The following is a 114,109-nucleotide window of genomic DNA, read 5'->3' on the forward strand; positions in this document are numbered from 1 at the left end:
TTGGTATGGCCGGGCTTCTCTACCGAGCGCCTGCCCACGGAGACCTTCCCCAATGGCACCACGATGACCTTTACGCCGATCTCGGTACCCTCGGGAGGCGCACAGGCGACTCCCGAGGTTGCTGGACGCGCGATGCCGATGATGGCGTCGATGGCTCGTTCGGCGTCGGCGGACGAGGGCGCGAAGGCCTGGGCCTTCACGCAGGGCCTCGCGGGCCTGCAGGATCTGCTGGTCGACTCCTCGAAGACTACCACGGTGACCAACACCCTTCCGGCGCACATCCACGCCAACTGGGTCTTCACCCACCCGGGCACGTACGAGTTCGCGATGCAGGTCTCTGCCACGGATAAGGACGGCACGTCGATAACGTCGGACATCGGCAAGATCCGGATCGTCGTGGAGGACAAGTCCGCGCCCGACGCCGGTGACACCGACAACACGGACACGGGCAACGGCAACGACGAAGCCGGCAACGGCTCCGGTAACGACAACACGGGCAACGGCAACACGGATGGCTCGAATAAGGGCGACGCCGACAACGGCGGCAAGCCCGGCGGCAAGACCCCGGACAAGCCGGCCGGCGCCCCCGGCACCACCGGAACACCCGGCGCCACCGGAACGCCTGGCGCTACCGGCACCCCGGGCGCGGCGGGCACCGGCCCGGCGGGCACGATCACGGGCGGCGGCGCCGCTGTGGAGCAGTGCATCCCCACCCCGATCGAGACCGAAGTTTCGGGCCCGGCGGCGAAGGCATCGGGCGGTTCTTACACCGTGCCGGCCAACACCCACTCGCACCCGAACTGGGTGTTCACCAAACCGGGCACTTACAAGGCGACGATCACGCAGACCGCCAAGCTCAAGAGCGGTAAGCGCGTCCAGGCCACGGGCACCCTCACGTTCAATGTGGGAGGTTCGGGCAACGCGGATTCGGGCCACTTCGACATCGGCTCGGTCCTCGAGGGCGACAAACTCATGTTCAAGGTGAAGGATGACCGCACCCAGCCGGCCAAGTGGGTCGATCCGGGCTCGCTCGTCTTCGGCCTGAGCGACGCTTCGAAGGCCACCGCACCCGCAGGCCTGGAGTTCATCGCCCCGAAGGGCTCGCAGATTTGGATGATCTCCTCCGCCGCTGTTCCGGGCGTGCCGTGGGTGGGCGCGAATACGCAGCACCCGTCGATCGTCTCGGGTACCACCGGTGAGGTCACGTGGTCGCTGTCCAGCGTGACCGGCCCGGGCCAGCTCGCGGTGTTCTCCTCGGGCAACCTCGGCCAGGTGGTTGGCGAGCGCTGGTTCGGCGGCGCGGCCAGCGATAACGGCCTGCCGGCGGGCGTGGAGAAGAAGGGCGATAAGTACATCAAGACCGAGTGGGTGGGCAAGACGGCGTCGGGCGCCGACTGCCAGCTCTCGGCCGAGCAGATCGCCCAGCTCCAAGCGGAGGGCAAGAACGTGGCGGCCGGCCAGACCACCGCGCTCACTCACGCCGGTGCAACCGTGTCCACGCTTGCGGCCCTCACGATTGCGCTCATGGGCATCGGCGGTGCGCTGATTGTTCGCAGGCGCTTCGCATAACCGGGGCGGGCTCGCCCGCTCCCTAGCACTCCTGGCCAGCCTCGCGCTGGCCGGGTGCGCCGCACCTACGGAGGACTCGGCCGGGGTGGTCGCCACCACCCCGGTCGTGGCCGACTTGGTGCGGAACGTGGCGGGCGACGCGATCGACGTCGTCTCCCTCGTTCCGCCCTCCTCCGACCCCCACACGTACGAGCCGCCCTTGTCGATGCTGCGCCACGTGACGCGCGCGAAGACGGCGTTCTCTAACGGGCTGCTCCTGGAAAACGAGTCGATCCGTGCGATGGTCGATTCGAACCTTCCCGCGGGCAGCCCGAACGTGGCGCTTGGGGACGAGTCGGTGGCAGTGGGCGGCTACCACATCCCGCTCGTCGAAGACCAGGCGCTGGACACGATCTGGTTGGGCCTGCGCGTGGCCGGCCGCTACTCCGACCCCGGAACGGTGACCTTCCGCGCCACCGCGCTCGAGGGCCCGGGCAACATCTCGGCCTTCACCACGGGCGTGTTCGGCCAGCCCTCGATCTGGCTCGACTCCTCGAACGGCCTGGACGGCGACCAGCTGGCCCTCCCCGCCGGCTCGCACACGCACATGTCGTGGGGGTTCACCGCCCCCGGCCGCTACCGCCTCACCATCGAGGCGATTCCCGACGCCGACATGCGCGGCTCCTCCCCCGCCGAGGCGACGATCGAGTTCGCCGTTGGCACCGATCCGGGGCCGAATGCTCTGGATTCGGGGCACGTGGACCTCTTCGCTCAGGCCGAACTCACGCTGCGCGGGGAGGACAAGGGCCGCAGCTTCGAGCGCAAGCCGGCCGACGTCGTCGTCGCGGTCCCGCACGCCACCCGCACGCAGGTGCCGGCGGACCCGCAGTGGCGTTTTCTCGGCAAGCCCGGGGAGGACGCGTGGGTGCTGGCGCAGGCCGTGATCGGCAGGCACGTGCACGGGGAAATTGACCCGCACATGTGGCTGGATGTTGCCAACGCGATCGCCTACGTGGAGGTGATCCGCGACCAGCTCTCGGCGATCGAGCCCGAGCACGCGGACGTCTTTGAGGCCAACGCCTCGGCATATATCGCCAGGCTCGAGCGGCTCGATGCGTGGGCCGCGAACGTGCTCGCCACGATCCCGCCCGCTAACCGCCGCCTGGTAACGGCCCACGACGCCTACGGGTACCTGGCCAACGCCTACGGGCTTGCGATCACGGGGTTTGCGTCGGCGAACCCGTCGCTTGAGCCGTCGGCCGGGGCGCTCGCCACGCTCACCGCCACGCTGCGCGACCTGCACGTACCGGCGGTTTTTACGGAGGCCTCCACGAAGTCGGGGGCGGGCGAGTTGACGTCGATCGCGGACGGCCAGGGGATTAGCGTGTGCTCCCTGTCCTCCGACTCGCTCACCCCGGACGCCCCCACCTACATTGACCTGGTGGTTCACAACATCACCGCATTGAAATCGTGCCTGGATCCGAGCTCGTATCCAGCATGGACGTTTGAAGGATAGACATGAAACGACTCTCCGCGCTCACCGCGCTCGCCCTCGCCGCCACGGCCCTCACCGTGCCCGCGGCCGCCACCACCGACTCCACGGCCGTGGACCCCGCGCTCACGCAGCGCGTGAACGCCGACGAGGCGGTAGCCCCTGCCGGCGAGCAGACGGTGATCGACGCCGGGCACGTGGACATGGGCCCGCGCATCATCGACGGCCAGTGGCAGGTCCTCGCCCGCGACGACACCGCCGCCACCCCCACATGGCGCCAGACCAACGACGTCGTCTACCGCGTCTCCGACGACGCCCGGCTCGACGTGCCCGAGGGCTACGACTTCGTGGGCGGCACGCAGGCGTGGGTGATCCCCCAGCAGGAGATCTCGGGCGTGCCGTGGCTGGGCTGGAACACGCAGGACCCGGCAGTGATTGACCAGGTCAACGGCACGGTCAACATCGTCTTCGAGGGCCACGAGGGCCCGGGCACCTTCACCGCGTTCGTCCAGGCCGGCAACTTCCAAGGCCCGGACCTACTGTGGGATTCGGCGAAGGCCGAGTCCCAGCCGATCTCGGTGGAGCTTAACACGCACACGCACGTCAACTGGGCCTTCACCGAGCCGGGCGTGCACCGCATCCGCCTATCCTTCACCGCCACTCTCAACGACGGCACGACGGCCGGCGGCACAGCTTACATCAACGTGGCAGTCGGCTCTGAGACGAGCGTCGACGACGTGTGGGCGGCCATCGCCGCCGTACAGCCGGACTCCACGACGCCCGACGGCTCGGCTGACGCCTCGGAACAGACGGGCGAGGGCCAGTCTGGCGCGGGCCAGAGCAGCAATGGTTCGGAGCAGGCTGACGACGCCAGCCCCGACGCCACCGCGCGCGACCAGCGCGACTCGAGCACCGGCGTCGTCGTCCTTGGCATGGCGGGCCTGGCCCTGCTCGTCGTGGCCGTCTTCGTGGTGCTACGCAAGCGCACGAGCTCCGCGCAGGCCCGCGCCCTGGAGGACAAGTGAGCGTCCTTGCCCTTCGCGACGTGGACGTGTGCCTGAGCGGGCGCACGATCCTCGAAAGTGTCTCGCTCACGGTGGAGCCGGGCGAGATCATGGGTCTGCTCGGGCCGAACGGCGCGGGCAAGACCACGCTCATGCGCGCGATCATGGGGCTCATCCCCACTGCGCGCGGCACGATCGAGCGCTCGGGTGCGCCGGGCTACGTTCCCCAGCGCCACGACATCGCCTGGAACTACCCCATCTCCGTGCAAGAAACGGTCATGACCTCCCTGCAGGCGCGCATGCGCCCGTGGCAGTGGGCGAAGGCTGAACACTGGCGGTCCGTCTACGACGCCCTGGAGATGGTGGGGATGATCGACCTGCGCGAGCGCACGCTCGACGAGCTCTCGGGCGGGCAGAAGCAGCGGGTGCTCATCGCCCGCGCGCTCGCCCCTGGGCCCCAGGTGTTGTTGCTGGACGAGCCGTTCACCGGCCTCGACCACCCCACCCAGGACTCGCTCACCGATCTCTTCACCTCCCTGTCCGAGGCCGGGGTGGCGATCCTCATGTCCACCCACGACCTCACGCAGGCCGTGGGCATGGCCGACCGACTGGCCCTGCTCGCCGGCACGATCCGCGCCGTCGACGCCCCGGACAACCTGCGCGACCCCCACATCTGGATGGACACCTTCGCCGTCCGCCCCGACTCCGCCCTGCTTCGTACCATTGGACTGACATGAGCCTGCTCGACTTCCTCGCCGACCTCGCCAACCCCCAGCTTGCCTTCCTTCAGCGGGCCATGGTGGTGGCAATCCTGTCGGCTATCATCTGTGGCGCCGTGGGCGTTCACACCGTCCTTCGCGGCATGAGCTTCATCGGTGACGCGCTCGCCCATGCCGTCTTCCCCGGCATCGCCGTGGCCTTCGCCGTGGGCGGCTCGGTACTGCTGGGCGGGGCGGTGGCCGGCGTCGTCGTCACCCTCCTCATCGCCGTGTTCACGCAGAACCGGAAGGTGGGCGAGGACTCGGTGATCGGCATCTTCTTCGCCGCCGCCTTCGCGCTCGGCCTGGTCATCATGGCGCGCATCTCCACCTACACCGGCTCGCTCGAATCGATCCTGTTCGGATCGCTCACGGGCGTCCAGCCCGGCGACCTCACCTCCATCGCCATCGGCGCCGCCGCGATCCTCACCGCCCTGGCGCTCGCCCACAAGAAACTGGTGATCGTCTCCCTCGACCGCGCCTACGCCTCCTCGCTCGGTATCCGCGCCGGGCTCGTAGACGTGGTTCTCTACCTCACCATCGCCGCCGCGGTGGTGATGAGCGTGCAGATCGTGGGCAACATCCTAGTGCTCGCCCTGCTCATCACGCCGGCCGCCACCGCCCGGCTCCTGACCGATCGCTTGGTGCCCATGATGCTGATCGCGCCCGCCATTGGCTCGGCGGGCGCGTTTTTCGGCATTTGGGCGTCCTGGGTGTGGGACCTGCCCACGGGCGCGGCGATTGTCCTCATTTTGACGGCCGCGTTCGCGCTCGTGTGGGCGGTCCGGGCGCTACCCGCACACCGGCTTAGGCGTTAAGCTCGGCGCGCGTAGGCGCGTAGGCTCCCGTGTGTGCCACGGTGATCCCAGCGTTCTTCGAAGCGCGCTCGAGGATGGCGCGCACCTTCGAGACCCAGGTCGGCCATCGTCACGCGCTTTGCTATCCTCGTCCTTTCCTCGGCATCATTCTGCCATCGACGCCGGACGCCGGCACAAAAGGGTGCGGTCGAGGTCTCCCCCGGCCGCACCCTTGCTCGTACTTACATCTTCTTATCGTGCCCGCGCACCACCATGCCCATGGTCCCGAGCGCAGAACTCACGAAGTGGCCTAGCTGCCACACGGGGTTCTTGCGCAGATGCAGGGTGAGCCGGGTGGGCACCGGCACGTCGTCGTAGGAACGGATGATGGTCGGGTTGTCGGCGTTGTTCATGATGCCCTCTCTATTCCGGAATGAGCGTCCAGCCCGGCAGGGCCTTCGCCTTGTAGATGAACAGGTAATGGAGGAAGGTCTTCATCCAGTGGCCAGAGAGCCCGATCTTGCCGGTGGTGAGCTTGGTGTTGCGGCCGCCGGTCTGCGGGTACTTCTGGTAGTTCGGCACCACGGGGTACATTGCCATGGATGCGGCCGAACCGTTGAGGATGTCGTTGCCGGCGGAGGCCACGCACACCGCGCCGAGGCGGGACATGGAGGCTTCGTGGGCCGGGGCGGACGCGCCGTTCTTGATCCGGTCGCGGATCGTGAGTGCCACCGTCTTGCCCATCACGCCCGAGGGCATGCCCGTACGCGGCGGGGCAGGCGCGATCGCAGTGCCGAGCGCGGAGGCGCGCGGCTTGGAGATCGGGTGCGGCGGGGCGAAGGCGATACCAACCGCGAACATATTCGGGTACTGCGGCACCTCGTACTTCTCGGGCCAGTCGGTGGCGAGCCACTCGTCATAGGACTTGGGCGTGTAGTTGGCATCAACCTTCATGAAGTTCGCCGGGTTAAACAGACCCTCGATGGGCTCGCCGTCCTTGTCCACGGCCGACAGGCCCTGGCCGGTGAACGGGGGCAGTAGCATGGCGAAGTCGTACTTGAGCTCGTACGTCTTGTCGTCGTCGACCACCTCGTACTTGATCGTGTCCTCGGTGATCTCCTTGCAGCCGGCGCCCAGGATCGAGGCGACCCCGCGCTCCGTGAAGATGGACTCGGTCCACATCTTCGAGGACTGCTTGAAGCCGCGCTCCACAAACTGCATGCCGCCCACGCCGAAGTCGCCCAGCTCGTATTCGTTCGTGAGGTAGATGAGGTCCGCCTTGTCGCGCACCCCGTAACGCTTGAGTTCGTGGTCCACGTTGAACGTGTATTCGAAGGCCGCGCCCTCGCAGGTGCAGTTGCCGGCGCCCATGCCGACCACGAGGGTCTGGCGTTCGCCGCGCTTCATCTTCTCGATCGACTCCATCAGCTTTTCATTGGCTTCGACGGCGTGATCCGCTGTACAGACGGAGACCGTGTAGCCGTTGTCCGGGCCGAGGCCCGGGGTCGCACCGAAGTTGAGCCGCGGGCCGGTGGCGTTGACGAGGTAGTCGTAGTGGATCTTCTCCTCTTCGCCCTCGCGCTTCGGGTCGGTGTAGACGACCTCGACGTAGGGCCGCGAGTCGCCGGCGTCACCCTCGGGGTGGATGACGGTGGCGCGCGCCTGGCGGAAGTCCACGCCCTTGCGCTTGTAAATCGGTGCGAGCGGGAAGACCACGTCCTTCTTCTTCATTCGCCCCGTGCCAACCCAGATATTCGACGGAATCCAGTTCCAGTGCGAATTGGGGCTGACAACCACAACCTTGTGACTCTTGCCCAGCATCCTCTTCAGGTGCAGGGCTGTGGTGTGCCCGGAGATTCCGGCTCCGAGAACTACAACTGTGGCCATTTTCCCTCCAGCCATTTAGCGATGCGGCGTCGTTGCCGCTTGTCACGATCATACGCTATACCCCACCGGGTATCTTCGTTTTTCTGGAAGTACACCAAAGTCTTTTCTTTTTCGGTTTCACGACGCCGTCCGCGCGGCCTAGTAGCGTTCGGCGATGCGGGCCTTCTGGTCTCCCGACGCCGTGGCAAGGTATCTTACCTTCGGCGCCCGGCCGCTTACCCCGGCGAGCTCCACGGTGTACCCCGCCAGCAGGCCGTATTCGACGTCGGTGTGCGGCTGTTCGCGCTGGTAGATCTCCTACTTGCCGGCCTGCGCGGCGAGGGATTCGGCCAGGAGGTCGCGTGGGGCGGGCAACTCCCGCGAGCGCGAGAGCAACCAGTAGCCCACCGACAGGGCGAGGATGTAGGGCACGCCCGCATACCAGGCGATCGGCATGAGCCAGTAGAGTGCGATGAAGATGGCCACGCTCGCGGCGAGGACCACCACGTTGGTCACGGGGCTGCCCCACAGCCGGTTGGTGGGCAGGGGCAGGCCGGCCCGGGCACGCTTGGCGCGGAAGGCGATGTGGGTGCTCATCACCATCACCCAGGTGACGAGAATGCCGATGGTGGCCATGCCGTACAGCCACATGAACACGTTGCCCGGGCTGAGGATCGCGAGCGCAGCGGCGAGTGCCATTCCGCACATGGCGAGGCCCACGGCTCCGCGCGGGGCGCCCTTGGCGTTGGTGCGGCTGGCGAAGCGTGGGGCTTCGCTGTCGACGGCGAGTGAGTGGAACATGCGGCTGGAGGAATAGAGGCAGCCGTTTGCGGCCGAGAGCGCGGCGACGATGAGCACGGCGTTCATCACGTGCGAGGCGCCGGCCACGCCCGTGATCTCCAGGACCTTGACGAACGGTGACTGTTCTACCGTGCCGGCCACGGCTGCCGTCAGCGTCCAGGGCTGGAGCATGAGGACCACGAGAATCGCGCCCACGTAAAAGATGAGCAGGCGCCAGATCATGGTGTGAGCGGCGCGGGGGATATCGCGGGTGGGGTTGGCGGACTCGGCCGCGCCCACCGACACGTTCTCAATCCCACCGAAGGCGAAGACCGCCATACACGCCGCCGCCAGCACTCCCCCAACGCCCTTGGGCAGGAAGCCGCCCTCGGTCAGGTAACGCACGCCGACGGCGTCGTTGGTCCCAAGCCCCAGCACCACGGCCAGGCCGAGCAAAATGAAGACGACGATCGCCACTACCTTGATCATTGAAAACCAGTACTCAGACGAGCCGTAGAGATGGACGGAAAACATGTTGAGCGCGCCGATGAACACCGAGCACAGGATTGTGCCGAGCCACAGCGGGAGTGCGGGGAACCAGTAGGTGAGGTACGTGGCGGAGGCGACCACCTCGGCGCCGACTGCCACCATCATTGTGATCGCGAAGTTCCAACGCGTGACGAAACCGCCGAAGCGCCCCAGGTACGACGCCGCCACCGCGCCATGCCCGCCGGGGACCGGGTGGACCGTGACCATCTCAGCCAGCGCCCACACAATCGCCAGGGCAAGGCTGCCCGCGAGCGCGTAAGAGATGACGGTGGCGGGGCCGGCGTAGGCGATGACCGAGCCCGAGCCGAGGAAAAGCCCGGTGCCGAGCGCCCCGGACAGGGCAATCATGGCAACCTGTGCCGAGGTGAGGCCGCGTTGGAGTTGGGAATCGTCGTTCACGCCTTCATGGTAGCCCCGCGACGGGAATGGACGTCAATTTCGTGAGTGTCGTGTTGCATTAGGCCATTATGCCCGCGGAATGTCGGAGGCAGCTCCTATCCTCTTAAGCGAGGGGTTTTACGCCTAGTAGAGAGAAACTTTCATGGACGATATCAAGTACAGGGACATGCTGCCCGTCGGGCCGGATAAGACGGAATACCGCCTGGTCACCACCGAAGGCGTGGAGACCGTGGAGGGCCCCGATGGGATGACGTTCCTCAAGGTGGACGAGTCGGCGCTGGAGCTGCTGGCTGAGACCGCGTTCCACGACATCAACTTCTACCTGCGCACCGCCCACCTCAAGCAGGTGGAGAAGATCTTGGAAGACCCGGAGGCCTCCCCGAATGACCGCTTCGTGGCCAAGACCCTCCTGCGCAACGCGCTCATTGCGGCCGACGGCGTGCTTCCCATGTGCCAGGACACCGGCACGGCCATCATCAAGGGCGAGCGCGGCCAGCGGGTGCTGACCCCCGGCGTCGACGAGCGGGCGCTTTCGCGCGGCGTACAAAACACGTACGGCAAGTACAACCTGCGCTACTCACAAAACGCGCCGTTGACCATGTACGAAGAGAGGAACACCGGCACCAACCTGCCCGCGCAGATCGAACTGTACGCGGACACCGAACCCGGGCACGAAAACGAATACCACTTCCTGTTCATGTCGAAGGGCGGCGGATCGGCGAACAAGTCCTACCTGTACCAGGAGACGAAGGCGATCCTGAACCCCGACTCGATGATGCCATTCCTCGAGGGCAAGATCCGCTCGCTCGGCACGGCCGCCTGCCCGCCATACCACCTGGCGATCGTGATCGGCGGAACGTCGGCGGAGTACGCGCTCAAGACCGCGAAGTACGCCTCGGCCAAGTACCTCGACGAGCTACCCACCCACGGCGGCGAAGAGGGCTACGGCTTCCGCGACCTCGACATGGAGGAGCAGGTCCTCGAGATGACCCGCAAGATCGGGATCGGCGCTCAGTTCGGCGGCAAGTACTTCTGCCACGACGTGCGCGTGGTCCGCCTCCCCCGCCACGGAGCCTCCCTGCCGGTGGCGATCGCGGTGTCCTGCTCTGCGGACCGTCAGGCGAAGGGCAAGATCACGCCCGAAGGCGTATTCATCGAACAGCTCGAATTCAACCCGGGCCAGTTCTACCCGGCTGAGACGGACGCGGAGATCGGGCACACCGCAGGCGACGAGGTGGTGCGCATCGACCTCAACCAGCCGATGAAGGACGTGCTCGCCGAGCTGACCAAGTACCCGGTCAAGACCCGCCTGTCGCTCACCGGCACGATCATCGTGGCACGCGACATCGCCCACGCCAAGATCCAAGAGCGCCAGAACAAGGGCGAGGGTATGCCGCAGTACATGAAGGATCACCCCGTGTACTACGCCGGCCCGGCGAAGACCCCGGAGGGCAAGCCGTCCGGCTCCTTTGGCCCCACCACGGCGGGACGCATGGACTCGTACGTGGGCCCGTTCCAGGCCGAGGGCGGGTCAATGATCATGCTGGCCAAGGGCAACCGATCCCAGCAGGTGACCGACGCGTGCAAGACGTACGGCGGCTTCTACCTCGGCTCGATCGGCGGCCCCGCCGCCCAGCTGGCCGAGGACTGCATCAAGCACGTCGAACTCCTCGAGTACCCGGAGCTGGGCATGGAGGCCGTGTGGAAGATCGAGGTGGAGGACTTCCCCGCCTTCATCGTGGTTGACGACAAGGGCAACGACTTCTTTGCCGGCTCCCAGACCGTGTCCGTCACGTTGGGGAAGCGTCCGGGGCTGTAAGGTTCGGCTGATACAGCACGGGGTGCCCGGGACGTGAGGTCCCGGGCACCCCGTGTGTTTGCCAGGCCGGCCCGTGACCTTGCCTACACTTCACCCGAAGGGTGAGATCCTTTTGCAGCGCCAAGGATCGACGTGTTTACTGTTCACTGTAATCACCGGACAGGTCGCCACCTCGGCAGCGTTTGGACCGGTGGCGAAGAAGGAGAACCATGATTGAGCTGCAAGGGGTCACCAAGGTGTACCCCCGCAAGGGAGCTGAGTCCGTTGTGGCACTCGACGACCTCTCGCTCACCATCATGGACGGCGAAATCCACGGCATCGTAGGCGAATCGGGCGCGGGCAAGTCCACGCTCATCCGCTGTCTCACGGCCCTGGAAAAGCCCACCTCCGGCGCCATTCTCGTGGACGGTAAGGACCTCACCACTCTCTCGGGCCGCCCGCTTCGCGCAGAGCGTCGCCGCATCGGCATGGTCTTCCAGGGCGCGAACCTGCTAGAGGCCCGCACGGCGGCCGAAAATATTGAATATCCGCTTAAGGTCTCGGGCATCCCGAAGGCCGAACGTGACGCGCGGGTGGCTGAGCTACTCAACCTCGTCGGCCTTGCGGACCGCGGGGCGTCCTATCCTGCGCAGCTGTCGGGTGGCCAGCGCCAGCGCGTCGGCATCGCCCGCGCGTTGGCGATCCGCCCCTCGGTGGTTTTGGCTGACGAGCCCACCTCGGCACTCGACATGGAGACTACCGACCAGATCCTCGACCTCCTGAAGAACGTGCGCGAGCAGCTCGGGGTGACGATCCTGGTCATCACGCATGAGATGGGCGTGGTGCGTAAGATCTGCACGTCGGCAACCCTCCTGGACGCGGGCCGGATCGTCGAATCGAGTTCGATCGACCACGCGCTCGCGAACCCCGAGTCGCGCTTGGCCAAGAAGCTGATCCCGCTGCCCGAAGTTGAGCCGGAGTGCCTACGCGACGACACCCTGGTCGACATCTACTTCACGTCCCGCCCCGGCATCCCCACGGGTTCGAAGGTGATGGCTCGCGTGGCCGAGCTCGGCGGCGACATCGCGGCCGGCCTGTTTGAGTCGGTGGGAGAGATGCAGGTGGGCCGCCTCGCGCTGGCGATTCCGGCGCAGAAGGTTTCCCACGCTCTTCAGGCATTCGCAGCCGACGGCATTCACGCGGAGGTGCGCGCATGAGTTTCGACATCTTCCTCGCCACGGATTCCTGGTTTTCCAACCCGGCGATCGCGCGCGGCTTGTGGCCGGCGGTCCTGGAAACGATCTACATGGTTGGCCTGTCGTCGCTCATCACTGTGGCGATCGGGATTCCGATCGGCCTGATCCTGTCCGAGACCCGCAAAGGCGGCCTCATCGCCGCGCCCACCACGAACAAGATCGTGGGCGCCTTGGTCAACCTGGGCCGCGCGATCCCGTTCATCATCCTGGCGATCATCGTCCTTTTCTTTATCCGCGGCATCGGCCTGCCGTTCCTCAAGGCGACCGGCTGGCTGGCGTTCACCATCGCGCTCGCGGTATCCGCGATCCCCTACTTCGCCCGCATGGTCGAGTCGAACGTACTCGCAGTCGAGCCGGGCAAGGTGGAGGCCGCGCAGATGACCGGCGCGCCTGCGGTGCGCATCATGTGGGACGTGCTGGTGCGCGAGGCCCTGCCCTCAATCATAAATTCGGTGACGATCCTCGTCATCACGATTGTGGGCTACTCGGCGATGGCTGGCGCCGTGGGTGGCGGCGGCCTGGGCGCGCTCGCGATTAACCAGGGTTACCAGCGTTACAACTTCGACGTCATTGTGATTGTCGTTGTCGTCATCCTGCTCATGGTGCAGATGATCCAGTGGCTCGGCGACATGCTGAGCCGGATGGTTGACCACCGCTAAGGCGCAGCCATCCGGGACCTCGCTTCAGTCTTAGCCTCCACTTTCGTACCCATTAGACAAGGATTCATCATGCGTAAGATTTTTGCTCTCGTGGCCTCCGCGGCCCTCGCCCTCACGGCGTGCTCTTCTGACAACGGTTCTGCTAACAGCTCGGAGTCGACGACGTCATCGTCCGCCTCCGCCGACGGCCTGACCACCCTTGTGGTTGGCGCTTCCCCGGTACCGCACGCCCCGATCCTGCAGTTCGTGGCGGACAACCTGGCCGAGAACGCGGGCCTGCAGCTGGAGATCAAGGAGTACACGGATTACGTCCAGCCGAACGTAGCGCTGGATGCTGGCGAGCTGGATGCCAACTTCTTCCAGCACCTGCCCTACCTCGAGGCCCAGATCGCGGATCGCGGCTACGACTTCGACCACGGCAAGGGCGTTCACATCGAGCCCTTCGGCATCTACTCGGAGACGGTCACCAACCTTGACGACGTGCCCGAGGGTGGCGTCGTGCTGGTGACGAACGACCCGTCGAACCAGGCGCGCGGCCTGTGGCTGCTCGAGACCGAGGGTCTCATTACGCTGGAGGACGTGGACAGCCCCACGATCTACGACATCAAGGACAACCCGAAGAACCTGCAGATCCGCGAGTCTGAGGCGCCGTCGATCCCCGTACAGCTTCCCGACGTCGACCTGGCTATTATCAACGGCAACTTCGCCCTTGAGGCGGGTCTGGTTCCGGCGAAGGACGCGCTCGCGCTGGAGTCCGGTGAGAACAACCCGTACGCCAACATCCTGGCGTGGAAGGCGGACTCCGGCAAGCTTGACGCGATCAAGAAGCTTGACGAGCTGCTGCATTCCCCGGAGGTTGCCAAGTTCATCGAGGAGACCTACCCCAACGGTGAGGTGACCCCGGCCTTCTAAGGCTTAGGTCCCTCGAAGGTGGCGGCCCTCGCGGCCGCCACCTTCCTTTTGGCCGGGTTGTGCCCAAACGTGAGCTTTCTGGCAGGCCGAGTTGCGGCGTCGTGAGCGCAAATGGGCATAGATTCGGCATAGACGTGCGCGAAGTGAAAGGACACGTATGCCAGTCGAGGATCATGAACAGGAAGAGACCCTCCATCGCGGGTTGTCGAACCGCAACATCCAGCTGATCGCACTGGGAGGGGCGATTGGCACGGGCCTGTTCATGGGATCGGGGTCGACGATCCATTCGGCGGGCCCGTCGATCATCCTGGTTTACATGATCTTGGGCCTGGTGCTGTTTCTTATCATGCGCGCGATGGGCGAAATCCTCATCCACAACCTTGACTACAAGTCGTTCCAGGATTTTGCCCATCACCTCATCGGCCCGTGGGCGGGATTCGTGACGGGGTGGACGTACTGGTTTTTGTGGGTGGTGATCGCGATCGGCGACATGATCGTGGTGACCGGCTACTTCAACTTTTGGATCAAGAACATCACCGTCTCGGCGTTCGTGACGCTCGGACTGCTCGCGCTGCTCGTGGTCATCAACCTGCTGACGGTCAAGCTCTTCGGTGAGGTCGAGTTCTGGTTCGCGCTCATCAAGATCGCTGCGATCCTGGCCCTCATCGCCGTGGGCGTGGTGATGGTGGCCAGCGGCTTTACGGGGCCGACGGGCGAGCCGGCGTCGTTCACCCACCTGTGGGACCACGGGGGCTTCTTCCCCACCGGCGCCTCCGGGTTCCTGGGCGCGTTCTCGATCGCGATTTACTCGTTCATCGGTACGGAGCTGATCGGCACCACTGCCGCCGAAACCAAGGACCCCACGCGCACGATCCCGCGCGCCATCAACCAGGTGCCGTTGCGCATCGCGGTGTTCTACGTGGGCGCGCTGGCGGTCATCATGGCGATCACGCCATGGGACGCCATCAACCCCGAGACCTCCCCCTTCGTCTCCGTGTTCGCCATGGTCGGGCTGGGGGCAGCGGCGTCGGTGATGAACTTCGTGGTGCTGACGTCGGCGGCGTCGTCGGCGAACTCGGGGATCTTCTCCTCCTCGCGCATGATGTACGGGCTAGCCAAGTCGCACCAGGCGCCGCGCCTGTTCGGGCGGCTGTCCTCACATCGCGTGCCGCGCCGGGCCCTGCTGTTCATCGGCCTGCTGATCCTCATCTACCTGCCGATCTTGTTCGTGGGCGGCAGCGTGCTCAAAGGCTTCGAGCTCATCGCCGCGGTGGCGACCACGCTCATCCTGTTCATCTGGGCGCTCATCCTTGTTTCCTACATCCGCTACCGCAGGCGTCACCGCGCCGCGCACGAGGCCTCCGAGTTCAAACTCCACTTTGCGGCCGTCACCCCGTGGCTGGCACTGGCCTTCATCGCGTTCATCGCGTGCGTGCTCGTCTACTTCCCTGCCACCCGCGTGCCCACCCTGCTCACCCCGGTCTGGTTCGTGGTGCTGGGCCTCGTATGGGTGGTGCGCAAACGGATTCTGCTCCGCCGCGGGGTGACGTTGGACATCATCAACGGGTAGGACTGTTTTCAGCTTACAATCCGGACTCGGCGAGCAGCACCTCTCCCCCGCCTGCTAAATTGTTTCCATGAACAACGGTCAGTGGTGGTGGCTCTAGACGAGCCTTCCAGTGTTGACCCCAAGGCTCGTGCGAAAGCTACGAGCCTTTTTTGTAGCCTTCGCCGGAAAGGGCAGACATGAAGATTTACCGCAGGCAGGTGCCCTACGTCGACGACGTAGCGGCGCTCATCCCCTACCTGGACGCGCGCGACTCCGGCTACGACCCCTCCACACTCATGCTCCTGGAGTCGGCGGACATCGAGACCCGCCAGGGTCTGACCTCCATCGCGATCCTACGCGCGTCGGTGCGCGCCACCTGCGAAGGCCAGTCGGTCACGCTCGAGCCGCTCACGGCCACCGGGCGCATCATTGCCGAGGACGTTCTCGCCGGGCTTTCCGGCCTGTGCCGCGTGGAGGGCAACCAGGCGATCTTCGAAGTGTCGCACGACGTCGACGAGCGGGCCCGCCTGCTCGCACCCTCCACCGTGGAGCCCCTGCGCCGACTGCTGGCCCTCGACTTCGGCGACGCGCAGCCATGGGTAGGCGGCACCTTCGCCTACGACTACGTGGCCACCTTCGAGGACCTGCCGGGCGTGGCGGAGTCGGCCAACACCTGCCCCGATTACCAGTTCGTACTCGGGGAGGTGGTGCTGGTGGTGGACCACACGGCTCGCACGGCCGAGCTCATCCAGGCTGACGCCACGGGTACCGGCTCCGACGTCGACGATCTGGCCTCCGCCCTGACGCACGCGCAGGAGGCGCTCACGGCAGCGCAAGCCTCCCCTGGTGCAACGCCGGCGGCGGACGCGGCCGGCCCGAACGGCGTTGTGAAAGCGAAAGCAGACATCAGCGACGCGGGATACCGGGAGATCGTGGCGCAGATGAAGGAGGCGATCGTCCGCGGGGACATCTACCAGGCGGTGCCGGCGCGAACGTTCACGCTGGCGTGCCCGGAAGCGGCGGCGGCGTACGCCAGGCTGAAGGAGTCGAACGCGAGTCCGTACATGTTCTTCCAGCGCGGGGTGGGGCGCGATGGGAAGCCGTTCGAGCTGTTTGGGGCGTCGCCGGAGTCGAACCTAAAGTTTGACGCGGCCACCCGCGAGGTCGAGCTCTACCCGATCGCCGGCACGCGGCCACGCGGGCGTGGGGCGGACGGGGCGATCAGCCACGAGCTGGACATCCGCGCTGAGCTCGACATGCGCACGGACGCCAAGGAGCTCGCCGAACACACGATGCTGGTGGACCTGGCGCGCAACGACCTCGCGCGCGTGGCCACGCCCGGCACCCGGCAGGTGGCGGCGCTGCTGCAGGTGGACAGGTACTCGCACGTGATGCACCTGGTGTCGCGGGTGACGGCACGTCTGGCCGACGGCATGGACGCACTCGACGCCTACCGGGCCTGCATGAACATGGGCACGCTGACCGGCGCGCCGAAGATCAAGGCAACCGAGCTGCTGCGGTTGCTCGAGGGGCGCCGGCGCGGCTCGTACGGGGGTGCGATCGGGTACCTGCGCGGGGATGGGTCGATGGACACGTGCATCGTGATTCGCTCGGCGTTCGTGGCCGGCGGCGTGGCGGCCGTGCAGGCGGGCGCGGGCGTGGTGCGCGATTCGAACCCGCAGTCCGAGGCGGATGAGACCCTGCACAAGGCCCGGGCCGTCCTGGAAGCCATCGCCCGAGCTCAGGGTAAGAAACTGGAGGTGGAGCGATGATCGTCCTGCTCGATAACCAAGATTCCTTCGTCTACAACCTGCTGGACGCGTTCGCCGGCACGGGCCGGGAGTGCGTGGTGGTGCGCAATACGACGCCGGTGTCCGCCATCACCGACCTGGGCCCGGAGATGATCTGCCTCTCGCCCGGGCCGGGCCACCCGCGCGAGGCGGGCGTGATGATGGAACTCATCGACACGGTGGTGGGTCAGATCCCGATCCTGGGCGTATGCCTGGGTTTTCAGGCCCTGCTCGAGCATTGGGGCGGGGTGGTGCGCGCGTGTGGACCCGAGCATGGCCGCGCGATTCCCATGACCCTGACCGAGGCTGGCCTGGCCAGCCCTATCTTCGCCGGCCTCGCCACCGACACGCTCCCCGACCAGCCCGGACGCTCCGTGCCCGTGGCGCGCTACCACTCGCTCGGCTGCACCGACGTGCCCGAGCAGATGGAGGCGCTTGCCACCACTCCCACGCAGATCGGTGACGTGGTCATGGCCGCGCGCAGCCGGGACGGCAAGGCACTCGGCTTCCAGTTTCACCCCGAGTCGGTGCTGACGATGTCCGGGCCCACGATGCTCGAACGCGCGATCGAGGAGCTGACGGCTGACTGACCAGCCCCAAAGACCGGCTCTAGTCGGCCCCCGGCACAACTCGTGAATCTGAAGGCGACCAGGCCCCTATAGAAATCGGCAACCGGTATATTCACGACTTCTGTCGGCACAGCGCCAAGACAGGGTGCGCGAGCCCGAGTGGGTGCCGATAATTTGGGTTGGCGGTCCCGCCGAGGCTAGCTAACCAGCGCGAGGACCAACGCGAACATCCCCGTACCCGCCAGCAGCGAGGCCAGGACCTTGCGGAAAGCCAAGTGCACGCCGAGCGTGGTGAGCACCCCGGCGGCCGGAGGCATCCAGGAATCGGCGCTGGCAAAGGTGACGTCCTGGAGGGTGAAGATGACGAGGATCAGCATCACGCCCGCGGGCATGGCGGCGCCGAGGTAGGCGAGGGTCTCGGAGTCGCGGACCTTGGACAGGAACACAAAGGGCGCGGCTCGCAGAGAGAATGTGATGGCCGTGGTGACAGCGATGATCGCAATAATGTAGTTCATGGCATGGAGTCCCTTCGCTCCCGGCTGTGCTCGGTGCGGCGCTCCCGGCCCGGCCGGCTCACTGCCCTGCCCAGCGCGCCGACAGGCTCCCCGACCACCGACTCGACACGCGAGGCAATGAGCAGCGCCACTGTGAACAGGACCAGCGCGGCCAACAGGTACACAGAAGACGGCAGGAACAGCGCCCCCACGCCGATGACGGCGACGAGCGCGAAGTCCACCCGCTTGCGGTTGGCCAGGTAGGACTCAAGCATGAGCACCACGAACAGGGAGGTGAGGACGAAGTTGAGGATCCGCGAGTCTATGGGGACGGCCAGGCCCACGAGCGCCCCGAGCGTACACCCAAATATCCACGTGGAATGAGCGAAGACCTGGATCCACACCACGCGCTCCCCCGTCAGCTCTTCCCAGGGTTTGGAGGCGACCACGGCGTAGACCTCGTCGGTGAGCGCGTGTATCGAATAGAGCTTGGCCAGTAGATGCCGCACCAGGTGGAGTGGGAAGCTGATCCCGTAGAAGGCGTGCCGGAACTGGATGAACAACGTGGCAAGCGCAACGGCAGCGATCGGCTCACGGGTCACGATCATTGGGACCACCAGGTACTGCATCGACCCCGAGTAGATAAACACCGCGAAGATCGGCGCCCACCACCACTCGAGGCCCGCGCCCGTCAGCGTCATCCCCATGCCCATCCCGAGCGGGACGTAGCCCAAACCGACCGGCAGGGCATCTTTCAGGGCCAACGCGAACGCGGACGGGGAAGCAGGGGACATACAAAAAACCTACGTCCGCCACCCCACCGGGGCAACCCGGTCCACAACGTGACCGTGACCGGGCACTGCTCCTCGTAGCCCACGAGCGCGCGGAGCACGTAAAGGTTGAGGAGCGTGCGAGCCGAGAGCTCGTCGGTGCAATAGACGTTGAATGTCTCGTTGACGCGGATGTCTTCCGTTTCGGTTTTCTTCTCGCCCTTGCGGGCCGCCTCGTACCCCACCTGCTTTTCGCGCCCGAACAGGCCTTTGCCCGTGGGGATGATCCGGATGTGGCCGGACGGTCCCGGGACGGATTGGCGGGATTCCGTTCGCGAAGCCATCTGCGTACGTTCAGGTAGCGTTTCCGTGTGGTTTCCGACGACGCCGCCGCCCAGCTCGCGCCCGGCCGTGCGGCTCTTAGCCGGCGTGGTGGAGGCGGGCCCGAACCCGGACCATCGCGCCCACGGGCACGGGTACCGGACAGGGCATCGAGAATTCGCGCGCGGGGAAGTTGATCTCGGCAACGGGGTTGCCGTCGGCGTCCTGGAGGCCGTCGGCAGGGACGGCCATCGCCACGGGGGCCGAGCCCGGGAAGAGGATCTCCATCTCCTTGCCCGGGGCCAGCTTGTTCTTCGCGTGCAGGCGGAGGCGGGAGGTTGCGGGGTCGTAGCCCGTGACGATTCCCGCGAGCAGCCACTCGTTAATGTAGCCGCCCCTGTGGATCTCCTCGCCCGCGGGGTTTTCCGGGTAGTAGAAGCCGGTGGAGTAGGCACGGTGGGTGACCTTGAACGGCTCGTCGTGTAGCCAGGTCGGGAAGGTGACGGGGGTGGCCGGGCGAGGGGCGGCGGGCAGGTGGACCTGGTCGTGGAAGGGGACGAGGGTTGCGCCGGCGGCGTCCTCGAAACCGCGCTGGACCATGTACTCCCCCACAGCCGTCTTGTAAGCGTTGGTCATGGCGGCCACGTAATAGGCGCTCTTCGCGCGGCCCTCGATCTTGAGGGAGGTGACTCCGGCGTCGAGGATGTCGTCGATGTGGGTGAGCGTGTTCATATCGTTGGAGTTGAACAGGAACGTGCCCTGGTCTGTGATCTCCACAGGGATGAACTGGCCCGGCCGGCGCTCCTCCACCACGTGGTACTTGTAGCGGCAGGACTGGGCGCAATCGCCGTGGTTGGCGTCACGGCCGGTGGTGTGTTGGGAGATAAGGCAGCGGCCCGAGAAAGCCATGCACATCGAGCCGTGCACGAAGGCCTCGATCTCCAGCTCGGGAGGGGTGTGAGCGCGGAGCTCACGGATGTCGGCAAGGCTGAGCTCGCGGGCCAAGACCACACGGGTGGCGCCCAGTTGGGCCAGCGCGTTCGCCGCCTGGTAGTTCGTGACCCCCGCCTGCGTGGAGACGTGGATCTCCGTGTTCGGGGCCACCTGGCGGGCGGCCATAAGCACCCCGATGTCAGTGACGATGAGGGCGTCCACCCCGATCTCCCCCAGTTGGCCCATGTACTCGTTCATGGAAGTGACCTCGGCGGAGGTGGGCAGGATGTTGCAGGTGACGAACACGCGCCCGCCGCGCTCATGGGCGTAGGCGACCGCCTCGGCGATATCCTCCAGTGTGAAGTTTTTCGGGGCCGACCGCATGCCAAATTCCTGGCCGCCGAAGTAGACCGCATCAGCGCCGAAGTCGAAGGCGGTTTTCAGGGTGGCGAGGTTGCCGGCCGGGGCCAGGACCTCGGGGCGGGTGCGGCGGCGGACGCCAAAAGGTTCGATCACGACCGTAAGCATAGCCGGCCGCCCCGCCGGGCTACCAGCTGACTGGCGCGGCCGGGCCAGTCTTGCCGGCCTGCGGGCGCGCTTCTACCAACCGCGCTCTGCCAGCCGGTGCGGGGCCGGCAGGTCGGCCACGTTGATCCCCACCATGGCTTCGCCCAGCCCGCGGGAGACCTCGGCGATCACCTGCGGGTCGTCGAAGGAGGCGGTGGCCTTGACGATGGCGGCGGCGCGGGCCTTGGGGTCGCCGGACTTGAAGATGCCGGAGCCCACGAACACTCCGTCCGCGCCGAGTTGCATCATCATGGCGGCATCTGCCGGGGTGGCCACGCCTCCGGCCACGAAGAGCGGCACGGGCAGCTTGCCCTCGCGGGCCACCTGGGCCACGAGGTCGTAGGGAGCGGCGAGGTCCTTGGCGGCAACAAACAGCTCATCCTCGGTCAGGCCCTTAAGCTCGCCGATTTCCTTGGTGATCTGGCGGATGTGCTTGGTGGCTTCGGAGACGTCGCCGGTGCCTGCCTCGCCCTTGGAGCGGATCATGGCGGCGCCTTCGTTGATGCGGCGCAGCGCCTCGCCGAGGTTGGTGGCCCCGCACACGAACGGTACGGTGAACTCGCGCTTGTTGATGTGGTTGACGTAGTCGGCGGGTGAGAGCACTTCGGATTCGTCTACCCAGTCGATGCCGAGCACCTGCAGCACCTGCGCTTCGACGAAGTGGCCGATGCGCGCCTTGGCCATGACGGGGATAGACACGGCTTTCATGATGCCTTCGATGAGGTCGGGGTCGGACATGCGAGCCACCCCGCCTTCGGCGCGGATGTCGGCGGGCACGCGCTCGAGTGCCATGACGGCCACGGCCCCCGCCTCCGCGGCGATCTTGGCCTGCTCGGCGGTGACCACGTCCATGATCACCCCGCCCTTGAGACCGGCTGCGAGTTGGAGTTTGTTGTCTTCAATGGTGTAACTCATGGTCTCCATTCTCGCCCGCGTATGGTCTACAATTAAGTCCACTTCTCGCCTACATTTTTAGACCACCCATACCCCCGCATCCCAGGAAGTACCCCGTGCCCTCCATTCCCGCCACCATCGTCGCCGACATCCGCGCCCGCCTCGAGTCCGGCTCTCTCACCCCTGGCGACCGCCTCCCCTCCACCCGCGCCCTCGCCGACGAACTCGGCGTCTCCCGCGGCTCCGTTGTCAGCGCTTACGAACAGCTCGAAGGCGAGGGCATCCTCCTCGCCTCCCGCTCGGGCAGCCGCATTCACCCGGCCCTCGTCGACACCGCCCAGCCCTCCTCCCCTCGTTCACCTTCGCCAATAACACCGTCACCCCCGTCCCTGCTCCGCCCTGGCGCGCCCCTAGAGGCACTGACCAGTTCGGCCTGGCGCGCAGCTTGGCGGGCCGCCGTGGCCGAACCGCACGCCTACCCCAGCCCGGGTTCGCCGCGCCTGCGCTATCTGCTCGCCGAGCACCTCCGCCTCACCCGGGCCGTCAGCATCGACCCGGAGCGGATCCTCATCACCGCCGGCGCCCGCGACGGCCTGCGCGCCACCCTCGCCGCGCTCGCCGCCTCCGCCCAAACCGGCCAAACCCAAACCAGCCACCCCCACCGCCTCGCCGTCGAGGACCCAGGCTTTGGCTCGCTCCGCGCGGTGCCGGCCTCAATCGGCTGGGACGCCATGCCGGTCACCACAGACGGCGAGGGCCTCTCCCCGGCGGCGCTTCATGTCCTCGCGCCCGCCGCCGCACTCGTCACCCCGAATCACCAGTTCCCCTTCGGCCTGCAGATGCCCGCATCCCGCCGCCGCGAGCTGGTCGAATGGCGCCGCGCCACCCCGGGCGCGCTCCTCATCGAGGACGACTACGACTCCGAACTGCGCGCCACCCACCCCGCGCTCGTGGCGCTCGACCCCACAGGCACCGCCCTGCTCGGCTCCTTCGCCAAGACCCTCACGCCCGCCCTCGGCCTCGGCTACGTGATCGCCCCGCCTGGGCTGCGCGCCGCTATCGAGGCCCGCCTCATCCCCGTCTCCGGCATCGCCCAGGACGCGCTGTCCAACTTCCTCGCCGCCGACGGCCTTCGCCTCCACACGGCCCGCATGCGCCGCGAATACAAGCACCGCCGCGGCTTGTTCGAGCGGATTTTCCCCGAGGGCCGCACGATGGACGGCGGGCTTGGCGCCATTATTCCTTTGTCCGACGACGACGAAACCACCGCCCTCGCCCGCGCACGGCACGCGGGGTTGGCGGTGGAGTCACTCGGTCAGTATTGGTCGGGGCGGGGTCGGCGGCCAGGCATCGTGGTCGGTCTGGGTGCCGGTAGCAGGGAGAAACTCTCGGCGGCCTTGAGCCAGCTGCGGCAGATCATCCCCGCGCCCGCCGCCCCAGCGCCCGCCCCCTAAATCTCAGACGCCGCGGACCAGCAGGTCGCCGCGATCGGCGAAGCCTTGCTTGGCAAAGTACACGGGGTCGGCGGCGTCGCGCAGGGGCACCGCCACGGAGTTAACCGCGAGGCCCTCGAACAGCGAGGCGTTGCCGTAGAGGAACGCGCCGGGCGTAAGGTCGCGGAAGCGTTCGGTGACGTAGTCGATGAGGATGTGGCCGGTGTCGCCCTCTGGGCGGAGGGCGAACAGGCCGATGACCTCGTCTTCGTGCATGAGGAGGAAGGCGCGGGCACTGGGGAGGGCAGCGCGGTCGAAGCGTGGGAAGGCCTCGGCGATGGCGGCGGCGTGGCGGTCGAGGAAGCGGGCGACCAGCGACTCTCCGGCGTCGACGTCGAGCACGGAGTAGCCGCGTTCCCCGTCGTCGCGGGTGAGGCGCCACAGCCAGTAGGCGTCGATGATGACGATCACGCCGTTCATGGCGGCGTAGGGCCAAATGCCGAAGTAGATGTTGTAGACGGTGGCGATGAAGGAGCCCAGGAGGTTAAGCACCCGGAATCGGCGGATGCTTGGCACCATGAGCGAGACGATCACGAGCACGGATCCCGCCCATCCAATAAACTCCCACAGCGGCATGTTTGTCTCCATTTCTGTTCGGCATCGTGACATGTCTTTGGCACGGTGGCACAAGTATATGAGCGTTGTAGCACGGCCCACGGGCACCTTGTGCGAAAGTGCCGAAGGTCGCACAATCGCATAAACTTGGGGCGGTTCTTGATGAAAGGAAATACCATGCTTCTTGCGTTCTCGATCGCCCCGCAAACCTCCGACCAGCCCGACGGCTCCGTTTCCGAGGCGGTAGCCGCGGCGGTGAAGATCGTCAATGAGTCGGGACTGCCGAACGAGACCACCTCCATGTTCACCACCCTCGAGGGCGAGTGGGATGAGGTGATGGCCGTGGTCAAGGCGTGCGTGGAGGAGCTGGAGAAGCGCACGCCGCGCATCTCGCTGGTGATGAAGGCCGACATCCGCCCGGGCTACACGGGCCAGATCACGGCGAAGGTGGAGCGGGTGAACAAGCTGCTCGAGCAGTAGGACAGCACCGCCACCAGCGATTAAGGGATGGTAGATGACAGCTCACCGGCTTCAGCTGGCGTGGTAAGGACAAGGCGCTGATCCCGCGGAGGCCGGCAAGTACGGTTACACGTGGGTAGACCCGTCCGATCCGCGTTACTGCGAGACCCACACGTTGATGTGCGACGAGGACGCGCGCGGTCGGCACCCCCAGTAGGATAAAGTCCGCGCGCTACATGCTTTAAATGAGTTTGGCCGGCCACTTCACTTGGAGTGGCCGGCCAAACTGTTACGGGCTAAGCGCTACCTGTTTGTTAGGTTGCGCGTGGCGTGTTGTTACGCCCGGTTTCGCCTAACTAGCGCCACGCCAGCGCCAAGCAGGCCAAGCGCAAGGGCAACGGTCATGCCGATCTCAACACCCGTGCGTGGCATCGGGTCACGCGGCTTTTCTGGCTTGTGCGGGGTCGGCCCCGGAGGCGTGTCCTTGGTGTTGGTCACCACATAACCATCGGTTGCGCTGCCATTAATAGAAGCCGTGTAGTCAGGCACTTCTACCTCAGCCACCGTGTATGCGATCTCGGTCTTTTCACCGTTAACCGTCACAAACTTCGGCAGGTCCTCAAACGTGGCCTTCCAACCGTCCTTAGCGGTCAGCTCCAAAGACTTACCCGTGTCCTTACCATCAGCCAACAACTTGATAGTCACAGAACCCGGACGGTCCGATTCCACATCACCAGACCACTTCTTCTCCACAGGTACCGAGGTAACGGCAGGAGCGTCCTTAGTGTTAGTCACCACGAACCCGTCTGCTGCACTACCACTAATAGAAGCCGTATAGCCCTCAACAGAGAGCTCTTCAACCGCGTAAGTGATTTTTGCGCGCTTACCGTCAATGATCACGAACTGAGGAAGATCTATGAACGTGTGCTTCCATTCGTTCTCAGCGTTTAGTTCGACAGGGTCACCAACTGGGTTGGTTTCCTCATTGATCGTTCTGGTCAGCTGAACCTCAACTGGTTTTGTTGAACCCGGATCAAGATCTTTACCCGCATGATCCTTCCAAACCTTGGTTACATCCACCTTCGTGGTGGGAGGTACCTCAGTGTTCGTGACAGTGAAGCCGTCTACCGCGTCACCTTCTACCTTGATAGTGAATCCGCTGACGCCTAGTTCCTTGACGGAGTAGGAGATCTTGAGTTCCTTGGCGTTCTCGGAATTCTCCTCGCCAATGGTCTTAGTGGCCGGGAGGCTCTCAAAGGTATACGTCCAGTCATTCGTCTCATCGAGCACTACTGGATCACCCACGGGGCTCTTGTTAATGCCGTCGGTAGATTGAAGGAGCTGCACGTTAACAGGTGACATTGCTAATGGGGCAGTGATCGTCAAGCCGTCCAGCGCCGTGCCCCCCAACTCAACTGTGTTGACTCCGTCAACGCCCTGCTCTTCAACCGAGTACTTGACCTCTACCTGCTTGCCGTCAACGGTCTTGGTTTTAGGCAGGTCCTTGAACGTATGCGTCCAGTTGTTGTCCGCATTCAGCTGAGCCGGCTGGCCAATGTAGAACGTGTCTTTGCCAACTGATCCCACTAGCTGCACCTTGACCGCAACCTTGGAAGCGTCGTCAAGGTCGTTGCCCTCTGCGTCCTTCCACGCCTTGGAAACCTGCACCTCAGTCTTTTCGGGGGTTCCGAATTCAAGGCCACCGTTTGAGCCAATACCGCCACCACGCGGAGCCTGGTTCTTCGTAATCCTCAACCTTGCCCAGGATTTCGCGTTGCCTTTAGCATTCTGATCAGTAATGGTCTTTAGGCCTGCGTTTTGAAGCGAGGTTCGGTAATCACTGGACTCGTCGGACTCGCGCTCCTCGCCATCGAACACCTGCTTTTTACCAGGATTCTCGGCATCGAAACGCGGCTTGTTGTAGCCGCCATCCTTGTAGAGGGTGGACTCACCGCCACCGAGCATACGCGGATCGATAAGCATACGTGCGGAAGTGGAACCACCATAGGCGTCATGCGCAATATCGTCGCCCCAGTGGTGATCGTTAGAGCTTGGAGATTTGTTATCGAATACTGCTACGCCATTCGTGACGTGAATCTTCATGCTACCTGTTGGGCAGAGCCAAACACCGCCGCCGACTCCAACAAAGCTTCCTTTGGTTGTGCTGTTCTCAGTGATGAGCGTGTCCATGAAGTGAGCGGTATAAGACTTCGTCGCGACGTAGACGCCGCCGCCCTGCTGGTTGGCATTATTCCCTTCAATCAAGCCGGCATTGAGATTCACGGCATTCGATATCACGTTAATACCGCCCCCGGTGCGAGTGGCGCTATTACGCACCACGCTGCCCCCGTTCATTGTGAATCGGGCGGGAGAGACCTTGGTCCATTCTTGCGGTTTACGCTCCCCGAAATGCTGTTTCGTCCATCGGCTGCCGTCCGAATCGATCTCTTGGTAAGTGTTAGGATCGCCGTTAATGTACATATCCATCACGTTTACGCCGCCGCCGTTTGGCGCTTGGTTGTCCGCGATGGTACCACCATTCATAGTGACGTCAGCATTTCCGAAGATATCGATACCTCCACCGGCAAAAGCTGCTTTACCCCGCGAGATTTCGCCGCCATTGAACACTAGCGTTGAGCGCGTGTCCGATGTGTCATCGCCGGGTTTTACGTTGCTCTCATTCAGCCAGTGGCTCACGTTGATATTGCCGGCCCAACCAGTGTTGTCAGTCAGCGTGCCGCCGTTAATTGTTAGATGGGCACCACTAAAAACACCGATGCCACCAGCTTCTCCGTATGCGTATGGGCTGTAATCGGATTGCCCCTCAGAAATCTCGCCGCCGTTCATCACCATCGTAGCGCCGTCAGTCAATGCGACGTTCGCCGCACCAAACTGGCCTCCCTTGCGCTGATTGTCAGTGATCTTACCGTCGTTAAGGGTGAACTTTGCGTCCCGGCCCTTGACGGTAACTGCACCCTCGCCGCCGTTACTCATCTTACGTGCACCCGTAACAGTGCCGGCGTTCATCACTAGTTCGCCTTCCACGAGAATGGTTGGGGAGAAGCTGGAGCCCTTTACAACATTTTCGTATTGTGCGCGCGAGTCAATAGTGATGCCCGCACCGTTTCCAGTTCCGTCAGAGAGGGTTAGTTTTGCACCCTTTTCAACCTTCAGTAGGCTGCCCGTGAAATCACCATCATCGCGAATGATCTTGCTTTCTGATGACCACGCAGCTGTGTTTGCATCCACTAGCTCAATATCTGCGCCAGCGGGAATGACGATGGTCTTCGTCAGCAAAGTCTCGGTACCGTTACCAATTTCGATCCTGGTCGGTGTAGTTCCAGCCTGCGCGATGAGTTTTTCTAGATGGTCCGGCTCACAGTACAGAACCCGGCCCTCTTCGTAGCACTTTAGGACCTGCCTGTCGGGGGATTCTGGCGCGGCCTCGGCAACCGGAGGAAGGCCGGTGCCCATCACCACTAGAAATACTGTTAAACATGCTACCCACAAGGCTGGGAGAAACCTGTAGTTCTTTATGCTTTTCACTTTTCCACTTTCTTCAGAGTGCAACACAAGCTTCGGAATACGGCCGGAGAGCTTATAGGACGAAACTATGCTGTCAAAGGAATCGTGAAGAAACAAGATATTACTTTATGTCGACAAGATTATCACGATGCGAGCCAACACCTAGCGGGATCGTCGGACACGATCCGGCATGTCGCCCGGCGCGAAGAGTTGCCGGAAACACAAAAGAATTCGTTCACGCAAATGATCGCGATAAAGGCTTGGGAATTAAGTCCAAAATGTGAAAGACTCGAAATTACGATACGCGTGATCTGGCCCGTTGTTTAGCAGACCAGAGGCCGCTGTTGTGAGAGGAGCAAATAATGATGGGCCGTTGGATGCGGTCGTTAGGAATTTTGCTGGCCACAGTGTTGGCAACAGTCGGGTTGACTGGCGGAGTAGCTCAGGCAGCTGATATTAATTCCTGGGACGACGTTATTACTGCGGTTAGTGGTCTTGGTGACGGCGAGTCAACAGAACTGTCAATCGAATCAGAAATAACCGTGGAAAACGGGGCGCAGCCGCTGGTTGTGCCCGCGGGGAAACGAGTCACCCTAACGGGTAGCGGAAAGATCAGCGGAAATGGGTCCCCACTCTTCACGGTAGAAGAGGGAGGAACGCTCACCCTATCCGGCCCGACTTTCACAAACGCGCAGTTTAGCGTTGCGGGCGATATGAACCTTGTGGGCGGCGCGATCCGCGACACTGCGGTAACCGGCCCGGTCATTTTTGTTAACGGAGGAACGTTAAAAATAGGTGGAGACGCTGAGTTTTCTGGTAACAACGTTTCAGATGAGTCTGGTGAACTTCGCCCGGCAGGGGTAGAAAAAGAAAAATATTCTCCAATCACTGCCTACAACGGCACCGTGCGAGTAGAGGGCGGAAAGCTTAGCGGCAATCATGGACTGCGTTACGGCGGCGCGATTGGCCTATGGGCGCGAGATGGCGGAACGCCTACTTTCGAGATGACGGGCGGAACGTTAATTGGAAACGTGGTTAGCCACCCCAATTACAATGGCCGCGGCGGCGCAGTTTACGGTGAGAGAACCTCGGTGAATATAACTGGAGGCACCGTGCAGGAGAACATCACGGAGATCGGTGCTGGTCTTGCCTTTATCAATAGCGACGTTGCTCTGTCAGGCGGCCTTGTCGTTCAAGGGAACAACAACGGGGATTACAAAGGCGTCGGCGGCGGCCTCTTTCAAAGTGGAGGCATGCTGAACATCAGCGGCGCAACGTTTACAAAGAACGTGTCCACTGGTTCCGGCGGTGCGATCTACACAGAGGGCGATACGAAGGTCGATATTGCCGGCGCCGATATATCTTCTAACAACGCTGCGAGGTCTGGTGGAGGCGTTGCCTTCAATGGAACTACGAAGGCTGTGATCCACGCTGCAGTTTTGAGCGGTAACACCTCTAATGGCTTCTGGGGCGGTGGCGCAATGTACAGCGACACCAAAGCCGAGGTTACGATTTACAACGGTCTCATTCGTGACAACGTCATCAAGCCCGGTTTTCTCATCCAAGCCGGCAACCATCCTGTGAGTGCTCAAGGCGGCGGTGTCTGGAACTGCCCCACGGGTTCTACCGTTATGCACGTGACGCGCGGCGTGGCGATTTTTGACAATGTGGCACCCGATGTCTTTAAGGGGCAAAATAAGGGTGCCGGCCATGATTTCGCTAGCATCATCAAACACGAGTTCGATGAGCCGGTAGCAGGTCATGCGGTCGAGGTTACTGAGCGTATGCTCGGTGGTAGCCCTCGCGCTTGGTATCAGGACGGTTCGATTTATGGTATTCACGGTAACTGGTCCGCTAAGGGAAAGGTTCCGCGCTACTCAGCTGATGGAGACAACACCGCCATCAAACCAAACGAAAAGGTTACTAACAACATTGCTTTCAAGTCGGTCCCAACGCCCGACGCTAAGGCTATCGCGGAGATTCTTGCGACTGTGAAGATCACCGATAACGTCGCCACCGGCACTGGTATTTCCGGGGCTGGCATTGCCAACAACGGCAAGCTAACTTTTGGCGAGCCTGATGCGTGGAAACTGAAGTTGGAAAAGAAGTGGGCTAATGATGATCCAGAAGATCGCCCCGAGAGCATTTCGGTGGACGTGAAACTTGGTGACAAGACGTTGCAGACCGTCGAGCTCACAAAGAAGAACGATTGGAAGGCCGAGCTAGCCAACTATCCCGATCCGAGCACGCTCATTGATGCCAAGACGGGCGAGACTATCCCGCTGACCTTCGTTGAGCATGAAGTCAAAGGCTACATGGCTCACGACGCTGTATTGTCGCAAAACAAAGACACAAAGACGATCGAGGTTGAAATCGTTAACGAACCTCCCACGTCGATCAAGGTTGAAAAGCAGTGGTCTGGTGATGTGGAATCGGACCGTCCGGGTTCTGTGACTATCAAGTTGTTGGCTGATGGTAAGGACACGGGTAAGTCTTTGGAGCTGACCGCTAAGGACGGTTGGAAGGCCACGTTTGAGGACCTGCCGAAGTTTGTGACGGTTAACGGTGAAAAGACCGAGATCGCATACACGGTGGCTGAGGTAGAAGTGCCTGACTACACGGCTTCTATTAGTGGTAGCGCAGCAGACGGGTTCGTGGTGACTAACACTAAGGACGCTCCTGCCGTTACCTCGGTACCTGTGGAGAAGAAGTGGTCTGGTGATGTGGAATCGGACCGTCCGGGTTCTGTGACTATCAAGTTGTTGGCTGATGGTAAGGACACGGGTAAGTCTTTGGAGCTGACCGCTAAGGACGGTTGGAAGGCCACGTTTGAGGACCTGCCGAAGTTTGTGACGGTTAACGGTGAAAAGACCGAGATCGCATACACGGTGGCTGAGGTAGAAGTGCCTGACTACACGGCTTCTATTAATGGCAGCGCAACCGATGGTTATGTGGTGACTAACACTAAGGACGCTCCTGCCGTTACCTCGGTACCTGTGGAGAAGAAGTGGTCTGGTGATGTGGAATCGGACCGTCCGGGTTCTGTGACTATCAAGTTGTTGGCTGATGGTAAGGACACGGGTAAGTCTTTGGAGCTGACCGCTAAGGACGGTTGGAAGGCCACGTTTGAGGACCTGCCGAAGTTTGTGACGGTTAACGGTGAAAAGACCGAGATCGCATACACGGTGGCTGAGGTAGAAGTGCCTGACTACACGGCTTCTATTAGTGGTAGTGCAGCAGACGGGTTCGTGGTGACTAACACTAAGGACGCTCCTGCCGTTACCTCGGTACCTGTGGAGAAGAAGTGGTCTGGTGATGTGGAATCGGACCGTCCGGGTTCTGTGACTATCAAGTTGTTGGCTGATGGTAAGGACACGGGTAAGTCTTTGGAGCTGACCGCTAAGGACGGTTGGAAGGCCACGTTTGAGGACCTGCCGAAGTTTGTGACGGTTAACGGTGAAAAGACCGAGATCGCATACACGGTGGCTGAGGTAGAAGTGCCTGACTACACGGCTTCTATTAGTGGTAGTGCAGCAGACGGGTTCGTGGTGACTAACACTAAGGACGCTCCTGCCGTTACCTCGGTACCTGTGGAGAAGAAGTGGTCTGGTGATGTGGAATCGGACCGTCCGGGTTCTGTGACTATCAAGTTGTTGGCTGATGGTAAGGACACGGGTAAGTCTTTGGAGCTGACCGCTAAGGACGGTTGGAAGGCCACGTTTGAGGACCTGCCGAAGTTTGTGACGGTTAACGGTGAAAAGACCGAGATCGCATACACGGTGGCTGAGGTAGAAGTGCCTGACTACACGGCTTCTATTAGTGGTAGCGCAGCAGACGGGTTCGTGGTGACTAACACTAAGGACGCTCCTGCCGTTACCTCGGTACCTGTGGAGAAGAAGTGGTCTGGTGATGTGGAATCGGACCGTCCGGGTTCTGTGACTATCAAGTTGTTGGCTGATGGTAAGGACACGGGTAAGTCTTTGGAGCTGACCGCTAAGGACGGTTGGAAGGCCACGTTTGAGGACCTGCCGAAGTTTGTGACGGTTAACGGTGAAAAGACCGAGATCGCATACACGGTGGCTGAGGTAGAAGTGCCTGACTACACGGCTTCTATTAATGGCAGCGCAACCGATGGTTATGTGGTGACCAATACTAAGGACACCCCGCCGCCTTCACGGCCCCCATTGGTTCGCACAGGTATAGCAGTTGGAGGCCTGGCAGGAGTGGGCGTGGCCCTGCTCGCTGCGGGAATCTGGGCTGTATCCAAACGCCGCCGCGTGTAAGCAAGCGCGGGTGGGTCCGCAAATCTGCGGGCCCACCCGGCTAACATGAACTAGCTTCCTCATTATTTATGCAGCTAGCTCATGCAAAACACAAACACCTCCCAGCTAATGCCTGGGAGGTGTTTCGTTATAGATATCCGGTCACATAAACTCTGTGCGATTAGTGCCCGTCAGAAAAATCCAACGCGCACCAATAAGGACCATCACGTCAGATCAGATCATCGCCTAGACAATCCGCAACCATCCACACCGCGCGATCCTTAAACTCTGGTGAATACCTTTTCGCCATGTTCCTAATACTCTCAAAACAGGTAGGAACAAAACTCACTACGCTTCAAGAGCTCTCGACTCGGCGCACAACAAACTGCAAGCCCTCATCCAAACGTTTACCACGGAGAGGCTACACGACACCCGCAAAGTCCCCGCGATCCGCCCCACGCCGATGCCCGGCAGGGCTACACGCTGGAGACCGGCGAGGAAGATCCACGACCAGATCGAGAGCCGCGAGGAGTTCGTGCGGGGCGCTCGTGCGGCGGCTCGTGGTGGAGGACACCTACGAGGGCCAGACCCGGGGCTATCTCACCGCCTACGAAAACGACATTAAGCGCGCCGACTCGTGGGACGATCTCAAGGCGTTCTCGGACCTGGCGACCATCGCCCTATAACCGGGTTCGCTCACTCCTCCGCTTCGAGCTGCTTGAGGGTGCGCCCATCGGGCAACTGCCAGGTGACGTTGCCGCTCAGCGACGCGCCGCCCACAAAGCCCGCCGCCGCTGACGGCGAGGTGAAGAGGAGGTCCTTGGTGATAACGCCGTCTGCGGTGATGGAGGCCGCGTACTTCTCGCGATTCTTGACCACGCTGCCGGGGACGCTCTTGGTCATCGTCGGCGAAATGTGGCTACCGGCCATGACAACGAATCCCTCCGAGGTGCGGGTTCCAGTCGCCTTCACCTTGCCGTAGCGGAAAGTGAAGATCGGGCCGCCGTCCTCCGGAGCCTCGACCACCTCGACCACGCGCTTCTTCGCGAGCAACGGCTCGAAGACCTTGTAACCAAGCGTGCCGACGATCAAACGCGCGTAGGAGATGAACTCGTCCATCTCACTCTCCTTCTCCTCGGTGATGTTGCCCAGCGCCGGGTCGTTCCCATTCATCACCTGATAGCGCCCCGCCTCAAGCGCCATGTTGCGGAAGCGATTTTCAAGGTAGCTGATCTCGGTCTGCCCGAAGGAGTTGTCGCGCGTGGTGAGCGCGACCGCCTCGTTCCACCAGTCCTTATCAGTGTCGCGCTTGTGCTCCTCCCACCGGTTGAGGATGCCCAATCCGTTCTTCCGCGCGGCCGCCTGGCCGATGTAGACCACGGGCTCGTCCGTGGTCGGGTCCGCACCGAAGAGCAGGTACACGCCAGTTTGCTTCAGTGCATCGATGTTGCGCGCCTCGTCCAGCATCGTGCGGGGAATCTTGTATGCCACGCCCGTCCAATTGGCCAGCGTGCATTTGATCCGGCCGTTCGGATCGCCGTCCATCAGGAACAGATTGATTGACTTGCCAGCCACCCTTGCACCTCTTCTCGCTTGTCTCTGCAATCCTACCTACCCGCGCGCCGGCAACAAGCTCGTCTTCGTTCACTTCACGTTGTCAAGGTATTCGATCGCCTCCGCAGCGTTGTCGAACGTCGCCCCGTCATCGGCTATCTCCCCTGCGAGGATGCGCTCCGTGTGAGCAATAGCTTCGGCGGTCACGCGGTTCGGGACATTCAACGTGGGACGAATCGGCAGGCCCTGCTCACGCACCGCCTGCGTGAGGAACATGTTTAACGCGGTCGACAGATCGAGGCCCAACGAGCGGAACAGCTTCTCCGCTTCATGCTTCGTTCGAGCATCTATACGAGAGTTATCCGCGTCATCTGATACTCACTCTTCCTTGCCATCATCGCCCCCCCTGAGTCGTCCGTACATCCAGTGTGCGCACACCATACACCAATGGCTAGGAGCAAATCTCACAGTCCCTACAGCAGCCGCATGTACGCCCGCGTCTTCTTCGCCGCCCACTCGTACTGGGAGCTGGTCGCTGACACGAAGTAGAACCCCAAACTCGTCGACACCGTCTAGTCAAAGCACTTCTTCGTGAACAGCTCCTCGTCACTAAAGCCAGCGATCATGTCCAACACCCGCAGGTGGGAGGCCGCTAGGAGCTCGCAGGCGTGCTCGTACGTCGTGCCCGAATGCGCGGCCGCGAAGCGCTCGTTGAGCTCGCCGTAGGTGCGCCACGTATACGGCTCGGGGAAGAAGGACGCCGGCGCCCACCCGCGTGGGCGCTGGTGCTACCTGGCGTTGTTCGCGGTTGCCGAGTTCGCCGTCTTCGCCGGCCCCTCCGCCGGCCCGGAGCCGACCGTGCCATGCTCCCCCGGCGCCCGGCCCAGCGCTACTCATCTGGTTAGTCAAGCGCGGGCACGAAAAACCCGGAAACCTCGATTTCTCGCGGTTTCCGGGCCACCTGTGGAGCTAAGGGGATTCGAACCCCTGACCTCTTCCATGCCATGGAAGCGCGCTACCAACTGCGCCATAGCCCCTCAAGACTTGATTTATACTACTCAGTTCTCCCCGTCCGCGCCAATCCAGGACCTCCCCCAGTGGGTGAAACGGCTCACTACCTGGCGGTTAACATGGGCCACCGCTCGGGGCGGGACTCACGGGCGCCACCGCCGGGCCTCAGCCCTCCACGCCCACATTGTAGGATCGCAACCGCCACACCGGATTCGCCGCCGGCCTCGGCTCGAGCACTGCCCAGTGGCAGTTGTCCATCCCCTGCAGGCCCACCCACTCGGACGGGTTCTGCCCCAGCATGCTCATCACGCCGTTCGCAATCGACCCGCCGTGGGCCACGAACACGATCGTCACGACGTCGTCCCCGCCGGCCACGCCAACAACCCCGCCACCCGCGCCATTGCCCTCGCCAGCTACGCGCGCCTCACCAAGCTCCCGAATCACGTCGGCCAGTGCTCGCTCGATGGCCTCGTGCACGCGCTGCCCGCAGGCCTCCCGGGTCTCGACCCCGACTCCTTCGGGTTCCCGCCCCTCGCGCCAGGCGTGCCATTGTTGAGGGTCGCGGGCACGGATCTCGTCGGAGCTGAGCCCCTCCCATGGGCCGTAGGCCCGCTCACGCAGGCCGGCATCGGGCAGCACCTCCAGCCCAGTCACATCCGCAAGATACTGCGCCGTTTGCAACGCGCGCCCCAAATCCGAGGAGTAAATCCGCGCGGGCTTCATTCGCGCCAGCGCACCGGCAGCAGCGGCCGCCTGCGCGTGCCCGACCTCATTGAGCGGATAGTCCTGCGACCCCTGGATCCGCAGCGAGGCATTCTGAACCGTCTGGCCGTGCCGCCAAAAAACCAGCCTCAGCTTCACGCCTCATCAGCGGCCGCCGGCGCGCCCCCGTCTTCAGCATCGCTGTCGTCTTCGTCGTCGCCCGCATCGTCAGCCGAGCGGGCGGCACGAGCCGCAAGATCGTCGTCGGCCGGCGCGAAGTAGTCCGCCAGCGACGAACGCGGCCCCTCCTCCACCGTCACGTCCTCGGGTAGCTCAATGACCGGGCAGTCGCCCCACAACCGCTCGAGCGCGTAGAACTCGCGGTCCTCGTCCTGCTGGACGTGCACCATGAGATTACCAAAGTCGAGCAGGACCCAGTGAGCCTCCCCCTCCAGCCCCTCGCGGCGCAGCCGCTTCACGCCGATTTTGTACATCCCCTCTTCGATCTCATCAACCAGCGCGCGCACCTGCCGCTCCGACGAGCCGGAGACAACCAGGAACACGTCCGTGATCACAAGCCGCTGGGACACGTCGATCGCGGTGATCGACGTCGCCTTCCCAGCTGAGGCGGCGCGCGCCGCCGCGATGGTCTGTTCGATCGTTTCCGGTGTAGCTGTCACGGTGTCCTTTCAGTTACAACAGCAGGGCAGAAAAATCGTTCACGACGCCGGGCATCGGCTCCGACAGGAAGGTCATGTTGATCCACGACCCGCCGAGGTAGCCGACGATTGCGGCTATGAGGACGAGGATGATGAAGTTGAGCCAGGTGCGGCGCGGGGCCTCGACCTCGGTGTCGGGGGCGGGATCGTCGGCGACGTCGACCTCAACCGCGGGCTTCGGTGCGGGCGTCTTCTCGGCCACGGGGGCCGGCACGGGGGCGGTGGCGTGCGCGGGCTCGGCGGCGTCGCCGGCCTCCTCACCGCGGCTGGTCATCGCCAGGAAGCGGTCACGGAGGGAGTCTTCGGGCTCGTCGTCATCCAGGTCCACCTCCGGCTCAGCCTGCTCGGCCTCGGCCGCCGCCTGCACGGGCACGGCCGGCTTAGCCACTTCGGCCGCGGGCTCCTCCTCGGGCTCGGCGGCCTCGAAGCGATCAAACACTGACTTGCGCTCATGCTGGACCGGCTCCGGCGCCTTGACGGCCTCCATCGCCTGAGTAGGCTCCCCAACATCCTCGGAATTTGCCGACTCCCCAGTCTCCACATTCTTCGGCACTTGCTCGCCAGCCTCGCGCTGTGCCAGCTCACGCAGTTCCTTGCGCGACGGGCGGCGAAGGCGCAGCTCCGTGGTGTCGTAAACCGGCGGGGTGTCGGTGGGCGCGTCGAGCAGGCCCTGCTCGCGCATCTGACGGCGACTCAGCCGTGGAGTTTCCTCACTCATTCTTCCTCCTTGCCCTCGGCGGTGGCGTGGATCGACACCGGGTCGAGGGAGGTCGTTGTGGCCTCGTTCGTTATATATAAATGATACTTGTTTATGTACTGCACTACGCCATCGGGCACCAAATACCACACGGGCACGCCCTCGCTGGCGCGATTGCGGATAGAAGTAGATGAGATGGCCATGGCTGGGATGTCCACGAGCGACACCGAGTCCTCCGGCAACCCCGACACGTCCAGCACGTGCCCCGGCCGGTTCACGCCCACGAAGTGCGCCATGGCCCACAGGTCCGCGTTGTCTTTCCAGTCGAGGATCTGGGACAGGACGTCGGCGCCGGTGATGAAGTAGAGGTCGGCATCGGGGTGGAGAGCCTGCAGGTCGCGCAGGGTATCCACCGTGTAGGTGACACCGCCGCGCTCGATATCCACACGCGAGACGGAAAAGCGCGGGTTGGACGCCGTCGCGATCACGGTCATGAGGTAGCGGTGTTCGGCGAGCGTAACCTTGCGGTCCTTCTTGAAGGGCTGTTCGCCGGTGGGCACGAAGATGACCTCGTCGAGATCATAGAAGTGCTGGACCTCCGAGGCCGCCACGAGGTGCCCGTGGTGGATCGGGTCAAACGTGCCGCCCATGATCCCGATTCGCCGCCGACGCCCCGGCTCCCCCGCCGGCGTCGGAATATCTGGCAGCTCCTCCACGACACGCAGCCTCTGCGATTCGGCCATACCGTCTCCTTCCGTTAGGTCAATTGAACCAGCTCAGCCCGCGGGCGTCGAGGTGGTGCGGACTTTCGCCTTGTTCACGACGGCGTCCGGGCGGGTTCACGACAGCGTCGGGTCGCGTTGGCGCCGACGGCCGGGCGCGGTCACGACTGCGGGGCCGGCGCGCCCTCACTCAGAGCGGAAAACGAGCCCGGGCGCGGGCGGGGTGCCGTATCCTTGGAATAAATTTGCGGCGAACGCGTTGGAGCCGCTGATAGCCGACCCGGTGTGCTCATCGCGCACCCGACGAAAGGAAACCGATGGCAACTGTCGAAGTGACCGCAGAGAACTTTAACGATACCGTCCGCGAGGGCACCGTCCTCCTCGACTTCTGGGCTGAGTGGTGTGGTCCGTGCAAGCAGTTCGGCCCCACATTCGAGGCCGCATCCGAGCAGCACCCCGACATCACCTTCGGCAAGATCGACACCGAGGCCGAGGGCGAGCTGGCGCAGAGCTTCCAGATCATGTCGATCCCCACTCTCATGATTTTCCGCGACGGCATCCGCATCTACGAAAGTGCGGGCGCCCTTCCGCCGGCGGCCCTCGAAGATCTCATCACGCAGGCCAAGGCCCTCGACATGGATGAGGTGCGTCGGAAGATCGCTGAGCAGGAGGCGCAGAACTAAGTATGTGGGGCCAATGATGCACCACGGAACCTGGTGGGGGAGGCGAAGCAGGAGCTTCGCCTCCCCCACCAGGTTCCGTGGCTTTCATATTAACGACGCCGGTCTGACAGGCGCGTGAGCAATGTGCTGGCACCTGGCAGAACGGCGTCGAACGTGAAGCGGGGAATATCTGACTACTGCTGCTCAAGCTTGGCGCGCGCATCAATCAGCGGCAGCACGCCCTTGAGCACCGAGGCCAGGTCAGTGGGCAGGGAGGCAGGAACCAGGATGACGCCATCGGCGGCGCCCAGGCCCACATAGGATTCGATCGCGTCGGCCACGTTGTAGACCGTACCGAGCACCGACGCGATGCCCGGGAACAGGTCGCAGTCGTTCATGTCCTCAATCAGCAGCGCCCGCTCCTCCGCCGCCGCCACCGAGCGTGAAATCACCACGCCAAGCTCCATGAACACCAAGATATCCTTGCCGATCTCCTTGCCCGCGGCCTGGATCGCGAAACGGGCGTTACGCGCAGCGTACGGATCGCGGACACGCAACCGGACGACGTCGGCGATCCCCGCCACGATAGCTGCACGCTCGGCGGACACAGCCGGGTCCGTGATGATGACCGTGACCTTCACGCCAGCGCGGCGCGTCTTGCGGGCCGCCTTCTCAATCCCCGCGAAATCGGAGTCCGTGTGCAGGGGCATCGTGATGCCCACCCAGCCCTCGCGCTGAGCGGCGAGCGCAGCAGTGGCCACCTCGATATCAGCAGGTGTCGGCTCGATCCCCGCGAAAATCCCAGCGGTCGACACGTCGGCGAGCTTAGCAGCCGCGTGGACGGCGTCGTGAGAACAATCGCGCGAATCGACGTCGGTGCTGGTCAGGAAACGCGAATCGAGAGTAACGAAGTCGATGCCGCCGGTCTGCGCGGCGCGGACGGACGCAGCGAGGCGGGGGAAGTTCAGGTAATCGATGCAGTCGTCGAAGCCGACCGGGACACTCGCGCCGAGCAGCGACAGATCCACGCCAATCCACGTGGTGGCGAGGGCGCCGGGGCCAGTGGCATCGATGTCGACGGGTGCGGGATTTGAGACTTGGCTAGGGACAGAGATTTCGACAGTCATTCTTATGTTCCTTAAATAGACCGCTCCTGCGGTCAACTACAGATTTTTCGTGGATTCTTGTGTATCAGTGCATTCGCCAGGCGAACTTGAACATAAGGTGGTGCGCAATAATTACGTGGGAATGGATGGCAGTAATGTCTCGAGCGATCATCGTCATTCCTTTCATGTACGGGCGCACATAGAGCCGAAGCTAATCTGACAACCATGAATGATTATTCATCCGCTTGTGTTGAATGAGTATTCAAGTGGTTACTTTGAAACTACCCCGTAGGTTAGGCGTGGTCAATTGAGCAGCAAGCAAACAGCGCCAATACCGCCGGCTGAGCTCCCACAGCTCACTATCTGGACAGAACAAAACCGCGAGATTTCAGCGAAAAACGCTGGTACGCGGCTCGTTTGTGACATTGGGCACCACGCGCCTGTCTCGCGCGAGCACTGAGGGCGCCCTGCCGGGACGTCTTTCCCAAGAAACGCGTCAAATAATACGCGCACTCCTCGCGTGAGGCTTCACTATTTCTACGCGTTGCGCGATTGGCCGCCGCATAATAATGCAGCCGGCCGGCTAAGCCGCTCCTCCGACAGAAGTCGTGAAAATACCGGTTGACGATTGCTATAGGCACCCGGTCGACCTCACGTTCACGAGTTGTGCCGGCGGACCCCAGGGTACTGGCAGCCGCCGGAGCCCGGCTGGCCCTACTCCTGGCCCGGGTCCGTCCACATCCCGCTCTCGCGGTCCATCCACAGCTCCTGGCGAGCCGCCTCCTTGGCGTCCATCCGCTCGTGGAAGGCCGCCTTGCGCTCGCGCCGCGTGGCGCGCGTGTTCTGCTCGAGCCGGGCGTCCGTACCGCGCGGCGAGAGCAACTCGGCACCCGTGGAAATCGTGGGCTCCCAGTCGAAGATGACTCCGCCGTCCACCGGCCCAATCACCACCGTGTCGCCTTCCTTGGCGCCCATCTTCATGAGCTCCTTCTCCACCCCGAGCAGGTTGAGGCGGTCGGCGAGGTATCCCACGGCCTCGTCGTTGGAGAAGTCGGTCTGGTTGACCCACCGCTCCGGCTTGCGGCCCCGGATCTGGTAGAACGGCCGCCCGCCCTTGGTGTGTGCGGTGATGGTGAACCCGCCCTCGTCCTGCGCCACAGGGCGGATGATCGGCCTGGCCTGCGGCACGATGTCGGCCGCGCGGATCTCCTCCACGATCGAGGCCAGCGCGAAGCCCAGCTCTCGTAGCCCACGCCGCGCCAGCGCCGACACCTCGAAGACGCGCAGCCCGCGCCCCTCCAGGTCGGCCCGCACGAAGTCGGCCATGTCGGCCGCATCGGGCATATCTACCTTGTTCAGCACCACTACGCGCGGGCGCTCCATAAGCGGCACACGGTCTTCCATGGGCGGGATCTGGTCCGCATAGGCGGCGAGCTCAGCCTCGATCACGTCCAGATCGCGGATCGGATCACGGTCGCTCTCCAACGCCGCGCAGTCAATGACGTGCGCGATGACCGCACACCGCTCGATATGCCGCAGAAACTCGTGCCCAAGCCCCTTGCCCTCGGAAGCGCCGGGAATCAGCCCAGGCACGTCGGCCATCGTGAACCGCACGTCGCCGGCCTGCACCACGCCCAGGTTCGGCACCAGCGTGGTGAACGGGTAGTCGGCGATCTTCGGTCGCGCGGCCGACATCGCCGCAATGAGCGACGATTTTCCAGCCGACGGAAAACCCACCAGCGCCACATCCGCCACCGACTTCAGCTCAAGGATGAGCGTGCGCTCCTCCCCATCCTCGCCCAGCAGCGCAAACCCGGGCGCCTTCCTCTTCGGGGACGCCAGCGCGGCGTTGCCAAGCCCGCCGTAGCCACCCAACGCGGCCAGGAACTCCTCGCCCTCCCCCACGAGGTCAGCCAGGATGTTGCCATCTTCGTCCTTGACCACCGTGCCGGACGGAACCGCCACCACAAGGTCCTCCCCGCGCTTGCCGTGGCGCATGTCGCCCTCGCCAGGCTTGCCGTTTTCGGCCTTAAGATGCGGGGAATGATGCAGCAACAGCAGGGTGGATTCCTGGGCGGACACGCGCAGGATCACGTCGCCGCCGTGCCCGCCGTTCGCCCCGTCGGGCCCGCCCAGCGGCTTGAACTTCTCCCGGCGCACCGACGTCGCGCCGTTGCCGCCCTTACCCGCCGTAATATGCAGGGTCACTCGGTCCACAAAACTTGCCATGAATCCCGCCTCCAACTGCCAAAAAACTGCAGAAAGGGGTGGAAGGCTAGGCCCTCCACCCCAATTCTAAAAACTTGCGCTTACGCCTGCGCCATCACGCTGACCGTCTTGCGGTTGCGCTTGACACCGAACTCGACAACGCCCGACTCGAGCGCGAACAGGGTGTCGTCCTTACCGCGGCCGACGTTGGCACCCGGGTGGTACTTGGTACCGCGCTGGCGCACGAGGATCTCGCCCGCGTTCACGGCCTGACCGCCGAAGCGCTTGATGCCGAGTCGCTGCGCATTGGAATCGCGACCGTTCTTAGTAGAACTCGCGCCCTTCTTAGTTGCCATCTCTAGACCTTTCTAAAAGCTCGTACCTGGTGCCGAATCTAAGCGATCTCAAGGACCTTGAGGCGGGTCAGCGGCTGGCGGTGACCCTGACGCTTACGGTAACCCGTCTTGTTCTTGTACTTGACGATCGAAATCTTCGGGCCCTTCTCGTCACGAACGATTTCGGCGGTCACCTTGGCGGAAATGCCATCGGCAGCGGTGGTGATCTTGTCACCGTCGACGAGCATGATCGGCTCAAGCTCGACCTTGTCGCCAGCTTCGCCGTCAATCCTGTTCGTAACCACGATGGACCCGACGGACACCTTCTCCTGGCGGCCGCCTGTCTTCACAATCGCGTAAACCACGTTCAGCTCATCTCTGTCGATTGGTGCACGTCTCCGTGCTCTTGAAAAATTGGTGCGCTCAATGCGCCGAGTTACAAGTTTACTGGCAAGCCCAAGCCGGAACAAGTCCGCCGGGCGCGACGATCACCACATTCCCGTGGCGTGTCGCGCCCGCCGAACCTACTTCTCCGCCTCGCCCTTGGCGGGGAACGTCATGATCGCCGCCGTGTTCGAGCCCGGCGTGATCGTTCCCGACGACGACACCCTGCGGCGCCTCTGCCTCTTCGGCTCGGCCTCGGCTCCGGTTTCTGCCGGCGCATCAGCCTTGGTCTCAGTCTTTGCGGGCGCCTTCCGCGCGGGCCGCGCAGCCTTGGCCGCGGGCTTCTCAGCCGCTGCCTCCGCCTTCTCGCCGCCCGACTTCTCGGCCGCCGCCACTTCGCCGGCCGTCTTCTCAACCGTCTTCCCACGCGAGCCGCCCGACCGGCGTCGGCCGGAGCTGCGACGCGAGCTCTTCGACTTGTCCTCAGACTCCCCCGCCTGTTCGGCTGGGGCCTCCTCCGACTCGTGCTTGGACGACGCAGCGGCCGCGATGTTGGCAAGTGCCGCGCGGACCTCGTCGTGCTTCGGGTCTTCCTCCGCGGCAACCGGCGCGGCCGGCTGCTGCTGGCGGCGCGGGTTCGTCCGGGGGTTCTGAGCCTCGGTCTCGCCGCGCTCGACGGGGTGCTCATGGGTGATGTACCCGCGCCCGTCGCAGCACTCGCACGTGGTGGAAAAGGCCTCCACGAGGCCCTGACCCACGCGCTTGCGGGTCATCTGCACGAGCCCGAGCGAGGTCACCTCGGCCACCTGGTGGCGGGTGCGGTCGCGCCCCAGGCACTCCACCAGGCGGCGTAGCACCAGGTCGCGATTCTCTTCGAGGACCATGTCGATGAAGTCGATGACGATGATGCCGCCGATGTCACGCAGGCGCAGCTGGCGCACGATCTCCTCCGCGGCCTCGAGGTTGTTGCGCGTCACTGTCTCTTCGAGCGAGCCGCCCGCGCCGGTGAACTTTCCGGTGTTGACGTCGATCACCGTCATGGCCTCCGTACGCTCAATGATGAGAGACCCGCCCGACGGCAGGAAAACCTTGCGGTCGAATGCCTTGGACAGCTGCTCGTCCACGCGGGAGGCTGCAAAAATGTCCTTCTCACTCGTCCAGTGCTCGAGGCGGTCCACCAGCTCCGGCGACAGCTCGGCCACGTAATCGTGGATCGTCTGCCACGCCTCATCACCCGAAACCTTGAGCTCCTTGAAGTCCTCATTAAAGATGTCACGCACCACGCGCACGGCCAGCTCCGGCTCGCTCTTGAGCATGGAGGGGGCGTTCTTCGTGGACTTGGACTTGGCCTGAATGTCCGCCCAGGCCTTGACCAGCCGGTCGACGTCGCTCTGGATCTGCTCCTCGGTAGCGCCCTCGGCGGCCGTGCGGACGATGACGCCGTGCTCGGCGGGCACCACGCGCTTGAGGATGTCCTTCAGGCGCGTGCGCTCCTTCTCCGGCAGCTTGCGTGAGATGCCGGTCATCGACCCGTCCGGCACGAGCACGAGGTGGCGTCCGGCCAGCGTGATCTGGCCGGTCAGGCGCGCGCCCTTGTGGCCGATCGGGTCCTTCGTGACCTGCACGAGCACCGTGTCGCCGCTCTTAAGCGCGTCCTCGATCTTGCGCGGCTTGCCGTTCATACCCACGGCGTCCCAGTTGACCTCGCCCGCATAAAGCACGGCGTTGCGGCCCTTGCCGATGTCAACGAACGCGGCCTCCATCGAGGGCAGTACGTTCTGCACGCGGCCAAGGTAGACGTTGCCGACCATCGAGGTCTGCGTGTGGCGTGCCACGTAGTGCTCGACCAGCACCCCGTCCTCCAGCACCGCGATCTGGTTGAGGCCGTCCTGCTCGCGCACGAGCATCGTCCGGTCTACCGCCTCGCGGCGCGCCAGGTACTCCGACTCCGAGATCGACGTCCGACGACGCCCTGCCCGGCGCCCCTCCTTCCGGCGGCGCTTCTTCGCCTCCAGGCGGGTGGAACCCTTCGGGGCGGTCACCCCGTCGTCGGCCTCCTCGGTGCTGCGCCGACGACGGCGCCGGCGCACGGTTGTCGACGACTCCGACTCCTCCTCGGCATCCTCAGCGTCAGATTCGGCGGCGGCCTCCTTGGGCTGCTCGGCCTCGTCCTTGTCCTTATCCTTGGCGCTTCGCTGGTTGGCCTTGGCGTTGCCGTCGGACTTCTGGCGGCGCGAGCGCTTCGGCGGCGCCTCCTCGCCCGTCTCCTGCGACTTCTCGGCCGACTTCTCAGCCGACTCGTTGCCAGCCTGCGCCTCGTCCGCCGACTTGCGCCCGCCGCGGCGGCCACGCCGGCTGCGGCTCTTCGTGGACTCCTCTGAGCTGTCCGAGTTCGCCTCCGCGCCCGAATGCGCGGCCGGTGCTTCGGCGTCGTCGTCGCGGCGGCGGCGAGAACGGACGGCCCGGGTCATGTCGGGCTCCTGGAAAAGGAGGGTGGTCATGGGCGCAACGTTTGCGCGTTCGTTGGCATCGTCTGCCATAGGTATCTCCTAGCAAGGCCGTGTGCATCCACGCCTTATGGAGTCTGGTCGCGGCGAGGGCCGCGGAAGCTTATCTGACGAGCTCGCCCGGCTGCACGCAACTGCGGCGCACGAAGCTCGCTCTTCGGGTGGATACACACCCGATCCGCTCCTATTGTTACACATTTCTTGTGCGCTTGTGCTGAGCTGCGATCTGGTGAGCGCCCAACGACGACGGTTCGGGACGAACGTCCTAAGGCGAAAGGCCCGCCCGCAAGCGGCACAAGCGATTTCGCGAAGCACTTTGGATCCATTCCGAGTTTGCGACGCATTTGTGTGGAGGTGTGCGATAAACTCAGGGAACACGCGTGGGCCTGCAGCGATGTTCGCCCACAGCATCGAACACACAGGGCTAGCACGGCCCGGCAAAGAAAGGCGACTTCGGTGGATGTCTTAGACCTTTCACGGTGGCAGTTCGCGATCACGACCGTGTACCACTTCATCCTGGTACCTCTCACGATCGGGCTCTCGCCACTCGTGGCAATCATGCAGACCAGGTGGCTGCGCAGCGGTGACACGAAGTACCTGCGCATGTCCGAATTCTTCGGCAAGCTCCTCCTTATTAACTTCGCGCTCGGCGTAGCCACGGGCATCGTCCAGGAGTTCCAGTTCGGACTGACCTGGTCGGAGTACTCGCGCTACGTGGGTGACATCTTCGGCGCGCCGCTCGCGTTCGAGGCCCTGCTGGCCTTCTTCCTGGAGTCCGTCTTCCTCGGCGTGTGGATCTTCGGCCGCGGCCGCATCTCCCCCAAGGCACACACGGTGGCCATCTGGATGGTGGCACTTGGCACGAACATCTCCGCATTCTTCATCCTCGCGGCGAACTCCTTCATGCAGAACCCCACGGGCGCCGTGTTCAACCCGGAAACCGGACGCGCCGAACTTGACGGCATGTCGGGCTTCCTCGAAGTAATCTTCTCGCCCACCACGCTCTACGCGCTCTTGCACACGATCTCCGCTTCCCTCATGGTGGCCGGCGCGATGATCTCGGGCGTGTCGATCTGGTGGATCGTGCGCGCGCTGCGCACCAACAACGAGGTCGAGGCCCGCGAGTTCTGGAAGCCGGCCGCGCAGTTCGGCCTCAAGACCTTGGCGCTTGCCGGCATCCTCGCGATCGGCTCTGGCCACTTCATGGGCCAGCACATCTACGAGGTCCAGCCCACCAAGATGATCGCCGCCATGGGCATCTACGAGACGGGCGAACAGCACGACCTGGCGCTCGCCATGCTCGGCACCGAGGCGAACGAGGACACGATCATCTCCCTGCCGATCCTGCCCGGCCTTGAGTCCTTCATGGTTACCAACCACTTCTCCGGCCCCGAATCCAAGCTGATCGGCACGGATGAGATCCAGCAGACCTTCACCGAAGCCTTTGGAGACATCTACGGCACGGACGTGAACTACATCCCGAACGAGTTCGTCTCCTTCTACTCCTTCCGCGCGATGATGGGCCTCGGATTTGCCTCCTTCGGCTTGTCGCTCCTGGGCCTGTTCCTCCTGCGTAAGGACAAGATGATCACCAGCCCAGCGATCGCGAAGCTGTTCGTGTGGACGATCCCGCTGCCCTACCTCGCCTCCACGTTCGGCTGGCTGCTCACCGAGATGGGCCGTCAGCCGTGGGTGGTCTACCCCAACTTCGAGCGCGAAGGCAACCTCGCCCCGTCGGAGATGATGCACCTGCTCACGCAGGACGGCGTGTCACAGAACGTCCTGTCTGGCGAGGTCCTGGCGTCGCTGATCATCTTCACGCTGCTCTACGCCGTGCTCGGCGTGGTGTGGTACAAGCTCATCGTCCGTTACGTTCGCGAGGGCATCAACCCGGCGGACAAGCTTCTCCTCGAGCAGGCCCACACCACGGGCGTCACCGAGGACACGAAGCTCAGCTTCGCTTACTAAGGAGGAACTGTGGAACTTTCAGCACTGCAGATTATCTGGTTCGCACTCCTCGCGGTTCTCTGGATCGGCTACCTCACGCTCGAAGGCTTCGGCTTCGGCACGGGCATGCTTTTGAAGATCCTGCCCCGCAACGAAAAGGAGCGCCGCCTCGCCCTCAACACCATCGGCCCCCACTGGGACGGCAACGAGGTCTTTCTTCTCACCGCCGGCGGCGCCACCTTCGCCGCGTTCCCCGAGTGGTACGCCACGATGTTCTCCGGCATGTACCTGGCCCTCGTGGCCATCCTCATCTGCCTCATCATCCGCATCTCGGCCATCGAGTGGCGCGGGAAGATCAGCTCCGATTCCTGGCGCAACCTGTGGGATAACCTCCACCTGGGCGTGGCCTGGGTGGTCACCCTGATCTGGGGCGTGGCCTTCGCCAACCTCGTGCAGGGCACGAAGATCCAGGTGGGCCACTACACCGAGCTCGGTGGCCAGTTCGTCCCGGCCGATCCGGCCGCGATCGACGCCGCCCTCGCCGCTGGCGACCGCCACTTCCTCACCGGCGGATTCGTCTCCCTGTTCACCCCCTTCACCCTGGTGGGTGGCGTGGTCTTCGTTCTGCTCTTCCTCACGCACGGCGCGCTGTGGCTGGCAATCAAGACCAAGGGTGACTTCTCCGAGCGCGCGATCGCGCTGGCCAAGAAGCTGTCGCTGGCCTCCACGGGCCTGACAGCCATCTGGGCGGTCTGGGGCCAGTTCGCCTACCGCGGGCAGGCATGGGGCTTCATCCCGCTGGTGCTGGCCGCAGTTGCGCTCATCGCCTCCACGCTGGTGATCCAGAAGGGCAAGGACGTCCAGGCGTTCCTCTTCTCCTTCGCCGGCCTGGCCTTCGCGGTGGTGTGGGTGTTCTCCACCTTCGGTGCCAACGCGCTGAAGTCCTCGGTTGACCCGGCCTATGACCTGACCCTGGTCCAGGCCTCGGCCACCTCGCCCACTCAGACGGTCATGCTCATCGCGGCGATTGTGTTCGTCCCGATCGTGCTGGGCTACACCGCCTGGTCGTACAAGTCCTTCGCAGGCCGCCTCGGAGTGGAGCACATCTCCGACGAGCCCGCGGGTCTTGACCCGAAGAAGGTGCGTGCTTTCGCCAACGCCTAAGCTGCCACCGGCGAGGGGGCGTGCGATGATCGCACGCCCCCTCGCCGTATCTGCACCCGCCCGGCCCACCTTCACCGCAACGCCAGGCGCGCACCAGCTTTCGCATTAGCCCGGCACAGAATCTAGACTTGATCTGAAATGGAGGTTCCGTGAAACCACTCGACCCACGCCTGCTCACCTACGCCGGCCAGACCAAGAGGTACATCGCCTTCCTCGTGGCCCTCGGCGTGATCGACGCGGCCCTCATCGCGGCCCAGATCGTGCTCATCGCCTATGCCGTCTCCCCCGTGTTCTACGGGACGGCTACCCCCGCCGGCGTGCTGGGGCGGGTGGCGTGGCTCGGCGTCGTCGTCGTGGCGCGCTTCGCGCTGGCGTACGTGCGTGACGCGTACGGGCACCGCTCGGCCGTGAACGTGATCGCGGACCTGCGTGGGAAGGTGCTACGTAAGGCGGCCTCCCTTGGGGACAGGTGGCTCAGCGGCAACACCACAGACACGGTCACGCTGGTCACGCGCGGCCTGGACGACCTGGAGGCCTACTTCGTCCAGTTCCTCCCCCAGCTCTTTCTGTCAGTCACGGCCATGCCGGCGCTCATCGTCCTCCTGTTCTACTTCGACTGGATCTCGGCCCTCTTCGTGGTCTTTTGCATTCCGCTGGTGCCGGTCTTCATGATCCTCATCGGCAAGATGACCTCGCGCTATTCGAACGAGCGCCTGGCCGCCATGCAGGACCTGTCCTCCCAGCTGCTCGACCTCCTCGCCGGCTTGGCCACAATCAAGGGCCTCGGCCGCGAGCACGGGCCGGAAAAGCGCGTGAAGTCGCTCGGCTACCGCTTCGCTGAAAAGACGATGCAGACCCTGTACGTGGCCTTCCTCTCCGGCGCCGCCCTCGAGTTCCTCACCACGCTCACCACCGCGCTCGTGGCCGTCAACATCGGCCTGCGGATGGTAGACGGCTCGGTGCCGCTCCAGATTGGCCTCATCGCGATCATGCTCACCCCGGAGATCCTCAAGCCCCTACGTGAGGTGGGCACCCAGTTCCACGCCTCGGCCAACGGCGTGACCGCTGCCGAAGGCGCGTTCACGATCCTCGACCTGCCGCTTTCTGAGCACGCCGGCACCGCGCCTGTGCCCGACCTCGAGAGGGCCGAGATCCGCTTCGAGGGCGTCTCCGTCTTCGCCCCCGGCCGCGCCACCGTGGCGCCGGCAGAGCTCAGCTGCACGATCCAGCCCGGCGAGATCACGGTGCTGCGCGGTCCCTCAGGTTCGGGTAAGACGACGGCCGTGAACGTCCTTCTCGGCCTGCTTTCTCCCGACGCCGGCCGCGTCACCGTGGGTGGCACGCCGCTTTCCGACATCGACCGCGAAGCCTGGTGGGCCCACATCTCCTGGGTGCCCCAGCGTCCCGTCATCGTGCCCGGCACCGTGGCTGAGAACGTGGGCGGGATCGCCACCGAGGCCGCAACGCTTACCGGTTTCGACGACGTCGTCGCCACACTCTCGGGCGGCTGGCAGACAGTCCTGGGACACGGCGGCACCGGCCTGTCGGTGGGCCAGCGCCAGCGCCTGGCCCTCACCCGGGCGCTGACCTCCTCGCGCAAGATCATCATTCTCGACGAGCCCTCCGCCCACCTCGACGCGATGAGCGAGGAATACGTCTCAAACGTCGTCACCTCCCTCAAGGCCGCCGGGCACACCGTTATTGTCATCGCCCACCGCCAGGCCATCACCGAGCTGGCCGACCACGTGATCGACGTCGTCGCCTCCACGCGCGACATCAGCGCCGAAGTCCGCGAGTCCGCCGCCCTGCGCGAGTCGGCCGAGTACGCCGCGTACGTCCGAGCTCAACGAGCCGACTACGCCATCCCGCGCCATTGGCGCGACGCCGATCCCTCCGGCCACCGCACGAGTACCGGCGCGCCCGGCGCGGGCTCCACCGCCGCGGGGTCGGACAGCACCCCGCGAACGCCGCAGAAGGAGGCCAGCGATGATCGATAGGGATGAGCGCAAGGCGCTTCGCCGCGCGATCGGCATGCTCGACTACAACAAGAAGACCTTCGCATGGTCCGTTGCCGCGGGTTCAGGCGCGATCGGCTCGGGCGTGTCGCTTGGCGCCACGTCGGCGTGGCTCATCGCCCGCGCGGCCGAACTGCCCCCGGTGCTCGACCTGTCGGTGGCGTCTACGGCCGTGCGCCTATTCGGCGTGGGCAAGGCGATCTTCCGCTACCTCGAGCGCATCGCCTCCCACTGGGTGGCCCTCTACGGCATGGCGAACCTGCGCTCGCGCGTGTATTCGACGATGGCAGGCTCGACCACCGACGTGGTCACCTCCGTCAAGCGCGGCGACCTGCTGGCCCGCACGGGTGCGGACGTGGACGAGATCGGCAACGTGGTCATCAAGTCGATGCTGCCGGCGGCGGTGGCGATCGTCGTCTCCGTGCTGTCATTGGCGATTGTCGGCTTCCTCTCCCCGCTCATCGCGCTCGTCCTGCTCGCCTGCCTGCTGCTCTCCGGCGCTGTGGCCCCCTCGATTGCGGCCCGCGGCGCCCGCGCGGACCAGGAGGCGCAGATCCGCCACCGCGCCGAGCTCAACGCCCAGGCTCTCACCATGCTCGAATCGGCCTCCGACCTGCGCATTTCCGGGCGCATGGCCCAGATGGAGGAACAGCTGGCCCAAACTGAGGCTCGCATCGCCTCCCACCGCGACTCCTCTGCCCGCCCAGCAGCCCTCTCCCATGCGCTCGACACGCTCGCCATGGGCCTCGCAGTCGTCGCCGCCCTCCTCGTCGGCACGTTCCAGATGGCGGCCGGCGACCTGACCGGAATCGAGCTGGTGGTCTGCACGCTCGTGCCGCTGTCCGCCTTCGAGGCGACCGCCCGGCTTGGGGATGCCGCCACACAACTGGTGCGATCGGCGTCGGCGGCGAAACGGATCGTCGACCTGCTGGACGCCGCCGAATCCCACGCCAAGCCCGAACCCGACGAGCGGCCAGGCGACGGCTCGGGGCTCATCGCCCGCGGCCTGCGCATCGGCTGGCCAGGCGGGCCCACCATCGCCGGGCCGATCGATCTCGAGCTCACCCCGGGCAAGACCATCGCGATCGTCGGCCCCTCCGGGATCGGCAAGTCCACGCTCCTCTACACGCTAGCCGGCATGCTCGCCCCGCAGGGCGGCGCGGTCACACTTTCCGGGCGCGACGCCTGGCGCATCGACCGCACCGAGATCTCCGCCCAGCTGTCGCTAACCGCCGAGGACGCCCACATCTTCGAAACCTCCGTGCTCGAAAACCTGCGCGTGGCCCGCGCGAGCGTCACTCCCGACGAAGCTGAGAATCTGCTGGCCCAGGCAGGCCTGGCCGAGTGGCTCGCCCAGTTGCCGGACGGCGTCGACACCTTGCTCGGCTCCAACGCCACGTCCATCTCCGGCGGCGAGCGCCGCCGCCTCCTCCTCGCCCGCGCACTCGCCGGCTCGGCCACCTTCATGCTCCTCGACGAACCCGGCGAACACCTCGACCCCGCCACCGCCGACGAGCTCATCCGCGACCTGCTCGCCGTACGCAACGCGCGCCGCGGCGTCGTGCTCGTCACCCACCGCCTCACCCCGCTCGACGCCGCGGACGAGGTCATCATGCTCGGACGCGTCGGGGGCGATGGTAGCGAGAGCAGCCAGGTCGGCGTCGTCGCGCGCGGAACCCACGCCGAGCTCGCTGCCCAGATGCCCGACTACGAGTGGTCACTCGCCCAGGAATAGGTAGAGTATTTCCAAAGCCCCAAGCCGGGAAGGAAGCCAATGCAGGCCTCAGAGCAGATTTCTGAGTTTTCGCGCCACATCCTCACGATCGCTCGCTCGCTGGACCGCACCGAGGTCTCGCGCGCCCTCGTCCAGACCGCGTGCGAGCTCACGGGCGCCGAATTCGGGGCCGTCAGCGTGCTCGACTCCCACGGCGACACCATCCAGTTCATCCAGCAAGGTATGCCACGCGGGCCCGAAGTGGTGACCGAACACCCGCCCATCGACCACGGCGTGTTCAACGACATCCCACTCGACTCCTACCTCATCATCAACGACATCTCCGCCTACGCCGCCGGCACCCTCCCGCCGAACCACCCGGCGATGAAGAACTTCCTGGGCGTGGCTATCACGGTCAACGAGCAGGTGTGGGGCCGCCTCTCCCTCTCGGACAAGGCCAGCCCCTTTACCGACGACGACGGCGAACTCGTCCACCTACTGGTCAAGGCCACCGAGATCTCCGTGGTCAACTCGTTGCTGTATGCCGAGTCGCAGAACCGCGCCCGGTGGCTCACCGCCTCCCAGCACATCGTGTCCTCCCTGCTCGAAGGCACGGACGAGGACGAGGCACTCGAGGTCATCGCCCACGAAATGCGCATCGCCGCCCGCGCCGACGTCGCCATGATCATCCTGCCCTCCATCCAAGATTCCTGGATCTCCGAGATCGTCGACGCCGACGACCCGGCCCGCGTCCACGAACTCGTCGGACTGCCCTTCCCCAAGGAGGGCCGGGCGCGCACGGTCATCCGCGAGCAGTCGGGCGTGGTGGTGGATTCCATGCAGCGCGTGCGCACGATCCGCGTGCCCGAGCTGCGCCAGTTCGGCTCCGCGCTCTATAGTCCGCTCATCTCCCAGGGCATGGGCCTGGGCGTCATCCTGCTACTGCGCTACCCCAACACCGGCGAGTTCAACCTGCACGACCTCACGATGGCCGAGTCGGTCGCCAAGCAGGCCACGATCGCGATCAGGCTAGCCGAAGCCCGCCAGGCCCAGGCGATGGCCGCCGAGCTCGACGAGCGCGCTCGCATCTCACGCGACCTGCACGACCTCGCCATCCAGCAACTCTTCGCCTCCGGCATGCACATCACCGCGATCCGCGAGGAGATGAGCTCGCGCGGGCTGGGCGAACGCGTGACCGGAGCGCTCGATGCCGCGATCTCCGCCATCGACGACTCAGTCAAGCAAATCCGCCAGATCGTCCACTCGCTACGCGACGAGGGATCGTCCGCCGCGATCGTCTCCCGCCTCCAGCACGAAACCTCCGTGGCCCGCCAGTCGCTCGGCTTCGCACCCTCGCTCCTCCTCACCTGGAACGGCGCCGACGTCGCCGAAACCGACTACCACCTCATCGACGACGCGGTGGGCTCCGACATCTCCGACGATGTTGTGGCTGTGGTCCGCGAAGGCCTGTCCAACGCAGCCCGGCATGCCAAGGCCTCCTCCATGTCGGTCACCGTGGATGCCACGCCAGACGAGATCGTGATACGCGTGCTCGACGATGGCGCCGGCATCGAACAAAGCCTGGCCCGCCGCTCCGGCCTGTCCAACCTGGCCGCCCGGGCGCGCCGCCACCAAGGCTCGTTCTCCATCGAACCGCGTGGGGACGGGCACAGCGGCACCCTTCTCGTGTGGAGGGCCCAGTTGCGCTAATTAGCCGTTCTGGTTGCGCCAGCCCATGGCACGCTGGCCGGCCACCCACGCCGCCACCTGCGTGCGGCGCTGCATGCCCATCTTCGACAGGAGAGAGGTGATGTGGTTCTTCACCGTTTTCTCGGCCACCCCCAGCTTGTCGCCGATTTCGCGGTTTGACAGGCCGTCGCCGATGAGGTCGAGCACCTTGCGCTCGGAGGGTGTCAGGTGTGCAGTGGGGTCGGCATGGTCGGCGCGGCGCCGGGTCACCGTCCGCTCGTCGAGCAGCACGCGGCCGGCCGCCACCGCCTTGATAACCTCCGTGATCTCCGCCCCACGCACCGACTTCAGCAGGTAGGCCTTCGCGCCGGCGTCAAGCGCCTCGGCGAGCGCGTCGTCATCATCAAACGAGGTCAGGACGATCGACTTCGTGTTCGGGACGACCTCACGAAATTCGCGGATGATATCGATGCCGGTGCCGTCGGGCAGGCGCAGGTCCACCAGCGCCACCTGGGGCGTCATCAGCGTGGCGCGGCGCACGGCCTCCGCCACCGAGCCGGCCTCGGCCACGACGGCGAGCCCGTCGGCGCGATCGACCACCTCAGCGATGCCGCGGCGGACCACCTCGTGGTCGTCGATAATCATCACGGAAATATCTGTAGTGCTCACCCCGCCATCTTAGCCAGATATCGCCCTACTTTTCGACGAGACGCTTCCTCTTCAGGGGCCGCACGTGCCGGGCGCGCTGGCAGGCGGGGCAAAAGTGCGAGGAACGGCCCATGAACGGCTCGCGCCTCAGCGCAGTTCCGCACGCCGGGCACGGCATCCCGCCGCGCCCGTAAACGTTAAGCGCCCGGTCGAAATAGCCGGCCGCGCCGTCCACGTTGACGTAGAGGGTATCGAACGACGTGCCACCCACCTCCACCGCCCGGGCCATGACGTCGGCCGCCGCCAGGTAAACCTCGCGGATCTTCGCCAGCGACATGCGGCTGGCCAGTCGGCGCGGGTGAACACGGGCGGCAAACAGCGCCTCGTCGGCGTAGATGTTACCCACCCCGGAGGCAACCGACTGGTCGAGCAGGATGCGCTTGATCTCGGAGTCTTTGGCGTGGGCGCGGCGGATGACGGCCTCGAGGTCGAAGGCCGGGTCGAGTGGGTCGCGGCCGATGTGGGCCACGGATCGCGGGATGAGCGTATCGGCGCTCCCCCGGCCGGCAGGCGCGCTGTCACCGGTGGGGACGTACACATCGGGCATGAGGTGGCCAAACGTGCGCTGGTCTACGAAGTCGAGCCGGACGCCGCCGTCAAAAAAGAGCGAGGCGCGCCGGTGCGGGTTGTCCGCCCCGCCCACGCGGAACTGGCCCGACATGCCCAGGTGTGCGACGAGGGCCAGGCCGGAGGCGTCGAGCCACAGGTACTTGCCGCGTCGGGCCACCGCCTCGATTCGCCGCCCGACCAGCGGTTCCAGGCCCTCCGGCGCACGGCGCACTGCCCGCGGGCTCAGCACCTCCACGCCCACGACCGTCGCACCCACCGCGATGGGCTCAAGGCCCAGGCGGATGGTTTCAACTTCGGGAAGCTCGGGCATCGTGCTAGGCGCGGGCTAGCCGAGCGCGTAGTAGGCGGCCTTGCAGGCCTCCAGCTTGGCCTGCTTTTGCGAGGTGGCCGTACCCTCCCCGCGCTTGACCCCGTCGACGATCACCGCGGCTGTATACACGCGCGCGTGGTCCGGGCCCTCGCCCTCCACCTCGTAGCTGAGGTTGCCGGTGATCCCCTGCTCGCGGGCCTTCTCCTCGAACGCCGTGCGCCAATCGAGGGCCGGACCCATCTTCTGCGCGGCCTCCACCTGCGGAACCAGGTGGCGCAGCACAACCTCGTTCGTCACCTCCACGCCGTGCGTAAGGAACGTGCCGCCGATGAGGGCCTCCACCGTGTCGGCCAGGATCGAATCCTTATCCCGCCCGCCCGACTTCTCCTCGCCGTGCCCGAGCCGAATAAACGCGCCCAGGCCCAGCCGCCGGGCGATCTCCGCCAGCGAGCGCTCCGAGACCGCGGCCGCCTTAATCTTCGACATCCCGCCCTCGTTCATGTCCGGGTACGTGGCAAAAATGTAGCTGGTCACCACCGCGCCCAGGATCGAATCGCCCAGAAACTCCAGGCGCTCCGAGTGCTCGCCGCCGTTCTCGTACGCCCAAGACCGGTGCGTCAGCGCCGGCTCCACGTAGCGCGGATCAATCGTGGCGCCCCACGCCTCCACCTCCCGCTGCGTGATTGGCTTATGCACGGGGGTCCTCAACGACGCCGTCGAGGCCGGTCGCGTCCGCAGGCCCGGCACCGGCGCCGGCCGGGCGGGCGTCGTCGGACACGTCGGTGTCGTCGGCCTCCTGAGAAAGTTGGGCCGCGAGCGCGTCGAGGGCGGAGAAGCGCGGGTCGAGGAACTCGTGGGCGTGGCCGTCGGGCAGGTCCTCCCAGCGCTCGCCGCACTCGGGGCACAGGCCTTCGCAGTCGGGGCGGCACAGCGGGATGAGAGGCATGGCGAGCACGAGCGCGTCGCGGACGATGGGTTCCATGTCGATCGTGTCGTCGGCGACGATCGGCATGTCCTTAGCCTCTTCGTCCCCCTCGTCGAGGAGGGCCTTTTGGCTTTCGGGATAGAAGACGAGTTCGGCCACTGGTTCATGCAGGTCGAGCGTGATGTCGGTCAGGCACCGGGCGCATTGGCCGTGCGCGGTGGCGCTGACCATGCCCTGCACGAGCACGCCCTCGGAGACGGACTGCAGCGTGATATCGAGGTCAATCGGGTCGCCCTCCACCACGCGGACCATCGGGATGCCGCACTCGGCCGGCGCCGGCAGCTCGGTGCTGAGCTCGCGCTGGGCGCCCTCCGCCCGCGGCAGGTCAATGATCGAGACGACGTACGGGCTGGTCATCACTCATCCTCCAGGCGGTTGGCCAGGTGGGCGCGGCCGGCCGCGATCTGCTCGAGCAGACCGCCGAGCGCCTCCGACAGCTGGTCAAGCGTGGTGGCCGCATAATCGTCCGCGCCGCGCTTCATGTGCTCGGCCTTCGTCTGCGCCTCGTCCAGAATGCGGGTGGCCTGCGACTTCGCCGCGATCGTGATCTGATCCTGGGCCACCAGGCGCGAGGCCTGCTCGCGGGCCTCCGCCACGATCGTGGCCGCGTCCTGTTCGGCGCGCTCGCGGATCGCATCCGCATCCTGACGCGCCGACTCCGACACCGCCGACGCCTCCTGCAACACCTCGTCCGCCGCGACGATCTGATCGGGCACGATCTCCCGCGCCGTCTCCAGCAGGTCCAGCAACTCTGAGCGGTTGACCATCACCGACGCCGACATCGGCAAAGACTTCGCGTGGGACACAATCTCCACCAGCTCGTCCAGGATCTCGAGCAGCGATTCGCCTTGTTCGTTCATGAATTGACCTTCCTCAGTGCACGCGCAACATTCGGCGTCACCAGATCGTCGATTGTACCCCCGTAAGAGGCTATTTCCTTAACGAAGGAAGATGCTATGTGGCTCAGCGCCGGATCGCCCATAACAAACACGGTCTCAATGTGGGACAGGTGCCGGTTGAGCAGCGCCATGGCCTGTTCGGCGTCGTAATCCGCCGCCCCGCGCAGGCCCTTGACGATCGCCGCCGCCCTGCGCTCGCGCGCAAAGTCCGCAATCAGCCCGGTGGCCGCCTCCACCCGCACCCCGCCGGCGCCGGCGAGCGCCTCACGCGCCAGCTCCACGCGCTCGTCGAGGCTGAACAGGTAGGTCTTCTTCGCGTTATGACTCACGGCCACCACGACCTCGTCAAACATCCCCCGCGCCCTCTCAATCACGTCAATGTGGCCAAGAGTGAGCGGATCGAAGGATCCCGGGCAAACCGCTAGTGTCATGGCTCCAGTCTACCCTCCCCCGCCATCACTGCGGACCAGACGCGGGTGTCGCCCCACGTGCGGTCGTCGTCGAGCTCGAGGCCCTCGGGCCAGGCCGGCTCCGGGGAGTGCTTCGAGCGCTCGACCACCACCATCGCGTCCGCGGCCAGGTGCGGCACGAGGAGCTCAAGCACGAGCGCGAGGGCCCTCTCCCCGATGTCATAAGGCGGGTCGAGGAACGCCAGGTCGAAGCGTTCGGAGGGCTCGGTGGCGAGGTACGTTTCGGCCTTCATGGGCACGACGTCGATCTCCAGCCCCGTCGCCTTCGCGTTGGCGCGCGCCACGCCGGCCGCCTGCCGGCTGGCCTCCACGCTCACCACGCTGCGCGCCCCGCGGGACTTCGCCTCGAGCCCGAGTGCCGCCGAGCCCGCGTACAGATCGAGCACGGCGCAGCCCTCGATGTAGCCGTAGTGCTCGAGGCGGGAAAACATCGCCTCCCGCACGCGCTCCGACGTGGGGCGCGTTCCGGACTTGGGCACCTGCAGGTTGCGCCCGCCGGCGGTGCCTGCCACGATTCTGGTCATATCTTCTCCAGGTAGTCGGTGGAATCGGAGCTAGCCGCCTCGATCGCGGCACGCAGGGCGGGGTGGTCGGCGAGCGTGGCGTCGGCCGTCACGAGCGCGCGGGCCGCGGCTCGTGCTACCCCGATGAGCTCTTCGTCCGTGCGCACGCGCACGTATTTCAGCGACGACGACCGCCCGCTTTGCGCCGCCCCCAACACGTTCCCCTCGCTGCGCAGTTCGAGGTCCTTCTCCGCCAGGGCGAAGCCGTCGGTGGTGGAGGCGAAGGCAGCCAGGCGCTCGAAGGCCACCGTGCCGTCCAGTGCGTGGTGGACCGCCAGGCAGATCGACTCCCTCTGGCCGCGCCCCACGCGCCCGCGCAACTGGTGGAGCTGGGACAGGCCGAAGCGTTCGGCGTCGAGAATCACCATCATCGTGGCCTGCGGCACGTCCACGCCCACCTCAATCACCGTGGTGGACACGAGCAGGGGCGCGCGGCCGGAGGCGAAGTCGTCCATCGCTCGGGCCTTGTCCTCGGCATCCATGCGGCCGTGAACCGCACCAATCTCAACCCCCGCGAGCACCGGCTTGGCGCGCACCTGGGCGAGGACCGATTCGACCGAGGCGGGCTCGAAGTCGTGGATGGCGAGCTGCTCGCCCAAGTTGGCGAGGGCATCGGGGCCGGCGTCGCCCGGCGCCTCCTCCTCGGCCGTGGCGGAGATTCGCGGGCAGACGACGTAGACCCGGCCGCCGGCGTCGATCTCCTCACGGGCCCGCTCCCAGACCCGTTCCACCCAGCGTTCGTTCATGGCCGGGACCAGGTTCGTGGCGATCGCTCGGCGCCCCTCGGGCTGCTCGTGCAGGGTCGAGACCTGCAGCTCCCCGAAGGAAGTCATCGCGATCGTTCGCGGTATCGGCGTGGCCGTCATGACGAGGAGGTGGGCACCGGCGGCGAGGCGGTCGCGCTGATCCACCCCGAAGCGGTGCTGCTCATCGATCACCACGAGGCCGAGGAACGGGATCTGGACCATGTCCTCAAACAGGGCGTGGGTGCCAACCACGATCCCAGCCGCGCCCGAGGCGATCGCGGCGAGCGTTGCGCGTTTCTTCGCCGCGGGCAACGAGCCCGTCAGTAGCTCAATCGACGTGGCCTGCGTGGCCGCTCCGAGCTGGCCGGCCATCCCCAGCTCCCCCAGCATCGACTGAAAGGAGGCGTAGTGCTGGGCGGCGAGCACCTCCGTGGGTGCCACGAGGACGGCCTGACGCCCGGCGTCGACCGCCTGGAGCATGGCACGCAAGGCGACGACAGTCTTGCCCGATCCGACGTCGCCCTGCAAAAGGCGGCGCATCGGGCTGGCGGTGGCGAGCTCGGCGGCCAGCTCCTGACCTACCGCGCGCTGGCCGGCGGTCAGATCGAAGGGAAGGCGGGCGTCGAATGCCGCGAGGATGCCACCCTCGCGGGGCGCCATCGCGGGCGCCGGGTGTGCGGCGGCGTCGACCGCCCGCTGGGCGAGCAACGCCTGGAGCACGAAGGCCTCCTCGTGCTTGAACCGCGCAATGGCGCTGTGCCACTCCTCCTCGCTGGTCGGCTGGTGAGCCGCGCGCAGCGCCTCGAAGCGGCCAGGCAGCGAGTGATCGGCAAGGTAGTCTTCAGGGAGGGGATCGGGCACGTCGCTCGGGGTCAGCGAGGCAAGCGTGACATCCACGGCCTTGGCGATCTTCCACGAGGGCAACTTTGCGGCAGCGTGGTAGATCGGGATCGGCTGAGCAATCTTTGCCGGATCGACCTCCGCCTCGTCCTCCACCACCTCATACTCCGGGTGGGAAAGCTGGAGCTGGCCGCGGTAGGAGGTGATCGTGCCGGAAAAGGTGGCGAGCGTGCCGGGGCGCAGCTTGGCGGCGTGAAAGTTCAGCGGACGGGAGGACTTGGCAAAGAAGGTGAGGTTAAGAGTGTGGCGCCCGTCGGAAATCACCACGGATAAGATGTAGCCGCGCCGGGAGTGCATGGGCCGGACCTGGGAATCGACGATCCGGGCCACCACCGTCACCGCTTCTCCCTCTTGCACCGCCTCAATCGGCAGGAGCTCGCCGCGCCGGGCCAGGCGGAAGGGAATGTGATCTAGGAGGTCGCCCACCGTGTGCAGGCCCATTTTGGAAAACGCTGCGCCGGTGCGCGCACCTAAGACCCGCTCGAGCGGGCGCGTGAGAGCCGTCCACGACTCCGCCGTGGTAGCAGCCATTCGATCCGACATCTTTCCTCCAGCTACTAGGTTACCGTGCAGCTGCGAACGAATGGCGGCTCGGCCGTTCCGGCCGAGCCGCGGTAGACGTGCGCAATCCCACTGGCCCGGTACGTTGGAATTTGCATGCGTCGTCGGCTATCATCTTTAAGTTGCTTCAAGGAGCGCGAGAGCGCGCTCTCAACCCAAACGAAGGAGATAACCGTGGCCTCTGTATGTGAAGTCTGCGGCAAGGGCCCTGGTTTCGGTAAGTCTGTGTCGCACTCCCACGTGCGCACCAACCGTCGTTGGAACCCGAACATCCAGCGCATTCGGGCTCTCGTCAATGGGACGCCGAAGCGTCTGAACGTGTGCACCAGCTGCCTCAAGGCCGGCAAGGTGACGCGCAACATCTAGCTCTTAGATGCAAATGAGGCGGGAGATCCCGCCTCATTTTTTATGCCCGCGCTTGCGAGTCTTATGCCGGTGCATGAGCCCCACATGAGTGCTCCGGCCTCATAGCTGTTACGTTAAGCCACCAGATGTCGCATTATTCTGTCGGTTCTTGGCGAGAATCTACGGGATTACCGTTGCGTCTATCGGGTTGTCCTCTACTCCCAAGCAGCACACCGTGGCCCCGCTCCTTATTTTGCGGCGGAGAGGAACTCCTCGATCGAGTCTTCCGACAGCACGCCCACACGATAGTTCGCCACGTTGCCCTCGGCGTCGATCAGGAAGTGAGCCGGGATGCCAAGAACCCCGTATGCGCGCGAAAGATCGTTTGACTCGTCGGCCACTGCGGCGAAGTCATATCCCGCACGCGAAAGATAGCCGCTCACGGTGTTGTCTTGCTCGCCCACGAACGCGACCACAACTTCGACGTCGTCGCGCGCGTCAGCAACGGCCTGCACATCGGGCATCTCCGCGCGGCAACCCTGACACCAGGTCGCCGCGAATAGCAGCCACACCGGCTTGCCATGCAGCGCCTCGAGGGAAACCTCGTTGCCTGCGACGTCGACTGCGGTAAAAGCTGGGGCGGGCTCGCCAACCGTTGGCGCGGGTTGTGCACTGTCGACATCGACCTGGCTGACCTTGCCACTACCCGCAGGGGTGTCATCCTTGCCGAGCAAGCTCTCGCCAAAGCTCGAACCGGAGACGATCCATGCGCCCGCCAAAACAAGTAGCGTCGTCACTATCAGCACCATCATCGTGCCGTATTTCGACTCGCGAATACCGGTGCGCCAATCAGTCGTACTCACATTTCTCCCTTGTAGCAGATCTAAGCGTAGGAGTGCAGGCTATCAAACCACAGGTTACCGAAGAATGTGAACAGGACGGCACTAAAGCCCAGAACTAGGAGCCATGCGGACTTCCGTCCGCGCCAGCCGCGAACCACACGGGCATGGACGTAGGCGCCATAGATCAACCACGTTACTAGCGCCGAGGTTTCCTTCGGATCCCATCCCCAGTAACGGCCCCACGCGATGTTGCCCCATATGGCTCCCAGTACGATCATGATGGTCAACAGCGGGAAGGCGAAGACCACCGATTTGTAGCCGAGCTCCTCGAGGATCTCCGGCCTCGGCCAACCGCGCCAGGTGACCTTCGGTGCGAGCAGATACATGATCGCGGCGCCGAATCCGATGACTGCCGCGCCGTAGGACAGCGCAGCGGTGAACACGTGCAGGGTCAGTAGCGGACTATTCTGGAGTGCCGGCATGAGAGGCTCCTTGGCGAAGTCCAACGAGGTCACGTAAATGAGCATGCCAAGAATGACCGGTAACGTGAACAACGCTAGCGTGCGGATACGGTAGCGGTGCTCGAAGTAGATCTGGAAGGCAAGCATTCCCCATACGAAGGCTGTGGCGAACTCGTATTGGTTGGCCAGCGGAGGTTCACCGGTGGCGATGTAGCGCACAATGACCGAGGCAGTGAGGGTGAGGAAGGCTAGCTTTTCGAGCAGGTTGCCCATGCGCGGAAGCCCCCTGGCCTGCATGGGTTGGACCTGGGTCTCGGTGCTGGTGACGTTCGATTCCACGACGACGGCCGAAGCGGATGTCGGCGCAGCCACAGTCGCAGACTGCTTGGCCGAACTCATATTGCGCGCAACGAAAGTAGCCATGACGTAGATTCCGAAGGCAAGCGCAACAATTAGCGTGCTTGCGAAAAGGAGAATCTGGGAAAACTCAAGCATTAGAGTTCCTTTCCTTGTGTGATGCGTTCGGTGATCTCGGTACCGAATCCATGGAAATAGCGCGAGAACCCGAGGTCACGCTTGTCGTGCGAGGCCAGTCGGAGGACGGAGCCATCGTCGGTGGCGGTCACCCACGCCCACATGCGCTGGTGACGTAGTGCCATGGTCATGATTGATCCAATAATAAGCAACGCGCTACCAAGCCAGACCACCCACGCGCCCGGGTCACTTCGGACGATGAGGCCGGCGTACTGAGCCTCGCGTTCGAATGTGATGTCAAGGCCGGCGACTGTGGCGGGCTGGCCTTGGTCCACCACCTTCATATCCATCGTCTCCTGCGAGCCAGACTCGTAGACCTCAATGCGCGCCTGGCCAGGCGCGAGATCCGGGTTTGTGCGTCCGGACGCTGAGGTGATGACGAAGACCTCGAGGGCCGGGTCCTCCAACTCAACGACGCCGTAGCTGTAGGCCCCGTCACTGGTCGTGTAGCGCAATGGCACGCCCCCGGAGCGGAGTTCGCCCGCATTCCCCGAAATCGAAACCACAGCGGACATACCGAAGGAGGCTTGATGGAACATGACGCCGTCATAGGACAGCGGCGAGTTCACGCGGACGTTCTGATCGGCCACGGTCTGCCCGTCCTTGTAGAGGATGACGTGGGAGACGTAGTCGAGCGGACGGCCGTCTTCGTTGTAGGCATCCTGGAACGAGACGACCTTGGCGCTCAGGCCCGTGTTGTAGCCGACTTCCTGGGTCTCCCCCACAGTGACGAGGAAGAAGTCGTTACGAAAGCCCATGCTCTGGGTGACGAGGAAGCCGATGATGATAAGTATGAACGCTAGGTGGGAAAGTGCGGTTCCAAAGGGCGCCCAGTGGAAGCGATCGAGATAGAAGAACTCGCGCTGGGCGTCGTCGGCGATCACGCGCATGTGGCGCCTCTTGGCCGTAGCCAGCAGCGCATCCGTGGTTGTCTCCGCGTCCGCGCTCAGCCTTGCGCTGTAGCGGAAGCGGGCCGTGTTGAAGAAGTTCTCACTCGCCCGCTTACGCGGCTTGTATGCCGTGCGGTACAGAAGCGGAATGCGGTGAGTGGTGCAACCGATGATACTCAGGCACAGCAGGATCATCATGATCCTGAACAGCCATGAGGAGAACATGTTGAAGAAACCGATCGCCGCCAGAATTCTCGTCCACCCGCCGTATACCGGTGTCAGGTTCGTGAGGAAATCCTCCCACGCCGCCTCATCGGCCACGACGTACGAGTTGGCCTGCGGGAAGACTACACCGATCAGGCTGAGGATCGTCACGATCAGGATGAGAAGTAGACCGATCTTCTTGTTGTAGAAGAGGGCATAAATAGTACGCCACACCTCGGCGCCAGAGATGCGGGCGCCGTCGAGAGCATCCACCTGCTCAGGTTCGTGGGTGGCCGTGTTTTGATCAGACACTTCTTCTCCTCCTACAGCAAGGCCGGAACCAGCGTGGCCAGGCGTGCGAACAGGTTGGTGATCATGAGGAAGCCCATAACAATGAGCAGAGTGCCGGCGAGAAGCTCCACCAGCCTATGGTTACGACGAAAGAATCTGAAGCGTTTGTGAAGGTCAACCGCGCCGATGGCCACGGCCACGATCGGAAGCCCCAAGCCAAGGCAAAAAACTGCCATCATGAGGGCACCTTGCCATGCCGTCTCACTTTGAACAGCAAGGGCAAGGATGCCGCCAAGGATCGGGCCGATGCACGGGGTCCAGCCCGCACCAAAAACCACGCCCATGAGAGCTGAGCGGGCCGTGCCGTTGCGAATCCCCGCCGGTCCCTTGAGATCCCCGCGGATCAGTTGGTCGAGTACGGGAATTGAGATAAGGCGAGCCATGTGCAGGCCCATAACGATCAGGATCGCGCCGCCGCCGATCCGAAGGACGTTCGAGTACTGTCCGAGGACGTTCCCTACCGCCGCGATGGACAGCCAGATCGTCATAAAAATGACCGAGAACCCCACCATAAACGCCACGGCGTGCCATCCGGCGCGGCTACGTGAGACCTCTCCCGGATCTCCCCCAACGATCTGGCCGACGAAGACCGGCACGACCGGGAGGAAACAGGGTGAGGCGAAGGCGATGATCCCAGCCGCGAAGGAAAGGAGGACACTAATCTCCATTTGTCTCGGCGCTCTCGCGGTACTTCATGATGTCGGCGGCCATGTCAGAGTCGGGCGCCAGTTCGAGGACCTTGTCCCACACGCGCGTCAGCTCAGCCTCGTCGACGGGCTCCTCCATGAGATAAACAAATCCAAGGTTGAACCACGGCTCGGCCTTCGTCGGATCGAGTTCAGTGGCCTTCATCCAGCTCTCCTTCGCGCCTTCGAAGTTGTTGAGCGAGTACTTGCACACGCCAGCCATGAGGTGGCTTTCCATATCATCGGGGGCTACTTCGATCGCTTTGTTGAGGGCATCGAGCGCGTTCTGGTACTGACGGGCGTCCACGTAGGTCTTGCCCAACTCCTTGAGGGTATCCACATCCTGCGGATTATCCTCGATCTTCTGGTTAAGCTCGGCGACCTTTTCTTCATCAAGGGTCGCCATCTGGCCCATGTCCATCTGAGAAATATCCGGGTGGTTCGCGGGAAGGGTCGGGTTGTCATTCGCCGACGGGCCCAGCCCGGCCTGCCGAACAATGATCACGACGGCGATCGCCAGCAGAACCGTCAACACGAACGTGAGCTTGTTGATTGTTTTCTTCTCTCCCGCAGCCGGCGAGGTCCCTGGGCGGGAGGTAGGCGCCGCCTTGGCCCGAACCGGCTTGGGCGGGGAATCACTTCCGTCGTCCTCCTCGTACGTGTCAATATCGACCACGTCGGCATCGACGACGTCGGGATCGCCCGTCTCTTCGTGGGGGAGATCGTCCTTGGGACCTGATGGCGGCATGCTCACTCTTCTCAATGGTGTGGTGCGGCGCCCTGGGACGCCGCACCACTATCGGGACCTTCGGCTACTGGTTCTTTACTTGGGGCCGGGCCGGTCGACCGGCTTGATGTCATAGCTATCCGGGGTGCGCTGGATGTCAACGTCGACACCCCTGAGTGCTAGCTGGCCGGCGCGGGCGTAGTCGGTAGCGGCGTTGAGCACCGCCAGTGAATACCCTGGCGCATGGAACCCTCGAGAGTTCTCGGAGACGGAGTAGTCAACCATGAACTGCGCCTTGCGCTGGAAGTCATAGGCCTTTTCCAAGGTGGCCTGATCAACGGATCCCTTCATCTGCTCCAGGTCATCAAGCAGGCCCTGCACGGCAGTGAAGGCAACATCCTTAGCATCGCCCCATCGGTTCTGGATTGTCTCAACACGGCCACGCATCTCGTCTTCGGAAGAGTGGTGGCAGGTCAGGCACGCCGCGTTGATGGAGGCGTTGTCTAGCATCGGCGAGCGCACCTGGTGATCGCTGATCTTCGCGGCGCCGTCACGCTTGTAGGGCATATGGCAGTCCGCGCAGGTCACGCCGTTGTCGGCGTGGATGCCCTGTGACCAGGTTTCGAAGTCCGGGTGCTGAGCCTTGATGACTTTGGCTCCCGTCGTGGCATGTTCGAAGTCGGAGAAGCCGATCTCGTCGTAGTACGCGATGGCGTCATCGACGGTCAGACCCTTCGTCCAGGGGAAGGTGAGGGTCTTCCCCTCGCCCTTGAAGTAGTACTCCACATGGCACTGTCCACACACGAAGCTCCGCATTTCCTGGTTGGTGGCATCTCGGTTGACGTCGTAATCCTCGATGCCCTCCAACGCCTTGACTGCGCGGATGCCTTCAATGAACGCGGGGCGGGTGACACGCAGCTTCATGGTCGCCGGATCGTGACAGTCGATACAGCCAATCGGGCCACCCGCGTGTTGCACGACCTCCGAGTAGGGAAGCTTGTTCATCTGTGCCCAGCCATCTGCCGGATCGTCAGGATTAAGGGCGTTAACGACCTCCGGGACCGAGGAATGGCAGTTAAGGCAGGCGCCGGGCTGGTTGAAGTCAGTCATGCGCTTGACGTACTTCTGGTCGTCGAGCATGTAGGCGTGTCCGCGCGGCTCGTTGTACTCGACCGAGAAGGCATAGCCCTTCCAGATGGACACAAGACGCGGTTCGATGGCGAGCTTGGAACGCGTCTTAAATTCGCGTGTGTCTTCGGGGACGGACGGATCGGTGTTGGCCACCTTATTGTTCGGATCCATCTCCGACGTCGCCATATAACCCTCGTATTGCTTGGGCCAGTTTTCTCCCCACACTGCGGGATCAAACGTGGTGTCGGTAATCTCCGCCACGGGCGACCACGGATGGGCAGCCTCTTGCTTCTTGTCCATAATGTCCATGAACAGCCACGTGATGAACGCGGCGGCAAGGGCTACCACGACGAGGACGACGACGGCGGGCCACGTCTTCTTCGTCGCGGTCGATGCACCAGCACCATCGGGGGGGGAACTACTTCGAATTCCTCGTTACTCACTATTCTCACCTCGCGTGTCCAACGCCGTCGTGGCACTTGACGCACGACATTTCTTCATTTCTTTCGAGGAAGCCGTGGTTAACCTGGTCCACAAGATCCGCATGGCAATAGCGGCAGGCGTGTTCCACGACTTCTTGATTGTGTGGGCGAATCTTGATGTTCTCAGGGTAGTTACCCACGGTGAACTTCAAGGAGTGCATGAAGCCGTTTTCGGCCTTGTTGATGTACTTGGCAACGAGATTCTCATGCGGAGCATGACAGTCGTTGCACGTGGCAACGTTGGCGTGACTTCCTCGCACATACGCGTTGTACTGTTCGTTCATCGCGTGGCACGAATTGCATGTCTGGGGGTCGTTGCCAAAATAGTTGGTGAAGCCGGCAGCCTGGAGCGTCATCGCCCCCACGCCAATGACCGCACCGACGAGGGCGGCGAGGACGATGCCCTTCCAGCCCGAAAATGTGGAGACGAAAGCTCGCCAGGTGCGCCTCAGCCACCCGGGTTGATATTTTTGCCGTGTGCCCATGCCTCGCCTCCATTTCCTTAACACCATCATATGATGTTTGATGTCAGGAGAATTAGAATTATTCACAACAACTACGGGACACTTCGTCTTGAAAAACGAGTTGTGGAGCTTTTTGGGACACTAGTCCCGCGATTGTTCGCTAACACGATTGAATCTGGAAGTACCAATGAGAACCCCGGTCCTCGACTTTGACAACCTGCCCTGGCCCCGCGGCGCGCTCAAACACGCGGTTTTCGACATCGACGGCACGCTCACGGACGAGCACTCCATCACTTCCGACGTCACGATCGCCGCGTTGCGTGCGCTTGACGACGCCGGCGTGCCGATCGCGTTGGCCACCGGGCGCCTGCTCAACGGGGGCGCGAACCTGGTGCGCCGGGCGGGGATTCACGCGTGGGTGATCGCAGCCGGCGGCGGCGTGGTGTGGAACGGGAAGGATATCGTCTCGGCGCATTACATGGATGTCGAGGAGGTTGAGCAGGTCACGGCGATGGCCCACGGCAACGGCCTGGTCCCCTTCTACTTTGACGAGGAGCGCATCTACGCTGACCGCGCCGCACTGGATGCGATGGGCATGCTCGAGATCAACGAGAACGCGAGCGAGGGCCAGCCCGTGCTCGACCTCGACCAGTTCACCCCCGCCCACGCCACCAAGGTCTCGCTTGCCGCGGCCACGCCCGACCACATGGACGACGTGATCGGCGCGTTCACCAAGCGCTTCCCCACCACCACGCGCTCGCATGCCAACTTCCTCGACATCGTGGCCCCCGGGGTCACGAAGTGGGAGGGGATCGAAAGGGCGCTCGCCGTGCGGGGCCTGCGGGCCGAGGACGGGCTCGGCGTCGGTGATTCGGAGAACGACGTCGCCTGGCTCAGCCGCATCGGCTACCCCGTGGCGGCCGCGCTCGCCAGCCCTGAGGTGCTTGAGACGTGCCGGTGGCGTTTGCCGAAGGTTGACGACGCCGTGGCGCGGCTTCTCCAGGCCGAGGTTGCTCGCCGGGCCAAGGACGACTAGCCTACTCCTCCGTTCCGGCCCCGAAGTGGTCCCAGCCGCCAAACCCTGCCACTTCGCAGTTGCCCACAGTCACGCGCCCGCCGTTGGAGGCGCCCATGACCTCGCCGATGTCGATGAAGCCCTCCGGCAGGGCGACGCCGGGGCGGATCGTGGCGATGAACCCGTGGTCCTCCCCGCCGGTGAGGAGCCATTCGCGCCGGTCGGCGTGGAGCCGACCGGCTGCCCGGCCAAGCGGCCCCAGCTTCCTTTCAAGTGAGCGTGGGTCGAAGTCGATCCACACCCCGGAGGCCTTCGCTAGGCGCCGCGCATCGCGGACGAGGCCATCGGAGACGTCCATCATTGCCGTCACGCCCCCGGCCATCGCCGCGGCGAGCGCGGCATCGAGCGGCGGCTTGGGCCGCTTGAAGTCGTCCACGAGCCCGGCCACCGCCGCGTCGATGTCCACCCCGGCCTCGAGCAGGGCTAACCCGGCCGCACCGTGCCCGAGGTTCCCGGCGTGAATCACCCGGTCCCCGATCTGGGCGTCGGAGCGGCGCAGGGGCGCGCGCCCCTCCATGTCGCCCAGCACGGTCACGCCAATGACGATCGCCTCCGAGCCCACCAGGTCTCCTCCGTCCACGCCAACCCCCAGTGGCGCACACGCCTCCGCCAACCCGCGCGCAAAGTCCTCCACCCACTCCACCTCGAGCGAGCCGGGCAGGCCGAGCGAGATGACAAGCGTGCGGGGCCGGGCTCCCATGGCCACGGCGTCGGCGAGGTTTTGCATGGCGGCCCGGAAGCCGATGTCGGCTCCGCCTGACCAGTCGCGCCGGAAGTGGTGGCCTTCCACGAGCATGTCGGTGGAGATCGCGGCCGCCCCGGCTATGGCGAGCACGGCACAGTCGTCCCCCGAAGGCACGTCTACCCCTTCGCCGCGCGGCAGAAGGGGTAGGAAGCGTGAGATGAGGTCGTCTTCGGTGGTGTGCGAGATGAGCATGTGCTCACCCTAGCAAACGGCCACGGCCCTACTTGTTATCCTCGATGAACTGGGCAAACGCGGCGATGAAGTTCGCGATGATCTCGCGCGAGGTTTCGTTCGTGATCACGCCATCCTCGAGCTGGCCGGTCCGGGTGGCGTCGATGTAGGCCTCGGGCTGGGTCATGAGCTTCGGGTCGAAGAACAGCAGGGTGCTGCGCAGGTGCGACTGGGCCAGCGCCGTGCCAACCCCAGAGGGCGCCGCACCAGTCACCGCCACGGGCTTACCCGCTAGCGACCACTGCCCCCACGGGCGCGACGACCACTCGATCGCGTTGTGGAGCAGTGCCGAGAACATGCGGTTGTGCTCGGGGGTGATGAACAGGACGCCGTCGGCGGAAGCCAGCAGCTCCTTAAACTTGACGGCCACCTCGGGGTAGGCCGCGTCGTAGTCACGGTTGTAGTGCGGCAGGTCCTTGATCTCGGCCTCGACCATCTCGACGCCCTCCGGCGCGAGTTCCACGAGCGTGTTGGCAAGCTGACGGTTGATGGAGCTCGCCGAAGCGGAGCCGACCAGGTAAACGATCTTCATGTTGGACCTTCCCGTAGGTGTTATTCGCGAACTTCGCGTTACACGTTCAGATTAAGATCGACTAGTCGAACTTTCAACTATTCTGGTGGTGTGCTCTCTCACAGCGCACGGCGCCGCCTAGTCGCCCCGCGCCCGCCGTCCAGCCACCCGCAACGCATGCCCGACGACGCCGTCGTCCGGCCCGTTCCAGCGCCCGGCTAGCGCAGCCCGCGCGGCCGCTCGAGGGCCAGCCCGACGAGCTCGTCGACGAGCTCGCCATAGGACATCCCGGCCTGGCCCCACAGGGCCGGATACATGGAGAACGGCGTAAAGCCAGGCATCGTGTTGATCTCGTTGACGATCGGCTCGCCGCCGGCAACGAAAAAGTCCACGCGCGTGAGCCCCTCGCACTCGAAGGCATCGAAAGTCCGCACGGCGATCTCTCCCACGCGCCGCGTGGTCTCCTCATCCAGCTCGGCGGGGATCGACATGGTGAGACCGTCGGTGGAAACGTATTTGGAGTCGAAGTCGTAGAAGCCGCCGGCCGGGGCCTCAAGCAGCACCTCGCCCAACACCGAGGCTCGGGCCGGTTCATCCCCACGCCCACCGAGCACAGCGCACTCGACCTCACGCCCGGCAATCCCCTGCTCGATCACCACCTTCGGGTCGTGCGCCTGGGCCCCCTCTACCGCGGCGGCCACGCCCTCCAGGCTCTCCACCTTGGAGATCCCCAGCGAGGACCCTGCCCGCGCCGGCTTGACATACACCGGGAACTCAAGCTCCGCGACCTCCGCGAGCACGGCGTCGCGCTCGGCACGCCAACGGTGAGCGGTGACGGCCACGTACGGCCCCACCGGCAACCCCGCCCCGATCAGCACCTGCTTCATGAAATCCTTGTCCATCCCAGCAGCCGACGCCAATACGCCGCAGCCCACATACGGGATGCCGGCCATCTCGAGCAGGCCCTGGATGGTGCCGTCCTCCCCGAAGGGTCCGTGCAGAACGGGGAAGACGACGTCGACCGCGCCCAGCTCACGCACCTGCCCGCCCCCGACCTCGAGTAGCGACTGGCTACCGTCCCCCGGCGGGATCACGATGCGCCGATCGGAAGGACCCACCTCGGTCAACCCGCGGGACATGTCGAGCGCCTCGGGGTCCGTCTCCCCCGGCACCCAAGTGCCGTCGCGGCGGATGCCGATGCTGACGACGTCGTAACGATCCGGATCGAGCGCCCTCATAACCGCGCCCGCGGTGGCGCACGAAATCGAGTGTTCCCCGGAAATCCCGCCGTAAATGACGGCAATACGAATTCTCTTCACCACTTAAGACTACCCGAGGAGGTTCACAGTGTCGGTGAGCCGCGTTAGTCTGTTAAGCAACATGAAGGAGGAAACGTGAAGACACACCTTTTTGCCGCGGCCGCCGTGTTGGCGCTTGCCGCATGTACGCAGGATCCAGGCGCGTCCGACACCACTCCCGCGCCAACGACGCCGACCCCGTCGGCCACCAAGACCGCAACTCCCGAGCCGACCGAGGAGCCAACGCAAACCGAGACCGAGCCCGAGCAGCCCGCGCTCCCCAGCGCCGAACCGTCGGTGCCCTACACCCCGGAAAACAAGGCCTCCCAGTCCGAGAACTGGCCGGACATTTCGGCCCAGGCCCTGCCCTACGCCGTCAACTATGGCTACAACTACGTGGACATCATCTACACGTGGGACGGCACGGGCGAACTGAGCTGGTACACGGACGGCTGGGCGGACCAGGCCGTCGAGGAGGGCTCGGGCCTGCCGATCGACGTCCACTCCGACAACGTGCTGCAGATCCACGTGGCTGGCCTACGCCTGCCCGAACCGGACGAGTATGACACGTCCGCCTTCACCCTCAGCCAGACCGAGACCACGGGCATGACCCGGCTCGCAGTTGCCGGCCCGTTCGAAGGACAACACACCGTGACCATTGGCGCCGAGGCACGCCTGCCCTACTCCATCGAGGTCACCAGCCAGCCCAATGCCGACGGCGGCACCGACGCCGTGCTGCGCGTCTACTTCGACGAGTAGGCGGCAGTGAACCGCCGAGCCGACGAGTAAGCGGCAACGAGCGGCGACTCTAAAAATAGGTAGCAACGACCCGCGGACGGCATAGAGCCGCGCGGGCGTCGTCGGGCTAGTACAGCTAGGCGACCCGCTCAACGACGGCGCCCACGGCCGCCAGTTTGCGCATGAAGTGCTCGTACCCGCGGTTGATGATGTCGATGCCCACCACGTGCGATTCGCCCTCGGCCGCGAGGGCGGCGATGAGATGGGAGAAGCCTCCGCGCAGGTCCGGCACCTCAATGTCCGCGGCGTGGAGCTTGGTGGGGCCCTGAATGACGGCGGAGTGGTAGTAGTTCTCCTGGCCGAACCGGCACCCCTTGGAGCCCAGGCACTCGCGGTAGACCTGGATCTTCGCGCCCATCTGGTTGAGCGCCTTGGTGAATCCGAAGCGGTTTTCGTACACGGTTTCGTGGACGATCGACACGCCTTCGGCTTGGGTGAGGGCCACGACCATGGGCTGCTGCCAGTCGGTCATAAAACCGGGGTGCACGTCGGTCTCAAGCGGAATGGATTTGAGTGGCGTGCCGGGGTGCCAGAAGCGGATCCCGTCGTCGAGCACGTCGAACTTGCCGCCCACCTTGCGGAAGACATTGAGGAAGTTCATCATCGATTCCTGCTCGGCCCCGCGCACGGTGATGTCGCCGCCGGTGGCCAGCGCCGCACACGCCCACGAACCCGCCTCGATCCGGTCTGGTAGCGCGGTGTGGGTGTAGCCGTGGAGCTCCTCCACGCCCTCGATGTGGATGGTGCGATCGGTGTCCACTGTGATGAGCGCGCCCATCTTTTGCAAGATCGCGATGAGGTCCATGATCTCGGGTTCCACGGCCGCGCCGCGCAGCTCGGTGATGCCGCGCGCCCGCACGGCCGCCAGCAGGGTCTGCTCGGTGGCACCCACGGACGGGTAGGGCAGGTGGACCTTGCGCGCCTTGAGGCCGGAGGGGGCCACGAGGTGGAGGCCGAGCTCCTGGGCGTCACGCGTGGCGCCGAAGTCCTCGAGCACCTTGAGGTGGAAGTCCACCGGCCGATCACCGATATGGCAGCCGCCCAGGTCCGGGATGAAGGCCTCCCCCAGCCGGTGCAAGAGCGGGCCGCAGAAGAGGATCGGGATGCGGGAGGAGCCGGCCAGCTCGTCCACCTTCGCCGGGTCCGGCAAGTGCAGCCGGCCCGGGGTGATGGTGAGGATGCCCTCCGCCTGGTCATAATCGACCTTCGCGCCGTGCAGGCGCAATAGCTCCGAGACCACGTCGACGTCGCGAATCAGCGGCACGTTACGCAACACGGACGTCTCCTCCGTGAGTAGCGCCGCCACCATCGCCTTCGACACGAGGTTCTTCGCTCCACGCACGCGGATCTCACCGCGCAGCGGATGCCCGCCTTGGACGCTCAACACTCCAGCCATCACTGTCCTTCCATAACTGGTGCCATCTTAGCCACTGCCACCGACAATTCCTGTGATCTAACGTCCACGGGGAGTCCGCCGGCCGAGGAAAGCTGTGCGTGGCCCGTGTTGGTGTGATGATAGGTGCATGGAGATCAACACCCTGACATTCGGCGACCTACTCGGCATCACCTGGCTCCAAGCGCTCGCGGTGGTGGTGGGCACGGTGGCGATGTATGCGCTGCTGTTGCTCATCTTGCGCGTGATCGGCCAGCGGATGAGCGCGCGCCTGGCCACGCACGACATGGTGGCGATCATTATCCTCGGCGCGATCGCCGGCCGCTCCACGCTCGGCCACACCCCCACCCTGGCAGGCGGCGCGATCGCGCTGGTCACGCTGTTCATCATGCGCTCGATCCTGGGCCGCATACGGCACAACCCGCACGGAGACCTCCTGATCAACACCCCGCCCATCGTGGTCATGGCACGCACCAACATCTTCCCCGACGCCCTGCGCCACGCGCGCGTCACCGAAGCCGAGCTGTGGATGGCGCTGCGCCAGGCCGGCGTGCGTAACGATGACGAAATCGCCGCCGTCGTCCTTGAACCCAACGGGCATTTTTCGGTACTGCGCCGGGGCGTGCCGATCGACCCGCGGATTCTCCAGCACGTCGACGGCGCCGACCGCATCCCGCGCGAGTTCATCGGAGACAAACACTTCGGCGACCTCGACACCGACTAGCCCGGCTGGCCGACCCTAGTCCGACTCGGCGGGCGCCCTCCCACTGAGCGGCAGCCGGCAACGCGCCCCAACTACGCGATCGGCGCGTCCCCGCCCACGGGCCGAGCAGCCTTGACCTCAAACTTGGCCTCGGTCTTGGCAGGAAGCGTCCGCGGCTTCCAGCTGGGGCGATTCGCCTCATAGGCCGTGATGAGCTCTTCATCGCGCAGGGAGAGCCCGATGTCGTCCAGGCCCTCCATGAGCGTCCAGCGCGTGTAGTCGTCGATGTCGAAGCGGCAGGTGAAGCCGCCGGCGATGACCTGACGGTTCTCCAGGTCAACCGTCACCTCCGTGCCCGGCTCGGTTTCGAGGATCTTCCACAGCTGCTCGATGTCTTCCTGGCCCACGACACCGGCCACTAACCCCTGCTTGCCCGCGTTCCCGCGGAAGATGTCCGCAAAGCGCGGGGCGAGGACGGCCCTGAATCCGTAGTCCTTCAGCGCCCATACCGCGTGCTCGCGCGAGGAACCCGTGCCAAAGTCCGGGCCGGCCACGAGCACCGAGCCGCGCTTGTAGGAATCCTGGTTGAGCACGAACTTCGGGTCCTTGCGCCAGGCATAGAACAGGGCGTCGTCGAAGCCCGTGCGTGCCACGCGCTTGAGGAAGACCGCCGGGATGATCTGATCGGTGTCCACGTTCGAGCGGCGCAGTGGCACCCCCACGCCCGTGTGCGTGATGAACTTGTCCATTTACTTCCCCGCTTCCATGAGGTCTGCCGGCGTGGCGAAGTGCCCCGCGATAGCCGTGGCGGCCGCCACCAGCGGTGAGACCAGGTGGGTACGCCCACCCTTGCCCTGGCGGCCTTCAAAGTTTCGGTTCGACGTCGACGCCGCTCGCTCGCCTGGCGCCAGCTGGTCGGGGTTCATGCCCAGGCACATCGAGCACCCGGCATTACGCCACTCGGCACCAAAGTCGAGGAAGACCTTATCCAAGCCCTCCTGCTCCGCCTGGAGCCGGACGCGCGCCGAGCCGGGAACCACAAGCACGCGGACGTCGTCGTGCTTCTTCTTGCCCTCGATCACGCCGGCCACGGCCCGCAGATCCTCGATGCGGCCGTTGGTGCACGAGCCGATGAAGACCGTGTCCACGGCGATGTCGCGGATTGGCTTGCCCGGCTCGAGGTCCATGTACTCGAGGGCGCGTTCGGCGGCGGTGCGCTGGGTTTCGTCGGCCATGTCGGCCGGGTCGGGCACGGTGGCCGAGATCGGCACGCCCTGACCGGGGTTGGTGCCCCAGGTGACGTAGGGTTCGAGGTCGTCGGCGTCCAGATCCACCTCGGCGTCGAAGACGGCGTCGTCGTCGGACTTGAGCGTGCGCCAGTAGGCGAGCGCGGCCTCCCATTCCCCGCCCTCGGGGGCGTGCGGACGGCCCTTAATGTAGGCGAACGTCGTGTCGTCGGGCGCGATCATGCCCGCGCGGGCGCCGGCCTCGATCGACATGTTGCAGATCGTCATGCGTGCCTCCATCGACAGCGCGCGGATCGCCTCGCCACGATACTCGAGCACGTAGCCGGCACCCCCGTTGGTGCCGATCTTGGCAATGATGGCAAGGATGATGTCCTTGGCGGTAGTGCCGGGCTTGAGAGCGCCACGCACGTTGATCGCCATCGTCTTAAACGGCGCCACGGGCAGGGTCTGGGTGGCGAGCACATGCTCCACCTGCGAGGTGCCGATGCCGAACGCGAGCGCGCCGAACGCGCCGTGCGTGGAGGTGTGCGAATCGCCGCAGACGATCGTCATGCCCGGCTGCGTGATGCCCAGCTGCGGGCCGACCACGTGAACGATGCCCTGGTCGGCGTCGCCCAGCGAATGGAGGCGGATGCCGAACTCTTCGGCGTTCTTGCGCAACGTGTCGATCTGCGTGCGCGAGGTGGGGTCGGCGATTGGCAGGTCGATGTCGAGGGTGGGGGTGTTGTGGTCCTCGGTTGCGATCGTCAGATCGGGCCGGCGCACCTTCCTCCCCGCCAGGCGTAGGCCCTCGAAGGCCTGGGGGCTCGTAACCTCGTGGCACAGCTGGAGGTCGATGTACAACAGGTCCGGGGCGCCGTTCTCCCCGCGCTTGACGATGTGGTCGTGCCACACCTTTTCAGCCAAAGTTCCGCTCATGCCTTCACTTTAGGGGCATAGGACCATCGATCACTTGCATCTCATCTTGTGAGATGGGAGGATCATTGCATGGACAAGGAAAACGGAAGCGGCGTCGGCGTTCTTGACAAGGCCACGCTCGTACTGAACGCTCTCGAATCGGGCCCACTGACCTTGGCTCAGCTGGTGCAAGCAACGCACCTCGCACGCCCCACAGCCCATCGGCTCGCCGTGGCTCTAGAATATCATCGCTTCGTCGCGCGCGACATGCAGGGGCGCTTCACCCTCGGCCTGCGCCTGTCCGAGCTCGCCTCGGCCGCTGGCGAGGACCGCCTGCTCGCCGCCGCAAACCCCGTGCTCACCGCGCTGCGCGACCACACGGGCGAATCCGCCCAGCTCTACCGCCGCCAGAACGACGTGCGCGTGTGCGTGGCCGCCGCCGACCGCTCGATGGGCCTGCGCGATTCCATCCCCGTGGGCGCCACCCTGTCCATGCTCGCCGGCTCCGGCGCCCAGGTACTGCTTGCCTGGGAGGAACCCGACAAGCTCCACCGCGGCCTTCACGGCGCCGAGTTCACCGCCACCATCCTTTCCGCCGTCCGACGCCGCGGCTGGGCCCAGTCCATCGGCGAGCGCGAGCCGGGGGTCGCCTCGATATCGGCGCCCGTGCGCGGGCCGTCGGGGCGCGTGATCGCCGCCGTGTCCATCTCCGGGCCCGTGGAGCGCATGGGCCGCCAGCCCGGGCGCCACCACGCGGCCGCCGTCGTCACCGCCGCGAACCGCCTCACCGAGGTGCTCAAGCGCTCCGAGTTCTAACCATGCGCAAGACACTCCTCGTCACCAATGATTTCCCGCCGCGCGCCGGCGGCATCCAGACCTTCCTCGAGGGCTTCGTCGGCCAACTCGACCCCGACCAGCTCATCGTCTACGCCTCCACTCCCCCGGACGTGGACGGGGTGTCGGGCGTGACGCTCGCCGCGGACTACGACGCAGGCCAGCCGTTCGACGTCGTGCGCTACCCCGGCACGATGATGTTGCCCACGCCCACCGTGCGCCGGAAGATGCAGCAGCTCATCCGCGATCACGACGTGAAAAACGTGTGGTTCGGGGCCGCCGCACCGCTCGGGGTCATGGCAAAGGCCGCTCACGCCGCCGGCGCCGACCGCGTCATTTCCACCACGCACGGCCACGAGATCGGCTGGTCGATGCTGCCGGGTGCCCGCCAGATCCTGCGCAAGGTGTTTCACGACGCCGACCTAGTCACCTACCTGACCGAGGCCACGCTCGCCCGGCTCAAGCCCTTCATGGGCGACACGGACATCATGCAGCTCCACGGCGCGATCGACCCCGAGCTGTTCGCCTTCAACGCCGGCGCCCGCCGCGAGCTGCGCGAGCGCTACGGGCTGGGCGAGGCGCCCGTCGTCGTGTGCATCTCGCGTCTTGTGGAGCGCAAGGGGCAAGACCGCCTCATCGCCGCCTGGCCGGAGGTGATGGCGCGCCACCCGGAGGCGAAGCTGGTGATCGTGGGCAAGGGACCGTACGGGGAGAAACTGCGGCAGATGGCGGCGGACTCCCCCGTGTCAGCCTCGATCGTGTTCACGGGCGAGGTGCAGTATTCGGAGCTCGTGGCGCACTATTCGCTGGGCGACGTGTTCGCCATGCCGTGCCGCACGCGCGGGGCAGGGCTCGACATCGAGGGGCTCGGCATCGTGTATCTGGAGGCCTACGCGGCCGGGCTGCCTGTGGTGGCCGGGGATTCGGGCGGGGCGCCCGAGGCGGTCCAAGACGGGAAAACAGGCCTGGTGGTCAACGGCCGGTCAGTGCACGCGATCGTGGCCGCCCTCGACTACCTGCTCGAAGACCGCGAGCGCTCCGCCGCCATGGGCGCGGCCGGCAAGCGCTGGGTGGATGAGAAATGGCGGTGGTCCGACGTGGCCAAGCCACTGATCGAGGCCCTGTCCTGATGGCGACCATCGGCCTTGCCGCCTGCTCGAACCCCGTTGCGGGGCGGGAGGAGAAGCTGGCCGAACTCGTCGGAGTCTTTGAGGGCGCGGGGTATCGCGTGGATACGCGGTTCGTGGAGCGTTTCGCCGGGCACGAGCAGCGGGTTAGTGGCGGTTCTGGGGGCTCGGGCGGGGGCTCGCGCGTGTGGCGCATCAACCCGCGCGTGCGTGCCGAGTTGCTCACCGAGCTTTTCGCCGACAGTGCTGTCCACGCCATCTTCGACATAACCGGCGGGGACCTGGCCAACGAGGTGCTCGAATGGGTGGACTGGGACGTGGTGAGCGCCAACCCCAAGCCGTTTGCCGGCTACTCGGACGTGAGCGTGGTGGTCAACGCGCTGGTCGTTGCCGGCTCTGGCGCGGGCAGGTTGGGACCGGGTCGGACGGCCACGCTGTGGAACCCGTGGACAGCGCTGAAGCGCGGGGCTGACGACGTGCCTGCGATCCTCGCGCGCAAGCACATTCGCCCGGCATGCGATCGCGAGCTGCCCGACCTGCCGATCATCGGCGGCAACGTACGCTGCCTGGCCAAGCTGGGCGGCACGCGCTGGTGGCCTCGGGCCACCGGGCATCTTGCCCTGCTCGAGGGCATGGCGACCACCCTCGAGGCCGTTACCACCTACACCGAACAGCTACGCCAGCTCGGACTGTTCCGCGGGGCCGAGGGCCTGATCCTGGGCCAGTTCACGGACATCGACGCGGTCGGCCAGCGCGGTATCCTCGCCGACACCCTGCGCGAGATCACAGGCCTGGACGTCTGGCACGCGCCTGAGATCGGACACTCGCGCGACTCCGCGCCGGTCACCATCGGCTAGCCGCGCACCTGTCTGGCCGGCGTCGTGAAGCCGCGATCAGTTGGGGATGAGCTCGACTACGCGCTCGAAGTCGGCCTTCGGCAGGCGCTTTTGGCCGCGGATGGGCTTGCACATGGAATCGGAGGCCTTGTAGACCACGGAGGGCAGGGCGTAGAGTCGGCCCACCTTGGTGGCGGCGAGGGAGGCGAGTTCGAAGGCGCCAGGCCCGGGGTGGTCGGTGAGTGCAACCAGTGAGACGGCGTGCGGGTCGAGGACAAGCGCCTTCGTCTTGCCGTGACCCTTGAGCCGTGCCTCGACGATCTGGCCGGTGATGAGGGAGCCCGCGCCATCATCGTAGGCGCCGATCTTCTTGGGGCCCTTGGCGGGCTTGGCTCGGCGGAAGCGCTGGAACAGGCCTTCGACGACATCGTCGGTGAAGAAAACGTCGAGCAAGAAATCGAGAATCGCACCCATAGACCTATTATGGCAAGCCGGGAACGGCGGTGGTCCGCCCGAAGGTGGACTAGCGGGCTACGGCGTCGTCGAACCCGCCAAGCGGACCGCCGCGCCGCGCTCGCGAAGCTGCGCCACGACGTCGTCGGGCGTGTCAGAGGTGACCACGACGCTGTCGAACTCGGCGGTGTCGGCCACCCGGTAGAGCGCCTTGCGTTCGAACTTGGAGGCCGTGACCGCCAGGTGGGACCGGGCAGCGGAGGTGAGCATGAGGGCCTTGTAAGCGGCGACCTCCGGGTAGGGGTGGTAGACCACGCCGTCCGTGATGGCCGCGGCGGAGATAAAGGCGTGGTCGGCGTGCATCTGTTGGAGGGCCTTCATGCCCTCGGGGCCGTAGTTGGCGTCCAGGTGGCGGTCGTAGCGCCCGCCGAGGGTGACGAGCTCCCAGTCGGGCACGGAGCCCGCGAGCTGGATGATCGACCAGTTGTTCGTAATGACGGTAAGCCCGCCCACGTCGGTGAACTGCTTGAGGATAGAAAACACGGTGGAGGAATCGTCGCAGATGATCGAGGCGCCGCGGGTGATGTACTCCTTGAACTCGCACGCCAGCATGTCCTTCGCCTCTTCCTCCTGGGTGAGGCGGTACTTCATCGAGGTTTCGCTGAGCGACGTGGCGACCGCGGTCACTTCACCGCGCGAGCGGACAATCACGCGGTCATTCTCCAGCTCGGATAGGTCGCGATAGATCGTCATCGAGGAGGCGTCCACCAGCTTCAGCAGGTCCTCAATGCGAACCGTGCCGACGTTGAGCACGTGCTCGGCGAGCAGCTGCTGGCGTTCGTTCTTACTGAGCTGAGCCACGACCATATCCTTCGTATCGGCCGACCAAGACGTGTCACTATAGTATCCCCGCCGGGGCACGACGACGAAAGGTGTGCCGGGAGAGGCCTCCCAGCACACCTTGTCGCCAACCGGCAAGGCGTTCAGCCTGCCGGCGCTGGCGCCGAAGGGTCCCAACCGCAGGATTTAGGGGCGAAGAATGTACTTCGATCCCTTGCCCTGGGCCATGTCCTCCAGCGATTCCACGAGCGCCTCGAGCGGGCGCACCTCGCTACACAGCGACATGCCGTCGAACTTGCCGGTGGTCAGCAGCTCGACCGCGATCTTCACGTAGCGCGGTTGGTGGTGGTAGACGCCCTTGAGCGTGTACTCCTTGTAGTGCATGTCCGAGGAATTCACCGAGAACGGCGCACCCTTCGGCGTGCCACCGAACAGTACGGCGGTGCCGCCTGGGCGCAGGCAGTGCACAGTCTGCTCCCACACCTGGGGCAGGCCCACGGCCTCGACAGCGACGTCTGCACCCCGCCCACTGGGGGTGAGCTTCGTGATCTTCGCGGCGCACTCCTCCGGGGTTTCCAGGCCGGTGAGGTTGACGGTGCGAGCACCGGCGGCCTCGGCTTGCGCGAGTCGACCCTCGGAGCGGTCGGCGGCGATCACGCTGGCGCCGCGCAGTTGGGCGAGCTTGATGAACATCTGACCGATCGGGCCGGCGCCGTTGACCACCACCGTGTCGCCCAGCTTGATGCCGGACTCGGAGATGCCGTGCACCACGGTCGAGAGCGGCTCGAGCGGGGCGGCAGCCTCGAAGGAGAGCGTGTCTGGAATCTTGTAGGTGTTGCGCTCTACGATCGCCTTCGGGATGACGATCTGCTCAGCGAACGCGCCGTTGAGGTACTCAAGGTTCTCGCACAGCGATTCGCGCCCGATCGAGCAGGCCCAGCAGTGCCCGCACGGTGCGGTGTTGGCGGCGACCACGCGGTCGCCTGGGGCGAAGTCGGTCACGCCCTCCCCCACCTCGGTCACGACGCCGGCGAACTCGTGGCCGAACCTCGCCGGTAGCGTCGGGAAAAGAGTGGGGTGGCCGCGTCGGTAGGACTTGAGATCGGTGCCGCAGGTCGCGGCGGCCTTAACCTCGACGGCGACTTCGCCGGGCCCAGGTGTGCCCGGTTCGATGTCTTCGAGTCGAAGATCGCCGGGTCCGTAAAACATGTATGCGCGCATATTTTCTCCTTGTTACGGGCGTGCGGGGAGCACGGCCCGAGCTAAAATGTTGGCGTAGTCCGGATCGTCGCCGTAGACGATCTGCTCGGCCGCGTACAGGAGCGGCAGGCGGTCTTTGACGCCGCCGGTCTGCTCCACGAGCCTGATAGCGAGCGGGATAGCGGGAACGCCCTCGACTGTCTGCTCGAGCTCCTCCATAGTCTTGAGCGCTACCTTCGCGCCTTCGCCGCGGCCGATGCGCACGCCGTAGACCTTGTTGCGCCCGGACAGGCCGGTCACCTCGAGGTCGCCCACGCCGGGCAGGCCGTAGGCGGTGGCCTCCTTCGCGCCGAGCGCCACGGACAGGATCGACATCTCGCGCACCGCCTGGGCGAAGGTCGCTGCCTTGAGGTTGTGGTGCGGGTGACCGCTCTTTTCCTCCAGGCCGTCGGCGATGCCGAGCATGATGGCGTAGACGTTCTTCATCGGGGCACACAGCTCCACGCCGACCTCGTCGTCCGAGGCCTCGATCGCGTAGTGGTCGGAGCGTGCCTCGCGGGCGTACTTGACGGCGACGTCGTAGTCCCGGCACCCGAAGATCGTGGCCGTGGGCTCGTTCGCCGCGCACTCGTTGGCCTTGACCGGGCCGGCGATCGCCACGATCGGCGGCAGCGTGACCCCGGCGTTCTGTGCCATGCGACGGAGCCCGACGGGCAGGAGCTCAATCGTGCCGTCCTCGGCAGGCAGGAAGCCCTTCGTGGTCAGCCACAGCGCCTTGGCCTTCGAAATGCCCTCGAAGGCAAGCTCGGCCACCTTCGGCACGCCAACGGACGCGACCGACATGACGACGACGTCGACCCCGGCCATCGCCATGTTCAGGTCGCCTGAGCGGAAGGTGCTGACCTTGTCGGAGATCACGACGTCGATGCGCGGGTGCGGCTTGCCGGCCTCGATCGCGTCGATGAGGTGGTCATCAAGCCAGGTCCCCCACAGGTTCACCTCCCAGCCCGCGCGCACGAGCGCGTTGGCGAGTCCGGAGCCCATGGCTCCAGCACCGAGGATTGCAATGGATGGCATGACAGTTTCCTTCCTACTCTTCTTCGTTGGACACTTCGGCGTCCGGGTAGCGGCGCGCGAACTCGTGGAGCTGATCGTTGGTCTCCTTCAGGTCCGCGTACAGGCGGCCCTGGATGTCAGCGAGTTCGGCGTAGATCTTGTGGTTTTCCTCATTCGGCTCGGTGGAGTCGGTGAACTGGGCCATGTGCTTGGCGGCCGTGGCGATCGAGTTGTCGCCAAAGACGCCGGTGGCGGACATGGCCACGATGCCGGCGCCGAGCGCGGAGATTTCGTCTTCCTTGCAGGCTGTCATCGGCAGGCCGATCGCATCGGTCATGATCTGGCGCCACAGCTGGGAGCGGATGCCGCCTCCCATCGCGCGCACGGTGGTGAGCTTGGTGCCGGTGGCCTCCTGCAGAGCGTTGAGCGAGCGCGCCATCTCCATGGCGATCGCCTCGAGCAACGAGCGGTACATCGAGCCACGCCCGTGCGTGCCGCGCCAGCCGACCACAGCGCCGCGGGCGATCGGCTCCCAGTAGGGGCTTTGCACGGCGTTCCAGTAGGGCAGGGTGACGAGGCCGCCAGAACCCACGGGGCGGGCCGCTGCCGCCGCCTCCAGCTCCGGGTCCGGGCCGCCGTTGAGGGCGGGGTTGCCGAACTGCTTGCGGAACCAGGTGGCGAGGAACGCGCCGGAGGACTGGAGAACCTCAAGCACGTAGGTGTCCGGGATGCCGCCGGCGAGCGTGCGGAAAACCTGGCCGTACTGGTAGTCGGTGGCGGTCACGCCCGCGTTTACCGCGGTGCCCATGTTGAGGTAGGCCACGTCCGGGTCCACTGCCGCCGCGCCGACGCCGGCCGCCTGGCCATCGCCCAGGCCCGAGATGACGGGCACTTCCTGGAACAGGCCCCAGAACTCGCGGATGTCCTTCTTGACGTAGCCGATGACCTCGCCGGGCTTGTGGAGGGTGGCCATCTGATCTCGGGTGACGCCGGCGATGTCCATGAGCTTGTCGGAGAAGTCGAGCTTTTCAATGTCGAACAGGCCGAGGGAGTCGGCCGAGGTGACCGAGGACTTCCACTCGCCGGTCAGGCAGTAGACGAGGTAGCCGTGGACGTCCACGATCTTGTCAGCACTCGCCCACAGTTCCGGCTCGTGCTCCTTGACCCAGGCCATCTTGTAGATCGCGGGCGTGACGTCGGCCGGCTTGCCCGACAGCTGGTGAATCTCGGGCGTGCCGTACTTCTGGATCTGGTCGGCCGCGCGGATGTCGAGCCACAGGATACCGTTACGCAGGGGCGTGCCGTCAGCGGTGAAGGGCGCGAAAGATTCGCGCTGGTGGGTGATGCCGATGGCGGCGATCCGACCGCGGTCGGCCATCGATAGCGAGGCCACGGCCTCGGCGATAGCAGCGTTCGTGGAGCTCCACCAGTGCTCGGGATCGTGCTCACCGAATCCCTGGTGCGGGGTGCGAAGGGGGATTTCGCGCTTACCGAGCGCGATGACGTTTCCTTCAACATCGACAACGATGGCCTTCGACGAGGTCGTGGACGAGTCAACTGCGATAACGAGCGGACCATCGGCCGCGTTCAACTTGGTCATTGTGTTCTCCTGATTCTTCTTTGAATCCGACCGGCCGGGACAACCGGCGCTAATTAACAGTATCAACAATGTTGAATGATAAATCCACCATTTGATCTTGTTGAATATATGTGCAGAGCACATGAACGACTGAGAAAAGCGCAACCCCGGCTGCTGGAATCAACAGCCGGGGCTGGCAGGCTCGCTCTTGGATTGACTACTTTCGTTCGGGTTGCTTGCCGTAGCTGGCCATGCCCACCACTGCTTCGGCCATCTGCTCCTCATCAAGCAGTGCGATCGGCGCGCCCGTGGACATCGCCCGCAACTGGATCTCGCAGATGTATTCGAGGATCGGAAGGAGGTTCACGGCCTTGGTCAGGCTCGGACCGATCGTGATCGCTCCGTGGTTCTTCATCAGGGCGCCCGTGCGGCCGTCCAGTGCGGCGGCCACGTTGTCGGCAAGCTCGTCCGTGCCGAACGCCGCATAGGGCGCCACCCGCACCACTCCCCCGAACATCGCCGAGTAGTAGTGCGACGGCGGAATCTCGTCCACCAATAGACCAAGCGCGGTGGAGGCGTAGGCGTGGTTGTGAGTGATCGCCTGGGCGTCGGTGGCCTCATACACAGCAATGTGCAGCGGGAGCTCAGAGGACGGCTTGAGATCGCCATCCACGCGATTGCCCGCCATGTCGTAGACCACCACGTCCTTCGCCGTCATGGTCGCATAATCGACGCCCGAGGGCGAGATAACCACATGGTCCCCAATCCGGATCGAGACGTTGCCGGCGGTTCCCACCACCAGGTTTTCCTCCACCATGAACAGGCAGGTATCAACGACTTCTTGGCGTTCCTTTTCGTACAGCATGACAAGCTCCTTGACCTGACCCCGCGCCGATGCGGCGGCCCACACTTCCGTACCCTAACGAAACCAGCACACGCCCGCATATGGGCTTGGAGCGATTGCGGCAAAAGAGCACGTATGAGCGGTGGGGCCGCGGCGGCGTCGTCGTTCGCGCAGACCCCGGGCCCGCCCGTAGAATCGAGCCATGACGAATCCATTGCTTACCCGATCCCCCCTCCCCTACTGTGTTCCCGACTGGGCCGCCATCACGCCCGAGCACATCGTGCCGGCGCTAACCGAGCTCATGACCACCGAGCGCGAGGCGTGGGAGCGCATCGCCACGAACCCCGAGCCGGCCACTGCCGCCAACACCGTAGACGCACTCGAGGAGGCCGGTCTTCCGCTCGCGCTCGCCCTCAACGCCGCCTACACGCTCATGAGCTCGATCGGTGGTGACGAACTCGACGCCGTCCAGACCGAAGTGCTCCCCCTGCTGTCCGAGCACGCGAACGCCTTCCGCCTCGACAAGCGCATCTACGACCGCTTCGCCGCCATCGACCTCACCGGCCTCGACCCCGAAACCGCGCGCTACATCACCGAGGAGCTCGAGGCGTTCACGCGCTCGGGCATCACGCTCGACGACGCCGGCAAGACCCGCCTCCGCGACCTCGACTCGCGCCTATCCGCCCTCGAGGTCGAATTCTCCCAGCGCGTCATCAAGGCGATGGACGACAACGCCGCGGTGCTGAGCGAGGCTGACGTGGACGGCGTCGACGACACGCGGCTGGCCGGCGCCCGCCAGGAGGACGGCACGTACCGCTTCGCGCTCGACAACTTCACCAACCAGACCCTGCAGGTGGCGCTCACCAAGCCAGAGGCACGCGTGGCGGTGCTCGAGGCCTCGCTCAGTCGTGGCCTGGGCGGGCACGCCTCGTCCGACACGCGCCAGCTCGTACTGGACATCACCAGGCTCCGTGCCGAGCGCGCCGAACTGCTCGGCTACCCGCACCATGCGCAGGCCGTGGCCGACGCCGGGATGGCGAAGGATTCGCAGGCGATCGTGGACCTGCTCGGGGCCGTGGCGCCGAAGGCTCTAGCGGCCGTGGAACGCGACCGAGCCAAGCTGGAGGAGCTGGCCGCGGCGGACGGCGTCGGGCTTGGCGCAGCCGACTACACGTACTACCAGGAGAAGCTGCGCGGACAGCTCGGACTCGACGACGAGGCGCTCAAGCCCTACCTCGAGCTGAACAACGTGGTGGAAAACGGCATCTTCTTCGCCGCCGGCAAGCTGTACGGGCTGACCTTCAAGCCGCGCCCAGACATCGCCGGCTGGGTGGACACGTGCAAGACGTGGGAGGTGCTGGACGAGGACGGCGAGGGCATCGCCCTGTTCCAGGCGGACTTCTACCGGCGCAAGGGCAAGTCCGGCGGAGCGTGGATGAACTCGGCTGTGGACGGCTCGAGCCGCGATGGGCTCAAGCCCGTCATCCTCAACAACTGCAACTTCCCCGAGCCCGCCGCCGGCGAGCCGTGCCTGCTGAGCTGGGACAACGTCATCACCGTGTTCCACGAGTTCGGCCACGCCCTGCACGGGATGCTGTCCCTAACGCGCTACCGCTCGCTCGCCGGCACCGAAGTTCCGCGCGACTTCGTGGAGCTGCCCTCGCAGCTGAACGAGATGTGGGCCTACCACCCGCAGGTCATGACCTCCTACGCGCGTCACTTCGAGACGGGCGAGCCGATGCCCGAGCGAATGGCGGCCACGCTGACCAAGGCCGCCACCTTCGGGCAGGCGTTCGACACCACCGAGTTCCTCGCCGCCGCCCTCCTCGACCAGGCCTGGCACCGCCTGCGTGCCGACGAGGTTCCGGATGACGCGGCTGAGTTCGAGGCCTTCGAGGAGCGCGCGCTGCGACAGATGAACATCTTCCACGAGCTCGTGCCCCCGCGCTACCGCTCCGCATATTTCGCGCACACCTTCGGCGGCGGCTACGACGCCGGCTACTACTCGTACATGTGGGCCGAAGTGTTGGTTGCCGATCTGGAGAACTGGTTCAAGGAGCAGGAGGCCGGCGGCCTCACCCGCGACGCCGGGCGCACGCTCGCCGCCGAACTGCTCTCACGCGGCAACTCCCGTGACCCCATGGAGTCCTTCGTGGCCGTCCGCGGGCGGGCCCCGCGCGCCGAGGCGCTGCTCGAGAGGCGCGGGCTGGCGTAGGCCGGGTTGCCGGGGTCGCCGCGTCCACAAACGCTGCACTAAACCGCAAGATGCGATACTTATTTCCCGTTATTTTGTATCGCATCTTGCGGTTTAGTACAGCAGATGCCCTGGCGCGCGGCCGGGAACCGCGCGGCCGCACCCGGCTGCCTAACGCCGATAACGCGCACCGACGACCCCAATTCCTGCCCGGCACCGGCTGCGCTCGACACAACTCGTGAACCTGAGGCCCACTAGGCCCCCAGGGCCACCGGCAGCCAATATATTCACGACTTCTGTCGGGCAGACCGGCGGGACCTTGGTGCGCGACGCCGATAACGCGGCTTATAGGCCAAAACATGTTGGTTTCGGTTTAGTAGGTTTCGTGCCAGGTTCCGCTGTGGTAGAAGTCGGTCCAGTTAGCTACGGTTCCCCACCTGTCGATCTCGGCTTGTGCTTGGGCGCGGTGGCTGGCCTTGTCGAATTGGTCAATGATTTGTTGGTCGGTGATCGTGGTTTTAAGGATGTGTGCTGGGGTGGCAGGGAACTCGGTGTGCAGGTAGCACCACCACAAAACGGTCTTGACCTGGTGATCAAGACTCATGCCACGGTGAGCTCGTAGCACGCAGCGTAGTTGGGTATTAATCCCGCCCTCGATCAGGTTCGACGTCCTGGCAACGGGGTCACCTTCAAGGTCAAGGGCGGGATCGAGGTAGGTAAACAGCGTGCCTTGTTTGACCAGCGTATTGAGGGAGTTCTTGGCCTGGATCAGCCGAGCATGGGTGGCAACCCAACGTCCGTCTGGTAGCCGGGTGCGCTGGGCTAGGAATTCCTTGTAGGTGGTGTTCCAGGTGGCGAGTTTGCTCATCCATGCCACTGCCTGGTCAAAGGTAGTGACCTCAAGCAAGGCCTGAGCAAGACCGTAGAGATCAACACCTGCCTGAGTGCGTGGCCGGGTGGTGGTCTTACGCTTGACCGCGCTATAGGCGTGAAAGACACAGCGTTGGATCCGGGTGGTAGGCCAGGTGGTCTTCACCGCACTGGCGATGCCTTGCCCACCATCACACACGACAACATCTGGGGGCGCGTTCCTAGACATCAGTGCTTGCCAGGCACGCGTGGTCTCGCCCTTGGCCACGTACCAGCCAAGAACATGGGTCTTGGTGCAGGCAATAAGAACCACCAGCTTGTGGAACAGGTAGATCCCGTCAACAAAGACCACATGGTTAACCTCGTCAACCAATGGAGAAACTGGCCATAGATGCCAAAATGGTTCGTTATGCCGTCGTATGGTGCGTCCCTTGGGCCCGTAATCGGCCAGGGTGTATTTGCCGGTGACGAAGTCTAAGAACGCACTGAAATGCCGGGCACGGATATCATTACGCCGAGACTGGCTTGCCCTACACGCAACACAGCGGAACCTTGGCCTACCTTCTCGAGTTGAGCCTCATTTTTGCGTCGTGCCACCACAGATTTTGCATCGAGGATTTCCCATTCCCCAATCCAAGCCGATTCAAACCCCGACCTTACCGCAGAACATCAATCAAAAACCGGGATAAAACCAACACGACCTGGCCAACCAAGAACTCAACTCACAACGAGTCCAACCCCCACCTTTCGGCTTTGTAGCAACGAAAGACAGCTCAAAAATCAACACAACCTGACCTATAAGTCTCGTATCCTGCGGAACACCCACCTCGAAGGCTTACCGCAAGGCATGTGGCCCCGATTCCGAAGAATCGGGGCCACATCTTCAGAGAGCGGGTAGCGACCCGCTCAGATGAAACTTAGGCGCGCTTGCGAGCGACCATGACGCCACCCGCGAGAGCGATGGCAGCAGCCGCGCCCATAAGAGAGGCGACGCTCGCGCCGGTGTTAGCAAGGGTGCCCTTAGCCTCCTTGGCCTTGGGGGCCTTCGCCTCAGCAACAGGCTTCGTGGCATCAGCAGCAGGCTTCTTGGCATCGGACTGCGAATTGTCGGGAGCAGTACTCGGGGCATCAGGGGTGACCTCCGGGGCATCAGGGGTGACCTCCGGGGCATCAGGGGTGACCTCCGGGGCATCAGGGGTGACGCCAGAGCCAGCGCCGAGACGCTCCTTCGCGTCTGCGCACTTCACCATGTCGTAGTACTCAGTGCCCTCAGCGCAGAACCAAGTGGCATCGAGTTCGGCGTCCTTCTTCTCAAGATCCTTGATCTGTGCAGTGAGGTCAGCGCACTTCACCATGTCGTAGTACTCAGTACCCTCAGCGCAGAAGTACTGGGCATCGAGCTGCGCATCTTCGAGGTCAGCCTTCGTCTGGTCCGGGACCGGAGAGGCGACATCAGCAGCCCCGGCTTCCTTAGCAGCCTCAAGTTTTGCCTTCGCGTCAGCGAGAGCATCCTCGGCATCCGCACACTTCGCCATGTCGTAGTACTCAGACTCTGCAGCGCAGAAGTAATCGACATCAAGCTGCGCGTTCTTCACCGCAGCCTCAGCATCCGTGACCGCATCCGCAGCGAACGCCGCAGGCGTCGACCATGCCATGGCGGCCAGGCCAGCCGCAACGGCTACGCCAAACTTCTTGACAAACATTCTTCCTCCAGTGGTTTCGAATCGCGTTGTATTCGATGAGATTTCGTGGGAAAACTGCACCTGGGGCCAAGGCGTAGACACTGACCACAATGCGCTAAATATGAGTCTCGCGCTCCCCCCCCGCTGTCAAGATCTCGGCGAGTTCTAGTGATTGTTGCCACACCCTCTCATAAGGGGCATCATGAACAAGGAAGAATTAATAGCTCGCCGGGAACGATACTTCAAGCTTTTTGCAAGCGGCATGAATTTCACCGCAGCCGCCGTTGCTGTTGCTGTATCCAAAAGAACAGGAAAGCTCTGGAGAAACGGACGCACTCGCACCAGTGGACGCAATGAAGCGCCAAGCGTGGATTGGTACCGTGGCGACATGCCAGAGCCCGCACCACTACGCCCCAAAACCCCAAAATACTTGCTAACCACCACTTATTCAAAGCCGTGCAAGACAAACTGGCAAGCATTGGAGCCCCGAGCAGATCCCGGCCTGGCTGGCACGGACTGTCCCGGATAATAAAGCCATGCACGCCTGCCACGAAACGATCTACCAAGCTATATACGTCCAAGCCTAAGAACCGCTCAAACTCGAAGTCACACACGCTCTACGCACCGGACGAAGCCGACGAAACCCACAAGAACATGACCGGGAAATAACACCGCGTTTCCGTGACCCGATGGTCATGATCAGTGATTGTCCCGCCAGCGTGGAAGACCGTGCCATTCCCGGTCATTGGGAAGGAGACCTCATATGCGGGGCCGCTAGTAAAAGCGCGATAGGCTGTCTCGTGGAACGCCCTACCCGTTTCACCATGTTGCTTCACCTGCCCAACGGGCACGACGCGTTGGCCGTTGGGCAGGCCGTCATCACGAAAATGCAGCACCTCCCCAAACTGCTACGTAACTCACTGACCTGGGATCAAGGCAGTGAAATGACTCTCCATAAACCAATAACAGCAGCGCTAGACATGGACTTGTACTTCTGTGACCCGCACTCGCCCTGGCAACGCGGAACCAGCGAAAACACCAACGGCCTGGTCCGTCAATACTTCCCCAAAGGAACCGACCTATCCGTCTATTCCGAGGCCTACCTTGACGCCGTCGCCGAAGAACTCAACGACCGCCCACGTAAAACACTAAACTGGGAAAACCATCCGAGAAAATACTCGAACTCATCACTTAAGTGTTGCAACCGCCCCTAGAATCCGATAAGGCGCGCCACCGGCCCCGATGCCTGGAGCCGGCAATGCAAAAGGCTCCGAGCCGAAGCTCGGAGCCATTCTGTACCCCGTACCGGATTTGAACCGGTGTTACCGCCGTGAGAGGGCGACGTCCTAGGCCGCTAGACGAACGGGGCCTTGACGAAGATCGTCGGGTTTCACTTTACACAAAGGGTACGGAAGAGAAAAACCAGCTCAGCGCGACCTCTGTCACATACGAGCACGCACAGCCCCTCCTCCCTTCCGCCCAAAGGTCCCCACGCCAGCCGCTGCCCCCTGCCCCGCGCATATGCAACCTTAATTTCCCATACGCAACGGCAAAAAGCCGCCTATTGGCGTTGCATATTGCGGCTTAGTGTTACATCTGCGCAAGCGCGGGAGCTCGGGAACACCGGCGCTCGAGAGCGCGGCAACTCGGCAAGTCGGCAACTCGGGCACTCGACAGCAACGAAAAAGGCTCCGAGCCGAAGCTCGGAGCCAATCTGTACCCCGTACCGGATTTGAACCGGTGTTACCGCCGTGAGAGGGCGACGTCCTAGGCCGCTAGACGAACGGGGCCTAACCCTTGCGGGTGAAGCAACAAGTGATCTTGCTGTTTCGCTGGGGTACCAGGACTCGAACCTAGACTAAATGAACCAGAATCACTCGTGCTGCCAATTACACCATACCCCATGGTGTCACTCCCAAGGAGTGCAACGAATAGATATACTACGCAGGCCTGCGCCTTCACGCAAATCTTTGGGCGTGAAGGGAATCACGCCGGTTGTGAGCTACACTGATCTGAGTATTTTTGCCGCGGAAGGAGGCCCTCGTGAGACTCCGCCACCGGCCGCCCACGCTCCCCTGGGACCCCTCGCGCGTCCGGGTCTACCCCGGCCACCTCGGCCGCGCCGCGGCCCGCCGTCTCGTCGACGCCGTGCGCTTCTCCCCCGACTCCACGGACGGTCGGCCTGCCTGGGCCAGCGGCCTGCCGGACATCCCATTCGTCGAGGCGATCCCCACCGCCAACTCTTCGTCGTTTGCCTTCGTCACCATTCCCGCCGCCGACGCCGGCGCCGCCCTCACCGGCCACCTGCCGGTCCCGACCGCATCCTCCCCACTGCCAGAGGTCACTACCTTCATCCGCGCCTTTCATGACGCCGTGCTCGCCTGGCTCACGGCCGCCGACGCCGCGGGAGTGATCACCCCCGCCCTTATTCAGCGCGCAATCAGTGACGCCACTGTCTCCTACGCGTTCGGCGAGTTCCAGAGCATCTGCGTTGACTCCCTCGCCAGCCCCGACCAGCGCTCGGCCATGGACGCGTTCGTTGCCCGCATGCTCGGGCGCGTGGACTGGCAGGCCCGCCCGCTCTCCTACGTCCAGCACCGGCGCAGCGAGGCGCGCCGCACAGTCCGCGCCGGCGAGCCCCTCATCGAGGACTACCAGTGGTGGATCACCTCCCAGTGCCCGCGCGACGTCTGGCTCGCCTTCGACCCCGTCGACCCCACCGCCTTCGAGCCAGGCGACGTCCCCATCGTCTCGACGTGCGAGGTTTACGGCGACGACGCCGGCGACTTCGCCGTCGACCACCGGCTCACCCTCATCCGGGACGACCTGCGCGTCGTCGAGATCACCAGCGCCGACGACGCCGCCGCGCTCATCTCGCGCTACCCCATCGCACTCGCGGGCAACCCGCAGCTGTACGACGAGTGGGCGGGCATCGACGCACCCATCACCCATGTCCTCGACTGGGAGGCCATCGCCCAGGACTACGACGGGGTGCGGCTGAGCGTACCCGCCGCGCTCGAGATCACCTACGCGCCACTCCCCATCCGCACCCCGTCCGACGCACAAAGCACGAGCAGCACACGAACGGGCATGATCACGGGCTGGACGCCGGGCTCCACGCTCTACCTGCGCGACCCTGGCCGCTAAACGCTCGCGTCGCCATGTGAATTAATTGGACGATTCCGGGGCGATCTTCGTATATGAAAAGACCGCCCCGGAATCGTCCAGATGTTTTTAAAAGTCGCCAGCCGCCGCCAGCACTGCGGGCCAGCCCCGCGCCCCGCCCCTATAGCGTGGCCCGGAAGCGGCGCAGGCGCATGAGCGTTTCGTCCTTGCCGAGGATCGCCATGGAGTCGACCACAGGCAGGGAGACGTTCGTGCCGGTCACGGCCACGAAGAGCGGCTGGAAGGCCAAGCGCGGCTTGAGCTCCAGTCCGCCCACCACGTACTCGTCCACGGCGGCCTTGATCGTCTCCGCGTCCCAGGACTCGGGTGCGATCTGCTCGAAGGCCGCGAGGGCGGCGTCGAGAGCGTCCGGCGCGGAGTCGCGCAGCTTGGCCACGGCCTTCTCGTTGTACTCGATCTCGTCGGCGCCCTTGAAGAGGAAGCCCATGAGTGCGGGCGCCTCGCCGAGGAGCTGGATGCGGGTCTGGACGAGCGGGGTGGCAGCGTCGAGAAGGCGACGCGCCTCCTCATCCGCGGCCTCGTACGACTCAGCCTCAATCACGCCGTCGCACTTCAAGAACGGCACGAGACGCCCGCGCAGATCCTCCACGTCGAGCATGCGGATGTGCTCGGCGTTGATCGCCACGCACTTCTTGTCATCGAAGCGGGCGGGGTTAGGGTTGACATCGGCCACGTCGAAGGCCTCGGCCATCTCCTCGCGACTGAACAGGTCGCGGTCCGCGGCGATCGACCAGCCGAGCAGGCCCAGGTAGTTGAGCAGGCCCTCGGGGAGCATGCCGCGGTCGCGGTGCAGGAGAAGGTTGGCCTCCGGGTCACGCTTGGAGAGCTTCTTGTTGCCCTCGCCCATGACGTAGGGCAGGTGGCCAAACAGCGGGGTCTGCTTGGCCACGTCGATGGCCTTGAGCGCGTCGTAGAGCACGATCTGACGCGGGGTGGAGGAGAGCAGGTCCTCGCCGCGGAGCACGTGAGTGATTTCCATGAGCGCGTCATCCACCGGGTTGGTCAGGGTGTAGAGCGGCTGGCCGTTGCCACGCATAATCACATAGTCGGGCACCGAGCCGGCCTTGAACGTGATCTCCCCGCGCACCAGGTCCTTGAACGTCACGTCCTCATCCGGCATGCGGATGCGTAGCACCGGCGCACGGCCTTCAGCCCGGAAAGCCGCCTTCTGCTCCTCGGTCAGGTCGCGATCGAAGCCGTCATAGCCCAGCTTCGGGTCGCGCCCCGCCGCCCGGTGGCGTTCCTCGATTTCCTGCGGCGTCGAGAAAGATTCGTAGGCGTAACCCGCCTCGAGCAGCTTGGCCGCCACATCCTTGTAGATGTCCATACGCTCGCTCTGGCGGTAAGGGGCGTGCGGTCCGCCAATGCCCACGCCCTCGTCCCAATCCAGGCCGAGCCAGGTCAGGGAGTCGATGATCTGGTCGAAGGACTCCTGCGAGTCACGCTGGGCGTCCGTGTCCTCGATACGGAACACGAAGGTGCCGCCCGTGTGGCGAGCGTATGCCCAGTTGAACAGGCAGGTGCGCACCATGCCCACGTGGGGCATGCCGGTGGGCGAGGGACAGAAGCGGACGCGAACATTCGAAATTTCAGTGCTCATAGTGTTACTAGGCTACTCCGTATAGATTGGAAACATGAATTTCGACAACATCACGATCGACCGCCTCCGCGCCGCTGGCTCCCTCAAGTGGACCGCCTTCCCCGACTGCATTGGGATGTTCGTGGCCGAGATGGACTTCGGCGTAGCTCCCGCCGTCCGCGACGTCCTCGCCCGCTTCTCGAGCCTTCCCGGCATCGGCTACCGTTCTGCCGCCGACTCGCGCGCTCTCGCCGAGGCCGCCTCCGCCTGGATTTCCTCGATCTCCGGTTTCTCTCCCTCGCCCGACGCCGTCCACGCCGTTCCCGACGTCGTCTCCTCGGCTCGCTTCATCATCGACGCGTTGTCCTCTCCCGGCTCCCCCGTCATCCTGCCCACGCCTGCGTACATGAGCTTCGTGCAGCTCATCCCGGCGATGGGGCGGCCTCTCATCGAGGTACCTTGCCAGCGGGTGGAGGGCCGGCTTGAGCTGAACCTTGCGGGGATACGCGCCGGGTTTGAGGCTGGGGCGCGCGTGCTCATCCTCGTCAACCCGTCTAATCCGACCGGGCGTGTGTACTCGCGCGCGGAGCTAGAGGCACTGGCCGGCGTCGTTGCCGAGTTCCCGGGCGCGATCGTCCTCTCCGACGACATCCACGCCCCCTTCGTCCTCGACGGCCAGTACGTCCCCTACGCCTCAGTTTCTGACGCCGCCGCTTCCCACACCGTCATGGCCATCGCCGCTTCCAAGGGCTGGAACATCCCGGGGCTGAAGTGCGCGCAGCTGGTGGTGACGAACCCGGAGCTCGCGGAGAGGTTGCAGCCGGCATTGGGGTGGGCGGCGAACATGACGTCCACGATTGGCTCGGGCGCAGCCGTGGCCGCCTACACGGACGGGCGGGAGTGGTTGGCCGACGTCGTCGACTACATCCGCGGCAACCGCGACCTGCTCGCCGACGCAGTCGAGCGCTGGCCCGGCGTCACAATGGAGTACATGGAGGGCACGTACATCGCCTGGCTCGACTTCAGCGAGGCCGTCCGAGAGGGGCGGGTCGGCGAACCGGTTGCCACATGGCTGGGCGAGCACGCCGGCGTGGCCCTCACGCCCGGGAGCTCGTGTGGCGCCGGGTATGAGCACTTCGCCCGCGCGATCATCGCCACTCCACGGCCGATCCTGCGCCGGGCGATCGACCAGATCGAGGCCGTGCTCTCCCCTGTAGAAATGCAACGCTAATCCGCAATAGGCAATGCCAAGAGCCGCTTATCGGTGTTGCTGATAGAGGGCGCCCTCAGGTTCACAACTTGTGCCGGGTACAGCCCATTCCAAGCAGGAACCAGGGCCGCCGGCCCACGTTATCGGCGCCCTGGCGGGCGCCCAAGTCATCCCCGAGCACAAGCAAGGCCCTTACTCTGACCAGCGCAAATACTCTATTCTTGTCCGTTTTATCCGGTTACAGGATTGCGCAGATCGCCAATCCCCTCCACCGAACACACAACCTCCATGCCCGGGCCCGCCGGGATCGACGGGAACGCAGCGCCCGTCAAAAGGATGTCGCCCGGCAGGAGCGTGAACATCGACGAGGCGAGCGCCACCAGCTCAGGCACGGAACGGGTCAGGTCGGCCGTCGTGCCCCTGCCCTTCACCTCGCCATCCACAGCCAGCGTGATCTCCAGGTTCGAAATATCGAGGTCGGTCACTACCACCGGCCCGATCGGGCACGAGGTATCAAAGCCCTTCGCCCGCGCCCACTGCAAGTCCGACTTCTGCGTAAGCCCGTCCGCGACGTCGTTACCCACCGTGTAGCCGAAAATCACCTCGTTCGCGCGCTCCACCGGCACGTCCTTGCACAGGCGAGAGATGACGACCGCGAGCTCAGCCTCATGAATGATGTTCCCCGACCACTCCGGCGCCACAATCGGCACATTCGGCCCGACGACGGCCGTGTTCGGCTTCAAGAATGTGGTGGGCACGGTCGCCGGGTCCGGGCGATAATCGGGCCGGTTGTAGTTGTCACCAAAGCCGATCACCTTCGAACGCGGGAGCATGGGCGCAACGAGGTTCGCTTCGTTGGCGGAAACGATCTGCCCGGTGGGCTTGACCTCGGCGTAGAGCGGGTCATCCGCAAGCACGTGGTAGTTGCCCGTGGTCTCGTCAACGACAGCGAAGCGGGGGCCTTGATCCAGGGAAAGTCGCGCAATCTTCATGATCTCATCCTACCGCCGCACCCCTCCCCACCACGGGAGCTTTGCCAAAGAGCCCCGATCCAATGTGAGGCACCGCATGCCAGCCCTTTCACCTCACCCCCCAAGCTACGGTAACGTAGCCTTATCGGTCGATCGAAGGGGAACCATGGTCAAAAAGCACAGGAACGGCGTCGTTTCCGAAAAGCGCTACACCAAGCCCGAGCCCTGGATGAACATCCCGTGGCTCCTGACACGCCGCCAGGAATCCCACCCCGACCAGGTCTGCATCGAACGCCAAAGCACGCTTGGCGTATGGACGCCGATGACCACCACCGACTACCTCGCCGACGTCGACGCCGTCGCCCGCGGCCTCGTCGCCGAAGGGCTCAGCGAGGGCGACGCGATCGCCATCTTCGCCGCCACCTCCTACGAGTGGAGCCTCATCGACATGGCCGCTCTCAGCGCCGGGCTCGTCGTGGTGCCGATCTACGAATCCGACTCCGCCGAACAGGTGCGCTGGATCCTCGAAAACTCCGCCATCCGCTTCGCCATCACCGACACGCACGCCCAGCAGCTCCTGGTCGAATCCCAGCGCACGCCCCTCCTCGGCCGCGTGCTCGCCTTCGACCAAGACGCCCTGGTCGAGCTCTACTCCCAAGGCGAGAAAGTCGACCAGGCCGAGATCGACGCGCGGCGCGCCCGCCTCACCCTCGACACCCTCGCCACCGTCATCTACACCTCCGGCACCACCGGCCGCCCCAAAGGCGTGGAGCTCACGCACGGCAACTTCGTTGACCTCACCCTCAACACCCTGCCGCACATGCACACCATTATCGACTCCCCCGACACCCGCGTCCTCCTCTTCCTCCCCCTCGCCCACGTCATGGCCCGCGCCGTGTTCTTCTTCGCAATCGGAGGGTGCGGCGTCGTCGGACACACCCCCTCGATCAAAAACCTTCTGTCCGACATCAAGACCTTCAAGCCCTCCGCCCTCCTCGTGGTGCCGCGCGTGCTGGAGAAGATCTACAACGCTGCCGAGGCCAAGGCCGGCTCCGGCCTCAAGCGCAAGATCTTCCGCTGGGCCGCCAATGTCGCCGTCGCCTACTCCGAACGCGGGCGCGGGCCCCTCCGCTCGCTCAAGCACGCGATCGCGAACAAGCTCGTCTTTTCCAAGATCACGAACATCATCGGCGAGAACTGCCACTACGCCGTCTCCGCCGGCGCCCCGCTCGGCAAGCGCACCGGCCACTTCTTCCGCGGCATCGGGCTGACCGTGGTCGAGGCCTGGGGGCTTACCGAATGCACCGGCCCCGCCACCGTCAACACGATCGGCTCCATCAAGATGGGTACCGTGGGCACGCCCATGCCCGCCACCGAAATCAAGCTCAACGACGACGGCGAAATCCTCGTCCGCGGCCCCCAAGTCTTCCGCGGGTACCAGAACAACCCCGACGCTACCGCCGAGGTCCTTGACGACGACGACTGGTTCCACACAGGCGACCTCGGCGCCCTCGACCGGCGCGGCTACCTCACGATCACCGGGCGCAAGAAGGAAATCATCGTCACCGCCGGCGGCAAGAACGTCTCCCCCGCTGCGCTCGAAGACCCGTTGCGCTCCCACCCGCTCATCTCCCAGATCGTGGTGGTGGGTGACCAAAAGCCGTTCGTCGGCGCGCTCATCACGTTGGACGCCGAGATGCTGCCCGGGTGGCTCGCCGCCCATGATCTGCCGACGATGGACGTCACGCAGGCCGCCCAGCACCCCGACGTGCTCGCCTCGCTCGAGCGGGCGATCACCAAGACGAACAAGGCGGTCTCCCGCGCCGAGTCCATCCGTAAGTTCGCGGTCATCTACCCCGATTTGACCGTGGACAACGGGATGCTCACCCCCTCGCTCAAGGTCAAGCGTGAAGCCGTGGCGCGGCGCTATGCGCGCGAGCTGCGAGAGCTCTACGGGGAGGCGTAGGCCAGCTGCGGCCGGCCGGGCGCGCGGCCGGGTGCAATGAGACTTTCTTGGACGATTCCGCGGCGATCTTCTTATATGAGGAGATCGCGCCAAAAACGTCCAGGATTTTTCAATGGGTGGTGCGCGAGGCGGGACTTGAACCCGCACGCCCGAGGGCACTGGAACCTAAATCCAGCGCGTCTGCCAATTCCGCCACTCGCGCTCACTGAAAGTGTATCGTCGGCGCCACCCATTCCCAAAAGCGCGCCGCCCAAACACCCAGGCAACATGGGCGAGAACCATGAAGGCCTCCGGGGCAGGATGGGGCACGCTCACCCACACCCTGCCCGGAGGCCCTCAACTAGCCGCCCCGGGGCTCGGCCCTACGCGTCGACGCCCAGCTCCCGGCGCACGCGCGCCACGTGCCCAGTGGCCTTGACGTTGTACAGCGGGAGCACGACCTTGCCGTCCTTGCCCACCACTACCGTGGAGCGGATGACGCCCTCCACTTCCTTGCCGTAGTTCATCTTCTTCCCGTACGCGCCCCACTCCTTCATCACGGCCTTGTCCGGGTCAGAGGCGAGCGGGAAGTTGAGCGACTCCTTGTCCACGAACTTGCGGATCGAGTCCACGGAGTCGGGCGAGATGCCGATCACGGTGTAACCGGCGGACTTGAGCGAGTTCTCCGAGTCGCGGAAGTCGCAGGCCTCGGTGGTGCAGCCGGGGGTCATGGCCCGGGGGTAGAAGTAGACGATCACGCCCTGCTCGGCGCGCTCGATCTCTTGCGACAGGGTGACGGGTCCGTCCACCGTGTCAAGGGTGAAGTCGGGGGCCTGTTGGCCAACCGTGAGGCGTACGTCAGACATATTTCCTTCTTTCCTAAGCGTTCAAAAAGAGCCGCAGGCTGATGAGCAAAATGAAGATGATGAAGCCGAGGATCATCGGCACGATCCCCGCGACCGTGGGAAACAGCAGACCCGCTCCGAGCGCGCCCGTGCCCACCCAGTAGGCCGAGTCTTCGCGCCAGCCCCACAGGCCGGCGCCCACCGCCACCGTGCCGAGCACCGCTGTCACGATGAACCCTGACGTCCAGCCCGCCATGCCCACGCTCACCCAGCCGATCACCAGCATGATCGCGCAGAACACGAGCGCCACGCCCATCAAGGGCCTCTCTATTTTCTCCACGCCCCCACTCTGCCACACGCGCACCCTCCACCGGCGCCCCACACGTTCACCGGTGGCAAATTGTCCGATTATCACCCGAACTGGGCCCCCGATGCTGGCACAATCGAAGTATGAGTGACGTTGCATCTTCTGACATGGGCCCGTGGCTGTCCCCCGAGGACCTCACGTACGTGCGCCGTAAGGTGCCGATCCTCTATGTCGACGCCGTGCCGGTCCGCCTTCACGACGACGGCTCGCTCGCCTCCATGGGCCTCCTCCTCACCGTCACCGATGAGGGCCTGACCCGATCGCTGGTCTCAGGCCGGGTGCTCTACCACGAGAAGATCCGCGAGGCCCTGCGCCGCCACCTGGAGAAGGACCTGGGCAAGATGATCCTGCCCCAGATCCCGGCCTCCCTGGTGCCGTTCACCGTGGCCGAATACTTCCCGACGCCGGGCGAGGGCTGGCACGACCCCCGCCAGCACGCCGTGTCCCTGTGTTACATCATCCCCGTACTCGGCGACTGCAACGTCTCCTCCGATTCCCTCGAGGTCAACTGGTTCACCCCCGGCGAGCTCCACACCCCCGAGCTCCAGGCCGAGATCCTGCCCAAGCACCTGCACGTGGTGCGCCAGGCGCTCGCCCTACTCGGGCACTGACGCCCGGCTACAGGATCTTTGCGATGTGCGGGGCGAGCGCAGCGAACGCCCGCGCCCGGTGCGAGATCGCGTTCTTGTCTTCCGGGCTGAGCTCCGCGTTCGTGACCCCGTAGCCCTCGGCTTCAAACACCGGGTCATAACCGAAGCCGCCCGTGCCCGCCCGCTCGTAGCGAAGGGTGCCGCGCATCTGCCCCTCCTCGACCACAACGCTCCCGTCCGGCAACGCCAGCGCCGCCGCACACACGAACCTTGCCCTACGCTGTTCGGGCTTCACGTCGGCCAGCTGGGCCAGCAGAAGATCGAGGTTCGCCGCGTCATCCCCATGCCGCCCGGACCAGCGGGCGGAGAAGACGCCGGGGGCCCCGCCCATGATGTCCACGCACAGCCCCGAATCGTCAGCAATTGCCGGCACGCCGAGCTCGCGCGCCACCTGGGTGGCTTTGATGATCGCATTCTCAGCAAAGGTGGCCCCGTCCTCCACCGGCTCGGGCAGATCCCCCGGCACGGCCCCAAGCACGAAGCCTCCGGGCAGGAGCGGGGCCAGGATCGCCCGCACCTCGGTGACCTTGTGAGCGTTGCGGGTGGCGAGGATCATGCGAACCCTCCCAAAGCCACAGGGCCCTCCGACTCCAGCGCCAGCTTCTGCAGCTGCGCCAATTCCGCATTGCCCTTCGCCGCCAGGTCAAGCAGCGCATCCAGCTCCGCGCGCGAGAACGGGGCTTCCTCCGCCGTGCCCTGCACCTCCACGAACGTGCCCGAGCCAGTCATGACCACGTTCATGTCCGTCTCAGCCCGCACGTCCTCCTCATAGGGCAGATCGAGGCACGGGACCGAATCGATCACGCCCACCGAGATCGCCGAGATCGAATCGCGCAACACCGGCGTTCCGCGCCGCGGCTTGATCCAGCCCTTGTCAATGCCGAACGCCACCGCGTCCGCCAGCGCCACATAGGCACCCGTGATCGAGGCCGTGCGCGTGCCGCCGTCAGCCTGCAGCACATCACAATCGAGTACGATCGTGTTCTCCCCCAGCGCCGCAAAGTCCACCACCGCGCGCAGCGAGCGGCCAATCAGCCGCGAGATCTCCTGCGTGCGGCCGCCCACCTTACCCTTGACCGACTCACGCTGCGATCGCGTGTCCGTAGCGCGCGGAAGCATGGCGTACTCACCCGTGACCCACCCGAGCCCCGAATCCTTGCGCCAGCGCGGCACGCCCTCAGTAAGCGACGCCACACACAGCACCTTCGTGCGCCCAAACTCCACGAACACCGAGCCTTCGCCCTGCTCAAGGTAGTTGCGCGTAATACGAACCGGGCGCAGCTGATCGGTGGCGCGCCCATCTTTTCTACTCATTTCACTCATGCCTTCAGCCTACCCCCCCGCCTCCGACAATTCTTTTCCGCGTCCCGACGCCGCCCACGCACTTTGCATCCAGGCTCACGACACCACCGCCCGGCTCGCGCCCAGCTCACACCCGCCCTGCGGGCCAACGCCCCGGCCAACCCGGGCGCCTAGATCTCGTACACTCCCCCGGCCTGCACGGTCTCAACATCGCCGTCGTAAACAGCGCGGGCGTCCTTGACGGTACGCACGGGATTCGTCCACGGTTGCAGGTGGGTGAGCAGCAGCCGTCCCACCCCGGCCTCGCTGGCAACCACGCCGGCGCGCCGGCCGGTCATGTGGATGCCCTCCACGAGGTCGCGTCCCTCTTCGAAGGCCGCCTCGGACAGGAGCAGGTCCACCCCGCGGGCGGCGTCGATAACGGTGGAAACGTAATCCGTGTCGCCCGTGTACGTCATGGTCACGCGCCGGTCGGGATCGGCCTCGGATGGCCCTGTGATCCGCATGGCCACGGCCGGCACCGAGTGCCACCCCGCGAAAAACTTCACCTCCATCGGGCCCACCTTGACCGAGTCGCCCGGCTTGATCTGCTGGAATTCGAATTCACCGGCGTAGGTCTCCTCGAGCGGGTCGTCAGCAATTCCGCGAGTGCGGGCGGCGCCGTCGCCAGGAGAAAACACGGGGATCGGGCCGAGCGCGCCCTCGGGGTACCAGCGCCGGTAGACCTGCATGCCCACGATGTCGGCGCAGTGGTCGGCGTGCAGGTGGGACAGGAACATGCCGTCCAGCCGCGCCGGGTCCGCGTAGCGCAGCAGGTGCCCCATCGCGCCCGGGCCGAAGTCGAGCACGATCGACCACACGCGCTCCTGGCCCGTCTCATCCACCCCGGTGGCCTGGAGCAGGTAGGCCGACGCCGGCGAATCCTTACCCGACATCGAGCCCGAACACCCGATAATGGTCAGTTTCACGATGCTTTTCCCTTCAGCTGGTGGACGCTTGCAACCTCCGGCCCGAGGAACCGGCGGGCAAGGGTTTGGAATTCGTGGGCGTCGCCCGTGGATTGGAAATTATGAGTGGGGGCCGGGGACTGCGGGTCACGGAGCAAGTCGCGTGCCGTGAGCTCCCGGTACACGTCGCGCGCGGTCTCCTGCGCTGACGACACCAGCGCCACGTCGTTACCCATCACGTAAGAAATCACGCCCGCCAGGATCGGGTAGTGCGTGCAACCGAGTATGAGGGTATCCACCCCCGCGTCCTTGATCGGCGCCAGGTACTCCTCGGCCACCTCGAGCAGCTCCGGCCCAGTGGTGATCCCGTTCTCCACGAACTCCACGAACCGCGGCGCCGCCCGCGACGTGAGCGTAATGCTCGGCACCGCCGCGAACGCGTCCTCATACGCGCGCGACTTAATCGTGGCCCGCGTACCAATAATGCCGATCCGGTTATTGATGGTCACGCGCGCCGCCGCGCGCACCGCCGGGTGGATCACCTCCACCACCGGAATCCCCTTGGAGGCCGTGTAGCGCTCCCGCGCGTCGTGAAGCACAGCCGCGGACGCCGAATTACACGCAATCACCAACATCTTCACGCCCGAATCCACGAGCTCGTCCATGATCCCCAGCGCGAGCCGCCGCACCTGCGCGATCGGGCGCGGGCCGTACGGATTGTTGGCGGTGTCGCCGATGTAGGTAATGGATTCACCAGGCAGCTGGTCCATGATCGCACGGGCCACCGTTAGCCCGCCCACACCAGAATCGAACACGCCAATGGGTGAATCGTTCATATCGTGAATATTACCTTCGCAGGGCTTTATTCCTCACCGCCGTCACCAGTGAATCCTGCCACCAGGTGCTCATGGAATACACGATCGCGAGCACATCGTCCGTGCTGGGTTCGGCGTCGGTATCGCCGCTGTGAAAGGGCCGCACGCGCTCCTCGACAGCCCGGGAGGCGGCGTCATCGTCAATGCCGAGCCTTGCCGCGAGTACGAGCCGCACATCGTTCAGCGCGCTCATCCACGCCGGCGCGTCCTCGTTGGCCACGAGCACGTCCCCGCTCCCGCGCGCCGATTCCAGACCCAGGTAGACGGTCACAAGGTTCTCAATCTTCTGCGACGCCACCGACGTTTCCGTCAGCTCCCGCAGCTTTTTCGCCTCGTCCGGGTCCTCGCTCATGTCAGGCAGGAGATGTTCGACGACGACGTCATACGGGGCCCGCGCCCTCGGCTCACCTTCCGCCGCGATCGCGTCCGCGATGTCCACGACGTCGGCCTCCAGTTCCGCGAGCGGATCGTCCGGGTCCACCGTCTGGGACCTACGCTCCGCCTCATGCTCCACGTCCGAGCCGAGCAAATAGACCGCGTCCTTGACGAGGCCGGCAAGGACGCGGCGCTCGTCGTCGTCAATGTGAGCCAAATACCCGCCGCGGGCAATGCGGAAGGCCGTCAGCATTCGGCCTCCTCAATCGTGGCGCGTAAGCCGTACGTGTGCATCTCCTGGGCGTCGCGCTCCATCTGCTCGCGCTGGCCCGTAGAGACAATCGCGCGGCCGGCATTGTGCACTTCCATCATCTTCGCATACGCCACCGAGGGGCCCATCGAGAAGTAGCTTTCGAACACCCACTGCACATACGTCATGAGATTCACCGGGTCATTATGCACAACGGTGCGCCAGCACGACGCCGACTGCTCCAGGCTCGCGCGTGGGCTCGACATCGGTTTTTCGATTCTCTGACTCCCGCTTACCACATTTTCCATAGTAGACCACCGCCCCAGATTCGGTGCGCAAACAAGCAGTGAAACGATGCGGAATCTCTTTGCCAAGAGGGTAACCTTGAAAGCATGACGAATAAGACGAGCACTGCCCTGCTCACTGATATGTACGAACTGACGATGATTGAGTCGGCGATGCAGTCCGGCACCGCGAACCGCCGCTCGGTCTTCGAAGTCTTCGGCCGCCGCCTGCCGGGCCACCGGCGCTACGGTGTGGTCGCCGGCGTCGGGCGCGCACTCGAGGCCGTGAAGAACTTCCGCTTCGGGCCCGAAGAGATTGACTACCTGCGCCAGGCCAACGTCGTGTCCGAAGAGACGCTCGCGTTCCTCACCGACTTCACCTTCTCCGGCGACATCTACGGCTATCGCGAAGGCGAGCTGTACTTCCCCGGCTCGCCCATCATGACCGTAGTGGGCACGTTCGCTGAGACGGTGCTGTTGGAAACCGTGCTGCTGTCCATCCTCAACTACGACTCGGCTGTGGCCACCGCCGCTTCGCGCATGACGATCGCGGCACACGACCGCCCCTGCCTCGACATGGGCGCCCGGCGCACCCACGAATGGTCCGCGGTGGCGGCCGCGCGCGCCGCGGTGATCGGCGGGTTCACCGGCACGTCCGACCTGGAGGCAGGCCGCCTGTACGGGATCCGCCCGATCGGCACCGCCGCCCATTCCTTCACCCTCCTGCACGACTCGGAAGAGGAAGCCTTCCGCTCCCAGATCGCCACCATGGGCACTGGCACCACGCTGCTGGTGGACACGTACAACGTGGAGAAGGGCGTGGAGCTGGCCGTGCGCGTGGCACGCGAGGCGGGCGGCGAGCTCGGCGCGGTCCGCATCGACTCGGGCGACCTCGTGGCGCAAGCGTTCAAGGTACGCAAGCAGCTCGACGATCTGGGGGCGACGACGACGAAGATCACTGTCACCTCCGACCTGGACGAGTACGCCATCGCGGCGCTCGGTGCCGCGCCGGTTGATTCGTACGGCGTGGGCACGCGGCTCGTGACCGGCTCCGGCCACCCCACAGCCCAGCTCGTCTACAAGCTCGTGGCCCGCGAGCGCGCGGACGGCACCATGCAGGGCGTGGCCAAGAAGTCCGACTCGAAGACGTCGGTGGGCGGGCTCAAGGTGGCCGGCCGCACCCACGATGAGACGGGCCGCGCGCTCGAAGAGATCGTGGTGGCCGCCGACTCGTGGGAGGAGGGCCTGGCATATCTGGCCGAGCACGAGGCCCGGCCGCTGCAGGTCAAGCTGGTCGAGGGCGGGGTTGTCGACGAGCAGTACGTCGCACGCAACTCCCTAGCCCACGCCGCCGAGCAACACCGCAACTCCCGCGCGGCCCTACCGTACCCGGCCTGGCGCCTCTCCGAAGGCGACCCGGCCCTGCCGACCATCATGGTGGACATCGCAGAGCACCGCGCATAGGAACGCCCGGAATGGGGCGGGGCCGGGTCTGGCGACCCGGCCCCGTCTCCTATTTCCTGCCGACGAACCACTGTTGGATCTTCAAGATCCTGGCCTCCACCTCATCCAGCGAGGCGCGTGCCACCTCCGGTCCCCCGCACGCCCGGCGCAGGTCAGTGTGGATGAGCGCGTGCGGGCGCTGAGTCTTCGCCGCATAGGCCGCCACCAGGCTGGACAGTTGCTTGCGGGCCTCGCGCCGGCGCCGCGAATCTATAACAGTGCTGCGGGCCTCCGTGGCGCCCGCACCCTTCTTCTGTTCCGCCTGGCGCTCACGCAAGAGGGTGGCCACCTGGTCCGGCTCGAGCAGGCCGGGGATGCCGAGGAAGTCCGCCTCCTCATCCGAGCCGACCGCGGCCCACGAGCCGAAGTCGTCCCCGTCGAAAACCACCCGGTCAAACGTGGCGTCCGCCGAGAGGGCTGCGTACCCCACGCCCGCCAGCTCGTCGGAGGCCTTTTCGGCGCGATTGGCCGCCTCGAGCAGATCCTCCGGATCGTCCGATGCGACGTAGAGCGCGTGATCACGCTGCTTTTCCAGCTCGCCCGCCAGACCCAACAGGTGCGGGACCGACGGCAGGAACACTGACGCAGTCTCCCCGCGCGACCGCGAGCGCACAAAGCGGCCGATCACCTGGGCGAAGAACAGGGGCGTGGAGGTGGAGGTAGCATACACACCCACCGCGAGGCGCGGCACGTCCACGCCCTCCGACACCATGCGCACCGCTACCATCCACCGCTGCGTGCCGGCGGAGAATTCGGCGATGCGGTCGGATGCGCGGTCGTCGTCGGAGAGCACCACCGTGGGTTCCTCGCCAGTGATCTGGGCGAGGATATCGGCGTAGGCACGGGCGGTCTTGTGGTCGGTGGCGATCACCAGGCCACCGGCGTCGGGCATGCCCTGGCGGACCACGGTGAGCCGGTCATCAGCGGCGCCGAACACCGCCTTGATCCAATCACCCGAGGGGTTGAGCGCCGTCTTCCACGCCTGGGCCTCCATGTCCTTCGTCATGGCCTCCCCCAGCTGGGCGCTCATTACCTCCCCGTGCTTCGTCTGCCACTGCATGCTGCCCGTATAGGAGAGGAACATGACCGGGCGCACCACGTTATCGGCAAGCGCCTCGGCGTATCCGTACGTGTAATCGGCGCGGGAGCGCGGCACGCCATCGACGTCGGACTCGTACGTGACGAACGGGATCGCCGCCGAATCTGAACGGAACGGGGTGCCGGTGAGCGAGAGGCGTTGCTTGGCGGGCTCGAAGGCCACGCGGATACCGTCGCCCCAGCTCAACGCGTCACCACCGTGGTGGATCTCATCAAAGATGACGAGCGTAGAGCGGGCCGACGTGCGGTGACGGTGAAAGAGCGGGGCCCGGGCTACCTGCGCGTAGGTGACACAGGCGCCGTTGAAGGAGGCGCCCAGGTTGGCCTGGGAATTAGAAAAGTCCGGGTCGAGCTTCAGGCCCACGCGCCCCGCAGCATCCGCCCACTGATACTTCAGGTGCTCGGTGGGACACACCACCATGACTTCAGTGACGACCCTGCGCGCCATGAGCTCGGTGGCCACCCTCAACGCGAAGGTGGTCTTGCCCGCGCCCGGCGTCGCCACCGCGAGGAAATCCCGAGGGAGCGTGGCCAAGTACTGGTCGAGAGCCGCCGCCTGCCAGGCGCGCAAAGACCCAGCCGTTCCCCACGCAGCACGCTGCGGGTAGACAGGAGGAAGGTTCTGGGCTGCCGATACTGAAACAGAGCGGGGGTGCGGTGAGCGGGCGCTCACTTGCCGTCTCCGCCGGGCGGGTTCGGGCCAAACGGCCACTCTCCCCCGCCACCACCCAGGTTCTTGTAAATCGCCTTGCACGTGGGGCAAATCGGGTAGCGATCCGGGTTACGCACCGGAGTCCACACCTTCCCACACAGCGCCACCACGGGCCCGCCCTCAATCGCCGACTGCGTGTAGCGATCCTTACGCACGTAATGGGCGTAGCGATCCTCATCGCCCGGTTCACGCTCTTCGCGCGTGCGCTCCAGCGTTGCGGTGGTCGACTCCGGCGCCAACGACGGCGCATCCGGCTGGCCCGGCCCGCCCGGGGCCTGGGGATCAGAATGAGGATCGGTAGACATGCCTCCAGTCTATTGCTCCCCTCCGACAATTTCGTGCCAAGCCCGGGTGGGAGATGCCACGTTGCCCGCGGGCATGAAAAAGCGCCCCTCGCGAGGGGCGCCTTTCCTTAAGTGACTTACTTGGCAACAGCCTTCTTCAGGGTGGAGCCAGCGGAGATCTTCACGCCGTAGCCAGCGGGGATCTCGATCTCCTCGCCCGTGCGCGGGTTGCGGCCCTTGCGGGCAGCGCGCTCGGTGCGCTCGACGGACATGAGGCCCGTGATCTTCACGGCCTCGCCAGCGGCGAGGGCATCAACGAGGACGGTCTGGAGAGCGGAAATGGCCTTGTCGGCGTCGGTCTTGGTGAGGCCGGACTCGTCGGCAATCTTGGCAATAAGCTCCGTGCGGTTGAGGGACATAGATCTACCTCTCAGTTTGTTCCTACAGTTCGGCTCGGATTGAACCGCTAGCGTTCAATTTAGCCGAAATACCGGGGTAAACACCAACTCTGTCTGGGTATTTCCACAAAATCATCATCGTTTTCACTCTCAGATGATCTCAGCATTCACACGCACCACATTATCCACAGAAAATGGCGGCGAGCCGCGAGTTTAGAACGCGAGAATGACGTGGACCAGTAGGATCTTCGCGATCATCGACAGGGCGAACACGGAGGCGTAACCGGCCTCGATTCGCTCGTCGGCCTCCTTCGAGCTGGCGAACGCGAGGATCGCCGGCTGGCCGAGCACCCCTGCCATGACGCCGGCCGTGCGCTGCGCGCTCACTCCCAGGATCCGGCCCATCACCAGGGTTACAAGCAGGACGACGATCGCGATCACGCTTCCCATCGCCAGCGCCTTGAGGCCTGCCACCGAGAACGCCGTCTGTGCGAAGGCCGGGCCCGAGGCGATGCCGACCGCCGCCAGGAAGAGAAGCAGGCCGAGTTGCCGGATCGTTTGGTTCGCTGCGCCCGGCAGCTGCCACACGAGCGGGCCCGTGCGGCGCAGGTAGCCCAGGATCATGCCCACGATAAGTGGGCCGGCCGCCGCCCCCAGGCTGAACGATCCGCCGTTCGACAGGCTGATCTCCACCATGCCCAGCAGCAAGCCGAGCACCATACCCAGGCCGAGCCCGACGGCGTCGACGGTGGAGACCGTCCGCTCGGAGTTGCCGAAGAAGTCCTCGATCGCGTCGTACTCTCGGCGCGGGAAGGCGACCATCACGCGGTCGCCGATCTCGAGGCGCTCGTGGCTACCCGCCAGCAGTTCGGCGTCCCCGCGCAGGATGCGGGTGACGACGGCGCCGAAGCGGCCGGGCAGGTTGAGCTCGGCCACCGTGGAGCCGGCGAGCTCCTTGTGCGAGACGGTGAAGGAGCGGAAGTCGACGCGTGAACGGTCGTCAGCGAGGTGCTCGGGAAGCACGTGGCCGATCGCCTCGATCGCGGCCTTTACCGCGTTTTCCCGGCCCACCACCACGATCTGGTCCTCCGGCTCGAGCTCCTCGCCCGGGCTGATCACGCGGGTCTTGCCGTTGCGCATGAAGTAAGACACGAGGATCTCCTGCTCGAGGTAACCCGGCACGGCCCGCAGCGAGATTCCGCGTTCGATGACGGCCGTGTTCGCCACGATCGACTGCCCCGCGACCGACGGGGTGTCGTTTCCCCCCGGCCATTTGCGTGACACGACCATCGACACGATGACAATCCCGAAAAATACCCCCATCGGGTAGCCCAGCGAGTAGCCGACGCCCGGCTCGGCCGAGCCGAGCGCCGCGTTCGCGGCAGCCAGCGCCGGGGTGCTCGTCAGCGCGCCGGCGAAGAGGCCTACGGATAGCTCCGAGCTCAGCCCGAACAGCGGGGCGAGCCCGATCGTGGCAACCGCGCCCACGATGACCGCGAACACCGTGCCGAGCATGAGCTTGTAGTGGCGGGCGAGGTCGGCGAAAAAGGTCTGGCCCGCGGACAAACCGACCATGTAAACGAAGAGAGCCAAGCCCAGGTTTTGCAGCAGGCCGAGCTGAGCGCCTAGCTCGGGCACAATGTTCCCGATGAAGAGCCCCACGAACAAAGCGGCAGCTGCCCCGAAGCGGAGCTTGCCAAACGGGATAATGCCGAGCACCCCACCGAGTGCCACCACAAGGAAGACCGTCATGAGCGGCGACGCGCTCAACAGATTTGCCACAACAAACCTTTCACATGTCAAATTCTTGGTCGTTACGATTCTAGCCGTTTGGGACCATTCAAGCCGCACCCGGCCGCCGGCTCAGCCCCCGAGGTGACGCACGGCATGCGCTCCAGCGACGGCGATCCCAGCCCACGCCACAGCCCAGAGGATAGAAGCAAAGGTTCCGATAATAAACAGCTCCCCCACGCGAGCACTGTTGTCATTACGAAGCTCGGGGTACCTGCCCAAGCCTTTGACGGCGAGCACGACCGCGATGCCGCCCGGGCACCCCGCGACCAGGCAAACGTACGTTGCGAGCCGCTCGAGTATCCCGATCCAACGTCCGCCGGGAAGGGAGCGCTGAGCAGAGAGCAGCGCGATCCGAGCTGGCTGCACATCACTGGAATCGATCCGACGTATGAAGGCACGGATCAGTCCGTTCCCGGACATGGCCGCAATGGCACACAAGCCATATATCAGGACGCCGAGGTATAGCACCTTCCCCCCCCCAATCCAGAATTAAGTTAATATCTACATATGGCAACTATAAAGGATAAACCTACACGTGTGGCCGTGATCGGCGACCTCGTGAACTCGCGCGCTCACCGCGCCCACACACATGAGGCGCTCATGGCAGGCTTGGCAAGCCTGCCACCCGAGGCCGCCGACCTCGCCCCGACCGTGGGCGACGAAATCCAGGGAGACTTCCCCACACTTGGTTCGGCCATCCACGCCACACACCTCCTTCGCCTCTCCATGCTCGCACACGCCGCCGACATTCGTTTCGGGATCGGCGTGGGCGAGATCGTCGACATCGGCGACGGCATCCAGGATGGCTCCGCCTGGTGGCACGCACGAGAAGGGCTTGAGGCCGTCGAGAACCTCGCGGCCTCCCCCGGCTGGGCCGGCGTTCGGACGGGTTCTCCCGATATCAAGGCGCCGCTTCTCGCGGGCCTGCACCTCATCGACGCTCACCTCAGCAGCCTCAAACCAGGCGTCTGCGATAGCCTGCTCGGTCTGCTGCGCGGCGAGGCGAATCAGGACACCGCCACGCGGCTGGGCATCACCGCGTCAGCGAACACCCAGCGGATCAAGAGCAACAACCTGCGCCCGCTTGCCGCCGCTATACAGGCTCTCTGGGAGGCCTGAGCGCGCCCGGTCCTGCCGGCCGCTGGTGCCGCCCGGGCCGGCTATCGCCACCAGGTGTCCTCCGGCCCCACGGGCGTGGTGCGCTTGTGCCGCGAGCGCACCCATTTGCCCTCGAGGTTGGCGGCCGCACCGTCGGAGATCTGCTTGCCTTCGAGGTAGTCGTCGATCTCCTCGTAGGTCATGCCGAGCTCGTCTTCGTCGGTGCGCAGCGGCCGGCCGTCGAGCAGGTCGGCGGTGGGCACTTTCGCCCACAGCTGTTCCGGTGCGCCGAGGTACTGCAGCAGCGCCCGCACCTGCCGCTTGTTGAGCCCGGCGAGTGGCAGGATGTCCGCGCCGCCGTCGCCGAACTTGGTAAAGAAGCCCACGGTGTTCTCGGCTGCCTGGTCGGTGCCGATGACGAGCAGCCCGAGGTCGCCAGCGATTGCGTACTGGGCCACCATACGCTGGCGGGCCTTGACGTTGCCCTTGTTGAAGTCGGTGATCTCCATGCCCATCGCCTCGCGGTACGCGCGCTCGATGCCCTCGGTGGCCTCCTTGATGTTGATCGTCACCTCGCGATCGGCGGCCACCCACGCCATCGCGGCGGCGGCATCAGTCTCGTCCGCCTGCACGCCATACGGCAGGCGCACAGCGTAAAAGGCCGCCTCGTGCCCCTCGGCCCGCAGCTTCTCGGCCGCGAGCTGCGCCAGCCGCCCGGCGAGCGTGGAATCTACCCCACCCGAAATCCCGAGCACGAAGCCGGCCGTGTGCGTAGCCAACAAGTAGTCGCACAGGAACTGGACGCGCCGCTCCACCTCCCGCACCGGGTCAATCTGGGGCTGCACGCCCGTGGTCTCAACAATGTGCTGTTGCAACGGATGGAACATGCCCCCCAGTCTAACCTCCCGCGCCCCCGCGGGCATGGCGGAGGCCCGGAGCCGCACGTCTCCCGACGCCGACCGGACAGACCCGCCGACAGGGCCAACCTGGCTGTGGCCTACTTTTCCAGACCCATGTCGAATCCCTGCCCCTCCACGTAACGGAAGAAGTTCACCTGCGGCCCTGGCATGCCGATGCGCGCCACCTGGGTGGTGAAGGCATCCACGCGCCGGTTCACGTCGCGCAGGTCGTAGTAGGTGTGCATGTCGGCGTCGTAATCGGACAGCGCCTCCATCCACGAATCGGGCTCGCGGTAGACGTCGGTCATCACGCGCAGTCCCGTGGGGATGCGCGGCTTGAGCTGCGGGTTTTGCGCCGGCTTGCCGAGCATCATGCCGAGCACCGGGAAGGTGTAGCGCGGCAGGGCGAGAACCTCGATGAGGCGGGCGTAGTCGTTGAGGACCGAGCCCAGGTGAGTCACGCCCAGCCCCAGGCTTTCCGCCGCCACGGACATCGACTGGATCATGAGTACCGCGTCCGTGAAACCCTCGCGGAACACCACCGGCGACGCCGCCGGCGCCGGATCCAGCCCCTGCTCCTCGCGGATGCGCACCGAACGCCGCGCGTCCACGATCCCCACGATCAGCTCCGGCGCCCGCGCGATGTAGGGCTGCTTGCCGATCGTGGCCAACTCCTCACGCTTAGCCTGGTCCTTGACCCGGATGAGCGCCGCGTGCTGGAGGCCGCGCGAGGTGGAGGTACGCATCGCGACCTCAAACAGGGCCTCCATCGTCTCCTCGGGGATCGGCTCCCCGGTGAATTCGCGGATGGAGCGGTGGGCGAGCTGGGTCTCGATCGTCAAATTCATAGCACCAAGGATAGGTGGAATGACCAACGGGGATTGTGAGCGGTGCTACGTTAGACCTATGAGTATTCGCATTAGGCCAGCTACCGCGCTCGACGCCACCGCGGTCGCCGACGTCCACCGCACCTCCTGGGAGGACACCTACCGCGGCCTCCTTCCCGACGACGTCATCGCCCGCCACACCATCTCCATGGACGGGGTGTGGATGGCGCGCCTCGCCGACCCCGGGCCCACTACCACCTGGGTCGCTACGCACGACGACGACATCGTTGGCTTCATCCTCGTGGAAGCGATGGGGCCGGGCCATCCGGCACCCCTGCGAGTGGGCGGGCTCTACCTGCGCCCGGAGGTCAAGCGGCGCGGATACGGTACGGCGCTCCTCGAGTATGCGATCGCGGACGTGCCGGCGTACACCGAGGTGGCCGTGTCAAACCGCGGGGCCATGGAGTTTTGGGAGCGCCTCGGATTTAAGCAAACCGGCGCCGAGTTTGACGAGGCCTTCGGCGCCCACATCGCCACCCTCGTTCGGGAAGGATAACCATGATGTCTACGCGCACCGATCTGCGCCTTGTGCCCACCACCGAATCCGACCGCACCTATATCGCTCGGCTCAACTTCCTCACCGACACCTTCGGCGACGAACTCGGCGACCTCCCCGATGACTTCGACCAGTGGCACGACTACTACGTGGGCAACTGGAAGCCGGAGCTCGGCGGACTCATCGCATGGAAGGGCAACGTTCCGGCTGGCGGGTCGTGGCTCATGTGGGGCACCGACGACTACCACGGGTTTGGGCACGTGGCCGAAGGCGTGCCGGAGCTGGCGATCGCGGTTGAGCGCCGGTATGCGGGGTACGGGATCGGGTCTCGGCTCATCGACGGCGTCACCGAAATTGCGCGGGGCGCCGGGGCTGCCGGGATCTCGCTGTCCGTGGACCCCGCGAACGAGCACGCCCACCGCCTCTACCTGCGCTTGGGCTTCGAGCCCACCGGGCTCGAGGTGCACGGCCACCAGGTGCTGCTGCGCAAGTTCTAGCCGGGCTCGGCCAGTCTGGGCGGGCTGGTCCGGCAGGCCGGCACACCGGCATGCCGGCCTGCCGCTCCTCCCGCATGCCGGCTTCGTTTTCGCGTCACGCAAAGTGTTTTCTCGTCACTCAAATCGCCGATTTAGGTGACGGGAAAACACTTTGCGTGTGTCGAAACCGGTTACGTGTGCCGAAACGCAAGGCTTCGGCAAACCGGAGTGGTGGTGGCGAAACAAGTTGAATGCCACGGGATGCAGTTGGGGGCGGGCGCCATCGCCGCCCGCCCCCAAC

General features: G+C 64.8%; 105 protein-coding genes, 5 tRNA genes and 3 pseudogenes (1 of these 113 running past the window's edge). 40 read left to right on the forward strand and 73 right to left on the reverse strand.

Going from position 1 to position 114,109, the window contains the following annotated elements; translation table 11 throughout:
* The 5 genes in view from QPC17_RS05315 to QPC17_RS05335 are tightly spaced (at most 2 nt apart) and all read left to right on the forward strand, a layout consistent with a single transcriptional unit that may run on beyond the window.
* Positions 1 to 1,569, forward strand: partial view of a choice-of-anchor M domain-containing protein gene (locus QPC17_RS05315; protein ID WP_285347068.1) — the 3' portion only. The gene continues 1,878 nt to the left of window position 1, outside the view; 1,569 of the gene's 3,447 nt are visible here — the last part of the coding sequence; the start codon falls outside the window, past its left edge; its stop codon occupies positions 1,567 to 1,569.
* Complete coding sequence (locus tag QPC17_RS05320; RefSeq protein ID WP_244899256.1) at positions 1,547 to 3,064, forward strand: anchored repeat ABC transporter, substrate-binding protein; 1,518 nt, start codon at positions 1,547 to 1,549, stop codon at positions 3,062 to 3,064. Before QPC17_RS05315 ends, QPC17_RS05320 begins: the two co-directional genes overlap by 23 nt.
* A 2-nt stretch (positions 3,065 to 3,066) precedes the next feature.
* Positions 3,067 to 4,065: a choice-of-anchor M domain-containing protein gene (locus QPC17_RS05325; protein WP_070448386.1), complete on the forward strand. Its 999-nt coding sequence runs from the start codon at positions 3,067 to 3,069 to the stop codon at positions 4,063 to 4,065.
* Positions 4,062 to 4,781 carry an anchored repeat-type ABC transporter ATP-binding subunit gene (locus tag QPC17_RS05330; protein WP_062613774.1) on the forward strand — a complete coding sequence of 240 codons (720 nt, stop codon included), beginning with the start codon at positions 4,062 to 4,064 and terminating at the stop codon, positions 4,779 to 4,781. The genes QPC17_RS05325 and QPC17_RS05330 overlap by 4 nt, the downstream gene beginning before the upstream one ends.
* On the forward strand, positions 4,778 to 5,620 hold the full coding sequence (locus QPC17_RS05335; protein ID WP_070445614.1) for an anchored repeat-type ABC transporter permease subunit: 843 nt from the start codon (positions 4,778 to 4,780) through the stop codon (positions 5,618 to 5,620). Before QPC17_RS05330 ends, QPC17_RS05335 begins: the two co-directional genes overlap by 4 nt.
* Before the next feature lie 221 nt (positions 5,621 to 5,841).
* On the opposite strand, the gene QPC17_RS05340 is transcribed toward QPC17_RS05335, so the two are convergent.
* The 3 genes from QPC17_RS05340 to QPC17_RS05350 form a co-directional block, all read right to left on the reverse strand.
* The gene (locus QPC17_RS05340) at positions 5,842 to 6,012 is read right to left on the reverse strand and encodes a hypothetical protein (protein ID WP_160326878.1); all 171 of its coding nucleotides are present in this window, start codon (positions 6,010 to 6,012) and stop codon (positions 5,842 to 5,844) included.
* 10 nt (positions 6,013 to 6,022) lie between these two features.
* Entirely contained in the window at positions 6,023 to 7,486 is a 1,464-nt protein-coding gene (locus tag QPC17_RS05345) for an NAD(P)/FAD-dependent oxidoreductase (protein ID WP_062613772.1), read from the reverse strand.
* Between the two features lie 297 nt (positions 7,487 to 7,783).
* The gene (locus QPC17_RS05350; protein ID WP_062613771.1) at positions 7,784 to 9,193 is read right to left on the reverse strand and encodes an amino acid permease; all 1,410 of its coding nucleotides are present in this window, start codon (positions 9,191 to 9,193) and stop codon (positions 7,784 to 7,786) included.
* A 142-nt stretch (positions 9,194 to 9,335) separates the two neighbouring features.
* On the opposite strand from QPC17_RS05350, the gene QPC17_RS05355 reads away from it, so the two are divergent.
* From QPC17_RS05355 to QPC17_RS05385, 7 genes are all read left to right on the forward strand, one after another.
* A complete protein-coding gene (locus tag QPC17_RS05355; RefSeq protein ID WP_062613770.1) occupies positions 9,336 to 11,012 on the forward strand; it encodes a fumarate hydratase in 1,677 nt (558 codons plus the stop codon).
* Positions 11,013 to 11,221: 209 nt separating this feature from the next.
* A complete protein-coding gene (locus tag QPC17_RS05360) occupies positions 11,222 to 12,208 on the forward strand; it encodes a methionine ABC transporter ATP-binding protein (protein ID WP_068538960.1) in 987 nt (328 codons plus the stop codon).
* On the forward strand, positions 12,205 to 12,906 hold the full coding sequence (locus tag QPC17_RS05365; RefSeq protein WP_062613768.1) for a methionine ABC transporter permease: 702 nt from the start codon (positions 12,205 to 12,207) through the stop codon (positions 12,904 to 12,906). Before QPC17_RS05360 ends, QPC17_RS05365 begins: the two co-directional genes overlap by 4 nt.
* A gap of 69 nt (positions 12,907 to 12,975) precedes the next feature.
* The gene (locus tag QPC17_RS05370; RefSeq protein ID WP_062613767.1) at positions 12,976 to 13,818 is read left to right on the forward strand and encodes a MetQ/NlpA family ABC transporter substrate-binding protein; all 843 of its coding nucleotides are present in this window, start codon (positions 12,976 to 12,978) and stop codon (positions 13,816 to 13,818) included.
* Between the two features lie 157 nt (positions 13,819 to 13,975).
* Positions 13,976 to 15,388 (forward strand): amino acid permease, encoded by a 1,413-nt coding sequence (locus QPC17_RS05375; protein WP_062613766.1) that lies wholly within the window; start codon positions 13,976 to 13,978, stop codon positions 15,386 to 15,388.
* 176 nt (positions 15,389 to 15,564) lie between these two features.
* The gene (locus QPC17_RS05380; protein ID WP_285347069.1) at positions 15,565 to 17,139 is read left to right on the forward strand and encodes an anthranilate synthase component 1; all 1,575 of its coding nucleotides are present in this window, start codon (positions 15,565 to 15,567) and stop codon (positions 17,137 to 17,139) included.
* Positions 17,136 to 17,747: a glutamine amidotransferase-related protein gene (locus QPC17_RS05385; RefSeq protein WP_068538957.1), complete on the forward strand. Its 612-nt coding sequence runs from the start codon at positions 17,136 to 17,138 to the stop codon at positions 17,745 to 17,747. Before QPC17_RS05380 ends, QPC17_RS05385 begins: the two co-directional genes overlap by 4 nt.
* A gap of 176 nt (positions 17,748 to 17,923) precedes the next feature.
* Here QPC17_RS05385 and QPC17_RS05390 read toward each other — a convergent pair whose 3' ends face one another.
* The 5 genes from QPC17_RS05390 to pdxS all read right to left on the reverse strand — a co-directional run bounded on the left by QPC17_RS05390 (position 17,924) and on the right by pdxS (position 21,726).
* Positions 17,924 to 18,241: a branched-chain amino acid transporter permease gene (locus QPC17_RS05390; protein WP_068538956.1), complete on the reverse strand. Its 318-nt coding sequence runs from the start codon at positions 18,239 to 18,241 to the stop codon at positions 17,924 to 17,926.
* Positions 18,238 to 19,014: an AzlC family ABC transporter permease gene (locus tag QPC17_RS05395; protein ID WP_285347070.1), complete on the reverse strand. Its 777-nt coding sequence runs from the start codon at positions 19,012 to 19,014 to the stop codon at positions 18,238 to 18,240. The genes QPC17_RS05390 and QPC17_RS05395 overlap by 4 nt, the downstream gene beginning before the upstream one ends.
* On the reverse strand, positions 18,975 to 19,334 hold the full coding sequence (locus QPC17_RS05400; protein ID WP_068538954.1) for a DUF3137 domain-containing protein: 360 nt from the start codon (positions 19,332 to 19,334) through the stop codon (positions 18,975 to 18,977). Before QPC17_RS05400 ends, QPC17_RS05395 begins: the two co-directional genes overlap by 40 nt.
* 76 nt (positions 19,335 to 19,410) lie before the next feature.
* A complete protein-coding gene (locus QPC17_RS05405) occupies positions 19,411 to 20,760 on the reverse strand; it encodes a peptidase U32 family protein (protein ID WP_236698678.1) in 1,350 nt (449 codons plus the stop codon).
* Positions 20,761 to 20,844: 84 nt separating this feature from the next.
* Positions 20,845 to 21,726, reverse strand: coding sequence for a pyridoxal 5'-phosphate synthase lyase subunit PdxS (gene pdxS, locus QPC17_RS05410; RefSeq protein WP_062613854.1), 882 nt, complete (start codon positions 21,724 to 21,726; stop codon positions 20,845 to 20,847).
* Positions 21,727 to 21,821: 95 nt separating this feature from the next.
* Between pdxS and pdxR the strand changes: the two genes are divergently transcribed.
* Entirely contained in the window at positions 21,822 to 23,159 is a 1,338-nt protein-coding gene (gene pdxR, locus QPC17_RS05415; protein ID WP_285321700.1) for a MocR-like pyridoxine biosynthesis transcription factor PdxR, read from the forward strand.
* 3 nt (positions 23,160 to 23,162) lie between these two features.
* Here the strand turns inward: pdxR and QPC17_RS05420 are convergent, their stop codons facing one another.
* Complete coding sequence (locus QPC17_RS05420; RefSeq protein WP_251769558.1) at positions 23,163 to 23,774, reverse strand: hypothetical protein; 612 nt, start codon at positions 23,772 to 23,774, stop codon at positions 23,163 to 23,165.
* Between the two features lie 156 nt (positions 23,775 to 23,930).
* On the opposite strand from QPC17_RS05420, the gene QPC17_RS05425 reads away from it, so the two are divergent.
* Positions 23,931 to 24,233: a thiamine-binding protein gene (locus tag QPC17_RS05425; protein ID WP_062613757.1), complete on the forward strand. Its 303-nt coding sequence runs from the start codon at positions 23,931 to 23,933 to the stop codon at positions 24,231 to 24,233.
* A gap of 315 nt (positions 24,234 to 24,548) precedes the next feature.
* Here QPC17_RS05425 and QPC17_RS05430 read toward each other — a convergent pair whose 3' ends face one another.
* Positions 24,549 to 27,854, reverse strand: coding sequence for a Cna B-type domain-containing protein (locus tag QPC17_RS05430; RefSeq protein WP_285347071.1), 3,306 nt, complete (start codon positions 27,852 to 27,854; stop codon positions 24,549 to 24,551).
* Here QPC17_RS05430 and QPC17_RS05435 point away from each other — a divergent pair.
* The 3 genes from QPC17_RS05435 to QPC17_RS05445 all read left to right on the forward strand — a co-directional run bounded on the left by QPC17_RS05435 (position 27,843) and on the right by QPC17_RS05445 (position 32,685).
* On the forward strand, positions 27,843 to 28,064 hold the full coding sequence (locus QPC17_RS05435; RefSeq protein ID WP_143602190.1) for a hypothetical protein: 222 nt from the start codon (positions 27,843 to 27,845) through the stop codon (positions 28,062 to 28,064). The two genes, QPC17_RS05430 and QPC17_RS05435, sit on opposite strands and share 12 nt — an antisense overlap.
* Before the next feature lie 35 nt (positions 28,065 to 28,099).
* Positions 28,100 to 32,020, forward strand: a complete 3,921-nt coding sequence (locus tag QPC17_RS05440; protein WP_285347072.1) for a Cna B-type domain-containing protein — start codon at positions 28,100 to 28,102, stop codon at positions 32,018 to 32,020.
* Between the two features lie 527 nt (positions 32,021 to 32,547).
* Positions 32,548 to 32,685, forward strand: coding sequence for a hypothetical protein (locus QPC17_RS05445; protein ID WP_160326876.1), 138 nt, complete (start codon positions 32,548 to 32,550; stop codon positions 32,683 to 32,685).
* A 10-nt stretch (positions 32,686 to 32,695) separates the two neighbouring features.
* Here the strand turns inward: QPC17_RS05445 and QPC17_RS05450 are convergent, their stop codons facing one another.
* The 8 genes and pseudogenes from QPC17_RS05450 to nadD form a co-directional block, all read right to left on the reverse strand.
* Entirely contained in the window at positions 32,696 to 33,574 is an 879-nt protein-coding gene (locus QPC17_RS05450) for a GIY-YIG nuclease family protein (protein WP_068539130.1), read from the reverse strand.
* A gap of 69 nt (positions 33,575 to 33,643) precedes the next feature.
* The gene (locus QPC17_RS05455) at positions 33,644 to 33,859 is read right to left on the reverse strand and encodes a type II toxin-antitoxin system RelB/DinJ family antitoxin (RefSeq protein WP_236698677.1); all 216 of its coding nucleotides are present in this window, start codon (positions 33,857 to 33,859) and stop codon (positions 33,644 to 33,646) included.
* 266 nt (positions 33,860 to 34,125) lie between these two features.
* Positions 34,126 to 34,251 (reverse strand): annotated as a pseudogene (locus tag QPC17_RS05460) (ClbS/DfsB family four-helix bundle protein); the annotation flags it as partial.
* Positions 34,252 to 34,517: 266 nt separating this feature from the next.
* Positions 34,518 to 34,590 (reverse strand) — tRNA-Ala (locus QPC17_RS05465).
* Between the two features lie 139 nt (positions 34,591 to 34,729).
* Positions 34,730 to 35,425, reverse strand: a complete 696-nt coding sequence (locus QPC17_RS05470) for a histidine phosphatase family protein (RefSeq protein WP_062613753.1) — start codon at positions 35,423 to 35,425, stop codon at positions 34,730 to 34,732.
* On the reverse strand, positions 35,422 to 35,946 hold the full coding sequence (gene rsfS / locus QPC17_RS05475) for a ribosome silencing factor (RefSeq protein WP_068539132.1): 525 nt from the start codon (positions 35,944 to 35,946) through the stop codon (positions 35,422 to 35,424). The genes QPC17_RS05470 and rsfS overlap by 4 nt, the downstream gene beginning before the upstream one ends.
* Positions 35,947 to 35,959: 13 nt before the next feature.
* Positions 35,960 to 36,703 carry a hypothetical protein gene (locus QPC17_RS05480; protein WP_143602122.1) on the reverse strand — a complete coding sequence of 248 codons (744 nt, stop codon included), beginning with the start codon at positions 36,701 to 36,703 and terminating at the stop codon, positions 35,960 to 35,962.
* A complete protein-coding gene (nadD, locus tag QPC17_RS05485) occupies positions 36,700 to 37,332 on the reverse strand; it encodes a nicotinate-nucleotide adenylyltransferase (RefSeq protein WP_285347531.1) in 633 nt (210 codons plus the stop codon). Before nadD ends, QPC17_RS05480 begins: the two co-directional genes overlap by 4 nt.
* Before the next feature lie 389 nt (positions 37,333 to 37,721).
* Between nadD and trxA the strand changes: the two genes are divergently transcribed.
* Positions 37,722 to 38,087 (forward strand): thioredoxin, encoded by a 366-nt coding sequence (gene trxA, locus QPC17_RS05490; protein WP_062613751.1) that lies wholly within the window; start codon positions 37,722 to 37,724, stop codon positions 38,085 to 38,087.
* 173 nt (positions 38,088 to 38,260) lie between these two features.
* On the opposite strand, the gene QPC17_RS05495 is transcribed toward trxA, so the two are convergent.
* From QPC17_RS05495 to QPC17_RS05515, 5 genes are all read right to left on the reverse strand, one after another.
* Positions 38,261 to 39,193: a hypothetical protein gene (locus QPC17_RS05495; protein WP_285347073.1), complete on the reverse strand. Its 933-nt coding sequence runs from the start codon at positions 39,191 to 39,193 to the stop codon at positions 38,261 to 38,263.
* Between the two features lie 693 nt (positions 39,194 to 39,886).
* The gene (gene obgE, locus QPC17_RS05500) at positions 39,887 to 41,401 is read right to left on the reverse strand and encodes a GTPase ObgE (RefSeq protein WP_062613749.1); all 1,515 of its coding nucleotides are present in this window, start codon (positions 41,399 to 41,401) and stop codon (positions 39,887 to 39,889) included.
* Between the two features lie 80 nt (positions 41,402 to 41,481).
* The gene (rpmA, locus tag QPC17_RS05505) at positions 41,482 to 41,736 is read right to left on the reverse strand and encodes a 50S ribosomal protein L27 (RefSeq protein ID WP_062613748.1); all 255 of its coding nucleotides are present in this window, start codon (positions 41,734 to 41,736) and stop codon (positions 41,482 to 41,484) included.
* Between the two features lie 38 nt (positions 41,737 to 41,774).
* Positions 41,775 to 42,080, reverse strand: a complete 306-nt coding sequence (gene rplU / locus QPC17_RS05510) for a 50S ribosomal protein L21 (RefSeq protein WP_062613747.1) — start codon at positions 42,078 to 42,080, stop codon at positions 41,775 to 41,777.
* A 159-nt stretch (positions 42,081 to 42,239) separates the two neighbouring features.
* Positions 42,240 to 44,639, reverse strand: coding sequence for an Rne/Rng family ribonuclease (locus tag QPC17_RS05515; protein WP_070448319.1), 2,400 nt, complete (start codon positions 44,637 to 44,639; stop codon positions 42,240 to 42,242).
* A gap of 423 nt (positions 44,640 to 45,062) precedes the next feature.
* Here QPC17_RS05515 and QPC17_RS05520 point away from each other — a divergent pair, with 423 nt between their 5' ends.
* The 5 genes from QPC17_RS05520 (at position 45,063) to QPC17_RS05540 (ending at position 53,156) form a co-directional block, all read left to right on the forward strand.
* On the forward strand, positions 45,063 to 46,574 hold the full coding sequence (locus QPC17_RS05520; RefSeq protein WP_070446502.1) for a cytochrome ubiquinol oxidase subunit I: 1,512 nt from the start codon (positions 45,063 to 45,065) through the stop codon (positions 46,572 to 46,574).
* 9 nt (positions 46,575 to 46,583) lie between these two features.
* Positions 46,584 to 47,717 carry a cytochrome d ubiquinol oxidase subunit II gene (gene cydB / locus QPC17_RS05525; RefSeq protein ID WP_062613744.1) on the forward strand — a complete coding sequence of 378 codons (1,134 nt, stop codon included), beginning with the start codon at positions 46,584 to 46,586 and terminating at the stop codon, positions 47,715 to 47,717.
* Between the two features lie 149 nt (positions 47,718 to 47,866).
* Entirely contained in the window at positions 47,867 to 49,714 is a 1,848-nt protein-coding gene (cydD, locus tag QPC17_RS05530; protein ID WP_276786944.1) for a thiol reductant ABC exporter subunit CydD, read from the forward strand.
* Positions 49,704 to 51,467: a thiol reductant ABC exporter subunit CydC gene (cydC, locus tag QPC17_RS05535; protein ID WP_285347074.1), complete on the forward strand. Its 1,764-nt coding sequence runs from the start codon at positions 49,704 to 49,706 to the stop codon at positions 51,465 to 51,467. Before cydD ends, cydC begins: the two co-directional genes overlap by 11 nt.
* A gap of 39 nt (positions 51,468 to 51,506) precedes the next feature.
* Complete coding sequence (locus QPC17_RS05540; protein ID WP_285347075.1) at positions 51,507 to 53,156, forward strand: GAF domain-containing sensor histidine kinase; 1,650 nt, start codon at positions 51,507 to 51,509, stop codon at positions 53,154 to 53,156.
* Here the strand turns inward: QPC17_RS05540 and QPC17_RS05545 are convergent, their stop codons facing one another.
* The 8 genes from QPC17_RS05545 to QPC17_RS05580 are packed head-to-tail and all read right to left on the reverse strand — an operon-like array spanning position 53,157 to position 59,829.
* Positions 53,157 to 53,780 carry a response regulator gene (locus QPC17_RS05545; RefSeq protein ID WP_062613741.1) on the reverse strand — a complete coding sequence of 208 codons (624 nt, stop codon included), beginning with the start codon at positions 53,778 to 53,780 and terminating at the stop codon, positions 53,157 to 53,159. It abuts the gene before it with no gap.
* Positions 53,781 to 53,829: 49 nt separating this feature from the next.
* Positions 53,830 to 54,723, reverse strand: a complete 894-nt coding sequence (gene mutM, locus QPC17_RS05550) for a bifunctional DNA-formamidopyrimidine glycosylase/DNA-(apurinic or apyrimidinic site) lyase (RefSeq protein ID WP_062613740.1) — start codon at positions 54,721 to 54,723, stop codon at positions 53,830 to 53,832.
* A gap of 15 nt (positions 54,724 to 54,738) precedes the next feature.
* Complete coding sequence (rnc, locus tag QPC17_RS05555) at positions 54,739 to 55,419, reverse strand: ribonuclease III (protein WP_143602124.1); 681 nt, start codon at positions 55,417 to 55,419, stop codon at positions 54,739 to 54,741.
* The gene (locus QPC17_RS05560) at positions 55,412 to 56,065 is read right to left on the reverse strand and encodes a YceD family protein (RefSeq protein WP_062613739.1); all 654 of its coding nucleotides are present in this window, start codon (positions 56,063 to 56,065) and stop codon (positions 55,412 to 55,414) included. The genes rnc and QPC17_RS05560 overlap by 8 nt, the downstream gene beginning before the upstream one ends.
* Complete coding sequence (locus QPC17_RS05565) at positions 56,065 to 56,568, reverse strand: hypothetical protein (protein WP_285347076.1); 504 nt, start codon at positions 56,566 to 56,568, stop codon at positions 56,065 to 56,067. Before QPC17_RS05565 ends, QPC17_RS05560 begins: the two co-directional genes overlap by 1 nt.
* Positions 56,565 to 57,038 (reverse strand): pantetheine-phosphate adenylyltransferase, encoded by a 474-nt coding sequence (coaD, locus tag QPC17_RS05570; protein WP_285347077.1) that lies wholly within the window; start codon positions 57,036 to 57,038, stop codon positions 56,565 to 56,567. The genes QPC17_RS05565 and coaD overlap by 4 nt, the downstream gene beginning before the upstream one ends.
* A complete protein-coding gene (locus tag QPC17_RS05575; RefSeq protein WP_285347078.1) occupies positions 57,035 to 57,601 on the reverse strand; it encodes an RsmD family RNA methyltransferase in 567 nt (188 codons plus the stop codon). Before QPC17_RS05575 ends, coaD begins: the two co-directional genes overlap by 4 nt.
* Positions 57,598 to 59,829, reverse strand: a complete 2,232-nt coding sequence (locus tag QPC17_RS05580; protein WP_285347079.1) for an ATP-dependent DNA helicase RecG — start codon at positions 59,827 to 59,829, stop codon at positions 57,598 to 57,600. Before QPC17_RS05580 ends, QPC17_RS05575 begins: the two co-directional genes overlap by 4 nt.
* A 192-nt stretch (positions 59,830 to 60,021) precedes the next feature.
* Between QPC17_RS05580 and rpmB the strand changes: the two genes are divergently transcribed.
* A complete protein-coding gene (gene rpmB / locus QPC17_RS05585) occupies positions 60,022 to 60,213 on the forward strand; it encodes a 50S ribosomal protein L28 (RefSeq protein ID WP_062613734.1) in 192 nt (63 codons plus the stop codon).
* Between the two features lie 227 nt (positions 60,214 to 60,440).
* On the opposite strand, the gene QPC17_RS05590 is transcribed toward rpmB, so the two are convergent.
* The 7 genes from QPC17_RS05590 to nrfH all read right to left on the reverse strand — a co-directional run bounded on the left by QPC17_RS05590 (position 60,441) and on the right by nrfH (position 66,985).
* Positions 60,441 to 61,055: a TlpA family protein disulfide reductase gene (locus tag QPC17_RS05590; protein WP_083281146.1), complete on the reverse strand. Its 615-nt coding sequence runs from the start codon at positions 61,053 to 61,055 to the stop codon at positions 60,441 to 60,443.
* Positions 61,056 to 61,075: 20 nt separating this feature from the next.
* On the reverse strand, positions 61,076 to 61,990 hold the full coding sequence (gene ccsA, locus QPC17_RS05595) for a cytochrome c biogenesis protein CcsA (protein ID WP_062613732.1): 915 nt from the start codon (positions 61,988 to 61,990) through the stop codon (positions 61,076 to 61,078).
* On the reverse strand, positions 61,990 to 63,435 hold the full coding sequence (locus QPC17_RS05600) for a cytochrome c biogenesis ResB family protein (RefSeq protein ID WP_062613731.1): 1,446 nt from the start codon (positions 63,433 to 63,435) through the stop codon (positions 61,990 to 61,992). The genes ccsA and QPC17_RS05600 overlap by 1 nt, the downstream gene beginning before the upstream one ends.
* An 11-nt stretch (positions 63,436 to 63,446) precedes the next feature.
* Positions 63,447 to 64,142: a cytochrome c biogenesis CcdA family protein gene (locus QPC17_RS05605; protein WP_285347080.1), complete on the reverse strand. Its 696-nt coding sequence runs from the start codon at positions 64,140 to 64,142 to the stop codon at positions 63,447 to 63,449.
* Positions 64,132 to 64,908: a tetratricopeptide repeat protein gene (locus QPC17_RS05610; RefSeq protein ID WP_068539159.1), complete on the reverse strand. Its 777-nt coding sequence runs from the start codon at positions 64,906 to 64,908 to the stop codon at positions 64,132 to 64,134. The genes QPC17_RS05605 and QPC17_RS05610 overlap by 11 nt, the downstream gene beginning before the upstream one ends.
* Before the next feature lie 75 nt (positions 64,909 to 64,983).
* Positions 64,984 to 66,318 carry an ammonia-forming cytochrome c nitrite reductase subunit c552 gene (locus QPC17_RS05615; RefSeq protein ID WP_246783081.1) on the reverse strand — a complete coding sequence of 445 codons (1,335 nt, stop codon included), beginning with the start codon at positions 66,316 to 66,318 and terminating at the stop codon, positions 64,984 to 64,986.
* Positions 66,319 to 66,466: 148 nt separating this feature from the next.
* The gene (gene nrfH, locus QPC17_RS05620) at positions 66,467 to 66,985 is read right to left on the reverse strand and encodes a cytochrome c nitrite reductase small subunit (RefSeq protein ID WP_062613728.1); all 519 of its coding nucleotides are present in this window, start codon (positions 66,983 to 66,985) and stop codon (positions 66,467 to 66,469) included.
* Positions 66,986 to 67,151: 166 nt separating this feature from the next.
* Here nrfH and QPC17_RS05625 point away from each other — a divergent pair, with 166 nt between their 5' ends.
* Positions 67,152 to 68,000: an HAD-IIB family hydrolase gene (locus tag QPC17_RS05625; protein ID WP_068539165.1), complete on the forward strand. Its 849-nt coding sequence runs from the start codon at positions 67,152 to 67,154 to the stop codon at positions 67,998 to 68,000.
* A gap of 1 nt (position 68,001) precedes the next feature.
* Here QPC17_RS05625 and thiL read toward each other — a convergent pair whose 3' ends face one another.
* The 3 genes from thiL to QPC17_RS05640 form a co-directional block, all read right to left on the reverse strand.
* Complete coding sequence (thiL, locus tag QPC17_RS05630) at positions 68,002 to 68,976, reverse strand: thiamine-phosphate kinase (RefSeq protein ID WP_285347081.1); 975 nt, start codon at positions 68,974 to 68,976, stop codon at positions 68,002 to 68,004.
* 28 nt (positions 68,977 to 69,004) lie between these two features.
* Positions 69,005 to 69,547, reverse strand: coding sequence for an NADPH-dependent FMN reductase (locus QPC17_RS05635; protein ID WP_062613725.1), 543 nt, complete (start codon positions 69,545 to 69,547; stop codon positions 69,005 to 69,007).
* A gap of 197 nt (positions 69,548 to 69,744) precedes the next feature.
* A complete protein-coding gene (locus tag QPC17_RS05640) occupies positions 69,745 to 70,845 on the reverse strand; it encodes a D-alanine--D-alanine ligase family protein (RefSeq protein WP_285321534.1) in 1,101 nt (366 codons plus the stop codon).
* 75 nt (positions 70,846 to 70,920) lie between these two features.
* On the opposite strand from QPC17_RS05640, the gene QPC17_RS05645 reads away from it, so the two are divergent.
* Complete coding sequence (locus QPC17_RS05645; protein WP_062613723.1) at positions 70,921 to 71,583, forward strand: AMIN-like domain-containing (lipo)protein; 663 nt, start codon at positions 70,921 to 70,923, stop codon at positions 71,581 to 71,583.
* A gap of 115 nt (positions 71,584 to 71,698) precedes the next feature.
* Here the strand turns inward: QPC17_RS05645 and murA are convergent, their stop codons facing one another.
* On the reverse strand, positions 71,699 to 73,018 hold the full coding sequence (murA, locus tag QPC17_RS05650; RefSeq protein WP_285347082.1) for a UDP-N-acetylglucosamine 1-carboxyvinyltransferase: 1,320 nt from the start codon (positions 73,016 to 73,018) through the stop codon (positions 71,699 to 71,701).
* A gap of 127 nt (positions 73,019 to 73,145) precedes the next feature.
* Between murA and QPC17_RS05655 the strand changes: the two genes are divergently transcribed.
* A complete protein-coding gene (locus tag QPC17_RS05655) occupies positions 73,146 to 73,739 on the forward strand; it encodes a DUF421 domain-containing protein (protein WP_062613721.1) in 594 nt (197 codons plus the stop codon).
* A gap of 71 nt (positions 73,740 to 73,810) precedes the next feature.
* Here the strand turns inward: QPC17_RS05655 and leuD are convergent, their stop codons facing one another.
* Positions 73,811 to 74,467: a 3-isopropylmalate dehydratase small subunit gene (gene leuD, locus QPC17_RS05660; RefSeq protein ID WP_285347083.1), complete on the reverse strand. Its 657-nt coding sequence runs from the start codon at positions 74,465 to 74,467 to the stop codon at positions 73,811 to 73,813.
* A complete protein-coding gene (leuC, locus tag QPC17_RS05665) occupies positions 74,468 to 75,883 on the reverse strand; it encodes a 3-isopropylmalate dehydratase large subunit (RefSeq protein ID WP_062613719.1) in 1,416 nt (471 codons plus the stop codon).
* A gap of 69 nt (positions 75,884 to 75,952) precedes the next feature.
* On the opposite strand from leuC, the gene QPC17_RS05670 reads away from it, so the two are divergent.
* The 3 genes from QPC17_RS05670 to QPC17_RS05680 are packed head-to-tail and all read left to right on the forward strand — an operon-like array spanning position 75,953 to position 78,680.
* Entirely contained in the window at positions 75,953 to 76,678 is a 726-nt protein-coding gene (locus QPC17_RS05670) for an IclR family transcriptional regulator (protein WP_062613718.1), read from the forward strand.
* A gap of 2 nt (positions 76,679 to 76,680) precedes the next feature.
* Complete coding sequence (locus QPC17_RS05675; protein ID WP_062613717.1) at positions 76,681 to 77,826, forward strand: glycosyltransferase family 4 protein; 1,146 nt, start codon at positions 76,681 to 76,683, stop codon at positions 77,824 to 77,826.
* Positions 77,826 to 78,680 carry an LD-carboxypeptidase gene (locus QPC17_RS05680; protein ID WP_062613716.1) on the forward strand — a complete coding sequence of 285 codons (855 nt, stop codon included), beginning with the start codon at positions 77,826 to 77,828 and terminating at the stop codon, positions 78,678 to 78,680. Before QPC17_RS05675 ends, QPC17_RS05680 begins: the two co-directional genes overlap by 1 nt.
* A gap of 36 nt (positions 78,681 to 78,716) precedes the next feature.
* Here QPC17_RS05680 and QPC17_RS05685 read toward each other — a convergent pair whose 3' ends face one another.
* The 6 genes from QPC17_RS05685 to QPC17_RS05710 all read right to left on the reverse strand — a co-directional run bounded on the left by QPC17_RS05685 (position 78,717) and on the right by QPC17_RS05710 (position 84,652).
* Positions 78,717 to 79,133: a hypothetical protein gene (locus QPC17_RS05685; protein ID WP_062613715.1), complete on the reverse strand. Its 417-nt coding sequence runs from the start codon at positions 79,131 to 79,133 to the stop codon at positions 78,717 to 78,719.
* Between the two features lie 57 nt (positions 79,134 to 79,190).
* Entirely contained in the window at positions 79,191 to 79,973 is a 783-nt protein-coding gene (locus tag QPC17_RS05690; protein WP_179853726.1) for a DeoR/GlpR family DNA-binding transcription regulator, read from the reverse strand.
* A gap of 165 nt (positions 79,974 to 80,138) precedes the next feature.
* Positions 80,139 to 81,173, reverse strand: coding sequence for a zinc-dependent alcohol dehydrogenase (locus QPC17_RS05695; RefSeq protein ID WP_285347084.1), 1,035 nt, complete (start codon positions 81,171 to 81,173; stop codon positions 80,139 to 80,141).
* A 12-nt stretch (positions 81,174 to 81,185) separates the two neighbouring features.
* Entirely contained in the window at positions 81,186 to 82,229 is a 1,044-nt protein-coding gene (locus QPC17_RS05700) for an NAD(P)H-dependent glycerol-3-phosphate dehydrogenase (protein ID WP_062613712.1), read from the reverse strand.
* A 13-nt stretch (positions 82,230 to 82,242) separates the two neighbouring features.
* Positions 82,243 to 83,808: a xylulokinase gene (locus QPC17_RS05705; RefSeq protein WP_062613711.1), complete on the reverse strand. Its 1,566-nt coding sequence runs from the start codon at positions 83,806 to 83,808 to the stop codon at positions 82,243 to 82,245.
* A 196-nt stretch (positions 83,809 to 84,004) separates the two neighbouring features.
* Positions 84,005 to 84,652 (reverse strand): class II aldolase/adducin family protein, encoded by a 648-nt coding sequence (locus tag QPC17_RS05710; protein ID WP_062613710.1) that lies wholly within the window; start codon positions 84,650 to 84,652, stop codon positions 84,005 to 84,007.
* Between the two features lie 181 nt (positions 84,653 to 84,833).
* Between QPC17_RS05710 and QPC17_RS05715 the strand changes: the two genes are divergently transcribed.
* On the forward strand, positions 84,834 to 86,846 hold the full coding sequence (locus QPC17_RS05715) for a M3 family metallopeptidase (protein ID WP_285347085.1): 2,013 nt from the start codon (positions 84,834 to 84,836) through the stop codon (positions 86,844 to 86,846).
* A gap of 352 nt (positions 86,847 to 87,198) precedes the next feature.
* Here the strand turns inward: QPC17_RS05715 and QPC17_RS05720 are convergent.
* Both QPC17_RS05720 and QPC17_RS05725 read right to left on the reverse strand, forming a co-directional pair.
* Positions 87,199 to 88,320: pseudogene (locus QPC17_RS05720) on the reverse strand (IS1249 family transposase).
* A gap of 292 nt (positions 88,321 to 88,612) precedes the next feature.
* Positions 88,613 to 89,398 (reverse strand): hypothetical protein, encoded by a 786-nt coding sequence (locus QPC17_RS05725; RefSeq protein WP_285347086.1) that lies wholly within the window; start codon positions 89,396 to 89,398, stop codon positions 88,613 to 88,615.
* A 202-nt stretch (positions 89,399 to 89,600) separates the two neighbouring features.
* Between QPC17_RS05725 and QPC17_RS05730 the strand changes: the two are divergent.
* Positions 89,601 to 90,572: pseudogene (locus tag QPC17_RS05730) on the forward strand (IS30 family transposase); the annotation flags it as partial.
* Positions 90,573 to 90,673: 101 nt separating this feature from the next.
* Here QPC17_RS05730 and QPC17_RS05735 read toward each other — a convergent pair.
* From QPC17_RS05735 to QPC17_RS05745, 3 genes are all read right to left on the reverse strand, one after another.
* Positions 90,674 to 90,746 (reverse strand) — tRNA-Glu (locus QPC17_RS05735).
* Positions 90,747 to 91,094: 348 nt separating this feature from the next.
* Positions 91,095 to 91,167 (reverse strand) — tRNA-Glu (locus tag QPC17_RS05740).
* Between the two features lie 42 nt (positions 91,168 to 91,209).
* Positions 91,210 to 91,281 (reverse strand) — tRNA-Gln (locus QPC17_RS05745).
* A 139-nt stretch (positions 91,282 to 91,420) separates the two neighbouring features.
* Between QPC17_RS05745 and QPC17_RS05750 the strand changes: the two genes are divergently transcribed.
* Positions 91,421 to 92,524, forward strand: a complete 1,104-nt coding sequence (locus QPC17_RS05750) for a hypothetical protein (protein WP_285347087.1) — start codon at positions 91,421 to 91,423, stop codon at positions 92,522 to 92,524.
* A 139-nt stretch (positions 92,525 to 92,663) separates the two neighbouring features.
* Here the strand turns inward: QPC17_RS05750 and gltX are convergent, their stop codons facing one another.
* A complete protein-coding gene (gene gltX / locus QPC17_RS05755) occupies positions 92,664 to 94,163 on the reverse strand; it encodes a glutamate--tRNA ligase (RefSeq protein WP_070446531.1) in 1,500 nt (499 codons plus the stop codon).
* A gap of 34 nt (positions 94,164 to 94,197) precedes the next feature.
* On the opposite strand from gltX, the gene QPC17_RS05760 reads away from it, so the two are divergent.
* On the forward strand, positions 94,198 to 95,373 hold the full coding sequence (locus tag QPC17_RS05760) for a MalY/PatB family protein (RefSeq protein ID WP_276787445.1): 1,176 nt from the start codon (positions 94,198 to 94,200) through the stop codon (positions 95,371 to 95,373).
* A gap of 209 nt (positions 95,374 to 95,582) precedes the next feature.
* Here QPC17_RS05760 and QPC17_RS05765 read toward each other — a convergent pair whose 3' ends face one another.
* Entirely contained in the window at positions 95,583 to 96,344 is a 762-nt protein-coding gene (locus QPC17_RS05765) for a fumarylacetoacetate hydrolase family protein (RefSeq protein ID WP_062614230.1), read from the reverse strand.
* Between the two features lie 145 nt (positions 96,345 to 96,489).
* Here QPC17_RS05765 and QPC17_RS05770 point away from each other — a divergent pair, with 145 nt between their 5' ends.
* Positions 96,490 to 98,289 carry an AMP-dependent synthetase/ligase gene (locus tag QPC17_RS05770; protein ID WP_246825755.1) on the forward strand — a complete coding sequence of 600 codons (1,800 nt, stop codon included), beginning with the start codon at positions 96,490 to 96,492 and terminating at the stop codon, positions 98,287 to 98,289.
* A gap of 117 nt (positions 98,290 to 98,406) precedes the next feature.
* On the opposite strand, the gene QPC17_RS05775 is transcribed toward QPC17_RS05770, so the two are convergent.
* The 3 genes from QPC17_RS05775 to QPC17_RS05785 form a co-directional block, all read right to left on the reverse strand.
* Positions 98,407 to 98,491, reverse strand: a tRNA-Leu gene (locus QPC17_RS05775).
* A gap of 160 nt (positions 98,492 to 98,651) precedes the next feature.
* Positions 98,652 to 99,134: a peroxiredoxin gene (locus QPC17_RS05780; RefSeq protein ID WP_068539403.1), complete on the reverse strand. Its 483-nt coding sequence runs from the start codon at positions 99,132 to 99,134 to the stop codon at positions 98,652 to 98,654.
* A gap of 13 nt (positions 99,135 to 99,147) precedes the next feature.
* Positions 99,148 to 99,453, reverse strand: coding sequence for a hypothetical protein (locus QPC17_RS05785; protein WP_143602171.1), 306 nt, complete (start codon positions 99,451 to 99,453; stop codon positions 99,148 to 99,150).
* A 110-nt stretch (positions 99,454 to 99,563) separates the two neighbouring features.
* Here QPC17_RS05785 and QPC17_RS05790 point away from each other — a divergent pair, with 110 nt between their 5' ends.
* On the forward strand, positions 99,564 to 100,091 hold the full coding sequence (locus QPC17_RS05790; protein WP_285347088.1) for a DUF4916 domain-containing protein: 528 nt from the start codon (positions 99,564 to 99,566) through the stop codon (positions 100,089 to 100,091).
* A gap of 7 nt (positions 100,092 to 100,098) precedes the next feature.
* On the opposite strand, the gene rdgB is transcribed toward QPC17_RS05790, so the two are convergent.
* From rdgB to clpS, 6 genes are all read right to left on the reverse strand, one after another.
* Positions 100,099 to 100,686, reverse strand: coding sequence for an RdgB/HAM1 family non-canonical purine NTP pyrophosphatase (rdgB, locus tag QPC17_RS05795; protein ID WP_068539408.1), 588 nt, complete (start codon positions 100,684 to 100,686; stop codon positions 100,099 to 100,101).
* Positions 100,683 to 101,453: a ribonuclease PH gene (rph, locus tag QPC17_RS05800; protein WP_062614235.1), complete on the reverse strand. Its 771-nt coding sequence runs from the start codon at positions 101,451 to 101,453 to the stop codon at positions 100,683 to 100,685. Before rph ends, rdgB begins: the two co-directional genes overlap by 4 nt.
* 149 nt (positions 101,454 to 101,602) lie before the next feature.
* Complete coding sequence (locus QPC17_RS05805) at positions 101,603 to 102,400, reverse strand: MBL fold metallo-hydrolase (protein ID WP_062614236.1); 798 nt, start codon at positions 102,398 to 102,400, stop codon at positions 101,603 to 101,605.
* Positions 102,397 to 103,215 carry a glutamate racemase gene (gene murI / locus QPC17_RS05810; protein ID WP_285347089.1) on the reverse strand — a complete coding sequence of 273 codons (819 nt, stop codon included), beginning with the start codon at positions 103,213 to 103,215 and terminating at the stop codon, positions 102,397 to 102,399. The genes QPC17_RS05805 and murI overlap by 4 nt, the downstream gene beginning before the upstream one ends.
* A 10-nt stretch (positions 103,216 to 103,225) precedes the next feature.
* Positions 103,226 to 103,882 carry a DUF2017 family protein gene (locus QPC17_RS05815; RefSeq protein ID WP_068539410.1) on the reverse strand — a complete coding sequence of 219 codons (657 nt, stop codon included), beginning with the start codon at positions 103,880 to 103,882 and terminating at the stop codon, positions 103,226 to 103,228.
* The gene (gene clpS, locus QPC17_RS05820; protein WP_068539412.1) at positions 103,876 to 104,145 is read right to left on the reverse strand and encodes an ATP-dependent Clp protease adapter ClpS; all 270 of its coding nucleotides are present in this window, start codon (positions 104,143 to 104,145) and stop codon (positions 103,876 to 103,878) included. The genes QPC17_RS05815 and clpS overlap by 7 nt, the downstream gene beginning before the upstream one ends.
* A gap of 126 nt (positions 104,146 to 104,271) precedes the next feature.
* On the opposite strand from clpS, the gene QPC17_RS05825 reads away from it, so the two are divergent.
* Positions 104,272 to 105,627: a nicotinate phosphoribosyltransferase gene (locus QPC17_RS05825; RefSeq protein ID WP_062614239.1), complete on the forward strand. Its 1,356-nt coding sequence runs from the start codon at positions 104,272 to 104,274 to the stop codon at positions 105,625 to 105,627.
* Between the two features lie 49 nt (positions 105,628 to 105,676).
* Here QPC17_RS05825 and QPC17_RS05830 read toward each other — a convergent pair whose 3' ends face one another.
* The 5 genes from QPC17_RS05830 to QPC17_RS05850 form a co-directional block, all read right to left on the reverse strand.
* On the reverse strand, positions 105,677 to 107,437 hold the full coding sequence (locus QPC17_RS05830) for a DEAD/DEAH box helicase (protein ID WP_068539414.1): 1,761 nt from the start codon (positions 107,435 to 107,437) through the stop codon (positions 105,677 to 105,679).
* Complete coding sequence (locus QPC17_RS05835; protein WP_062614241.1) at positions 107,434 to 107,781, reverse strand: DUF3039 domain-containing protein; 348 nt, start codon at positions 107,779 to 107,781, stop codon at positions 107,434 to 107,436. The genes QPC17_RS05830 and QPC17_RS05835 overlap by 4 nt, the downstream gene beginning before the upstream one ends.
* 116 nt (positions 107,782 to 107,897) lie before the next feature.
* A complete protein-coding gene (locus tag QPC17_RS05840; RefSeq protein WP_062614242.1) occupies positions 107,898 to 108,179 on the reverse strand; it encodes an HU family DNA-binding protein in 282 nt (93 codons plus the stop codon).
* A 192-nt stretch (positions 108,180 to 108,371) separates the two neighbouring features.
* Positions 108,372 to 109,910 carry an aspartate:alanine exchanger family transporter gene (locus tag QPC17_RS05845; protein WP_062614252.1) on the reverse strand — a complete coding sequence of 513 codons (1,539 nt, stop codon included), beginning with the start codon at positions 109,908 to 109,910 and terminating at the stop codon, positions 108,372 to 108,374.
* Between the two features lie 111 nt (positions 109,911 to 110,021).
* On the reverse strand, positions 110,022 to 110,372 hold the full coding sequence (locus QPC17_RS05850; protein ID WP_062614253.1) for a hypothetical protein: 351 nt from the start codon (positions 110,370 to 110,372) through the stop codon (positions 110,022 to 110,024).
* Between the two features lie 87 nt (positions 110,373 to 110,459).
* On the opposite strand from QPC17_RS05850, the gene QPC17_RS05855 reads away from it, so the two are divergent.
* A complete protein-coding gene (locus tag QPC17_RS05855) occupies positions 110,460 to 111,071 on the forward strand; it encodes a SatD family protein (protein ID WP_070446537.1) in 612 nt (203 codons plus the stop codon).
* A 41-nt stretch (positions 111,072 to 111,112) separates the two neighbouring features.
* Here the strand turns inward: QPC17_RS05855 and nadE are convergent, their stop codons facing one another.
* Both nadE and QPC17_RS05865 read right to left on the reverse strand, forming a co-directional pair.
* A complete protein-coding gene (nadE, locus tag QPC17_RS05860) occupies positions 111,113 to 111,937 on the reverse strand; it encodes an NAD(+) synthase (protein ID WP_062614244.1) in 825 nt (274 codons plus the stop codon).
* 110 nt (positions 111,938 to 112,047) lie between these two features.
* Complete coding sequence (locus QPC17_RS05865) at positions 112,048 to 112,797, reverse strand: nitroreductase family protein (protein ID WP_068539418.1); 750 nt, start codon at positions 112,795 to 112,797, stop codon at positions 112,048 to 112,050.
* A gap of 58 nt (positions 112,798 to 112,855) precedes the next feature.
* Between QPC17_RS05865 and QPC17_RS05870 the strand changes: the two genes are divergently transcribed.
* Together QPC17_RS05870 and QPC17_RS05875 are read left to right on the forward strand one after the other, a co-directional pair.
* On the forward strand, positions 112,856 to 113,332 hold the full coding sequence (locus tag QPC17_RS05870) for a GNAT family N-acetyltransferase (protein WP_062614246.1): 477 nt from the start codon (positions 112,856 to 112,858) through the stop codon (positions 113,330 to 113,332).
* A 2-nt stretch (positions 113,333 to 113,334) separates the two neighbouring features.
* On the forward strand, positions 113,335 to 113,829 hold the full coding sequence (locus QPC17_RS05875; protein ID WP_285347090.1) for a GNAT family N-acetyltransferase: 495 nt from the start codon (positions 113,335 to 113,337) through the stop codon (positions 113,827 to 113,829).
* Positions 113,830 to 114,109 lie beyond the last annotated feature (280 nt).

Origin of the sequence: Trueperella bernardiae (genome assembly GCF_030246965.1) — a bacterium.
GTDB classification, from domain to species: domain Bacteria; phylum Actinomycetota; class Actinomycetes; order Actinomycetales; family Actinomycetaceae; genus Trueperella; species Trueperella bernardiae.

Coding starts and splice junctions, on each gene's coding strand:
- trxA (WP_062613751.1), top strand. CDS start 37,722: ATGGCAACTGTCGAAGTGACCGCAGAGAACTTTAACGATACCGTCCGC.
- QPC17_RS05360 (WP_068538960.1), top strand. CDS start 11,222: ATGATTGAGCTGCAAGGGGTCACCAAGGTGTACCCCCGCAAGGGAGCT.
- QPC17_RS05855 (WP_070446537.1), top strand. CDS start 110,460: ATGGCAACTATAAAGGATAAACCTACACGTGTGGCCGTGATCGGCGAC.
- QPC17_RS05770 (WP_246825755.1), top strand. CDS start 96,490: ATGGTCAAAAAGCACAGGAACGGCGTCGTTTCCGAAAAGCGCTACACC.
- clpS (WP_068539412.1), bottom strand. CDS start 104,145: ATGTCGAGCCCACGCGCGAGCCTGGAGCAGTCGGCGTCGTGCTGGCGC.
- QPC17_RS05675 (WP_062613717.1), top strand. CDS start 76,681: ATGCGCAAGACACTCCTCGTCACCAATGATTTCCCGCCGCGCGCCGGC.
- QPC17_RS05760 (WP_276787445.1), top strand. CDS start 94,198: ATGAATTTCGACAACATCACGATCGACCGCCTCCGCGCCGCTGGCTCC.
- gltX (WP_070446531.1), bottom strand. CDS start 94,163: ATGAGCACTGAAATTTCGAATGTTCGCGTCCGCTTCTGTCCCTCGCCC.
- QPC17_RS05495 (WP_285347073.1), bottom strand. CDS start 39,193: ATGACTGTCGAAATCTCTGTCCCTAGCCAAGTCTCAAATCCCGCACCC.
- QPC17_RS05610 (WP_068539159.1), bottom strand. CDS start 64,908: ATGCCGCCATCAGGTCCCAAGGACGATCTCCCCCACGAAGAGACGGGC.
- obgE (WP_062613749.1), bottom strand. CDS start 41,401: ATGGCAAGTTTTGTGGACCGAGTGACCCTGCATATTACGGCGGGTAAG.
- leuD (WP_285347083.1), bottom strand. CDS start 74,467: ATGGACAAGTTCATCACGCACACGGGCGTGGGGGTGCCACTGCGCCGC.
- ccsA (WP_062613732.1), bottom strand. CDS start 61,990: ATGCTTGAGTTTTCCCAGATTCTCCTTTTCGCAAGCACGCTAATTGTT.
- QPC17_RS05850 (WP_062614253.1), bottom strand. CDS start 110,372: ATGTCCGGGAACGGACTGATCCGTGCCTTCATACGTCGGATCGATTCC.
- QPC17_RS05605 (WP_285347080.1), bottom strand. CDS start 64,142: ATGGAGATTAGTGTCCTCCTTTCCTTCGCGGCTGGGATCATCGCCTTC.
- QPC17_RS05575 (WP_285347078.1), bottom strand. CDS start 57,601: ATGACCAGAATCGTGGCAGGCACCGCCGGCGGGCGCAACCTGCAGGTG.
- QPC17_RS05385 (WP_068538957.1), top strand. CDS start 17,136: ATGATCGTCCTGCTCGATAACCAAGATTCCTTCGTCTACAACCTGCTG.
- murI (WP_285347089.1), bottom strand. CDS start 103,215: ATGAACGATTCACCCATTGGCGTGTTCGATTCTGGTGTGGGCGGGCTA.
- QPC17_RS05370 (WP_062613767.1), top strand. CDS start 12,976: ATGCGTAAGATTTTTGCTCTCGTGGCCTCCGCGGCCCTCGCCCTCACG.
- QPC17_RS05325 (WP_070448386.1), top strand. CDS start 3,067: ATGAAACGACTCTCCGCGCTCACCGCGCTCGCCCTCGCCGCCACGGCC.
- leuC (WP_062613719.1), bottom strand. CDS start 75,883: ATGAGCGGAACTTTGGCTGAAAAGGTGTGGCACGACCACATCGTCAAG.
- QPC17_RS05715 (WP_285347085.1), top strand. CDS start 84,834: ATGACGAATCCATTGCTTACCCGATCCCCCCTCCCCTACTGTGTTCCC.
- QPC17_RS05765 (WP_062614230.1), bottom strand. CDS start 96,344: ATGAAGATTGCGCGACTTTCCCTGGATCAAGGCCCCCGCTTCGCTGTC.
- QPC17_RS05625 (WP_068539165.1), top strand. CDS start 67,152: ATGAGAACCCCGGTCCTCGACTTTGACAACCTGCCCTGGCCCCGCGGC.
- rpmA (WP_062613748.1), bottom strand. CDS start 41,736: ATGGCAACTAAGAAGGGCGCGAGTTCTACTAAGAACGGTCGCGATTCC.
- QPC17_RS05655 (WP_062613721.1), top strand. CDS start 73,146: ATGGAGATCAACACCCTGACATTCGGCGACCTACTCGGCATCACCTGG.
- QPC17_RS05710 (WP_062613710.1), bottom strand. CDS start 84,652: ATGCTGTACGAAAAGGAACGCCAAGAAGTCGTTGATACCTGCCTGTTC.
- nadE (WP_062614244.1), bottom strand. CDS start 111,937: ATGTTCCATCCGTTGCAACAGCACATTGTTGAGACCACGGGCGTGCAG.
- QPC17_RS05835 (WP_062614241.1), bottom strand. CDS start 107,781: ATGTCTACCGATCCTCATTCTGATCCCCAGGCCCCGGGCGGGCCGGGC.
- QPC17_RS05395 (WP_285347070.1), bottom strand. CDS start 19,014: ATGTCCCCTGCTTCCCCGTCCGCGTTCGCGTTGGCCCTGAAAGATGCC.
- nrfH (WP_062613728.1), bottom strand. CDS start 66,985: ATGGGCACACGGCAAAAATATCAACCCGGGTGGCTGAGGCGCACCTGG.
- QPC17_RS05825 (WP_062614239.1), top strand. CDS start 104,272: ATGACGAATAAGACGAGCACTGCCCTGCTCACTGATATGTACGAACTG.
- QPC17_RS05560 (WP_062613739.1), bottom strand. CDS start 56,065: ATGACCAGCCCGTACGTCGTCTCGATCATTGACCTGCCGCGGGCGGAG.
- QPC17_RS05355 (WP_062613770.1), top strand. CDS start 9,336: ATGGACGATATCAAGTACAGGGACATGCTGCCCGTCGGGCCGGATAAG.
- QPC17_RS05580 (WP_285347079.1), bottom strand. CDS start 59,829: ATGTCGGATCGAATGGCTGCTACCACGGCGGAGTCGTGGACGGCTCTC.
- nadD (WP_285347531.1), bottom strand. CDS start 37,332: ATGGGCGGCACGTTTGACCCGATCCACCACGGGCACCTCGTGGCGGCC.
- QPC17_RS05440 (WP_285347072.1), top strand. CDS start 28,100: ATGATGGGCCGTTGGATGCGGTCGTTAGGAATTTTGCTGGCCACAGTG.
- QPC17_RS05425 (WP_062613757.1), top strand. CDS start 23,931: ATGCTTCTTGCGTTCTCGATCGCCCCGCAAACCTCCGACCAGCCCGAC.
- QPC17_RS05615 (WP_246783081.1), bottom strand. CDS start 66,318: ATGGACAAGAAGCAAGAGGCTGCCCATCCGTGGTCGCCCGTGGCGGAG.
- QPC17_RS05705 (WP_062613711.1), bottom strand. CDS start 83,808: ATGACCAAGTTGAACGCGGCCGATGGTCCGCTCGTTATCGCAGTTGAC.
- QPC17_RS05540 (WP_285347075.1), top strand. CDS start 51,507: ATGCAGGCCTCAGAGCAGATTTCTGAGTTTTCGCGCCACATCCTCACG.
- QPC17_RS05400 (WP_068538954.1), bottom strand. CDS start 19,334: ATGGCTTCGCGAACGGAATCCCGCCAATCCGTCCCGGGACCGTCCGGC.
- QPC17_RS05380 (WP_285347069.1), top strand. CDS start 15,565: ATGAAGATTTACCGCAGGCAGGTGCCCTACGTCGACGACGTAGCGGCG.
- QPC17_RS05365 (WP_062613768.1), top strand. CDS start 12,205: ATGAGTTTCGACATCTTCCTCGCCACGGATTCCTGGTTTTCCAACCCG.
- QPC17_RS05515 (WP_070448319.1), bottom strand. CDS start 44,639: ATGGCAGACGATGCCAACGAACGCGCAAACGTTGCGCCCATGACCACC.
- QPC17_RS05845 (WP_062614252.1), bottom strand. CDS start 109,910: ATGACGGTCTTCCTTGTGGTGGCACTCGGTGGGGTGCTCGGCATTATC.
- QPC17_RS05565 (WP_285347076.1), bottom strand. CDS start 56,568: ATGAACGAACAAGGCGAATCGCTGCTCGAGATCCTGGACGAGCTGGTG.
- QPC17_RS05725 (WP_285347086.1), bottom strand. CDS start 89,398: ATGTTTGTCAAGAAGTTTGGCGTAGCCGTTGCGGCTGGCCTGGCCGCC.
- pdxS (WP_062613854.1), bottom strand. CDS start 21,726: ATGAGTTACACCATTGAAGACAACAAACTCCAACTCGCAGCCGGTCTC.
- cydC (WP_285347074.1), top strand. CDS start 49,704: ATGATCGATAGGGATGAGCGCAAGGCGCTTCGCCGCGCGATCGGCATG.
- QPC17_RS05545 (WP_062613741.1), bottom strand. CDS start 53,780: ATGATTATCGACGACCACGAGGTGGTCCGCCGCGGCATCGCTGAGGTG.
- rdgB (WP_068539408.1), bottom strand. CDS start 100,686: ATGATCCTCGCCACCCGCAACGCTCACAAGGTCACCGAGGTGCGGGCG.
- QPC17_RS05480 (WP_143602122.1), bottom strand. CDS start 36,703: ATGAGTGAGGAAACTCCACGGCTGAGTCGCCGTCAGATGCGCGAGCAG.
- QPC17_RS05790 (WP_285347088.1), top strand. CDS start 99,564: ATGAGTGACGTTGCATCTTCTGACATGGGCCCGTGGCTGTCCCCCGAG.
- mutM (WP_062613740.1), bottom strand. CDS start 54,723: ATGCCCGAGCTTCCCGAAGTTGAAACCATCCGCCTGGGCCTTGAGCCC.
- QPC17_RS05780 (WP_068539403.1), bottom strand. CDS start 99,134: ATGTCTGACGTACGCCTCACGGTTGGCCAACAGGCCCCCGACTTCACC.
- QPC17_RS05635 (WP_062613725.1), bottom strand. CDS start 69,547: ATGAAGATCGTTTACCTGGTCGGCTCCGCTTCGGCGAGCTCCATCAAC.
- thiL (WP_285347081.1), bottom strand. CDS start 68,976: ATGCTCATCTCGCACACCACCGAAGACGACCTCATCTCACGCTTCCTA.
- QPC17_RS05870 (WP_062614246.1), top strand. CDS start 112,856: ATGAGTATTCGCATTAGGCCAGCTACCGCGCTCGACGCCACCGCGGTC.
- QPC17_RS05685 (WP_062613715.1), bottom strand. CDS start 79,133: ATGGGTGCGATTCTCGATTTCTTGCTCGACGTTTTCTTCACCGACGAT.
- QPC17_RS05840 (WP_062614242.1), bottom strand. CDS start 108,179: ATGTCCCTCAACCGCACGGAGCTTATTGCCAAGATTGCCGACGAGTCC.
- QPC17_RS05340 (WP_160326878.1), bottom strand. CDS start 6,012: ATGAACAACGCCGACAACCCGACCATCATCCGTTCCTACGACGACGTG.
- QPC17_RS05420 (WP_251769558.1), bottom strand. CDS start 23,774: ATGCCGCTGTGGGAGTTTATTGGATGGGCGGGATCCGTGCTCGTGATC.
- QPC17_RS05390 (WP_068538956.1), bottom strand. CDS start 18,241: ATGAACTACATTATTGCGATCATCGCTGTCACCACGGCCATCACATTC.
- QPC17_RS05865 (WP_068539418.1), bottom strand. CDS start 112,797: ATGAATTTGACGATCGAGACCCAGCTCGCCCACCGCTCCATCCGCGAA.
- QPC17_RS05680 (WP_062613716.1), top strand. CDS start 77,826: ATGGCGACCATCGGCCTTGCCGCCTGCTCGAACCCCGTTGCGGGGCGG.
- QPC17_RS05875 (WP_285347090.1), top strand. CDS start 113,335: ATGATGTCTACGCGCACCGATCTGCGCCTTGTGCCCACCACCGAATCC.
- rph (WP_062614235.1), bottom strand. CDS start 101,453: ATGAGTGAAATGAGTAGAAAAGATGGGCGCGCCACCGATCAGCTGCGC.
- QPC17_RS05335 (WP_070445614.1), top strand. CDS start 4,778: ATGAGCCTGCTCGACTTCCTCGCCGACCTCGCCAACCCCCAGCTTGCC.
- murA (WP_285347082.1), bottom strand. CDS start 73,018: ATGGCTGGAGTGTTGAGCGTCCAAGGCGGGCATCCGCTGCGCGGTGAG.
- QPC17_RS05815 (WP_068539410.1), bottom strand. CDS start 103,882: ATGCTGACGGCCTTCCGCATTGCCCGCGGCGGGTATTTGGCTCACATT.
- QPC17_RS05695 (WP_285347084.1), bottom strand. CDS start 81,173: ATGCGCGCATACATGTTTTACGGACCCGGCGATCTTCGACTCGAAGAC.
- QPC17_RS05700 (WP_062613712.1), bottom strand. CDS start 82,229: ATGCCATCCATTGCAATCCTCGGTGCTGGAGCCATGGGCTCCGGACTC.
- QPC17_RS05375 (WP_062613766.1), top strand. CDS start 13,976: ATGCCAGTCGAGGATCATGAACAGGAAGAGACCCTCCATCGCGGGTTG.
- QPC17_RS05670 (WP_062613718.1), top strand. CDS start 75,953: ATGGACAAGGAAAACGGAAGCGGCGTCGGCGTTCTTGACAAGGCCACG.
- coaD (WP_285347077.1), bottom strand. CDS start 57,038: ATGACACTAGCGGTTTGCCCGGGATCCTTCGATCCGCTCACTCTTGGC.
- QPC17_RS05345 (WP_062613772.1), bottom strand. CDS start 7,486: ATGGCCACAGTTGTAGTTCTCGGAGCCGGAATCTCCGGGCACACCACA.